At 74.1% G+C, this 114,796-nt stretch carries 97 protein-coding genes, 7 tRNA genes, 4 pseudogenes and 1 riboswitch (1 of these 109 only partly in view); of the genes and pseudogenes, 24 read left to right on the top strand and 84 right to left on the bottom strand.

Features of this window, described 5'->3' with window-relative positions; genetic code table 11:
• Positions 1-1,427 carry the 3' portion of an AAA family ATPase gene (locus tag E0L36_RS08065; RefSeq protein ID WP_180928121.1) on the top strand. Its footprint begins 583 nt before the window's first position, so 1,427 of the gene's 2,010 nt are visible here — the last part of the coding sequence; its start codon lies beyond the left edge, outside the window; the stop codon is at positions 1,425-1,427.
• 58 nt (positions 1,428-1,485) lie between these two features.
• Here the strand turns inward: E0L36_RS08065 and E0L36_RS08060 are convergent, their stop codons facing one another.
• From E0L36_RS08060 to ribD, 8 genes are all read right to left on the bottom strand, one after another.
• Positions 1,486-1,932, bottom strand: coding sequence for a PH domain-containing protein (locus E0L36_RS08060; RefSeq protein WP_180928120.1), 447 nt, complete (start codon positions 1,930-1,932; stop codon positions 1,486-1,488).
• Between the two features lie 33 nt (positions 1,933-1,965).
• The gene (gene hisG / locus E0L36_RS08055; protein ID WP_180928119.1) at positions 1,966-2,814 is read right to left on the bottom strand and encodes an ATP phosphoribosyltransferase; all 849 of its coding nucleotides are present in this window, start codon (positions 2,812-2,814) and stop codon (positions 1,966-1,968) included.
• An 86-nt stretch (positions 2,815-2,900) separates the two neighbouring features.
• On the bottom strand, positions 2,901-3,173 hold the full coding sequence (locus tag E0L36_RS08050) for a phosphoribosyl-ATP diphosphatase (protein ID WP_180928118.1): 273 nt from the start codon (positions 3,171-3,173) through the stop codon (positions 2,901-2,903).
• Between the two features lie 62 nt (positions 3,174-3,235).
• Positions 3,236-3,712: a 6,7-dimethyl-8-ribityllumazine synthase gene (ribH, locus tag E0L36_RS08045; RefSeq protein ID WP_180928117.1), complete on the bottom strand. Its 477-nt coding sequence runs from the start codon at positions 3,710-3,712 to the stop codon at positions 3,236-3,238.
• 138 nt (positions 3,713-3,850) lie between these two features.
• Positions 3,851-5,155, bottom strand: coding sequence for a bifunctional 3,4-dihydroxy-2-butanone-4-phosphate synthase/GTP cyclohydrolase II (locus tag E0L36_RS08040; RefSeq protein WP_180928116.1), 1,305 nt, complete (start codon positions 5,153-5,155; stop codon positions 3,851-3,853).
• A complete protein-coding gene (locus E0L36_RS08035) occupies positions 5,152-5,823 on the bottom strand; it encodes a nicotinamide mononucleotide transporter family protein (RefSeq protein ID WP_180928115.1) in 672 nt (223 codons plus the stop codon). The genes E0L36_RS08040 and E0L36_RS08035 overlap by 4 nt, the downstream gene beginning before the upstream one ends.
• Complete coding sequence (locus E0L36_RS08030; protein WP_180928114.1) at positions 5,823-6,452, bottom strand: riboflavin synthase; 630 nt, start codon at positions 6,450-6,452, stop codon at positions 5,823-5,825. Before E0L36_RS08030 ends, E0L36_RS08035 begins: the two co-directional genes overlap by 1 nt.
• Positions 6,453-7,568, bottom strand: coding sequence for a bifunctional diaminohydroxyphosphoribosylaminopyrimidine deaminase/5-amino-6-(5-phosphoribosylamino)uracil reductase RibD (ribD, locus tag E0L36_RS08025; RefSeq protein ID WP_180928674.1), 1,116 nt, complete (start codon positions 7,566-7,568; stop codon positions 6,453-6,455).
• Between the two features lie 192 nt (positions 7,569-7,760).
• Positions 7,761-7,891, bottom strand: a riboswitch (FMN riboswitch).
• 415 nt (positions 7,892-8,306) lie between these two features.
• Here ribD and E0L36_RS08020 point away from each other — a divergent pair.
• Positions 8,307-9,590 (top strand): annotated as a pseudogene (locus E0L36_RS08020) (MFS transporter); the annotation flags it as partial.
• Positions 9,591-10,158: 568 nt separating this feature from the next.
• Positions 10,159-10,518, top strand: a complete 360-nt coding sequence (locus tag E0L36_RS08015; protein WP_180928113.1) for a DUF952 domain-containing protein — start codon at positions 10,159-10,161, stop codon at positions 10,516-10,518.
• Positions 10,519-10,691: 173 nt separating this feature from the next.
• Here the strand turns inward: E0L36_RS08015 and E0L36_RS08010 are convergent, their stop codons facing one another.
• Together E0L36_RS08010 and E0L36_RS08005 are read right to left on the bottom strand one after the other, a co-directional pair.
• Positions 10,692-11,102, bottom strand: a complete 411-nt coding sequence (locus E0L36_RS08010; protein ID WP_180928112.1) for a thiol-disulfide oxidoreductase DCC family protein — start codon at positions 11,100-11,102, stop codon at positions 10,692-10,694.
• A gap of 64 nt (positions 11,103-11,166) precedes the next feature.
• Positions 11,167-12,603, bottom strand: coding sequence for a GuaB1 family IMP dehydrogenase-related protein (locus tag E0L36_RS08005; protein WP_180928111.1), 1,437 nt, complete (start codon positions 12,601-12,603; stop codon positions 11,167-11,169).
• 295 nt (positions 12,604-12,898) lie between these two features.
• Here E0L36_RS08005 and E0L36_RS08000 point away from each other — a divergent pair, with 295 nt between their 5' ends.
• Positions 12,899-13,960, top strand: a complete 1,062-nt coding sequence (locus tag E0L36_RS08000; protein ID WP_180928110.1) for a teichoic acid biosynthesis protein C — start codon at positions 12,899-12,901, stop codon at positions 13,958-13,960.
• A gap of 56 nt (positions 13,961-14,016) precedes the next feature.
• Here E0L36_RS08000 and E0L36_RS07995 read toward each other — a convergent pair whose 3' ends face one another.
• The 5 genes from E0L36_RS07995 to fmt form a co-directional block, all read right to left on the bottom strand.
• Positions 14,017-14,670: an alpha-ketoglutarate-dependent dioxygenase AlkB gene (locus E0L36_RS07995; protein WP_308416666.1), complete on the bottom strand. Its 654-nt coding sequence runs from the start codon at positions 14,668-14,670 to the stop codon at positions 14,017-14,019.
• A gap of 181 nt (positions 14,671-14,851) precedes the next feature.
• Positions 14,852-15,841 carry a sugar-binding transcriptional regulator gene (locus E0L36_RS07990; protein ID WP_180928109.1) on the bottom strand — a complete coding sequence of 330 codons (990 nt, stop codon included), beginning with the start codon at positions 15,839-15,841 and terminating at the stop codon, positions 14,852-14,854.
• A 184-nt stretch (positions 15,842-16,025) separates the two neighbouring features.
• Entirely contained in the window at positions 16,026-16,700 is a 675-nt protein-coding gene (gene rpe / locus E0L36_RS07985) for a ribulose-phosphate 3-epimerase (protein WP_180928108.1), read from the bottom strand.
• 176 nt (positions 16,701-16,876) lie between these two features.
• Positions 16,877-18,349, bottom strand: coding sequence for an RsmB/NOP family class I SAM-dependent RNA methyltransferase (locus tag E0L36_RS07980; RefSeq protein ID WP_180928107.1), 1,473 nt, complete (start codon positions 18,347-18,349; stop codon positions 16,877-16,879).
• Between the two features lie 84 nt (positions 18,350-18,433).
• Positions 18,434-19,369 (bottom strand): methionyl-tRNA formyltransferase, encoded by a 936-nt coding sequence (gene fmt / locus E0L36_RS07975; RefSeq protein WP_180928106.1) that lies wholly within the window; start codon positions 19,367-19,369, stop codon positions 18,434-18,436.
• 381 nt (positions 19,370-19,750) lie between these two features.
• On the opposite strand from fmt, the gene E0L36_RS07970 reads away from it, so the two are divergent.
• Positions 19,751-20,338, top strand: coding sequence for a hypothetical protein (locus E0L36_RS07970; protein WP_258015936.1), 588 nt, complete (start codon positions 19,751-19,753; stop codon positions 20,336-20,338).
• A 133-nt stretch (positions 20,339-20,471) separates the two neighbouring features.
• Here the strand turns inward: E0L36_RS07970 and E0L36_RS07965 are convergent, their stop codons facing one another.
• Positions 20,472-22,616 (bottom strand): primosomal protein N', encoded by a 2,145-nt coding sequence (locus E0L36_RS07965; RefSeq protein WP_180928105.1) that lies wholly within the window; start codon positions 22,614-22,616, stop codon positions 20,472-20,474.
• 160 nt (positions 22,617-22,776) lie between these two features.
• Here E0L36_RS07965 and E0L36_RS07960 point away from each other — a divergent pair, with 160 nt between their 5' ends.
• Positions 22,777-23,295, top strand: a complete 519-nt coding sequence (locus E0L36_RS07960) for a hypothetical protein (protein ID WP_180928104.1) — start codon at positions 22,777-22,779, stop codon at positions 23,293-23,295.
• 93 nt (positions 23,296-23,388) lie between these two features.
• Here the strand turns inward: E0L36_RS07960 and metK are convergent, their stop codons facing one another.
• The 13 genes from metK to pyrR all read right to left on the bottom strand — a co-directional run bounded on the left by metK (position 23,389) and on the right by pyrR (position 38,523).
• Positions 23,389-24,597 (bottom strand): methionine adenosyltransferase, encoded by a 1,209-nt coding sequence (metK, locus tag E0L36_RS07955; RefSeq protein WP_180928103.1) that lies wholly within the window; start codon positions 24,595-24,597, stop codon positions 23,389-23,391.
• Positions 24,598-24,919: 322 nt separating this feature from the next.
• The gene (gene coaBC / locus E0L36_RS07950; RefSeq protein ID WP_180928102.1) at positions 24,920-26,146 is read right to left on the bottom strand and encodes a bifunctional phosphopantothenoylcysteine decarboxylase/phosphopantothenate--cysteine ligase CoaBC; all 1,227 of its coding nucleotides are present in this window, start codon (positions 26,144-26,146) and stop codon (positions 24,920-24,922) included.
• A gap of 149 nt (positions 26,147-26,295) precedes the next feature.
• On the bottom strand, positions 26,296-26,574 hold the full coding sequence (rpoZ, locus tag E0L36_RS07945; protein WP_180928101.1) for a DNA-directed RNA polymerase subunit omega: 279 nt from the start codon (positions 26,572-26,574) through the stop codon (positions 26,296-26,298).
• Positions 26,575-26,601: 27 nt separating this feature from the next.
• Positions 26,602-27,207: a guanylate kinase gene (gene gmk / locus E0L36_RS07940; RefSeq protein ID WP_180928100.1), complete on the bottom strand. Its 606-nt coding sequence runs from the start codon at positions 27,205-27,207 to the stop codon at positions 26,602-26,604.
• A gap of 107 nt (positions 27,208-27,314) precedes the next feature.
• The gene (locus E0L36_RS07935; protein ID WP_027751094.1) at positions 27,315-27,638 is read right to left on the bottom strand and encodes an integration host factor; all 324 of its coding nucleotides are present in this window, start codon (positions 27,636-27,638) and stop codon (positions 27,315-27,317) included.
• A gap of 215 nt (positions 27,639-27,853) precedes the next feature.
• Positions 27,854-28,714, bottom strand: a complete 861-nt coding sequence (gene pyrF / locus E0L36_RS07930; RefSeq protein ID WP_180928099.1) for an orotidine-5'-phosphate decarboxylase — start codon at positions 28,712-28,714, stop codon at positions 27,854-27,856.
• Positions 28,711-29,853: a quinone-dependent dihydroorotate dehydrogenase gene (locus E0L36_RS07925; protein ID WP_180928098.1), complete on the bottom strand. Its 1,143-nt coding sequence runs from the start codon at positions 29,851-29,853 to the stop codon at positions 28,711-28,713. The genes pyrF and E0L36_RS07925 overlap by 4 nt, the downstream gene beginning before the upstream one ends.
• Positions 29,854-30,160: 307 nt before the next feature.
• A complete protein-coding gene (gene carB, locus E0L36_RS07920) occupies positions 30,161-33,481 on the bottom strand; it encodes a carbamoyl-phosphate synthase large subunit (protein WP_180928097.1) in 3,321 nt (1,106 codons plus the stop codon).
• Positions 33,474-34,658, bottom strand: a complete 1,185-nt coding sequence (carA, locus tag E0L36_RS07915; protein WP_180928096.1) for a glutamine-hydrolyzing carbamoyl-phosphate synthase small subunit — start codon at positions 34,656-34,658, stop codon at positions 33,474-33,476. The genes carB and carA overlap by 8 nt, the downstream gene beginning before the upstream one ends.
• Positions 34,655-35,332: a hypothetical protein gene (locus tag E0L36_RS07910; RefSeq protein ID WP_258015935.1), complete on the bottom strand. Its 678-nt coding sequence runs from the start codon at positions 35,330-35,332 to the stop codon at positions 34,655-34,657. Before E0L36_RS07910 ends, carA begins: the two co-directional genes overlap by 4 nt.
• Positions 35,333-35,334: 2 nt before the next feature.
• Positions 35,335-36,633 (bottom strand): dihydroorotase, encoded by a 1,299-nt coding sequence (locus E0L36_RS07905; RefSeq protein ID WP_180928095.1) that lies wholly within the window; start codon positions 36,631-36,633, stop codon positions 35,335-35,337.
• On the bottom strand, positions 36,633-37,661 hold the full coding sequence (locus E0L36_RS07900; protein ID WP_180928094.1) for an aspartate carbamoyltransferase catalytic subunit: 1,029 nt from the start codon (positions 37,659-37,661) through the stop codon (positions 36,633-36,635). The genes E0L36_RS07905 and E0L36_RS07900 overlap by 1 nt, the downstream gene beginning before the upstream one ends.
• Positions 37,662-37,896: 235 nt before the next feature.
• Complete coding sequence (gene pyrR, locus E0L36_RS07895; RefSeq protein WP_180928093.1) at positions 37,897-38,523, bottom strand: bifunctional pyr operon transcriptional regulator/uracil phosphoribosyltransferase PyrR; 627 nt, start codon at positions 38,521-38,523, stop codon at positions 37,897-37,899.
• A gap of 299 nt (positions 38,524-38,822) precedes the next feature.
• Here pyrR and bldD point away from each other — a divergent pair, with 299 nt between their 5' ends.
• Positions 38,823-39,323: a transcriptional regulator BldD gene (bldD, locus tag E0L36_RS07890; RefSeq protein ID WP_180928092.1), complete on the top strand. Its 501-nt coding sequence runs from the start codon at positions 38,823-38,825 to the stop codon at positions 39,321-39,323.
• A 374-nt stretch (positions 39,324-39,697) separates the two neighbouring features.
• On the opposite strand, the gene nusB is transcribed toward bldD, so the two are convergent.
• The 15 genes and pseudogenes from nusB to rpsD all read right to left on the bottom strand — a co-directional run bounded on the left by nusB (position 39,698) and on the right by rpsD (position 54,055).
• A complete protein-coding gene (gene nusB / locus E0L36_RS07885) occupies positions 39,698-40,123 on the bottom strand; it encodes a transcription antitermination factor NusB (RefSeq protein ID WP_180928091.1) in 426 nt (141 codons plus the stop codon).
• 2 nt (positions 40,124-40,125) lie between these two features.
• Complete coding sequence (efp, locus tag E0L36_RS07880; RefSeq protein ID WP_180928090.1) at positions 40,126-40,692, bottom strand: elongation factor P; 567 nt, start codon at positions 40,690-40,692, stop codon at positions 40,126-40,128.
• Positions 40,693-40,757: 65 nt separating this feature from the next.
• Positions 40,758-41,882, bottom strand: a complete 1,125-nt coding sequence (locus E0L36_RS07875; RefSeq protein WP_180928089.1) for an aminopeptidase P family protein — start codon at positions 41,880-41,882, stop codon at positions 40,758-40,760.
• A gap of 271 nt (positions 41,883-42,153) precedes the next feature.
• Positions 42,154-42,975, bottom strand: coding sequence for an AAA family ATPase (locus E0L36_RS07870; protein WP_180928088.1), 822 nt, complete (start codon positions 42,973-42,975; stop codon positions 42,154-42,156).
• A 192-nt stretch (positions 42,976-43,167) separates the two neighbouring features.
• The gene (gene aroQ, locus E0L36_RS07865) at positions 43,168-43,611 is read right to left on the bottom strand and encodes a type II 3-dehydroquinate dehydratase (RefSeq protein ID WP_180928087.1); all 444 of its coding nucleotides are present in this window, start codon (positions 43,609-43,611) and stop codon (positions 43,168-43,170) included.
• The gene (gene aroB, locus E0L36_RS07860; protein ID WP_180928086.1) at positions 43,608-44,738 is read right to left on the bottom strand and encodes a 3-dehydroquinate synthase; all 1,131 of its coding nucleotides are present in this window, start codon (positions 44,736-44,738) and stop codon (positions 43,608-43,610) included. The genes aroQ and aroB overlap by 4 nt, the downstream gene beginning before the upstream one ends.
• Positions 44,735-45,250 (bottom strand): shikimate kinase, encoded by a 516-nt coding sequence (locus tag E0L36_RS07855; protein WP_180928085.1) that lies wholly within the window; start codon positions 45,248-45,250, stop codon positions 44,735-44,737. The genes aroB and E0L36_RS07855 overlap by 4 nt, the downstream gene beginning before the upstream one ends.
• Positions 45,247-46,431 (bottom strand): chorismate synthase, encoded by a 1,185-nt coding sequence (aroC, locus tag E0L36_RS07850; RefSeq protein ID WP_180928084.1) that lies wholly within the window; start codon positions 46,429-46,431, stop codon positions 45,247-45,249. Before aroC ends, E0L36_RS07855 begins: the two co-directional genes overlap by 4 nt.
• Positions 46,432-46,601: 170 nt before the next feature.
• Positions 46,602-47,435, bottom strand: a pseudogene (locus E0L36_RS07845) (shikimate dehydrogenase); the annotation flags it as partial.
• Positions 47,435-49,123: an endolytic transglycosylase MltG gene (gene mltG / locus E0L36_RS07840; protein WP_180928082.1), complete on the bottom strand. Its 1,689-nt coding sequence runs from the start codon at positions 49,121-49,123 to the stop codon at positions 47,435-47,437. The pseudogene E0L36_RS07845 and the gene mltG, both read right to left, overlap by 1 nt.
• Positions 49,124-49,251: 128 nt before the next feature.
• A complete protein-coding gene (ruvX, locus tag E0L36_RS07835; protein ID WP_180928081.1) occupies positions 49,252-49,716 on the bottom strand; it encodes a Holliday junction resolvase RuvX in 465 nt (154 codons plus the stop codon).
• The gene (gene alaS / locus E0L36_RS07830; RefSeq protein WP_180928080.1) at positions 49,716-52,388 is read right to left on the bottom strand and encodes an alanine--tRNA ligase; all 2,673 of its coding nucleotides are present in this window, start codon (positions 52,386-52,388) and stop codon (positions 49,716-49,718) included. The genes ruvX and alaS overlap by 1 nt, the downstream gene beginning before the upstream one ends.
• A complete protein-coding gene (locus E0L36_RS07825; protein WP_219636126.1) occupies positions 52,388-52,711 on the bottom strand; it encodes a DUF6167 family protein in 324 nt (107 codons plus the stop codon). Before E0L36_RS07825 ends, alaS begins: the two co-directional genes overlap by 1 nt.
• 9 nt (positions 52,712-52,720) lie before the next feature.
• Positions 52,721-53,155 carry a DUF948 domain-containing protein gene (locus tag E0L36_RS07820; RefSeq protein WP_180928078.1) on the bottom strand — a complete coding sequence of 145 codons (435 nt, stop codon included), beginning with the start codon at positions 53,153-53,155 and terminating at the stop codon, positions 52,721-52,723.
• A gap of 288 nt (positions 53,156-53,443) precedes the next feature.
• On the bottom strand, positions 53,444-54,055 hold the full coding sequence (gene rpsD / locus E0L36_RS07815) for a 30S ribosomal protein S4 (protein ID WP_180928076.1): 612 nt from the start codon (positions 54,053-54,055) through the stop codon (positions 53,444-53,446).
• Between the two features lie 184 nt (positions 54,056-54,239).
• Between rpsD and E0L36_RS07810 the strand changes: the two genes are divergently transcribed.
• Complete coding sequence (locus tag E0L36_RS07810; protein ID WP_258015934.1) at positions 54,240-55,034, top strand: DUF2470 domain-containing protein; 795 nt, start codon at positions 54,240-54,242, stop codon at positions 55,032-55,034.
• Between the two features lie 126 nt (positions 55,035-55,160).
• Here E0L36_RS07810 and E0L36_RS07805 read toward each other — a convergent pair whose 3' ends face one another.
• The 4 genes from E0L36_RS07805 to E0L36_RS07790 form a co-directional block, all read right to left on the bottom strand.
• Positions 55,161-56,552, bottom strand: a complete 1,392-nt coding sequence (locus E0L36_RS07805; RefSeq protein WP_180928073.1) for a replication-associated recombination protein A — start codon at positions 56,550-56,552, stop codon at positions 55,161-55,163.
• 50 nt (positions 56,553-56,602) lie between these two features.
• Positions 56,603-57,238, bottom strand: coding sequence for a vitamin K epoxide reductase family protein (locus E0L36_RS07800; RefSeq protein ID WP_180928072.1), 636 nt, complete (start codon positions 57,236-57,238; stop codon positions 56,603-56,605).
• Positions 57,239-57,306: 68 nt separating this feature from the next.
• Entirely contained in the window at positions 57,307-58,569 is a 1,263-nt protein-coding gene (gene hisS / locus E0L36_RS07795; RefSeq protein WP_180928071.1) for a histidine--tRNA ligase, read from the bottom strand.
• Positions 58,570-58,581: 12 nt separating this feature from the next.
• A complete protein-coding gene (locus E0L36_RS07790) occupies positions 58,582-59,298 on the bottom strand; it encodes an MBL fold metallo-hydrolase (RefSeq protein WP_180928069.1) in 717 nt (238 codons plus the stop codon).
• Between the two features lie 227 nt (positions 59,299-59,525).
• Between E0L36_RS07790 and E0L36_RS07785 the strand changes: the two genes are divergently transcribed.
• The gene (locus E0L36_RS07785) at positions 59,526-60,362 is read left to right on the top strand and encodes a peptidylprolyl isomerase (RefSeq protein WP_180928068.1); all 837 of its coding nucleotides are present in this window, start codon (positions 59,526-59,528) and stop codon (positions 60,360-60,362) included.
• A 243-nt stretch (positions 60,363-60,605) separates the two neighbouring features.
• A complete protein-coding gene (locus tag E0L36_RS07780) occupies positions 60,606-61,835 on the top strand; it encodes a DUF349 domain-containing protein (protein WP_180928067.1) in 1,230 nt (409 codons plus the stop codon).
• Positions 61,836-61,953: 118 nt separating this feature from the next.
• Here the strand turns inward: E0L36_RS07780 and E0L36_RS07775 are convergent, their stop codons facing one another.
• From E0L36_RS07775 to pgsA, 15 genes are all read right to left on the bottom strand, one after another.
• Complete coding sequence (locus tag E0L36_RS07775) at positions 61,954-64,470, bottom strand: bifunctional (p)ppGpp synthetase/guanosine-3',5'-bis(diphosphate) 3'-pyrophosphohydrolase (RefSeq protein WP_219636125.1); 2,517 nt, start codon at positions 64,468-64,470, stop codon at positions 61,954-61,956.
• Positions 64,471-64,656: 186 nt separating this feature from the next.
• On the bottom strand, positions 64,657-65,229 hold the full coding sequence (locus tag E0L36_RS07770) for an adenine phosphoribosyltransferase (RefSeq protein ID WP_180928066.1): 573 nt from the start codon (positions 65,227-65,229) through the stop codon (positions 64,657-64,659).
• A gap of 160 nt (positions 65,230-65,389) precedes the next feature.
• Complete coding sequence (gene secF / locus E0L36_RS07765; RefSeq protein WP_180928065.1) at positions 65,390-66,541, bottom strand: protein translocase subunit SecF; 1,152 nt, start codon at positions 66,539-66,541, stop codon at positions 65,390-65,392.
• 1 nt (position 66,542) lies between these two features.
• Complete coding sequence (secD, locus tag E0L36_RS07760; RefSeq protein WP_180928064.1) at positions 66,543-68,360, bottom strand: protein translocase subunit SecD; 1,818 nt, start codon at positions 68,358-68,360, stop codon at positions 66,543-66,545.
• A 133-nt stretch (positions 68,361-68,493) separates the two neighbouring features.
• The gene (gene yajC / locus E0L36_RS07755; protein WP_180928063.1) at positions 68,494-68,994 is read right to left on the bottom strand and encodes a preprotein translocase subunit YajC; all 501 of its coding nucleotides are present in this window, start codon (positions 68,992-68,994) and stop codon (positions 68,494-68,496) included.
• Positions 68,995-69,157: 163 nt separating this feature from the next.
• Positions 69,158-70,318, bottom strand: coding sequence for a Holliday junction branch migration DNA helicase RuvB (gene ruvB / locus E0L36_RS07750; protein WP_258015933.1), 1,161 nt, complete (start codon positions 70,316-70,318; stop codon positions 69,158-69,160).
• An 84-nt stretch (positions 70,319-70,402) separates the two neighbouring features.
• Positions 70,403-71,032 (bottom strand): Holliday junction branch migration protein RuvA, encoded by a 630-nt coding sequence (gene ruvA / locus E0L36_RS07745; RefSeq protein WP_180928062.1) that lies wholly within the window; start codon positions 71,030-71,032, stop codon positions 70,403-70,405.
• Positions 71,029-71,592: a crossover junction endodeoxyribonuclease RuvC gene (gene ruvC, locus E0L36_RS07740; protein ID WP_180928061.1), complete on the bottom strand. Its 564-nt coding sequence runs from the start codon at positions 71,590-71,592 to the stop codon at positions 71,029-71,031. Before ruvC ends, ruvA begins: the two co-directional genes overlap by 4 nt.
• Before the next feature lie 240 nt (positions 71,593-71,832).
• On the bottom strand, positions 71,833-72,591 hold the full coding sequence (locus tag E0L36_RS07735) for a YebC/PmpR family DNA-binding transcriptional regulator (RefSeq protein WP_180928060.1): 759 nt from the start codon (positions 72,589-72,591) through the stop codon (positions 71,833-71,835).
• Between the two features lie 229 nt (positions 72,592-72,820).
• On the bottom strand, positions 72,821-73,465 hold the full coding sequence (gene pdxT, locus E0L36_RS07730) for a pyridoxal 5'-phosphate synthase glutaminase subunit PdxT (protein ID WP_180928059.1): 645 nt from the start codon (positions 73,463-73,465) through the stop codon (positions 72,821-72,823).
• Positions 73,466-73,562: 97 nt separating this feature from the next.
• Positions 73,563-74,480, bottom strand: a complete 918-nt coding sequence (gene pdxS / locus E0L36_RS07725; protein WP_180928058.1) for a pyridoxal 5'-phosphate synthase lyase subunit PdxS — start codon at positions 74,478-74,480, stop codon at positions 73,563-73,565.
• 174 nt (positions 74,481-74,654) lie between these two features.
• Entirely contained in the window at positions 74,655-75,206 is a 552-nt protein-coding gene (locus E0L36_RS07720) for a hypothetical protein (protein WP_180928057.1), read from the bottom strand.
• Between the two features lie 30 nt (positions 75,207-75,236).
• A complete protein-coding gene (locus E0L36_RS07715; protein ID WP_180928055.1) occupies positions 75,237-76,409 on the bottom strand; it encodes a glycosyltransferase family 4 protein in 1,173 nt (390 codons plus the stop codon).
• Positions 76,406-77,446 carry a phosphatidylinositol mannoside acyltransferase gene (locus E0L36_RS07710; RefSeq protein WP_180928054.1) on the bottom strand — a complete coding sequence of 347 codons (1,041 nt, stop codon included), beginning with the start codon at positions 77,444-77,446 and terminating at the stop codon, positions 76,406-76,408. Before E0L36_RS07710 ends, E0L36_RS07715 begins: the two co-directional genes overlap by 4 nt.
• Positions 77,443-78,180: a phosphatidylinositol phosphate synthase gene (gene pgsA, locus E0L36_RS07705; RefSeq protein ID WP_180928053.1), complete on the bottom strand. Its 738-nt coding sequence runs from the start codon at positions 78,178-78,180 to the stop codon at positions 77,443-77,445. The genes E0L36_RS07710 and pgsA overlap by 4 nt, the downstream gene beginning before the upstream one ends.
• 414 nt (positions 78,181-78,594) lie before the next feature.
• Here pgsA and E0L36_RS07700 point away from each other — a divergent pair, with 414 nt between their 5' ends.
• Positions 78,595-80,838 (top strand): elongation factor G-like protein EF-G2, encoded by a 2,244-nt coding sequence (locus E0L36_RS07700; RefSeq protein ID WP_180928052.1) that lies wholly within the window; start codon positions 78,595-78,597, stop codon positions 80,836-80,838.
• A 103-nt stretch (positions 80,839-80,941) separates the two neighbouring features.
• Complete coding sequence (locus tag E0L36_RS07695; RefSeq protein ID WP_180928051.1) at positions 80,942-82,618, top strand: hypothetical protein; 1,677 nt, start codon at positions 80,942-80,944, stop codon at positions 82,616-82,618.
• Positions 82,619-82,847: 229 nt separating this feature from the next.
• Here E0L36_RS07695 and E0L36_RS07690 read toward each other — a convergent pair whose 3' ends face one another.
• The 3 genes from E0L36_RS07690 to E0L36_RS07680 all read right to left on the bottom strand — a co-directional run bounded on the left by E0L36_RS07690 (position 82,848) and on the right by E0L36_RS07680 (position 86,647).
• On the bottom strand, positions 82,848-83,405 hold the full coding sequence (locus E0L36_RS07690) for an HIT domain-containing protein (RefSeq protein WP_180928050.1): 558 nt from the start codon (positions 83,403-83,405) through the stop codon (positions 82,848-82,850).
• 128 nt (positions 83,406-83,533) lie between these two features.
• Positions 83,534-85,516 carry a threonine--tRNA ligase gene (gene thrS, locus E0L36_RS07685; protein ID WP_180928049.1) on the bottom strand — a complete coding sequence of 661 codons (1,983 nt, stop codon included), beginning with the start codon at positions 85,514-85,516 and terminating at the stop codon, positions 83,534-83,536.
• Between the two features lie 153 nt (positions 85,517-85,669).
• Complete coding sequence (locus E0L36_RS07680; RefSeq protein WP_180928048.1) at positions 85,670-86,647, bottom strand: hypothetical protein; 978 nt, start codon at positions 86,645-86,647, stop codon at positions 85,670-85,672.
• 347 nt (positions 86,648-86,994) lie between these two features.
• Here E0L36_RS07680 and E0L36_RS07675 point away from each other — a divergent pair, with 347 nt between their 5' ends.
• Positions 86,995-87,708: a 3'-5' exonuclease gene (locus E0L36_RS07675; RefSeq protein WP_180928047.1), complete on the top strand. Its 714-nt coding sequence runs from the start codon at positions 86,995-86,997 to the stop codon at positions 87,706-87,708.
• Between the two features lie 161 nt (positions 87,709-87,869).
• Here E0L36_RS07675 and E0L36_RS07670 read toward each other — a convergent pair.
• The 4 genes and pseudogenes from E0L36_RS07670 to E0L36_RS07655 all read right to left on the bottom strand — a co-directional run.
• A tRNA-Val gene (locus E0L36_RS07670) sits at positions 87,870-87,941 on the bottom strand.
• A gap of 56 nt (positions 87,942-87,997) precedes the next feature.
• Positions 87,998-88,546: an SRPBCC family protein gene (locus tag E0L36_RS07665; RefSeq protein ID WP_180928046.1), complete on the bottom strand. Its 549-nt coding sequence runs from the start codon at positions 88,544-88,546 to the stop codon at positions 87,998-88,000.
• Positions 88,547-88,794: 248 nt separating this feature from the next.
• Positions 88,795-88,869 (bottom strand) — tRNA-Val (locus E0L36_RS07660).
• An 855-nt stretch (positions 88,870-89,724) separates the two neighbouring features.
• Positions 89,725-90,033: pseudogene (locus E0L36_RS07655) on the bottom strand (TIGR02611 family protein); the annotation flags it as partial.
• A 200-nt stretch (positions 90,034-90,233) separates the two neighbouring features.
• Here E0L36_RS07655 and E0L36_RS07650 point away from each other — a divergent pair.
• Positions 90,234-90,647: an SsgA family sporulation/cell division regulator gene (locus E0L36_RS07650; protein WP_180928044.1), complete on the top strand. Its 414-nt coding sequence runs from the start codon at positions 90,234-90,236 to the stop codon at positions 90,645-90,647.
• A 301-nt stretch (positions 90,648-90,948) separates the two neighbouring features.
• Positions 90,949-91,587: a CGNR zinc finger domain-containing protein gene (locus tag E0L36_RS07645; RefSeq protein ID WP_180928043.1), complete on the top strand. Its 639-nt coding sequence runs from the start codon at positions 90,949-90,951 to the stop codon at positions 91,585-91,587.
• Here E0L36_RS07645 and E0L36_RS07640 read toward each other — a convergent pair.
• On the bottom strand, positions 91,559-91,789 hold the full coding sequence (locus E0L36_RS07640) for a hypothetical protein (protein ID WP_374705494.1): 231 nt from the start codon (positions 91,787-91,789) through the stop codon (positions 91,559-91,561). The two genes, E0L36_RS07645 and E0L36_RS07640, sit on opposite strands and share 29 nt — an antisense overlap.
• 76 nt (positions 91,790-91,865) lie before the next feature.
• Positions 91,866-92,336: a hypothetical protein gene (locus E0L36_RS07635; RefSeq protein WP_180928041.1), complete on the bottom strand. Its 471-nt coding sequence runs from the start codon at positions 92,334-92,336 to the stop codon at positions 91,866-91,868.
• A 117-nt stretch (positions 92,337-92,453) separates the two neighbouring features.
• Here E0L36_RS07635 and E0L36_RS07630 point away from each other — a divergent pair, with 117 nt between their 5' ends.
• On the top strand, positions 92,454-92,954 hold the full coding sequence (locus E0L36_RS07630) for a DsbA family protein (protein ID WP_180928040.1): 501 nt from the start codon (positions 92,454-92,456) through the stop codon (positions 92,952-92,954).
• A gap of 34 nt (positions 92,955-92,988) precedes the next feature.
• Here E0L36_RS07630 and E0L36_RS07625 read toward each other — a convergent pair whose 3' ends face one another.
• A complete protein-coding gene (locus tag E0L36_RS07625) occupies positions 92,989-93,873 on the bottom strand; it encodes a GNAT family N-acetyltransferase (protein WP_180928039.1) in 885 nt (294 codons plus the stop codon).
• Positions 93,874-93,920: 47 nt separating this feature from the next.
• The gene (locus E0L36_RS07620) at positions 93,921-94,745 is read right to left on the bottom strand and encodes an aminotransferase class IV (RefSeq protein ID WP_180928670.1); all 825 of its coding nucleotides are present in this window, start codon (positions 94,743-94,745) and stop codon (positions 93,921-93,923) included.
• A gap of 500 nt (positions 94,746-95,245) precedes the next feature.
• Between E0L36_RS07620 and E0L36_RS07615 the strand changes: the two genes are divergently transcribed.
• The 5 genes from E0L36_RS07615 to E0L36_RS07595 all read left to right on the top strand — a co-directional run bounded on the left by E0L36_RS07615 (position 95,246) and on the right by E0L36_RS07595 (position 95,685).
• A tRNA-Gly gene (locus E0L36_RS07615) sits at positions 95,246-95,318 on the top strand.
• A 27-nt stretch (positions 95,319-95,345) separates the two neighbouring features.
• A tRNA-Cys gene (locus tag E0L36_RS07610) sits at positions 95,346-95,416 on the top strand.
• 1 nt (position 95,417) lies between these two features.
• A tRNA-Val gene (locus tag E0L36_RS07605) sits at positions 95,418-95,489 on the top strand.
• Between the two features lie 16 nt (positions 95,490-95,505).
• Positions 95,506-95,577 (top strand) — tRNA-Val (locus E0L36_RS07600).
• 33 nt (positions 95,578-95,610) lie between these two features.
• Positions 95,611-95,685 (top strand) — tRNA-Val (locus tag E0L36_RS07595).
• A gap of 233 nt (positions 95,686-95,918) precedes the next feature.
• Here the strand turns inward: E0L36_RS07595 and E0L36_RS07590 are convergent.
• Positions 95,919-96,128 (bottom strand): hypothetical protein, encoded by a 210-nt coding sequence (locus E0L36_RS07590; RefSeq protein ID WP_180928038.1) that lies wholly within the window; start codon positions 96,126-96,128, stop codon positions 95,919-95,921.
• Between the two features lie 1,017 nt (positions 96,129-97,145).
• On the opposite strand from E0L36_RS07590, the gene E0L36_RS07585 reads away from it, so the two are divergent.
• Together E0L36_RS07585 and E0L36_RS07580 are read left to right on the top strand one after the other, a co-directional pair.
• A complete protein-coding gene (locus tag E0L36_RS07585) occupies positions 97,146-98,522 on the top strand; it encodes a serine/threonine-protein kinase (protein WP_180928037.1) in 1,377 nt (458 codons plus the stop codon).
• A 506-nt stretch (positions 98,523-99,028) separates the two neighbouring features.
• Positions 99,029-99,472 (top strand): hypothetical protein, encoded by a 444-nt coding sequence (locus E0L36_RS07580; protein ID WP_180928036.1) that lies wholly within the window; start codon positions 99,029-99,031, stop codon positions 99,470-99,472.
• 284 nt (positions 99,473-99,756) lie between these two features.
• Here the strand turns inward: E0L36_RS07580 and E0L36_RS07575 are convergent, their stop codons facing one another.
• The 9 genes and pseudogenes from E0L36_RS07575 to E0L36_RS07540 form a co-directional block, all read right to left on the bottom strand.
• Positions 99,757-102,228: a tetratricopeptide repeat protein gene (locus E0L36_RS07575; protein ID WP_180928035.1), complete on the bottom strand. Its 2,472-nt coding sequence runs from the start codon at positions 102,226-102,228 to the stop codon at positions 99,757-99,759.
• Positions 102,229-102,541: 313 nt separating this feature from the next.
• Positions 102,542-103,405 (bottom strand): RNA methyltransferase, encoded by an 864-nt coding sequence (locus tag E0L36_RS07570; protein WP_180928034.1) that lies wholly within the window; start codon positions 103,403-103,405, stop codon positions 102,542-102,544.
• A gap of 93 nt (positions 103,406-103,498) precedes the next feature.
• Entirely contained in the window at positions 103,499-104,827 is a 1,329-nt protein-coding gene (gene cobA / locus E0L36_RS07565) for a uroporphyrinogen-III C-methyltransferase (RefSeq protein ID WP_180928033.1), read from the bottom strand.
• A gap of 250 nt (positions 104,828-105,077) precedes the next feature.
• Positions 105,078-108,305, bottom strand: a complete 3,228-nt coding sequence (gene cobT, locus E0L36_RS07560; RefSeq protein WP_180928032.1) for a nicotinate-nucleotide--dimethylbenzimidazole phosphoribosyltransferase — start codon at positions 108,303-108,305, stop codon at positions 105,078-105,080.
• Positions 108,306-108,589: 284 nt separating this feature from the next.
• A complete protein-coding gene (cbiE, locus tag E0L36_RS07555) occupies positions 108,590-109,831 on the bottom strand; it encodes a precorrin-6y C5,15-methyltransferase (decarboxylating) subunit CbiE (protein WP_180928031.1) in 1,242 nt (413 codons plus the stop codon).
• Positions 109,832-110,138: 307 nt separating this feature from the next.
• On the bottom strand, positions 110,139-110,792 hold the full coding sequence (locus tag E0L36_RS07550; RefSeq protein ID WP_180928030.1) for a GNAT family N-acetyltransferase: 654 nt from the start codon (positions 110,790-110,792) through the stop codon (positions 110,139-110,141).
• A 203-nt stretch (positions 110,793-110,995) separates the two neighbouring features.
• A complete protein-coding gene (locus tag E0L36_RS27485; protein ID WP_308416709.1) occupies positions 110,996-111,823 on the bottom strand; it encodes a MetQ/NlpA family ABC transporter substrate-binding protein in 828 nt (275 codons plus the stop codon).
• Positions 111,824-111,859: 36 nt separating this feature from the next.
• A pseudogene (locus tag E0L36_RS27480) lies at positions 111,860-112,516 on the bottom strand (methionine ABC transporter permease); the annotation flags it as partial.
• A complete protein-coding gene (locus tag E0L36_RS07540; protein WP_180928028.1) occupies positions 112,513-113,646 on the bottom strand; it encodes a methionine ABC transporter ATP-binding protein in 1,134 nt (377 codons plus the stop codon). The gene E0L36_RS07540 and the pseudogene E0L36_RS27480, both read right to left, overlap by 4 nt.
• 714 nt (positions 113,647-114,360) lie before the next feature.
• Here E0L36_RS07540 and E0L36_RS07535 point away from each other — a divergent pair.
• The gene (locus E0L36_RS07535) at positions 114,361-114,732 is read left to right on the top strand and encodes a hypothetical protein (protein WP_180928027.1); all 372 of its coding nucleotides are present in this window, start codon (positions 114,361-114,363) and stop codon (positions 114,730-114,732) included.
• Positions 114,733-114,796 lie beyond the last annotated feature (64 nt).

The raw sequence follows: 114,796 nt of genomic DNA, 5'->3' as shown, positions 1-114,796 counted from the left end.
CCGAACCGCTGCTGGCGGCCGCGCTGATGCGCTGCCGCAGCGAGCAGCCGCAGCGCAAGGAGCTGCGCTACTGGCTGGCGCGCGCCCGGGAGGGGACCGGGCGGAGCGCCTCGGCGCTGCCGCTCTACCGCGCGGTGCACCGTATCGATCCGGCGTTCATGGACACGGCGGCGCGGCTCACCACCATCGCGGAGAGCGACGGGCTGGAGGACTCCCCCGGGCTCGCGGCGGTCGTCACCGGTTCCGGTCCCCCGGGCGGTGAGCAGGACGGCGGTCTGGAGACGGGGCTGGACGCCCCGGCCGAGTCCGCGGACGGACTGGCCGGGGAGGGCGCGGCGGCGGGCGGTCCGCCGAAGGCGCCGGACGCCTCGGAGACCGCCGACCCGGACGTCGACCCGCTGGCGGAGGCGTTGCGGCTGGAGGACTCGGGGGATCCGGCCGATCCGGTGCGGGTGGACGCGGACGTGCTGCGGCAACGGGCGCTGCGCCAGGGGGCGCTGGGCGGTGGCCCGGCACCGGTGGGCTTCTCCGATCCGGTGCTGCTGGAGCAGGCGCTGGACGAGCTGGAGCGGATGGTCGGTCTGGAGCCGGTCAAGCGTCAGGTGCGGGCGCTCTCCGCGCAGTTGCGGATGGCACGGCTGCGGGCGGGGCAGGGGCTGCCGGTGCGGCCGCCCAAGCGGCACTTCATCTTCTCCGGGCCCTCCGGCACCGGGAAGACGACCGTCGCGCGGATTCTGGGGCGCGCCTTCTACGCGCTCGGCCTGCTCGGTGGGGATCACCTCGTGGAGGCCCAACGGGCCGATCTCGTCGGGGAGTTCCTGGGGCAGACGGCGGTGAAGGCGAACGAGCTGATCGACTCGGCGCTGGGCGGCGTGCTCTTCGTCGACGAGGCGTACGCCCTCTCCAACACCGGTTACACCAAGGGCGACGCCTACGGGGACGAGGCGCTCCAGGTCCTGCTGAAGCGGGCCGAGGACAACCGGGACCAGCTGGTGGTGATCCTCGCGGGCTATCCGGAGGGGATGGACCGGTTACTCGCGGCCAACCCCGGTCTCTCCTCGCGGTTCACCACCCGCGTCGACTTCCCCAGCTACCGCCCCCTGGAACTGACCGCGATCGGCGAGGTGCTGGCCGCCGAGGGCGGGGACGTGTGGGACGAGGAGGCGCTGGAGGAGCTGCGCAGCATCAGCGGTCACGTCGTGGACCAGGGCTGGATCGACGAGCTGGGCAACGGGCGCTTCCTGCGCACCCTGTACGAGAAGAGCTGCGCCTACCGCGATCTGCGGCTCTCGGGCTACCCGGGGACCCCGACGCGGGACGATCTGGCGACGCTGCGGCTGCCCGATCTGATGCAGGGGTACGGGGAGGTGCTGTCCGGCCGGGGCTCCGAGGGGCCGCGCCCGGATCCGCCACCGCCGCTGTCCTGACCGGCCGGGGGTGCCCGTCGGGGCGCGTGGAGCGGCCGGTCCGGGCGGCGGGGTGGGGTCAGTGGGGGTGTTCCTGGCCGGTTCCGTGCCGTTCGGCGAGCGCGCGGAGCGCGTTGGCGTCGCTGACCGCCTGCTCCCGGGCGATGCCGGGCTGGATGCCCATGGCCGGGAGGCTGGTGCCGTCGGAGAGGTCCAGCGAGACCCAGGGGTCGCCCTGCCGCAGGTTGACGCGGAGCACCTCGGCCCAGGCGAGCGTGCGGGTGGTGGTCAGGTTGACGACGGTCACCCCGCGCTCGTCCGCCGTCACGCGCGGGCGGGCGAGGAGCGTGAGGACGCCGAGGAAGAGCAGCCCGGTGACCGCGAAGCTGATCCGCTCCCCCGCGCTCGCCTGGAGGACCAGCCCGAGACCGACGAGCACGGCGCACAGCACCGCTCCGGCGCTGAGCAGGACGACGCGGGTGCGGGTCGGGCGGAAGGTGACGGGGAGCCCGGGGGGTTCGGTCATGGCGTGGTCCTGGGGTTCGGGCTGCCGGGTGGCTCAGAGGCGGCAGGCGTGGATACCGGTGGTCAGGATGGCCCGCGCGCCGAGTTCGTAGAGGTCGTCCATGATGCGCTGCGCCTCCTTGGTGCGGACCATGGAGCGGACCGCCACCCAGCCCTGGTCGTGCAGCGGGGAGATGGTGGGGGACTCCAGTCCGGGAGTGAGGGTCACGGCGCGCTCCAGGTACTCGGCGCGGATGTCGTAGTCCATCATCACGTAGCGGCGGGCGACGAGGACGCCCTGCATGCGGCGGAGGAACTGCGCCACCTTCGGGTCGGAGCCGTCGGCGTCGACGCCGCGGATGACCACCGCCTCGGAGTGCAGGATCGGCTCGCTGATCACCTCCAGCCCGGCGTTCCGCAGCGTGGTGCCGGTCTCCACCACGTCGGCGATGATCTCGGCGACGCCCAGCTGGATCGCGGTCTCCACCGCGCCGTCCAGGTGCACGACCGAGGCGTCCACGCCCTGTTCCGCGAGGTGCCACCGGACCAGTCCGGAGAAGGAGGTCGCGATAGTCCTCCCGGAGAACTCGCGGACGTCCGTCGCCGTGCCGGGGAGGGTGGCGTAGCGGAGGGTGGACCCGGCGAAGCCGAGTTCCAGGATCTCCTCGGCCCGCGCCCCGGAGTCCCGCAGCAGGTCCCGGCCGGTGATGCCGATGTCGAGCTTGCCGGAGCCGACGTAGACCGCGATGTCGCGGGGGCGGAGGAAGAAGAACTCGACCTCGTTCTCGCTGTCCACCAGGACGAGTTCGCGGCGGTCCTTGCGCTGCTCGTACCCCGCCTCATGGAGCATCGCCGACGCAGGCTCGGAGAGAGAACCCTTGTTGGGGACGGCGATGCGCAGCATGGGACGGGCTTCCTTCGCGTTGGTGGTGAGGGTGGTGCGGGTGGTGCGGGTGACGGGGAGGCGACCGCCGGCGGCGGGGCGGACGCTCAGAGGTGAGCGTATACGTCCTCGGGGGTGAGACCACGGGCGACCATCAGCACCTGGAGGTGGTAGAGCAGCTGGGAGATCTCCTCCGCGGTGCGCTCCTCGCCCTCGTACTCGGCGGCCATCCACACCTCGGCGGCCTCCTCGACGACCTTCTTGCCGATCGCGTGGACCCCCTGCGCCACCAGCTCGGCGGTGCGCGAGGTGATGGGGTCGCCGGTGGCGGCCTTGTGCTGGAGCTCGACGAAGAGCTCGTCGAATGTCTTGTTCGCCATGGTGGTCTCACCCTACGTGGTCGGCGCGGCCCGGACGGCGCGAGGGTCGGCGATACGGGAGGTCAGGCGGGTGCGACGGCCCGCAGTGCCAGCGCGGTGGCGACGGCGGCGGTGACCGCCTCGTGCCCCTTGTCCTCGTGTGAGCCGGGCAGCCCGGCCCGGTCGAGGGCCTGCTCCTCGGTGTCGCAGGTGAGCACGCCGAAGCCGACGGGGACGCCGGTGTCCACGGAGACCTGGGTGAGGCCCTGGGTGACGCCCTGGCAGACGTAGTCGAAGTGCGGGGTGCCGCCGCGGATGACCACGCCGAGCGCCACCACCGCGTCGTGCCGCGCGGCCAGCGCCCGGGCGGCGACGGGCAGTTCGTAGCTGCCGGGGACGCGCAGCACGGTGGGTTCCGGCAGCCCGAGTTCGCGGAGCGCGCGCAGGGCTCCCTCGGTGAGGCCGTCCATCACGGGCTGGTGCCACATCGCCGCGGTGACCGCGATCCGCAGTCCTTCGGTGTCGCGCAGGGTCAGGTCGGGTGCGCCCTTGCCGCTCATATCGCTCCTCGGGGTGGCGCCGGTCCCGGGCCCGGGGGCCCTGGCGGGGATCCGGCGGGGGGATCCGGTGGGATCCGGGGGACGGGGGTTGGGGGACGGGGTTGGGGGACGGGGTGGGCGGCTCGGCGGCCGCGCGGGCTACTGGCTGCGGCAGACGGAGACCGGGTCGGACTCCAGCCAGGGCAGGTCGTGGCCCATTCGGTCGCGTTTGGTCCGCAGGTAGCGCAGGTTGTGCTCACCGGCGTGGACGGGCAGCGGTTCACGCCCGACGACGCGCAGCCCGTGCCGCACCATGGCGGCGGTCTTCTCCGGGTTGTTGGTGATCAGCCGGAGGGAGCGCACCCCGAGGTCGAGCAGGATCTGCGCCGCGGCGCCGTAGTCGCGGGCGTCCGCCGGGAGCCCCAGCTCCAGGTTGGCGTCCAGGGTGTCGTGCCCCAGCTCCTGGAGTTCGTAGGCGCGCAGTTTGGACAGCAGGCCGATACCGCGCCCCTCGTGGCCACGGAGGTAGAGCACCACGCCGCGCCCCTCCTGCCGGACCCGGTCCAGCGACGCGCGCAGCTGCGGGCCGCAGTCACAGCGCAGCGAGTGGAAGACGTCCCCGGTGAGGCACTCGGAGTGCACCCGGACCAGCACGTTCTCGCCGTCGTCGAACGTGGGGTCGCCCGCGACCAGCGCGATGTGCTCGACTCCGTCGGTGGTGGAGCGGTAGCCGTAGGCGCGGAACTCCCCGGCCTCGGTGGGCAGCGTCGTCTCGGCCTCCCGGCGCACGGTCGGCTCGGCCCGGCGGCGGTAGGCGGTCAGGTCCTCGATGGAGATGATCGCCAGGCCGTGCTTGCGGGCGAAGGGCACCAGCTCGGGCAGGCGCAGCATGGTGCCGTCCTCCGCCGCGATCTCCACGATCGCGGCGGCGGGGCGCAGCCCGGCGAGCCGGGCCAGATCGGTCGCGGCCTCGGTGTGTCCGCTGCGGGCCAGCACGCCGCCGGGCCGGGCGCGCAGCGGGAAGACGTGGCCGGGCCGCACGAAGTGGGCGGGACCGGCCGCCGGGTCGGCGAGCAGCCGGATGGTGGCCGAGCGGTCGGCGGCGGAGATACCGGTGGTCACGCCGTACTCGGGGGAGGCGTCGACGGAGACGGTGAAGGCGGTGCCCATGGACTCGGTGTTGTCCTCGACCATCTGCGGCAGCCCGAGCCGGTCGATGTCGGCGGGCTCCATCGGGGTGCAGATGAGCCCGCGGCACTCGCTCATCATGAACGCGACCACCTCGGGGGTGGCCTTCTCGGCGGCCACCACCAGGTCACCCTCGTTCTCGCGGCTCTCGTCGTCCACCACCACCACGGGGCGGCCGAGGGCGATATCGCGCACCGCCCGCTCCACCGGGTCCAGTGCCGGTCCGCCGTCCGCCGGGACGGCCACGGGACCGCCCGGCCGGGTGTCTGCCGTCATGCGCGTACTCCTTCCATGGCGGGCTCCGCGGACGGGGCCCGTACGGTCTCGGCGCGGGACCGCAGCCACCAGGCGCGCAGGCCCCACAGCACCAGGCCGAGGTAGATCAGGTAGACGAGGCCGGAGAAGGCCAGCCCGCTGCTGAACGACAGCGGCACACCGACCAGGTCGACCAGCAGCCAGGCGAACCAGAACTCGACGAGGCCGCGGGCCTGGGCGACCATCGCGGCGAGCGTCCCGACGAAGATGTAGGCGTCCGGCCACGGGTTCCAGGAGAGCGTGGGCAGCAGCACGAACAGCCCGCCCACCGCCAGCGTTCCGACGGCCGTGCCCGCGAGCAGCGCGCCACGCTCCCGCCAGGTGGCGAAGCGGACGCTGAGCGTGCCGTCCTCGGTCTCGCGCATCCCCGTCCGCCACTGCCGCCAGCCCCAGACGGCCACGACGACGACGATGATCTGCTTGCCGACACCGCCGCCGAGTTGGGCCGAGCCGTAGGCCGCTACCAGGATCAGCCCGGCCAGCAGCTGCGCGGGCCAGGTCAGCATGGAACGGCGCCAGCCCAGCGCCAGGGCCAGCAGGCCGAGGGAGTTGCCGAGCATGTCGGACCAGATGACGCGCTGCCCGAAGGCGGCGAACGCCTCCTGGTTGAGCCAGTTCAGGGTGCCCATCACACGGCCTCCCGTCCGGCGCGGCCGGCCACCGCGTGCCCGGCGGGGCCGAGGAGCCGCTCGACGTACTTGGCCAGCACGTCCGTCTCCAGGTTGACGGGGTCACCGGGCCGTTTGCCGCCCAGGTTGGTGAGCTCCAGCGTGGTGGGGATCAGGCCGACGGTGAGGTGCCGCTCCCCCGCCTCCACCACGGTGAGGCTGACGCCGTCGATCGCGATGGAGCCCTTCTCCACCACGTACCGGGCGAGTTCGGCGGGGAGTTCCACGCGCAGCACTCCGTCCGCGCCGAGCGCGGCCACGGTTCCGGTGCCGTCCACGTGGCCCTGCACCAGGTGGCCGTCGAGCCGTCCGCCGAGTGTCATCGGCCGCTCCAGGTTGACGCGGGAGCCGACGGTCAGCGCCCCGAGCGCGGTACGGCGCAGGGTCTCGGCGATCACGTCGGCGGTGAACCCGCCGTCCGCCGCCTCCACCACGGTCAGGCAGGCGCCGTTGACCGCGATGGAGTCGCCGTGCCGCACCCCCTCCGTGACGCGCGGCCCGTGGAACCGGAACCGGCTGACGCCCTCCGGGCCCTCCAGGGCGGCGATCTCGACGACCTCGCCCAGCTCTTCGACAATGCCGGTGAACACTCAGGACTCCTCGGTACGGGTGGGGGCGGCGGGCGGTGTGGCGGGGACGGACCACGTGGGCGGATCGGGAGCGGCGGTGATCCGGACGTCGGGGCCGAGGCGCTCGCACTCGGTCAGCGTGAGCCGCGGCGCCTGCGCGATGGTGGTGATTCCGGCGGGGCCGAGCGCGGCCGGGCCGTCGCCGAGCAGGACGGGGGCGAGGTAGCCGATCACCCGGTCGACCAGCCGGGCCGCGACGAGGGCCGCGGCCAGCGTGGCGCCGCCCTCCACCAGCACGGAGCGCACCCCGCGCGCGTGCAGCCCGGTGAGGAGCGCCGGGAGGTCGAGCCCGGTGCCCTCGGCGCGTGGCAGCCGCAGCAACTCGACGCCCGCCGCCGTGAGTTCCCCGGCGGGCGCGTCGGCGGCCACCGCGATCAGGGTGGGCGCCGCGTCGTCCAGCACCCGGGCGCCGGGGCGCACCGTCGTGCCCTCGGTGTCGAGCACCACCCGGAGCGGCTGGGCGGCGCCGGGAACGCCCCGGGCCGCGAGGTGCGGGTCGTCCGCGCGAGCGGTACCGGACCCGACGAGCACCGCGTCGGACTCCGCGCGCAGCCGGTGGACGTCGGCCCGGGCCTCCTCGGAGGTGATCCAGCGGCTGGAGCCGTCGGCGGCGGCGGTGCGGCCGTCCAGCGTCGCGGCGTACTTCCAGGTCACATGGGGACGTTGGCGGAGCACCGAGGTCAGCCAGCTGGCGTTGCCCGCCGCCGCCTCGGCCTCCAGCAGGCCGCCCTCGACGCGCACGCCGGCGGCGGTGAGGGTGCGGGCGCCGCCGCCACCGGCGCCGGGGTCGGCGACCGCGTAGACGACCCGGGCGATCCCGGCGTCGATCAGCGCCCGCGAGCAGGGGCCGGTGCGGCCGGTGTGGTCACAGGGTTCGAGGGTGACGACGGCGGTGCCTCCGGCCGCGTCCTCGCCCGCCTCGGCGAGCGCGTGGATCTCGGCGTGCGGACCGCCCGCGCGCTGGTGCCAGCCCTCGCCCACGGTGCGTCCCCGCCGGTCCAGCACCACGCAGCCGACCACCGGGTTCGGGCTGGTGAATCCGAGTCCCCGGGCGGCGAGGGCGATGGCGCGGAGCATCGCGGCGCGCTCGGTCTGCGCGAGCGGCGTGGCCGCGGAGTGGGTGCCCACCTGAGTCCTCCTGCCTGGTCGGGCACGGACTCCGGGGCTCGTTCGGACGGGCGCGGAAGAGGGCTGGGAAGCCCGGAGGTACACCACCGCACGGGTGCGCTGGGGGCACCACGGAAGGGCGGTGTACCCGAAACCTGCCCGCCGCGCACTGCCTCCCATCCGGACTTTCACCGTCGGTCCAGGAATCTCACCTGGTCAACCGGTCGCTGGCGGCGATCGGGTCGCGGACTGTAACCGCCGGTTCGGAATTGCACCGACCCCGGAGTGCGCTGTGTGGCGTCACGAGTACCCCTCCAGTCTGCCACGGGGTGAGCTGTCGCATACCGGCCCCCGCTGTGGGCTCACTCACAGCACGGTCCCGGTCGCGTCGCAGCTCAGCGCGGTGCGTGCGGCGACGGGGCGGGAACGAGGGCGGGTACCGGCGGGCCGGGGCTGGGCGGGCTCCCGCCGTGCGGGGCGTGGCCGCGCCACGTACTGGGCACACATGAACACCGGCGGTCACGACCGGTCACGACCGGTCGTGAGGGGAAAGGCGCTGGTCCCGGGAGGCGTGTGTCGCCGCGACGGGGCCGCCGAACCGGGGATCCCGGGACGGCGTACGGGCGCGGGGACGCGCACGCGTGACGGGTACGGGCGAGCGAGTACGGGAACAGGCGGGGTCGCGCGGCGGCCAGGGAGGGGGTGCGCGTGTCCGGTGCGGTACCGGACCGTCCGGCTCGGCTCGCCCGGCGCGCGGTGGCCGCGGTCTTCGCCGTGCACGGGACGGTGAGCGGCGGCTTCGCCACCCGGATCCCCTGGCTGCGGGAGCATCTCGGGCTCAGCCCCGGCTGGTTGGGGCTCGCCCTGGTCTTCATGACGGTCGGCGCCTCGGCGGCGATGCCGCTCGCCGCGGGACTGGCGCACCGGCTGGGTCCGCGCCGCTCCCTGCGGTTGCTCACCGTGGTCTGCTGCGCCGCTCTGCCGCTGCCCGCGCTCGCGCCCCGACTGGGCTGGCTCTGCCTGGCGTTGCTGGTGTACGGGGCGGGGCTGGGGCTGCTGGACGTGGCGATGAACGACCACGGGGTGCGGGTGGAGCACGCCTACGGGCGCTCGGTGATGTCCGGGCTGCACGGCATGTGGAGCGCGGGGGCGCTGCTCGGCGGCGCGGGTGGTGCGGTGGCCGCGCAGGGCGGCCTGCCGGCCCCCGCCCATCTGAGCCTGGTGGCGCCCGCGTTGGCCGTGGCCGGGGTGGTGGCCTGCCGCTGGGTGCCGGGAGGCGCGGCGGCCCCCGGCGGGGAGGGCGCGACCGGCACGACGGGGCCGGAGGGCGCGACCGGCACGTCCGGCGCGAGCGCCGCGGAGGGTGGGGAGGGCGCGGCCCCGGCGCCGCCGAGGTTCGCGCCGCCCACCCGGGGAGCGCTGGCCGTCGGACTGGTGGGCTTCTGCGCCGTCTTCGCGGAGGGCGCCTCGATGGACTGGTCCGGCATCTACCTGCGGGACGTGACCGGGGCGGGTCCGGGCCTGGCCGCGGCCGCCTACACCGCGTTCGCCTGCACGATGGCGATCGCCCGGTTCACCGGGGACGCGGCGGTGCGGCGATTCGGGGCGGTGCGGACGGTCCGGGCCAGCGGGGGTGTGGCGGCGCTGGGCGGGGCGCTGGTGGTGGCGGCGGAGTCGCCGCCGCTCGCGGTGGCCGGGTTCGCCCTGGTCGGGGTCGGCATCGCGGTGGTGGTCCCGCTCTGTTTCGCCGCCGCCGGACGGACCGCGCCGGAGGCTCCCGCGCGGGCCATCGCCGGGGTGGCCACCCTGGCGTACGCCTCCGGTCTGGCGGCTCCGGCGGCCGTCGGCTGGATCGCCGAGACGACCTCGCTGACCTTCTCCTTCGGGCTGGTGACGGCGTTGCTGTTCGGGCTGGTAGCCGGGGCCGGGGTGCTGCGTCCCGCGCCGCGCGCGGTGCGTCCCGAACCGGGCGCGACGCCGGGGGAGTCGGGCCCCCCGACCCAGCGGACGGCGGCGAGCCGGGACGTGGCGACGGCCGGTGGCCCGGGGACCCACCGGGAGGTCGCACCGGGGCGGGACCCCGTCGCCCCGCCCCCTCCCGGGCGGGGGACGGAGCGGGCGCCCGGGCAGCCGGGGCGCGCGGGACCGGCCGGTCGCACTCCCCCTCCGCCGACCGGGCAGACTCCGACGCCCGAGACGCCCGCCCCGGACGACGGGACGGGGTGAGCGGCGGGCCCGGACCCGGGCGGATCCCCTTCCGCCCCGGCTCTCCCTCACCGCACGACAAGCCGATCTGTCGACATACCGTCAGATTCCCTCCCCGGTTCACCGCCCGGCGTTCACCGGACCGCGCGACCGCCCGCCCGCGTCTCCCATCGGTCCGTCCCCTCTCAGCGCGTCGGCCACCCGCGCGTCAGGCGGTCGACCGTCAGCGCGGTGGCGACCGCCGCCGGGGGCGGGCGGTGCGCCAACGACCGGTGGGCGCACGGACGTTGCCCGGGACGCGGTGCCGGGCACGCGCCCTTGGGGCGGTCCGGGAGCCAGCGCCTAGGCTCGGGGCATGACCGAGCTGCTGCACATCACCGAGCGCTCCGTGTGGGAGGCGGCCCGCGCGGACGGCGTGTACGAGATGTCGACGCGCGGCCGGACGCTGCGCGAGGTGGGGTTCATCCACTGCTCGCTGCCGCGTCAACTCCCCGCCGTCGCCGAGCTGTTGTACGGGGACGGCGAGACGGCCGGGCCCCGGGTCGATCCGGCCGAACTGGTGGTGCTCGTCATCGACGGCGAGGCGCTGACCGCGCCGGTGCGCTGGGAACCGCCGGTGCCGGGCGGCGAGGACCTCTTCCCCCACCTCTACGGACCGCTCCCGCTGGACGCGGTCGTCCGGGTCGAACCCTGGCGGGGCCGAGTCGGTCCGTGACGGGGCCGGTCGGACCGTGGCGGGAGGAGCCTCCGGCCGGAGGCTGAACGGCGCCCAGGACAGCCGCCGTTCGCCCGTCCGCCGCCGCTCGCGCGCGCCGGGTGGCCGTCCCGGGGCGGCTCGCCGTCAGACAGAAGCGGCTCGCCCCCCGGACGGCGAGGGCGGGGAGCCGGTCAGTGCCGGTGTGCCGGACCGGCCAGGTCCCGGTGGGAGAGGGCGCACGCCGGGGTCCCGCCCGGCAGCCGGTGCCGGTTGGCGGCGACGAGCCGGTAGACGGCGTGCGCGGCCCAGCGCAGCGGCGGCAGTCCGCGCAGCGCGCCGCCCAGGACCGCCCAGCCACCCCCGGCGCTGAGCAGCGCCTTCGCCACCGCCTGCGCCCCGCCGTAGACGGTGCCCGGCGGGGTGACCCACAGGACCTCGCGGGCGGCACGCTCCTCACTGACGCCGAGGTCGGCCAGGTCCACCAACTGCCAGGGGACCACGGTGCACCGGGGGCGCACCAGGCGCTGCGCCCGGTGCGCGCAGGAGGTGCAGAAGCCGCAGTCGCCGTCGTAGACGAGCACGGGGAGGGCGCGGTTCACCATGCCGTCATCCTGCCCGGAGTCCGGCGCGCCGCGCGCACGCCGGCCGTCGGGCCCACGCGGCCGCTCACCAGCTGACGTGCAGCGGCTTGCCCTCCGCGTACCCCGCGGCGCTCTGCACTCCGATCACGGCCTGCTCGGCGAACTCCGTCAGCGATCCGGCGCCCGCGTAGGTGCACGCCGAACGGACCCCGGCGACGATCGAGTCGATCACGTCCTCCACCCCGGGGCGGGCGGGGTCGATGAACATCCGGGAGGTGGAGATGCCCTCCTCGAAGACGGCCTTGCGGGCCCGGTCGTAGGCGGACTCCTCGCTGGTGCGGTTGCGCACCGCCCGGGAGGAGGCCATCCCGAACGACTCCTTGTAGTACCGCCCGTCCGGGGTCTGCTGGATGTCGCCCGGCGACTCGTGCGTCCCGGCGAACCAGGAACCGACCATCACGTTCGAGGCCCCGGCGGCGAGCGCCATCGCGACGTCGCGCGGGTGCCGCACGCCGCCGTCCGCCCAGACGTGCCGGCCGAGGGCCCGTGCCGCGGCGGCGCACTCCAGGACGGCGGAGAACTGCGGGCGCCCCACGCCGGTCATCATCCGCGTGGTGCACATCGCCCCGGGGCCGACGCCCACCTTGACGATGTCGGCCCCCGCCTCCACGAGGTCCCGCACCCCCGCGGCCGAGACGACGTTGCCCGCCACAACGGGCACCCGCGGCCGGAGCCGCCGCACGGCGCGCAGCGCCTCGATCATGCCCTCCTGGTGCCCGTGCGCGGTGTCGACGACCAGAGTGTCCGCGCCCGCCTCCAGCAACTCCCGGGCACGCGCGGCCACATCGCCGTTGATGCCGATCGCGGTGGCGACGCGGAGTGCGCCCCCCTCGTCCACCGCGGGGCGGTACAGGGTGGCGCGCAGCGCGCCCTTGCGGGTGAGGATGCCGACCAGGCGGCCGTCGGCGTCCACCGCGGGGGCGAGCTTGCGGTGGGCCGAGTCCAGCCGGTTGAACGCCTCCCGGGGGTCTATCCCGGCGTCCAGCGCGAGCACCTCGCGCGACATCACCTCGGAGAGCTGGGTGAAGCGGTCCACGCCGGTGAGGTCCGACTCGGTGACGACGCCGACCGGGCGGCCGTCCCGGACGACCACCCCGGCGCCGTGCGCCCGCTTCGGCAGCAGCGCGAGGGCGTCCGCGACGGTCTGCCCCGGCGCGAGCGTGATGGGGGTGTCCAGCACCAGGTGCCGCCGCTTCACCCAGGCGATGACCTCGGCCACGACCTCGATCGGGATGTCCTGCGGGATGACCACCAGCCCGCCGCGGCGCGCGACGGTCTCCGCCATCCGGCGCCCGGCGACCGCGGTCATGTTGGCGACGACGAGCGGGATGGTGGTGCCGGTGCCGTCGGACGCGGAGAGGTCCACGCCCTGCCGGGAACCCACCGCCGAGCGGCTGGGCACCATGAAGACATCGTCGTACGTCAGGTCGTACGACGGCTGCTGATCGTTGAGAAAGCGCACGTGGTCGAGTCTCGCACAGGGGCACAACCGGCCGGGCGGCGGTGAGCCACGCGACCCCGGCCGCGCGCCACCGTGCCGCGCCCCGGGGCGGAGCGGCCGCGCGGCCGACGCCCGCCGTCCTCCACCCTGCTCCTGGAAAGCGCAGGTCAGGGAGGGTACTGCGGGTGTTCCCGGGGCGGCCGACTCCAGCCGCCATCTGTATGAAGAATGGGCCGCAAGCGGTACTTTCCGTGCGGATCCGGTGAACGCTCTGGGCGCGGGGAGTGTGCAGCTGCCACAGGAAGGACCAACCGCCATGGCGGACTCCAGCCAGGTGCCACCGCGCCGCAGGAACGTCCTCCGACTCGGCGCGGCCACCGCCCTCGGCGGGCTCGGGCTCTTACCCTCCCGCGTCGCCGCCGCCCCGGCCGGTGGTGGCGGTCCCCTCGCCGAACGCGGGCGGAGCGCGCTGTCCGTCGCCCGCCGGGGCCTGCTCACCGACCAGCGGCTGCGGCACCGCACGGTGCTCCAGTCCTTCGCCTTCGACGAGCGGGCCCGGCGCGTCTACGCCCTCCAGGTGGTGCAGAGCGGGGTGCGGCTCCCGGGGGAACAACGTGGCTACTCACACCGCGAACGGCTGGTCCGGGGGGACCTCTGCCTCAACGCCCTCTCGATACAGGGGGATCCGGTCGGACGCATGTACCTCAGGGGCTTCGGGCACGGCGGGGCGATCGGCGCCCAGGAGACCCCCGGAGAGGGCCTGACCCTCTGGACCGAGTGGGACGCCCACCCCACCTCCGGCTACGGCACCGCGCTCGCCCGCTTCCGCTTCCGGGACGGAGCCGTGCTGGAGCGCTCCGACCCCGGACTGCACACCTACCGGGCGCTGCCCGGCACCACCAAGAACCAGCTGGCGCTGGACGCCTACGGGCGGCGCCTGCTGCTCCGCTACCGACGCGACGGCCAGTACCGCTTCGCGCTGTACGACCTCGACCGGTTCCTCGCCCGCGACTTCCACGCGCTGACGGACTTCCCCCAGCCCAACCCGCAGCGCCACGACTACTTCCAGGGCATGGCCCTGTACGGCAACTACGCCTACCAGCTCACCAGCAGCGCCTACGGGCCGTCCGGGCCGGACGCCACCCTGCTGACCTGCGTGCACCTCGGCTCCCGGCGCATCGTCCAGCAGGTCTGCCCGGCCCGGGCCGCGGGCGTCGGCACCTGCGAACCGGAGGGGCTGGCGGTACTGGCGCGCCCCACGCCCCGGCTGTGCGTGGGGCTGGCCTCGCCGTTCGCGCGGGTGCGGCTGTTCTCGCTGTTCAGCACCGACCTCCGGCGCAGTCCGGACGTCCTGCGGCTCGGGCTGGAGACCCACTGAGGCGGCGGAACCGCCCGCCGCAGGGCGGTTCCCCTCCCCCGGGGCGGGGGGGCGGTTCAGCTCAGCCCGGTGTGGCGCAGGGTGATGTTGATCCGCCCGGCGTCCAGCCCCAGCCCCTCGGGCGCGGTGCCCGGCCAGATCCGGGGGACGCCGTGGAAGGCGAAGCGGGAGGGGCCGCCGAAGACGACGACGTCCCCCGAGGCCAGCTCCAGGTCCGTCCAGGGGCGGTTCCGCGTCCGGTCGTTGCCGAAGCGGAACACGCAGGCGTCGCCGAGGCTCAGGGAGACGACCGGGGCGGCCGACCGCTCGTCCCGGTCCTGGTGCATGCCCATCCGGGCGGCGTCGTCGTAGAAGTTGACCAGTGCGGCGTCGGGGGCGTAGGCCGCTCCGGAGGCGGCGTCCCACGCCTCGGCCAGCGCCGACCGCCCCAGCGCGGCCAGCCACTCCGGGAGGGGCGCGACCCGGCCGCCGCCCGCGTCGTCCGCGGTGCGCGAGTAGCGGTAGGGCCGCCAGTGCCAGCCGAGGCAGACCGTCCGCACCGACATCCGGTGCCCGTTCGGCAAGCGCGCGGCGCGGGCGGGCACCGGCCCGTCCGCCCACGCCCGGCAGGCCGCGACGAGTTCCCGCTGCCGCCCGGCGTCGAGCCAGCCGGGCAGGTGGACGGCGCCCGGGGCGATCTCGCGTCGCCCCCCGGTGGGCAGTGTGAACACGGGACCTCCCCTCGCGCGGTGGGCACGGCGCCGGTACGGCGCGCTCTCCCGGCGCCGGTCCCAGGACCCGTCCGAGGGCCCGTCCGAGGTCCGGCCGGTGCCGGAGCCAGCGCCGGGTACGGGTGCCGGTGGCCGCCGCCGGTCGCGGCCCGGCGGCCGCTCGCGGGACGGGCGGTGGACGTCAGCCGCCGTCCGGGTCCGCGCGTTCGAGGGCGGGCTTCGGACCGGGCTCCGCCTCGGTCAGCAGCCGGTCGGCCGCCGCGGTGTCCGTCACCAGGCTGGTGACGAGGCCGGAGCGGAGCACCGCCGCGATGGCCGCGGCCTTGCGGTGGCCACCGGCGATCGCCACCACCTCGGGGACCCGGCGCAGCCGTCCCGCCTCGACGGTGATGCAGCGCTCCCCCAGGTCGCGGCCGATGCGCCGGCCGCCGGAGTCGAAGAGGTGCGCGGACATCTCGGCGGCGACGCCGAGCGAGGAGTAGTGCTCGCGCTCCTCGTCACTCAGCATGTCGTAGACGGTGGAGATGCCCGGCTCCCAGGAGCCGATGGAGACGGCGGCCACGGTCACCTTGTCGAAGTACTCGAAGGCCCGCGCGATGCCGGTCTGCGCGCGCAGCGTGGCGGCGGTGGCCGAGTCGGGCAGCAGCATCGGCGCGTAGATCGGGTGGGCCTCGCCCCCGGCGACCTCGGCCGCCCGGCGCACCGCCTCGACCGAGCCCCGGTCCGCGGTGCCCGCGTCGTACACCCCGGTGAGCTGGACGACGGTGCACGGCGGGAGCTGCCGCAGGGCGGTGGCCATGTGGGTGGTGGCGCGGCCCCAGGCGAGCCCGAGCACGTCCCCGTCGGTGACGAGTTCGCCGAGCAGGTCGGCGGCGACCTCACCGAGGTTCTCCGGGTCGGCGCCGTCGTCGGCCGTCTGCGTGGGGGACTCGACGACGACCGCGTGCCGGAGGCCGAAGCGGGCCCGCAGCGCGTCGGAGCGTTCGGCGTCCAGCTCGGCGGGGACCCGGATCTCGATACGCACCAGGTCCCGCTCCAGGGCGGTCTCCAGCACCCGGGCGACCTTGAAGCGGCTCAGTCCGAACTCGTCGGCGATCTGGATCTTGGACTTGCCTTCGAGGTAGAACCGGCGGGCCATCGCCGCCGCCTGCATGAGCTCGGCGGGTCCCATCCGCGTTGCCCGACCCGACGACACCGCACTCACCTCACTTGCTGTACACGCGGCTCGCGGTTCCCGCGGCGCCGCTGGGCGTTCATCCTCGCAGATCCCCGGCGGCCCTGATCCCCTCCGTGCACGGTGCACCGGTCCGCCTCCGGGGTGGTGGACGCGCGGTCACACGGCGGCGGTTCCGGGCTCAGCCCGCGCACCCCCGGTGCGCGGCGCCGTCCGCCTGGCGCCGCAGCGCGGCGACCGCGGCGGCCGGGTCCTCGGCGCCGTAGACGGCGGACCCGGCGACGAAGACGTCGGCCCCCGCCTCGGCACAGCGCTCGATCGTCGCCTCGGAGACCCCGCCGTCCACCTGGAGCCACATCGTCAGCCCGTGCTTCTCGATGAGCTGCCGGGTGCGGCGGATCTTGGGCAGGGTCAGGTCGAGGAACGCCTGCCCGCCGAAGCCCGGTTCAACCGTCATCACCAGCAGCATGTCCAGCTCGGGCAGCAGGTCCTCGTACTGCTCGACGGCGGTCGCGGGCTTGAGCGCCATCGAGGCGCGCGCCCCCAGCGCGCGGATCTCGCGGGCCAGCCGGACCGGCGCCGCGGCGGCCTCGGCGTGGAAGGTGACCGATCCAGCTCCGGCCTCGGCGTACTGCGGGGCCCACCGGTCCGGGGCCTCGATCATCAGATGGCAGTCGAGCGGGATGTCCGTCGCCCGGCGCAGCGACTCCACGACCGGGAGGCCCAGGGTGAGGTTGGGGACGAAGTGGTTGTCCATCACGTCGACGTGCAGCCAGTCGGCGCCGTCGACGGCCCGCGCCTCGTCGGCGAGGCGGGCGAAGTCGGCGGAGAGGATGCTGGGGCTGATCTGGGACATGGCTTCCGTCTTCCGTGGGTGTCGCGGGTTCCGTGGTGCGCCGGCGCTGGCGGTGCGGGGCGCCGGTGGTTCTGGGTGCCGGTGGCTCCGGTGCCGCTCGCCTCCCGGGGACGAGGGCTCGCGGTCGTCGGGGGCGGCTGGACGAACGGGCTGGCTGGGGTGGACGGGGCGGCGGGTCAGGCGGTACGGCGCAGCAGGGCGAGGTACATCGCGTCGGTGCCGTGCAGATGGGGCCAGAGCTGCACGTCCGGCCCGGGGCCCAGGTCGGGCACGCCGGACAGCGCGGGGCGCGCGTCGACCCACTCGGCTCCGCCACGCGCCAGGACGTCCTCGACCACCGTCCGGGTCTCGGCGAGGTGCGGGGAGCAGGTGACGTAGGCGACGAGGCCGCCCACCCGGACCGAGCGCAGCGCCTCGGTCAGCAGCGCCCGCTGCGGCGCGGCCAGCCCGGCCAGGTCCTCCGGCCCGCGCCGCCACCGGGACTCGGGGCGGCGGCGCAGCGCGCCCAGCCCGCTGCACGGGACGTCGGCCAGCACCCGGTCGAAGGTGCCCGGCCGCCAGGCGGGGCGGCTGCCGTCGGCGGCGATGACCGCGCTGGTGCCGGGGTCGCCCGCCAGCGCGCGCGCCACCAACCGGGCACGGTGCGGCTGCCGTTCGGAGGCGAGGAGCGTGGCGCCGCGTCCGGCGGCCAGCCCGGCCAGCAGCGCCGCCTTACCGCCGGGACCGGCGCAGAGGTCGAGCCAGCGGGAGTCGCGGCCGTCGAGCGGGGTCTCGGCCAGAGCGAGCGCCATCAGCTGGCTGCCCTCGTCCTGGACGCCCGCGCGGCCCTCGCGGACCGTGTCCAGGGAGCCGGGGTCGCCGCCCTCGGTGAGCCGCACGGCCCACGGTGACCAGCGTCCGGGCAGCGCCTCCGCGCGCTCGGCCTCCGGGGCGTCCGGCCCCCGCTCCGTCTCCCCGGCGGCGGAGGCGGCGGCCTCGGCGTCCGCGAGGAGGTCGGCGGGGGTGGCCCGGCCGGGGCGGGCGACGAGCGTCACCTCGGGCCGTTCGTTGTCGGCGGCCAGCAGCGCCTCGATGTCCTCGCGTTCGCCGCCGAGCGCGTCCCACAGCGCGGAGACCACCCAGCGCGGGTGGGCGTGCCGGATCGCCAGGTGCTCCTCGGGGTCGTCCTCGTACGGCGGGGCGACGCGGTCCAGCCAGTCGGGCAGATCGTGCGCGGTGACGCGGCGCAGCACGGCGTTGACGAACTTGGCGCGTCCGTCGCCGAGAACGGCGCGCGCGAGTTCGACGGTGGCGCTGACCCCGGCGTGCGCCGGGATCCGGGTGCCGAGCAGCTGGTGGGCGCCGAGCGACAGCACGTCCAGCACCGGCGGGTCGACCTCGCGCAGCGGCCGGTCCACGCACTCGGCGATGATCGCGTCGTAGGTCCCCTGGCGGCGCAGCGTGCCGTAGACGAGTTCGGTGCTGAGCGCGGCGTCCCGGGCGGTGAACCGGCCGTCCTCGCGCGCCTTCCGCAGGAGCGGGGGGAGGACGAGGTTGGCGTAGGCGTCGCGTTCGTCGACGGCGCGCAGCGCCTCGTAGGCGAGGATGCGCGCCGGGTCCTTCTTGGGGCGCCGATAGGGCTTGGGGGCCCGGCGTTGCCGGTTGCTCACAGGTGAAGGTGCTCCGGATATCGCTGGTGGGGGGCCTCCACCCTACGTCGCCCGCCCGGGTGCACGGCGCGGGGTCGCCACTGGCTACTCCCCCAGCCGCTCCCCCTCGGTGATGCGCACGCCGCGGGCCCAGTCGGCGGCCCGCATCGGCTTCTTGCCCTGCGGCTGTACCCAGTCCAGCGTGACCGGGTGGGAACCGGTGCCGACCCGTACGGCGTTCTTGCCCGGCAGCAGCGTGCCGGGCGCCAGCGCCTCGGCGGCGTCCGGCTCCGGGAGCAGCGAGCGCACCTTGAGCCGCTCGCCCCGGAACACCGTCCAGGCTCCGGGCGCGGGCCAGCAGCCGCGGACCACGCGGTCCACCCGGAGCGCGGGGGCCGTCCAGTCGATCCGGGCGTCCTCCACGGTGATCTTCGGGGCGAGGGAGACGCCCTCCGCGGGCTGCGGTACCGGGGTCAGGCTGCCGTCCTCGATGCCGTCCATGGTGGCGGCGAGCAGCCCGGCCCCCGCGAGCGCGAGGCGGGTGAGGAGGTCGCCGCTGGTGTCGGTGCGGCGCACCGGCTCGGTGATCACCCCGTAGACCGGGCCGGTGTCCATGCCCTCCTCGATACGGAAGGTGGAGGCGCCGGTCATCTCGTCCCCCGCCAGCAGCGCGTGCTGCACCGGGGCGGCGCCGCGCCAGGCGGGCAGCAGCGAGAAGTGCAGGTTGACCCAGCCGTGCGGCGGTACGTCGAGCGCGACGCGGGGCAGCAGGGCGCCGTAGGCGACCACCGGGCAGCAGTCCGGGCCGATCTCCCGCAGCCGGGTGAGGAAGTCGGTGTCCCGTGGCCGGTCCGGCCGGAGGATCTCGATCCCGGCCTCCTCGGCGCGCTGGGCGACGGGGCTCGGGACGAGTCGGCGCCCCCGCCCGGCACGGGCGTCGGGCCGGGTGACGACGGCGGCGACCTCGTGACGCCCGGAGGCGAGCAGAGCGTCGAGGGCGGGCACGGCGGCCTCGGGGGTTCCGGCGAAGACGAGCCTCATCGGTCGGCGTCTCCCTCTCGCGGTACGTGGGGTGGCTGGTCGGTGGTGGCCCGCTCCCGTCCGGGTCCGCCGGAGCCCGGCGGCGGGGCCCGCCGCGGCGGTTCGGCGGCCGGGAGCCGCGGGCGCTGGGAGGCGTCGTGCCCGGCCGGGGAGCCCGGCGGGACGCGGTCACGAACGGGCCGTGAGCGGCGGCCAGTCTACGGTCCGCACCCGCCCTCGCGGTGAGGGGGCGTACGTCGAACCGCGCGCTGTGCGGGCCTTGTTCACACGCCCCCACCGCGTGACCACAGCGACGGTCGGCGCGTTGGTCAAGTCAGATTGACCGATACGGGGGCGTCTGACGCGCCCCATCCCTTGCACGCCGGTTCGAGAGGCTTGTTCATGGCCGACCACGCAACGCACGACGCCCAGGCCCGGGCCAGCCTGCACCTCCTGGTGCGGGACATCGAGCGGGTCCGCCGGCAGGTGGACGCGCTGCGCACGCTCACCGCGCAACTGGGCAACGTGTACCGTCCCCGGCGGGCCGGGCCCTCGGCGGGTTTCGTCGTCTACGGGCGGGCGCCGGCCCCCACCGTACGGCTCGCCCAGGAACTGCGGGACAGCGTCGAGACGCTGGTGACCGCCGCCGTCGAGTTCGACCGCTCGCTCGGCTTCTCCTGGGACGCCGTCGGCTCGGCCCTCGGCGTCACCAAGCAGGCGGTGCACCGCCGTTACGGCGCCCGGCGCGGCGCGGCCCAGACGGAGGGCGTCGCCGCCCGCGCCCCCGAGGGCGGCTCCCGCGCCGGGCTGCCCACCCCCGCCACGGCGTCCGCCCGGCCGCTGCCCGCCTCCCGGGGCGCGGCGGGAGCCGCCGTCCCCGCGGCCCGCTCGGCGCCGGGCACCACCCAGCCGCCCGAGCCCCCCACGCCCCCCTCCGCCGAACCGCCGCGCGGCGGCCAGGGTTCGGTCCCCGGCCAGCGCAACGGCTGACCCGCGCCCCGGCCCGCCACTCGCCCCGGCGGCGCCCGGCGCCAGCCGGTCACCGGACAGCCGGGGCACCGGGCCACCAGCGCCGCCACGTCCTCAACGCCACGTCCTCAACCGCCCGGCGTGGCGGGGCCGTTCAGCCGATGTGCGGGGGATCCACTCGCACCTGGACCGGCGTCGGCGCACGCCGGGCCAGCCGCACCGCCTGCGCCCTCTTCAACGCCGCCGCCAACTCCGCGCCGCGCCCCGGCGGAACCCGCACCAGGGCGCGCTCCCACTCCTCGCCCCCGGGTGGGCCGCCGGGGCGGCGCGGCCCTCCCGGGCGGCCGCCGGACACCGGCACCGGCCCCAGCACCTCCGCCTCCGGGGGGAGTTCCGCCTCCCCCAGCAACTCCTCCACCGCCCCCGAACCGGCCGGGCCGCTCACCGCGGCCATCCGGGAGACCGGCGGAAACCCCAGCTCCGCGCGGTCGGCCAGCTCCCGCGCCGCGTGCCCGCCAGGGTCCCAGCGCAGCAGCGCCTGCACCGGCCGCAGCGCCGGATCCGCCACGACGACCACGCTTCCCCCGTCCTCCCGGGAACGCACCAGCGCGGCGGCGCCCAGCCAGCGGCGCAGCGCCTCCTCCCCCGCCCGCAGGTCCGGGCGGTTCAGCAGCGCCCAGCCGTCCAGCAGCAACGCCGCCGCGTACCCCGCGCCCTCCGGCACCGGCTCCGCCCCCGGCGTCGCCACCACCAGGGCGGGGCTCCCGGGCACCGTGTCGAGTACGTGGTCGCGTCCCGAGGTGCGCACCGGCACGGCGGGGAAGGCCCGCCCCAGCTCCTCCGCCGTCCGCCGCGCCCCGAAGACCCGGCCCCGCAGCCGCGCTCCGCCACACTCCGGACAGTGCCAGTGCGGCGCGGCCTCCCCGCACCACCCGCACCGCGGCGCCTCGCTGGCGCCGGGCGACTCCAGCGGCCCGGAGCACCGGCCACAGCGCGCCGGGGCCCGGCAGCGCTCACACCCCAGCCGGGGGACGTAACCGCGCCGGGGCACCTGCACCAGCACCGGGCCGGCCCGCAGCGCCTCCCGGGCCGTGCGCCACGCCAGGCTGGGCAGCCGGGCGCTCCGGGCCGCCGCGTCCCGCGCCTCGTCGCCCTCGCCCGTCGTGTGTACGGCGGGCGCCACCACCCGGACCGTCTCGCGGGCGGCGAGCAGCTGCCCCGCCCAGCCGGACTCCACCAGCTGCGCCGCCTCGACGGTGCGGCCGTACCCGCCGAGCAGCAGCCCCGCGCCCTCGGTCACCACCCGCTGGAGCAGGACCTCCCGGGCGTGCGGCCGGGGCGCGTGGTCATCGCTGTGGCTGGCGTCGCCGTCGTCCCAGATCGCGGCGAGCCCCAGGTCGCGGACCGGCGCGAACATCGCCGCCCGGGTACCGACCACGGCCCGCGCCGCACCCCGGCTGACCGCCAGCCACCGGCCATAGCGCCGCTCCGGCCCGGCGTCCGCGGTGAGCAGTACGTGCTGCCCCGTACCGGTCAACTCGGTCAGTGCGGCGTCGACTCGGGCGGCGGACCGGCCGTCCGGCAGGACCGCCAGCGCGCCCCGCCCGGAGGCGAGCACCGCCGCCATGGCCCGCGCCAGCTCCCCGGGCCACCCCGGCCCGGGGCCCGGCAGCGCCGTCCACACCCCACGCGGACTGCCGCCCTCCGCGAGCGCCCGCAGAAAGCCGGGCCCCTCCGGGTATCGGCTCCAGCTCCCGGGCGCCGGGGGCGCGGGCGGCGCGGGCGGCGGCGGAGAGGGCCGCTGCTCCGCCCGCGCCATCCGGGGCGGCACCGCGAGCTGCACGACGTCCGCGAGGGAACCCGCGTACCGGTCGGCGACCGCCCGGCAGAGCGCGAGCAGCGCGGGCGAGAGCACCGGCTCGGGAGACAGCACCTGCGCGAGCGGGGCGAGCGCCCCGGAGAAGTCGCTCTCCGCGCACCGCTCCACCACGAAACCGTTGATCAGCTTGCCGCCCTCGCGGCGGCCCCCGCGCTCCCCCGCGCCGAACCGGACCCGGACCCGCACACCCGGCTGCGCCTCCTCGTCCAGCGCGGCCGGGACCGCGTAGTCGAAGTACCGGTCCAGGTGCACCGGCCCCTTGTCCACCAGCACCCGCGCGACCGGCAGCCGCGGCGCGAGCGCCGCCCCCCGCCAGGTGCGCGGCTTGGCCCGCGGTGCCTTCCGCTGCCGCACCGCCTCCCGGATGAGCGCCAGCTGCTCCGGCTCCCCCTCGCTCTCCCGCCCGTTCTCACCGCGCACAGCCCAGTCTTAGCAGACGCCCCCGACACCACCCCGCCGTCACCCCTCCCCCGCCCCCACCCGCCCGGGTCCACCACGAACCCCCACCCCCGCTCCGGCGGGCCTCCGGGGGGGCGGAAAACCGGGTGCTGGGGGTGGGTTGGGCGTCTAGCGTGCGGGGATGCGTGTCGTCTTCACCAAGGGTCCGGGTACGAGTTACGAGATCGCCGTGCACCGCGAGGTGGGTGCCGCGCTCGCCCCGCGCAACGGGCCGGGCGGGCACCCGTACCTTCCGCACGACCTGGTGCACTTCCTCGTCGAGGCGGTCGCGGACATCAGGCTCGGGGTGTACGGGCGACTCGCGGCCGGGGACAACGGCCTGTTCTGGCCGGCCGATTCGGCGGAGCGCGCCAGGGCGTCCCGGCGCCGCAGGTCGAAGGGGACGCCGTCGTCCGCCCAGGCGCGGGCGGACATGGAGCGGTCGGAGGAGCTGGCGGGGATCGCGCTGCCGGTGTGGGCGGTGCGGCGCGGGCACGCGCCGTCGCTGCCCGCGTACGTGGCGGAGAAGGAGGTCACGCCGCTCGTCGAGCGGATCGTCTCCCGGCTCGACGAGCACGCCGACCGCTGGCACGCGCTGCCCCTCGGCGGTTCGCTGACGCTGACGTGGCCGGGCCGCTCGGGCCAGCCGGGCGCGCGCTGAACCACCGCGGTACGGGCCCGGCACGCCGGAAGCCCGGCACCGGGTGGGTACCGGGCTTCCGGAGCGGCGCTCGGTGCGCGCCGCGGTGCGTTCTCAGAGACCGGCGGCCTTCTTCAGTGCCTCCACGCGGTCGGTGTGCTCCCAGGTGAAGTCCGGGAGGTCCCGGCCGAAGTGCCCGTACGCGGCGGTCTGCGCGTAGATCGGGCGGAGCAGGTCGAGGTCGCGGATGATCGCGGCCGGCCGGAGGTCGAAGACCTCGGAGATGGCCTGCTCGATCTTCTCCACCTCGATGGCGTGGGTGCCGAAGGTCTCCACGAAGAGACCGACCGGCTCGGCCTTGCCGATGGCGTAGGCGACCTGGACCTCGCAGCGCGAGGCGAGACCGGCGGCGACGACGTTCTTGGCGACCCAGCGCATCGCGTAGGCGGCCGAGCGGTCGACCTTGGACGGGTCCTTGCCGGAGAAGGCGCCACCACCGTGGCGGGCCATACCGCCGTAGGTGTCGATGATGATCTTGCGGCCGGTGAGTCCGGCGTCGCCCATGGGGCCGCCGATCTCGAACCGGCCGGTGGGGTTGACGAGGAGCCGGTAGCCCTCGGTGTCCAGCTTGATGCCCTCGTCGACCAGGCGCTTCAGCTCCGGCTCCACGACGTACTCGCGGATGTCCGGCGCGAGCAGCGAGTCGAGGTCGATGTCCGCCGCGTGCTGGGAGGAGACGACCACGGTGTCGAGCCGGACCGGCTTGTCGCCGTCGTACTCGATGGTGACCTGGGTCTTGCCGTCCGGGCGGAGGTAGGGGATGGTCCCGTTCTTCCGGACGGCGGAGAGCCGCTCCGAGAGCCGGTGCGCCAGCGTGATCGGCAGCGGCAGGTAGTCGGAGGTCTCGTCGCAGGCGTAGCCGAACATCAGGCCCTGGTCGCCCGCGCCCTGCTTGTCGAGCTCGTCCTCGTCGCCCTCGACGCGCTTCTCGTACGCGGTGTCGACGCCCTGCGCGATGTCGGGCGACTGCGCCCCGATGGACTGCGAGACGCCACAGGAGGCGCCGTCGAAGCCCTTCTTCGAGGAGTCGTACCCGATCTCCAGGATCTTGTTGCGCACGAGCGACGGGATCGGCGCGTACGCCTTGGTGGTGACCTCGCCGGCGACGTGCACCAGGCCGGTGGTGATGAGAGTCTCGACGGCGACCCGGGAGTGCGGGTCCTCCTTGAGCAGGGCGTCGAGAATGGTGTCGCTGATCTGGTCAGCGATCTTGTCAGGGTGACCCTCGGTCACGGATTCCGAGGTGAACAAGCGGCGCGACACATCGCTCCCTGGGGTTGCAGCGGCTGCTGTCTCAAATAGGACGGACCGGCCGGGGGCTGCGCCCGAGTACGGTCCGTGGCCATCCTATCCAGGAAACACCGGTTCCAATCACGGCCTCTCGAACTCCGAGACGATCGGCCCGCGTCGGGGCGGTTCGCCGACCAACCGGAGCGCACCTCTCTGACCTCCGATGACAGCTCGTACTCGCCCACGGGGAACGGGAGTTGGGCGACCACGGCGGCGCGCCCCGGAGCCCGCCGGGAGCCGCGCCGGAGCTCCCCGCGCGCGTCCCCGCGTCCGGTGCCGGGATGTGGACACGGACTCAGTCCGCTGTGACGCGCGCCACCACCTGGTCCCAGATCGCGTCCGCGAGATCCTCCTTCGGGCCGAACGGGACGGGCGTCTCCTGGCCGTCGGCGCCGAGCACGACCGCCTCGCTCTCCTCGGCCCCGAACGTGCGCCGCTCCCCCACCTCGTTGACGACCAGCAGGTCGCACCCCTTGGCCGCGAGCTTGGCCCGGCCGTTGGCCAGCACGTCGTCGGTCTCGGCGGCGAATCCCACCACCACCTGCCCGGAACGGAGCCGTTCGGCGGCGAGTTCGGCGAGCACGTCCGGGTTGCGGACGAGCGCGACCGGCTCCGGCCCCTGCCCGTCCCGCTTCTTGATCTTCCCCGCGGCGTACGCCGCCGGACGGAAGTCGGCGACGGCGGCCGCCATCACCACCGCGTCCGCGTCCTCCGCCGCCGCCCGCACCGCGTCCCGAAGCTCCAGCGCCGTCCCCACCGGGACGACGGTCACCCCGGCCGGGTCCGGCAGCGCGCTGTTCGCCGCGACCAGGGTGACCCGCGCGCCCCGCGCCGCCGCGGTGCGCGCCAGCGCGTAGCCCTGCTTGCCCGAGGAGCGGTTGCCCAGGTAGCGCACCGGGTCCAGCGGCTCGCGGGTCCCGCCCGCGCTCACCACCACGTGCCGTCCCGCGAGGTCGGCGGTGCCCGCCCGCTCGGCGCCGCGCAGCACCCGGCGGCAGAACGCGAAGATCGCGGACGGCTCGGGCAGCCGCCCCTTGCCGGTGTCGGCCCCGGTCAGACGGCCGCTGGCGGGCTCGATGACCAGGGCGCCGCGACGGCGCAGGGTGGCGACGTTCTCCTGGGTGGCGGGGTGCTCCCACATCTCGGTGTGCATCGCGGGCGCGAAGACCACCGGGCAGCGGGCGGTGAGCAGGGTGTTGGTCAGCAGGTCGTCAGCGAGGCCGTGGGCGGCCTTCGCGAGGACGTCGGCCGTGGCGGGCGCCACTACCACGAGGTCGGCGCCCTGCCCGATCCGCACGTGCGGCACCTCGTGCACCGACTCCCACACACCGGTGGTGACGGGGTTGCCGGACAGAGCCGACCAGGTCGCCTCCCCGACGAACCGCAGCGCCGACTCGGTCGGCACGACCCGCACGTCATCACCGTTCTCGGAGAAGCGGCGCACCAGCTCACACGCCTTGTAGGCGGCGATGCCACCGCTCACCCCCAGAACGATCCCGGCCCCGTCCCGCCGCTGCGTCATCGTTCGCTCGCCTCTCCCCGCCGCCTCCGGCGGTGCCCGCGCACGCTCCGTGCGGGTATCCATGACACACCAGGGGCCCGGCAGCCGCGCTGCCGGGCCCCTGGTCTCCGAACGCCCGGGTGGCCCGCGGGGGCGGGCCGGACCGGTCCTTACTGCATGACCGGCGGGGCCTCGATGGCCTCGGAGGTCAGCAGACCGGCGTTGATCTCACGGAGCGCGATCGAGAGCGGCTTCTCGTGCACATGGGTGTCGACGAGCGGGCCGACATACTCAAGCAGGCCCTCGCCGAGCTGCGAGTAGTACGCGTTGATCTGTCGCGCGCGCTTGGCGGCGTAGATCACCAGGCTGTACTTCGAGTCGGTGGCCTCGAGCAGCTCATCAATCGGCGGGTTGATGATGCCCTCGGGCGTGGTGATGGAAGAGGACACGCGCTGCCTTCCGGAGGGTGGGGTGGATCACTCGGATCCGTCGATTCGCATCAAGGCTAGCAGTTCGGCGCTGACCTCCTCGACGGAGGTATTGACAAGGGTGGTATCGAACTCGGCGCCCGCGGCCAGCTCCTGGCGGGCCACCTCAAGACGGCGTTCGACGACCTCCGGGGGCTCGGTGCCCCGGCCGGTCAGCCTGCGCACCAGCTCCGCCCAGCTGGGCGGGGCGAGGAAGACGAGGTGCGCCTCGGGCATGGACTCCCGCACCAGCCGCGCGCCCTGGAGGTCGATCTCCAGGAGCACCGGCTCGCCCCGCTCCAGGTGCTCCCGCACCGCCCGCCGCGGCGTCCCGTAACGGTTGCCCGCGAACTCGGCCCACTCCAGGAGGTCGCCGTTGGCGATCAGTTTGTCGAACTCCTCGTCGCTGACGAAGAAGTACTGCACACCGTGCCGCTCCCCGGGGCGGGGGGCGCGGGTGGTGGCCGAGACCGAGAGCCAGACCTCGGGGTGAACCGTCCGCATATGAGCGACGACCGTGCTCTTGCCGACCCCGGAGGGGCCGGAGAGCACGGTCAGCCGCGTGGTGCCGGGCGAGGTCGCGGGAGCCGCCCCGCGGGGAACTGGTGAATCCATGGACCGATTATCCCCGCGCGCCGGGGTGCCGTGCGCCCGGCCGTCCGACGCGGGGGTGTCACCCCGCGCGCCGGCCGGGCCGCGACCCGGAGCCGCGGCGACCGGTGTCAGGCGGAGGCGCCGCCGAACTCGCGCTCCAGCGCGGCGATCTGGTTGGAGCCGAGCCCGCGCACGCGACGGCTTTCGGAGATGCCAAGACGCTCCATGATCTGCTTGGCGCGGACCTTGCCGACGCCGGGCAGGGACTCCAGCAGAGCGGAGACCTTCATCTTGCCGATGACGTCGTTCTCCTGGCCTTGCTTGATGACCTCGTGCAGGGACGCGCCGGAGTGCTTCAGCCGGTTCTTGACCTCGGCGCGCTCCCGGCGAGCCGCGGCGGCCTTCTCAAGCGCGGCTGCGCGCTGTTCAGGGGTAAGGGGCGGAAGAGCCACGCCTTCGTCACCTCGGATATCGAACTGTCGGATATGGATCGGAGAGGAACCTAGTAGCCCCGCACCAGCGGAGCAACGAGCAACGCACCTGTTCGCGGTGCTCTCGACGGAGACTAGCGGCCGTGAGCGCCACCGTCAGCGAGAACAGAGGAAAAGTCCAGGTCAGCCTCTGTTGACCCCGACATCCGGGGACAAAACCGACGTTTTTTTCCGCTTCAGTTGACCGCGGCGCGCACGCTCTCGACGAGACGGGCGGCGGAATCCCGGAGTCCGCTCATCTCCGGCCCCTGCCGCAGCACCCCACGGCTGACGCTCGGCAGGACCGCGCGGGCCGCGGCGCCGAAGACGCCGGGAAGGTCGGCCGGGGTGGCCCCCTGCGCGCCGATGCCGGGAGCCAGCAGCGGGCCGCCGATCGCCAGGTCGTACTCCGACAGGTCACCGAGGGTGGCGCCCACCACCGCGCCGAAGGATCCGAGCGGAGGCTCTCCGGCGTTCTCGGCCCGCAGCCTGTCCAGCACCGCGCTCGCCACGTCACCGCCGCCCGCCGCGCGCGCCCGCTGCACCTCGCGGCCCTCCGGGTTGGAGGTGAGCGCGAGGACGAACAGTCCGCCACCGTGCTCCCGCGCCCGCCGCACGGCCGGGTCGAGCGAGCCGTACCCGAGGTAGGGGCTGACCGTGAGGGCGTCGGAGAAGAGGGACGAGGCGGGGTGCAGGAAGGTGTCGGCGTACGCCTCCATGGTGTGGCCGATATCGCCGCGCTTGGCGTCCATCAGCACCAGCGCCCCGGCGGCGCGGGCCTCGCTGGTCACCCGCTCCAGCACCGCGACCCCGCGGGATCCGAAGCGTTCGAAGAAGGCCGCCTGCGGCTTGAGCACCGCGACCCGGTCGGCCAGGGCCTCGACCGTGGTGCGGGCGAAGCGCTCCAGCCCTCCGGCGTCGTCGTTCAGGCCCCACTCGGCCAGCAGCGCCGGGTGGGGGTCGATCCCCACGCAGAGCGGGCCGCGCTCCTCCAGCGCCCGGTGCAGCCGGACCCCGAAGGGGACGGGGGCGGTGGCGGGTCCGGAACTCTCGGTCATCGCGCTTCTCCTTCTGACGGGCCGCCGTGCCCCGCGGCCGCCTCGGCGCCCACGGCCTCGGCCAGGGTGGCGTACGGGCTGGCCGCGAGCCGGGCGGCGAGCCCCTTGTGCAGGGCGCGGCTCCAGAACGGGCCCTCGTAGATCAGGGCGCTGTAGCCCTGCACGAGGGTGGCGCCGGCCAGGATCCGCCGCCACGCGTCCTCGGCGGTGGTGATGCCGCCCACCCCGATGAGCGTGATCCGGCCCCCGGTACGGGCGTGGAGCCGGCGCAGCACCTCCAACGACCGCTCGGCGAGGGGCGCTCCGGAGAGCCCGCCGGACTCGGCGGTCAGCGTGGGGTCGGAGGTGAGGCCGAGACCGTCGCGGGCGATGGTGGTGTTGGTCGCGATAACGCCGTCCAGCCCCAGGTCGAGGGCGAGGTCGGCGACGGCGTCCACGTCCTCGTCCGCCAGGTCCGGGGCGATCTTGACCAGGAGCGGGACCCGCCGCGCCGGGTCGGCGCGGCGCGCGGCCTCGCGGACGGCGGTGAGCAGGGGCCGCAGCCGGCCGACCGACTGGAGGTCGCGGAGCCCGGGGGTGTTCGGGGAGGAGACGTTGACGACCAGGTAGTCGGCGTGCGGGGCGAGCCGTTCGGCGGAGCTGACGTAGTCGGCGGTCACCGCCTCGGCGTCGTCCTCGGGTACCACCTTGGTCTTGCCGATGTTCACGCCGACCGTCGTGCGGAAGACGGCGCGGCGGGCGCCGAGCCGGGCGGCGACGGCGGCGGAGCCCTCGTTGTTGAACCCCATCCGGTTGACCAGCGCCCGGTCGGGGACGAGCCGGAAGAGCCGGCGGGGCGGGTTGCCCGGCTGCGGCTGTCCGGTGACGGTGCCGACCTCGACGTGGTCGAAGCCGAGCATGGCCATGCCGTCGACGGCGGTGGCGTTCTTGTCGAAGCCCGCGGCGAGGCCCAGTGGACCGTGCATCCGGCGGCCGAGCGCCTCCACCCGCAGCTCGCGGTGGCGCGGGGCGAACGCGGCGGCGAGCAGGACGCGCAGTACGGGGATCCGGGCGGTGAGCCGGATCAGTCCGGAGGCGAGCCGGTGGGCCCGCTCGGGGTCGAGGCGGGTGAGGACGGTGCGGAAGCAGAACTGGTACATGCGTGACTCTCTGCCCGCGGTGCGGGGCGGGGGACGGGACAGGGGCGGCTGGGCTGGGCGAGGAGTGCGAACGGACGGGGCCGGTACGGGAGTTCGGGGGCCCGGGAGGGCGCGGAGCCGCCGGGAGGGCACGGACGCGCGGCGCGGCGGCGGGCGACGCCGACGCCGGAGCCACGCCGGGCGGGCGCCGGGACGGGGTGGGGTGGGGTGGGGGACGGTGTCCGGGCGGGGAGACCGGGGAGCGGCCGCCCCAGCCCGGGCGCCGACGCGCGCGGGGCGCGGGGATCGGCTCCCCGCGCCCCGGAGGTCACTCCTGGCGTGCGGCGGTGAGGTGCCGGGCGTGCTCCTGGAGGGAGCGCACCCCGACCTCCCCGCGGGTCAGCGCCTCGATGCCCTGCACCGCCGCGGCCAGCGCCTGGACGGTGGTGAGGCAGGGCACCGCGCGCGCGACGGCGGCGGTACGGATGTCGTAGCCGTCCAGCCGGCCGCCGGTGCCGTAGGGGGTGTTGACGATCAGGTCGACCTGCCCGTCGTGGATGAGCTGGACGATCGTCGGTTCGCCGGACGGGCCCGCGCCCTGGCCCTGCTTGCGGACGACGGTGGCCCTTATCCCGTTGCGGGTCAGCACCTCGGCGGTACCGGAGGTGGCCAGCAACTCGAAGCCCATCGCCACCAGTTCCCGGGCCGGGAAGATCACCGAGCGCTTGTCGCGGTTGGCGACGGAGATGAAGGCCCGGCCCTTGCGGGGCAGCGCGCCGTACGCCGCCGCCTGCGACTTGGCGTAGGCGGTACCGAAGACCGAGTCGATGCCCATGACCTCGCCGGTGGAGCGCATCTCCGGGCCGAGCACGGTGTCCACCCCCCGGCCCTGCACGTCCCGGAACCGGGTCCAGGGCAGCACCGCCTCCTTGACCGAGATCGGCGCGTCCAGCGGCAGGTCACCGCCGTCGCCCTCGGCCGGGAGCATGCCCTCGGCGCGCAGTTCGGCGACGGTGGCGCCGAGCGAGATCCGGGCGGCCGCCTTGGCCAGCGGCACGGCGGTGGCCTTGGAGGTGAAGGGCACGGTGCGGGAGGCGCGCGGGTTGGCCTCCAGCACGTAGAGGATGTCCCCCGCCATCGCGAACTGGATGTTGAGCAGCCCGCGCACGCCAACACCCCGCGCGATGGCCTCCGTCGAGGCCCGTAGCCGCTTGATGTCGTGCCCGCCGAGGGTGATCGGGGGCAGCGCGCAGGCGGAGTCGCCGGAGTGGATCCCGGCCTCCTCGATGTGCTCCATCACGCCGCCGAGGTACAGCTCGGTGCCGTCGTAGAGCGCGTCCACGTCGATCTCGATGGCGTCGTCGAGGAAGCGGTCGATGAGCACGGGGTGCCGGTCGATCAGTCCGGCGTGCCGGGTGAGGTAGGCGGCGAGCGAGGGCTCGTCGTAGACGATCTCCATGCCGCGCCCGCCGAGCACGTAGGAGGGGCGGACCATCACGGGGTAGCCGATCCCGGCGGCGATCTCCTGGGCCTCGGCGAAGGAGAACGCGGTGCCGTACTTGGGCGCGGGCAGCCCCGCCTCGGCGAGCACCCGGCCGAACGACCCCCGCTCCTCGGCGAGTTCGATGGCCTCCGGGGAGGTGCCGACGATCGGCACCCCGTTGTCCTTGAGGTCCTGGGCGAGGCCGAGCGGGGTCTGGCCGCCGAGCTGCACCACGACCCCGGCGACCGGTCCCGCGCACCGCTCGGCGTGCACCACCTCCAGCACGTCCTCCAGGGTCAGCGGCTCGAAGTAGAGCCGGTCGGAGGTGTCGTAGTCGGTGGAGACGGTCTCCGGGTTGCAGTTGACCATCACCGTCTCGTAGCCCGCCTCGTGCAGGGCGAGGGAGGCGTGGACGCAGGAGTAGTCGAACTCGATGCCCTGGCCGATACGGTTCGGGCCCGAGCCGAGGATGATGACGGCGGGCTTCGTCCGGGGCGCGACCTCCGTCTCCTCGTCGTACGAGGAGTAGAAGTAGGGGGTGTGCGCGGCGAACTCGGCCGCGCAGGTGTCGACCGTCTTGTAGACCGGGCGCACGCCGAGGGCGTGCCGCACCTCCCGCACCACGTCCTCGCGGAGCGAGCGCAGCCCCGCGATCTGCGCGTCGGAGAACCCGTGGCGCTTGGCCTCCGCCAGGACGCCGGGGCCGAGTTCGGGCGCCAGCGCCACCTCCTCGGCCACCTCCCTGATCAGGAAGAGCTGGTCGACGAACCACGGGTCGATGCCGGTGGCCTCGGTCACCTGCTCCGGGGTGGCGCCCGCCCGGATCGCGGCCATCACGGTGTTGATCCGGCCGTCGGTGGGGCGCCGCGCCTCCTCCAGCAGGGCCGCCAGCTTCTCCGGGCCGCCGGCCGGGGAGACGAAGTCGAAGGAGCTGCCCCGCTTCTCCAGCGAGCGGAGCGCCTTGTTCAGCGCCTCGGTGAAGTTCCGCCCGATCGCCATCGCCTCGCCAACCGACTTCATGGTGGTCGTCAGCGTGCTGTCCGCCGCCGGGAACTTCTCGAAGGCGAACCGGGGGACCTTGACCACCACGTAGTCGAGGGTGGGCTCGAAGGAGGCCGGGGTCTCCTTCGTGATGTCGTTGGGGATCTCGTCGAGGGTGTATCCGACGGCGAGCTTGGCCGCGATCTTCGCGATCGGGAAACCGGTGGCCTTCGAGGCGAGCGCCGAGGAGCGGGAGACCCGGGGGTTCATCTCGATGACGACGATCCGGCCGTCCGCCGGGTTGACGGCGAACTGGATGTTGCAGCCGCCGGTGTCGACACCGACCTCCCGGATGACGGCGATCCCGATGTCCCGCAGGATCTGGTACTCGCGGTCGGTGAGCGTCATCGCCGGGGCCACGGTGATGGAGTCCCCGGTGTGCACCCCCATCGGGTCGAAGTTCTCGATGGAGCAGACGACCACGACGTTGTCCGTCTTGTCGCGCATCAGCTCCAGCTCGTACTCCTTCCAGCCGAGGATGGACTCCTCCAGCAGCACCTCGGTGGTGGGCGAGAGGGCGAGCCCCTGCCCGGCGATCCGGCGCAGCTCCTCCTCGTCGTGCGCGAAGCCGGAGCCCGCCCCACCCATGGTGAAGGAGGGCCGGACCACGACGGGGTAGCCGCCCAGCCGCTCGGCCCCGGCCAGCACCTCCTCCATGGAGTGGCAGATCACCGAGCGGGCCGACTCACCGTGCCCGATACGGGCGTTGACGGCCCGCACGACGTCCTTGAACTGGTCCCGGTCCTCGCCCTTGTTGATGGCCTCGACGTTCGCGCCGATGAGTTCGACGCCGTACTGCTCCAGGGTGCCCGCCTCGTGCAGCGAGATCGCGGTGTTCAGCGCGGTCTGGCCGCCGAGGGTGGGCAGCAGCGCGTCGGGCCGCTCCCTCGCGATGATCCGCTCGACGATCTCCGGGGTGATCGGCTCCACGTAGGTGGCGTCCGCGATCTCCGGGTCGGTCATGATGGTGGCCGGATTGGAGTTGACCAGCACCACCCGCAGGCCCTCGGCGCGCAGGACCCGGCACGCCTGGGTGCCGGAGTAGTCGAACTCCGCGGCCTGCCCGATGACGATCGGGCCGGACCCGATGACCAGGACGGACTGGATGTCGGTGCGCTTAGGCACGCTGGTCCTCCATGAGCTGGGTGAAGCGGTCGAAGAGATAGGCCGCGTCGTGGGGGCCCGCCGCCGCTTCGGGGTGGTACTGAACGCTGAATCCGGGCCGGTCGAGCAGGCGAAGCCCCTCGACCACACCGTCGTTGAGGCAGACGTGCGAGACCTCGACCCGCCCGTAGGGGGTGTCGCTCACCGTGTCGGTGGGGGCGTCGACGGCGAAGCCGTGGTTGTGCGCCGTCACCTCGACCTTTCCGGTGGCCCGGTCCTGGACGGGCTGGTTGATCCCGTGGTGCCCGTACCGGAGCTTGAAGGTGCCGAAGCCCAGCGCCCGGCCGAGGATCTGGTTGCCGAAGCAGATACCGAACAGCGGAAGGCCGCGGTCCAGCACCCCGCGCGCCAGCGCGACCGGGTGGTCGGCGGCGGCGGGGTCGCCCGGGCCGTTGGACAGGAAGACGCCGTCCGGCTGGAGGGCGTGGAGGTCCTCCAGCGTGGCGGTGGCGGGCAGCACGTGCACCTCGATGCCGCGCTCGGCCATCCGGTGGGGGGTCATGTCCTTGATCCCGAGGTCCACCGCGGCCACCGTGAAGCGCTTCTCGCCCCGCGCGGGCACCACGTAGGGGCGCTCGGTCGTCACCTCGCCGTACAGTCCGGCGCCGTGCATCGGGGGCGCGGCCCGCACCCGCTCCAGCAGCGCCGCCTCGTCCCCGGGACCGGGCAGCGCGGGCCCGGAGAAGATGCCGGCGCGCATCGCGCCGTGCTCGCGCAGGTGCCGGGTGAGCGCGCGGGTGTCCACCCCGCTGATCCCGACCACGCCCTGCGCGCTCAGCTCCGCGTCGAGCCCGCGCCGCGACCGCCAGCTGGACGGGGAGCGCGCGGGATCCCGGACGACGTACCCGGCGACCCAGATACGGCCGGACTCCGGATCCTCGTCGTTCACGCCGGTGTTCCCGATGTGCGGGGCCGTCATGACCACCACCTGACGGTGGTACGAGGGGTCGGTGAGGGTCTCCTGGTAGCCGGTCATGCCGGTGTTGAAGACCGCCTCGCCGACGGTCTCCCCCCGGGCGCCGTAGGCGCGGCCCCGGAAGGTGCGGCCGTCCTCCAGCACGAGCAGGGCCGGTGCCCGTCGGTCCCCGGCGGGGCCGGACTCCGGGGTGACCACTGAGGCTGCCTCGGGGGGTGTCATGATGCGCCGTCCTTGTGCTCGTCGTGCTGGTCGCGCTGGTCGCGCTGGTGTTGCTGACCCTGCCGCTCCTCGGGCGAGGGGGCGGCCGGGCCGCCGCTCCGCGCCCCGGCGTGGGCCGCGTCGCCGGTCAGCTGGTTGATCCGGTCGGCCCAGGCGGGGTGCTCCCCGGCCTGGTCGGCGCGGAAGCCGGAGTCGATGCGCCGCTCGCCGTGCTCCCAGGTGACGACCAGCAGTCCGCCCTCCGTGAGCACCTTGCCCGCGATACCGGTGTCCAGGCGGGCGCCGCGCAGCTGCGCACGGGGGATGAAGAAGTCCTCCGCGCCGGGACGCACCACGTCCAGCCCCCGCTCGGAGAGCGTGAGTTCGGCGCGGCTGCGGGTGCCCAGTCCACGGGCGACGATCCGGTCGAGCCACTGCCCGGCGGTCGTGGAGCCGTGGTAGCGGCCGGTGGCCGACAGCAGCGGCTCGCCCACCGGGTCCGGGGCGGTCGGCAGCTCGGGCAGATCGCTCTGGAGGGTGCCCCTCCACTTCCACCCCTGGCGCATCAGCCAGTACAGCAGGGCGATGAAGAGCAGCAGCCCCACGACCCAGCCGATGCGCGCGGCCCAGTCGGTGACCTGCTGGGACTCCCGCTCGGCGGCGAAGCGCGCCGCGGTGGCCAGTTGGTTTCGCATGTTCACGCCAGCTTCCCGTCCACAACCGTCGGGCGGCCCCGCAGGAAGGTGTGCGTCACGCGTCCCGGCAGCTCATAGCCCTGGTACGGGGTGTTCCTGCTGCGCGAGGCGAAACCGGCGGGGTCCACCTGCCCACGGTAAGCGGAATCCACCAGTACCAGATTGGCGGGCTCCCCCGGTTCCACCGGGCGGCCGTGCCCACCGGGGCCCGCCAGACCGCCGATCTCCGCGGGGCGGTGCGACATCCGGGCGGCAACCTGGCTCCAGTCCAGCAGCCCGGTCTCGACCATGGTGTGCTGTACGACACTCAGCGCGGTCTCCAGGCCGAGCATCCCCATGGCCGCCGCGCCCCACTCGCAGTCCTTGTCCTCGTGCGGGTGCGGGGCGTGGTCGGTGGCGACGCAGTCGATGGTGCCGTCGGCCAGCGCCTCGCGGAGCGCCAGCACGTCGGCCTCGGTCCGCAGCGGCGGGTTCACCTTGAAGACCGGGTCGTAGCTGCGCACCAGTTCGTCGGTGAGCAGCAGATGGTGCGGGGTCACCTCGGCGGTGACGCTCCAGCCCTTGGACTTCGCCCAGCGGACGATCTCCACCGAGCCCGCCGTGGAGAGGTGGCAGACGTGCAGCCGGGAGCCGACGTGCGCGGCGAGCAGCACGTCCCGCGCGATGATCGACTCCTCGGCCACCGCGGGCCAGCCGCCGAGCCCCAGCTCGGCGGAGACCAGGCCCTCGTTCATCTGGGCGCCCTCGGTGAGCCGGGGCTCCTGCGCGTGCTGGGCGATGACGCCGTCGAAGGCCTTGACGTACTCCAGGGCCCGCCGCATGATCACCGCGTCGTCGACGCACTTGCCGTCGTCCGAGAAGACCCGCACCCCGGCCGCGGACTCGTGCATCGCGCCGAGTTCGGCGAGCTGGCGCCCCTCCAGGCCCACGGTGACGGCGCCGATCGGACGCACGTCACAGTGGCCCGCCTCCCGCCCGAGCCGCCATACCTGCTCGACCACGCCCGCGGTGTCCGCCACCGGGAAGGTGTTGGCCATGGCGTGGACGGCGGTGAAGCCGCCCCTGGCCGCCGCGCGGGTGCCGGTCAGCACCGTCTCGGAGTCCTCCCGGCCGGGCTCCCGCAGGTGGGTGTGGAGATCCACCAGCCCGGGCAGCAGGATCGCCCCGTCCGCCTCCAGCACGGTGGCTCCGCCCGCGTCGAGCCCGCTGCCGACCTCCGCGATGGTCTCCCCGTCGATCCGTACGTCCCGGGGCTCACCGCCGAGCACCTTCGCGCCGCGAATCAGGGTCTGGGCATTCATCAGTCGTTCTCCTCGGTGGCGGGAGTGGCGGGAGTGGCGGGGTTGGCCGGGGTGGCCGGGGCCGGGGCGCCGCCGGTGGCGACCGCCGGGGAGGCGCCGCCCAGCAGCAGGTAGAGCACGGCCATCCGGATGCTGACACCGTTCGTCACCTGTTCCACGGCGGTGCAGCGGGGCGAGTCGGCGACCTCCGCGGTGATCTCCATGCCCCGGTTCATCGGGCCGGGGTGCATCACCACGGCGTGCTCGGGCATCCGGGCCATCCGCTCGCCGTCCAGCCCGTAGCGGCGGGCGTACTCGCGCTCGGTGGGGAAGAACGCGTCGCGCATCCGCTCCCGCTGGACCCGCAGCATCATCACGGCGTCGGAGGTGTCCAGTACGGGGTCGAGCGCGTAGCTCACCTCGCACGGCCAGCTCTCCACCCCCACCGGGACGAGCGTCGGCGGCGCCACCAGGGTGACCTGGGCGCCGAGTGTGCTGAGCAGGTGGACGTTGGAGCGCGCCACCCGGCTGTGCAGGATGTCACCGACGACGGTGACGCGGCGGCCCGACAGGTCCCGCCCCTCGGCGCCGGAGCCCACCAGGCGGCGGCGCATGGTGAACGCGTCCAGCAGCGCCTGCGTCGGATGCTCGTGGGTGCCGTCCCCGGCGTTCACCACGCTGCCGCCGATCCAGCCGGAGGTGGCCAGGCGGTGCGGGGCGCCGGACTCGCCGTGCCGGATCACGACCGCGTCGGCGCCCATCGCCTCCAGGGTCAGCGCGGTGTCCTTGAGCGACTCGCCCTTGGAGACGGACGAGCCCTTGGCGGAGAAGTTGATGACGTCGGCCGACAGGCGCTTGCTCGCGGCCTCGAAGGAGATCCGGGTACGGGTCGAGTCCTCGAAGAAGAGGTTGACGATGGTGCGTCCGCGCAGCGTCGGCAGTTTCTTGACCGGCCGGTCGGCGAGCCGGGCCATCTCCTCCGCTGTGTCGAGGATCAGGACGGCGTCGTCTCGGGACAGCTCGCCGGCCGAGGTGAGGTGGCGCTTCATCTGTGCTGGCTCCGTGGGTGGGCGGAAGGGCGGTCGCTGACGGCGGGCGCGCGGCGCCGCTCCCCGCGTGGCCGTCCGGTCCGGATCGGACGAGCTGGTTCCGGAGGGATCGGACCGGATGCCGGCAGATCGGGCTGGAGGTGGCCGAACGGGGAGGAGCCGGGCGCGCGGGGCAGCGTGCGGCGGCGCCAGGGTCGGGCGCGCGCCGGGACGGAGGGACGGGGGCGGAGACGCGCTACCGCGACGCGGGATCGGCCGCGTCGTCAGCGGGGGCGTCCGCCCGGGATCCGAGTAGCACGCCGTCCCGGCCGTCCTCCTCGGTGAGCTGGACCCTGACGGTCTCCCGCAGCGAGGTCGGCAGGTTCTTGCCGACGTAGTCGGCCCGGATGGGCAGTTCGCGGTGGCCACGGTCAACCAGCACGGCGAGCTGCACGGCCCGGGGCCGCCCGATGTCGCCGAGCGCGTCCAGCGCCGCCCGGATGGTGCGGCCGGAGAACAGCACGTCGTCGACGAGGATGACGAGCCGCCCGTCCACGCCCTGGGCGGGGATCTCGGTGCGCGCCAGCGCCCGGGCGGGGCGGAGCCGCAGGTCGTCGCGGTACATGGTGATGTCGAGCGAGCCCCAGGGGATCTCGCGTCCGGTGATCTGGGCCAGCTTCGCGGCCAGCCGGGCCGCGAGGGAGACGCCGCGGGTCGGGATGCCGAGCAGCACCACGTCCTCGGCGCCCTTGGCGCGCTCGACGATCTCGTGGGCGATGCGGGTGAGGACCCGCGCGATGTCCGGTGCCTCCAGCACGGGCCGGGCCGGGCCGGGGCGCGCGGCGTCGTCGCCGCGCGGCGTGCCACCCTCGGGGTGCGTCACGGTGTGGACCTCCTTCCCCGCCTCACGGGACGGGTCTTAAAGGACGTCTGGTACGTCATGTGTGGTGTGTGCCGTCCGGCGCCGGGGGTGTCCGGCACGGTTCGCGGCGTGCGGGCGATCCGGGAGGATCGACCGGTCTGCCGGAAGACGGCGGGTCTGTCAGCCGACAACCGTATCAGCACCCCCGAGCGGCCCCACTCGTCCCCCCGCTGGCCGCACTCCGGGCCGTTCAGCTTGACGGCGCACATTACGCTGCGTAACCTCACAGTGAGTTACGAAGCCTTCGTCCGGGGAGCCACATGTCCAGCGAATACGCCAAACAGCTCGGAGCCAAGCTCCGCGCCATCCGTACCCAGCAGGGCCTCTCACTCCACGGCGTCGAGGAGAAGTCGCAGGGCCGGTGGAAGGCCGTCGTCGTCGGTTCGTACGAGCGCGGCGACCGCGCCGTGACCGTGCAGCGCCTCGCCGAACTGGCGGACTTCTACGGCGTTCCCGTGCAGGAACTGCTGCCGGGCACCACCCCGGGCGGGGCGGCGGAGCCGCCGCCGAAGCTCGTTCTCGACCTGGAGCGACTGGCCCACATGCCCGCCGAGAAGGCCGGACCGCTCCAGCGGTACGCGGCCACCATCCAGTCGCAGCGCGGCGACTACAACGGCAAGGTCCTCTCCATCCGCCAGGATGACCTGCGCACCCTCGCCGTGATCTACGACCAGTCCCCCTCGGTCCTCACCGAGCAGCTGATCAGCTGGGGCGTGCTGGACGCGGACGCCCGTCGCGCGGTGTCCCACGAGGACGCCTGAGCGGGACCGACCCGCCTGGCCAGCCCGTCGGCACCACCGCCGGGCACCGGGAACGCGCCGCCGTCGCGGGACGGGAGGACATGGGGAGCGCCCCATCCCTCCCGTCAGCGGCGGCTTTTCGTGTGCCCGGGCCGCCCACGGAACCGGCCGGTGGCGGGTCCCGGAACACCGGGAACGCGAGGAAACGCCGGGGAACGCCGGGGAACGCTGCGAACACGAGTCGCGGCGGGGGCGGCGGCCTCCTCCTCCCCTCCCCCCCGGCGGGACCCGGCGGCGCGTACGCCACCCGGATCCCCCGGGGTCACCCACCGCTTCCGTCGGGCCGCGTGCGGCGGCCGACGGCGGCGGCCGACGGGCCACGCCACCACGGACGGTCAGCGGCGCAGGCTCGGCTTGAGGCTCTGGAAACGGCCGAGCAGTCCGTTGATGAAGGCCGGGGACTCGTCCGTGGAGAACTCCCGGGCCAGCTGGATCGCCTCGTCGATCACGACCGCCTCCGGGGTGTCCTCGCCCCAGACCAGCTCGTAGGCGCCCAGCCGCAGGATGCAGCGGTCGACGGCGGGCATCCGGTCGAGGGTCCAGCCGACCGAGTAGGTACCGATCAGCTCGTCGATCCGGGTGGCACGCTCGGCGTACCCCTCGATCAACTGGACGGTGAACTCGCCGACGGGGGGCTGTCTCGGGTCCGTCAGCGCGTGCTGGATCCACTCCTCCAGGACGACGGCGGGGGTCGTGCCCCGCTGATCCGCCTCGAAGATGATCTGGAAGGCCCGTTTCCGTGCCTTGCTGCGTGCCGCCACGGTTAGCCGTTCACCCGGCCGAGGTACTCGCCGGAGCGGGTGTCGACCTTGATCTTCTCACCGGTGGTGATGAAGAGCGGTACCTGGATCTCGTAGTTCGTCTCCAGGGTGGCGGGCTTGGAGCCGCCGGTGGAGCGGTCGCCCTGCACTCCCGGCTCGGTGTGCTGGATCGTCAGCTCGACGGCCGCGGGCAGCTCGACGGAGAGCACCTCGCCCTCGTACATCGCCACCGTGGCGTCGAAGCCCTCGACCAGGTAGTTCGCGGGGTCACCCACGGTCTTCCGGTCGACGTGGAGCTGGTCGTAGGTCTCCATGTCCATGAAGACGAAGTATTCCCCGTCCATGTACGAGAACTGCATGTCGCGTCGGTCCACCGTGGCCGTTTCGACCTTGGTACCCGCGTTGAACGTCTTGTCGACGGTCTTGCCGGAGAGGACGTTCTTCAGCTTGGTGCGCACAAAGGCGGGGCCCTTACCGGGCTTGACGTGCTGGAACTCGACTACGGACCAGAGCTGGCCGCCGTCGAGCTTGAGCACCATGCCGTTCTTGAGGTCGTTCGTGGATGCCACGGTCGCGGAATCTCCTGAAACTGCTGCTGCGGAGACCAGGGCCCCTCCCCGAAGACCGGCAGCGGCTAGAGGGCGAGGAGCTCCTTGGTCGTGATGGTGAGTAGCTCGGGTCCGCCGTCCGCGAGGGAGCGGACGACGAGCGTGTCATCGATCCGGACTCCGCCCCGTCCCGCGAGTTGCACTCCCGGTTCGACGGTGACCGGCACACGAGCGTCAAGTTTACCCATGGCCGCAGGTGACAGCCGAGGGTCCTCACGGATTTCCAGCCCGACCCCGTGCCCCGTCTCCACGTCGGCCGACTCCTGGTACCCCGCGCTCTCCAGCACCTGCCGGGCGGCGCGGTCCACCGCGCGGCACTCGGCGCCCGGGCTCAGCGCCTCCCGTCCGGCCCGCTGAGCGGCGAAGACCAGGTCGTACAGCTCGATCTGCCAGTCGTCCGGCGCGGTGCCGATGACGAAGGTGCGGCCGACCTGGCAGCGGTACCCCTGGTAGCTGGCGCCGAGACAGACCGACAGGAAGTCGCCCTCCTCCACCCTGCGGTCGGTCGGCCGGTGTCCGGCGACGCCCGAGTTGCGGCCGGTGGCGACCGAGGTCGGGAAGGCGGGCCCCTCGGCGCCGTGGTCGATCAGCCGCCGCTCCAGCTCCAGCGCGAGGTGCCGTTCGGTCCGTCCGACGAGGATCGACTCCAGCAGCTCGCCGAGCGCCTGGTCGGTGATCTCGGCGGCGATCCGCAGCGCGCCGATCTCCTCCTCGTCCTTCACCACCCGCTGCTGTTCCACCGCGAGCCCGAGACCGGTCAGCGAGGGGCCGACGGAGGCGGCCGCCCGGTACCGGGCCACCGTCAGATGGTGTTCCTCGACCGCGAGCAGCCGGGCCCCGTCGCGGCCCGCCAGGTCCGCGCCGGCCACGGCGGCGTCCCCGTCCGGCCCGGGCAGCCACACCGAGCGGAGCGTCTCGTCGCCCGGCGGTCCGTCCTGCGGCGCGGGCCCGTTGAGCGGCGGTGGGACGAAGAGGGTGTCCCGGCCGTCCGGCCCCAGCAGCAGGGCCGCGCCGCACGCGGTACTGCCGCTCAGATAGCGGACGTTGGCCGGGCGGGAGAGCAGTACGGCGTCGGCCGGGCCGCCGTCGGACGCGTTCGCCGCGCAGCGCTCTCGCAACCGAGTGCGGCGGGCCACGTGCACCTCGGACATATGGCGAGGGTACGGAGCGGCACCCGGCACGGCCGGGTGGGCTGAGCCGTTCGGGGGATGCCGCCGGAAGCCGTCCGGTACACACCGGGAACCGCCCTCCGGGGGCCGGCCACCCATCGCCACGCTCCGGTACGGTCCGTGGCCGCCGGGGTCCGGGCCGCCGGGGGCACGGCGCGACGCGGCGGCTGGGGTCAGCGGTGGGCTGGCGGTGGGGGTTCGGGCCCCGGGGGTTCGGCGGGGCCCGCGGGGCGTCACCCTCGGGCCGAGTGGATCACCAGGCCGGTGGGCTGGCCAGGCTGCGGGCGACCACGTCGTCCAGCATGCGGGCGGTACGGGCCACGTCCTGCCGGGAGTTGTCGATGATCGGCAGCCCGGAGCCGTACCAGCCGGCCATCCGGCCGTGGATGTGCGCGACCTCCTCGTCGCTCAGCCGCCGGTTGCCGGAGCGTTCCGCGTTCCGCTCCAGCACGACGTCCAGCCCGGGCAGCAGCACCACCGGGATCAGGCCGGGGCCGACGTGCCGCTTCCAGCCCCCGAGCCCGACCGCCGGACGGTCCGGGAAGACCGCGTCGTCGACGATGCAGGAGATGCCGTTGGCGAGGAAGTTCCGCGCGGCGAAGCCGCAGGTGCGGCGGGCCAGCCGGTACTGGGCCTCGGAGTGCTCGTTCCAGCCGCCACGGGGGTCGGCGAAGCCCGACCTGACCCACTCCCGCACGTCGTCCAGGCTGAGGCTGGCGGTGGGGACCGCGCGGCGGTCGGCCCAGTGCCGGGCGACGGTGGTCTTCCCGGCACCCGCCGGGCCGATCAGCAGGACCGCCACCGCGGCGCGGGTGGCGTCGAGTTGGGCGGGCGCGGCGTCCGGCGCGGGCACCTGCACGGGCGCTCCGGTCGGCAGCCGGATGTGGCCGGTGCTCTCCGTTCCGGCCGGGGCCGTGCCCAGGGGGGTGGTGGTCTCCGAGGGGGCGGGGCGCTGCTGCGCGGGCGGCTGGTGGAGCGGGCCGGACCCGGCGTGCGGGGGCTGGGGTGGCGGACTGTGGTGCGGGCCGAAGGGGGGGATGGGCTGTTGCGCCCCGTAATGCTGGTAATGCTGCATCCCGGTCCCCACTCCGTCGGTGTGTGAGGGCGCGTCACGCGCCGTTGTGTTTCCGCGTACCGTCCAGCTCGGTGGTCCGTACCCGCAGAACGGTACCTCGCCGGGACGGGGCCGGGTACGCGCCTCCCGCCCTTCCGCCACCGCCCCCGGCGGCCGCGGGGCAGGTCGGGGGCGGGGCGGGGTGGCGGGCGGTCAGGAGGTGGCGAGGCGTTCGGCGACGGCCCGCAGCGCGAGCTCGTAACCGCCGATGCCGAAGCCCGCGATGGTGCCGCTGGCGACGGCGGCCACCACCGAGGTGTGCCGGAACTCCTCGCGCGCGTACGGGTTGGAGAGGTGCACCTCGATCAGCGGGGCGGTGCGCTGGGCGGCGGCGTCCCGCAGTCCGTAGGAGTAGTGGGTGAAGGCACCGGGGTTGAGGACCACCGGGAGCGCGCCGTCGGCGGCCTCGTGCAGCCAGCGGATCAGCTCGCCCTCGTCGTTGGTCTCCCGCACCTCCGCCTGGTAGCCCAGTTCCCCTGCGACCGTGGCGCACCGCTCGACCAGCCCGGCGTACGAGGTACTGCCGTAGACCTCGGGCTCCCGGGAGCCGAGACGGCCCAGGTTGGGGCCGTTCAGCACCAGGATCCGGGGGGTCACGCGGCGATCTCCGCGTGCGCGGCGAGGAGCATCGCCGGGTCCGGCCCCTCCAGCAGCGCGGGCCGTCCGATGCCCTCCAGCACGACGAAGCGCAGCAGGTCACCGCGGGACTTCTTGTCCACCTTCATGGTTTCCAGCAGCCGCGGCCACTGGTCGCCCCGGTAGGTCACGGGCAGGCCGACGGCCTCCAGTACCCGGCGGTGGCGGGCGGCGGTGGCCTCGTCCAGCCGCCCGGCGATCCGGCCGAGTTCGGCGGCGAACACCATGCCGACGGAGACGGCGGCGCCGTGCCGCCAGTTGTACCGCTCGTTCTTCTCGATGGCGTGCGCCAGGGTGTGACCGTAGTTGAGGACCTCCCGCGGCCCGGCCTCCTTCAGATCGCCGGAGACCACGTCGGCCTTGACGCGGATGGAGCGTTCGATCAGCTCGGCGGTGTGCGGACCGGCCGGGGTGCGCGCGCCCTCCGGGTCACCCTCGATGAGGTCGAGGATCGCCGGGTCGGCGATGAAGCCCGCCTTGATCACCTCGGCGAGGCCGCTGACGTAGTCGTGGGTGCCGAGGGAGTCCAGCGCGGCGAGGTCGCAGAGCACCCCGGCGGGCGGGTGGAAGGCGCCGACCAGGTTCTTGCCCTCGGCGGTGTTGATGCCGGTCTTGCCGCCGACCGCCGCGTCCACCATGCCCAGGACGGTGGTGGGCACGGCGATCCAGCGGACGCCCCGCAGCCAGCTGGCGGCCACGAAGCCCGCGACGTCGGTGACCGCGCCGCCGCCCACCCCGACCAGGACGTCGGTGCGGGTGAATCCGGTCTGCCCGAGCGCCTTCCAGCAGTACGCCGCGACCTCGGCGGTCTTGGCCTCCTCACCGTTCGGCAGCTGGACGGTGATGGCCTCGTACCCCTGGGCCGCGAGGTCCTCCCGCAGCACCTCACCGGTATCGGCCAGCGCCTCCGGGTGGAGCACGGCGACGCGCTGGGCCTCCGGGCCGACCAGGCCAGCCAGCTCGCCGAGGAGGCGGCGGCCGACGAGCACCTCGTACGGCTCGGTGCCCGCGGTGCCCGCCACGGGGATCCGGGTGACGGCGGTGGCGGGGGCCGTCGGCTGCGGGGTGTCCGGGGTGTTGTTGCTCATGTGTGCTTCAGCTCCAGGGCTTCCAGGATCTCCTCGGCCACCTCGCCGGGGGTGCGGTCCTCGGTGTTCACGATGTGCCGGGCGACTTCGGCGTACAGCGGGCGGCGCTCCTCCATCAGCGCGCGCCACTGCTGCCGCGGGTTGATCATGAGCAGGGGGCGGGGGGCGTCCAGCCCGACCCGCCGCACGGCCTCGGCCACGCCCATCTCCAGGAAGACGACCGGGTGTCCGGCCAGCAGACGGCGGGTCTCGGCCGCGAGGACGGCGCCACCACCCAGCGCGAGCACGCCGGTGTGCTCGGCCAGCGCGGCGCGGACCGCCTCCCGCTCCAGCTCACGGAAGTGGGGCTCGCCCTCGTCGAGGAAGATCTCGGAGACGGGCTTCCCGGCGCGCTCCACGACGTCCGCGTCGGTGTCGCGCACGGGCAGTCCGAGCCGGGTGGCCAGCTCCCCCGCGACGGTCGTCTTGCCCGAGCCCATGGGCCCGACGAGGATGACGGCCGGTCCGGTCACCGGATCTCCAGGTGGTCGAGGTAGCCCCGGACGTTCCGCCGGGTCTCGGTGACGCTGTCGCCACCGAACTTCTCCGCCACCGCGTCCGCGAGGACCAGCGCCACCATGGCCTCGGCCACGATCCCGGCGGCCGGTACCGCGCACACGTCCGAGCGCTGGTGGTGCGCCTGGGCGGGTTCACCGGTCGTCACGTCGACGGTGGCCAGGGCGCGGGGCACGGTCGCGATGGGCTTCATCGCCGCGCGGACCCGCAGCGTCCCGCCGGTGGACAGGCCACCCTCGGTCCCGCCGGAGCGGCCGGTGACGCGGGTGATGCCGTCCTCCCCGGGCACGATCTCGTCGTGCGCCTGGGAGCCGGGGACCCGGGCCAGCTCGAAGCCGTCGCCCAGCTCGACGCCCTTGATGGCCTGGATGCCCATGAGGGCGGCGGCCAGCCGCGCGTCCAGCCGCCGGTCCCAGTGCACGTGTGAGCCGAGGCCGACGGGGACGCCGTGCGCCACCACCTCGACGACGCCGCCCAGGGTGTCACCGTCCTTGTGGGCTTGGTCGATCTCGGCGACCATCGCCGCGCTCGCCTCCCGGTCCAGGCAGCGCACCGGGTCGGCGTCCAGCCGCTCCACGTCGGAGGGGAGCGGAACCACGCCCCGCGGTGCCCGGGCCCCGGCCAACTCCACGACGTGCGAGACCAGTTCGATCCCGGCGGTCTCCCGCAGGAACGCGCGGGCCACCGCGCCCAGCGCGACCCGCGCGGCGGTCTCCCGCGCTGACGCCCGCTCCAGCACCGGCCGGGCCTCGTCGAAGCCGTACTTCTGCATCCCGGCGAGGTCCGCGTGCCCGGGCCGGGGGCGGGTCAGCGGGGCGTTCCGGGCGAGCGTGGCCAGTTCGGCCGGGTCGACCGGGTCCGCCGCCATCACCCGCTCCCACTTGGGCCACTCGGTGTTGCCCACCATGACGGCCACCGGGGAGCCCAGCGTCAGGCCGTGCCGCACGCCACCGAGGAAGGTGACCTCGTCCCGCTCGAACTTCATCCGGGCACCGCGGCCGTAGCCGAGCCGCCGCCGCGCCAGTTCGTCGGCCACCCCCTCGGTGGTGACCGGCACCCCGGCGGGCAGCCCCTCCAGCGTCGCCACCAGTGCGGGGCCGTGCGACTCCCCCGCCGTCAGCCAGCGCAACCTGCTCAACGGTGCTCCTCGTGCTCGCGGTTCTCGCCGTTCCGGGGGTCCTGGCCGCGCTCCCCGCGGCCGTCCCGCCCAGCGCCGCGCACGCCCGTGCGCGGATCCGTCCCGATCCTGTCATGCCCGCTCCGCGGCTCGGGCTCCCGTCCGCCGACCGGACGGGAGACGGGGGCCGTCCGGGGGGCCAGCGCGGCCTCCCCCGCCTTGCGCATCGCGGCCAGCGGGGCCGGGGACCGGCCGGTCATCGCCTCGACCTGGAGGACGGCCTGGTGCACGAGCAGGTCGAGCCCGCCGAGCAGCGCGCCGTCCCGGGCCGCCCAGGCCGAGCCCAGCGGGGTCGGCCAGGGGTCGTAGACCACGTCGAAGAGGGTGCCCAACGGCCGCCCCGCGGCGGGGACATGGTGGGCCAGGGCGTCGGTGGCGCCCGCGGGGGTGGTGGAGATGACCAACGGCGCGCGGAGCCCGTCCGCCGCCTCCTCCCAGGGGGCGGTGCGCACCGGGACGCCCAGCCGCTCACCCCAGCCCCGCATCTGCGCGGCCCGCTCCGGGCCGCGCACGTACACCGTGACCTCGGGGACCCGCATGCGCGCCAGCGCGGCGAGCGCCGAGGAGGCGGTGGCGCCCGCGCCGAGGACGGAGGCGCCCGGAACCCGGGTGACGCCGCGCTCCCGCAGGGCGGCCACCAGACCGGGGATGTCCGTGTTGTCACCGCGCCACCGGCCGGGGCCAGCGGGCAGCACGGTGTTGACGGTGTCGACCGAGGCCGCGGCAGGGCTGACCGAGTCGAGCAGCGGGATGATCGCCCGCTTCAGCGGCATGGTGATCGAGAGCCCGGCCCAGCCGGTTCCGAGCCCGCCGAGGAAGTGCTCCAGGTCCGCCTCGGTCACGTCGAAGCGGTCGTACGTCCACTCCCGCAGCCCCAGTTCCTCGTACGCGGCGCGATGGAGAACCGGTGAGAGGGAGTGTGTGATGGGAGAGCCGAGAACCGCGGCGCGCCGTGGGCCTGACATCAGCCGCCCTGCTCCTTCTTCTTGCGCTGTTCCTCGTTGAAGTCCCGCACGTGGCGCTCGTGTTCGGCGTGGGTCTCGCTGAAGCGGGTGTCGCCCGGCTTGACCGTCACGAAGTAGAGCCAGTCCCCCTTGGTGGGTTTCAGCGCCGCCTCTATCGCCTGGTGCCCGGGGTTCGCGATCGGCCCGGGCGGGAGCCCGCGGTGCAGGTAGGTGTTGTACGGCGAGTCCAGCCGGGTGTCCTCGACGGAGGTGTCCAGTGAGGAGCGGCCGAGCGCGTAGTTGATCGTCGAGTCGAAGCCGAGCGTCATGTCCTGCTTGAGCCTGTTGTAGATGACGCGGGAGACCTTGCCGAACTCGTCGTCCTCCTGCGCCTCCGCCTGGATCAGGGAGGCGATGGCGATGACCTCCCCGGGCGTCTTCCCGGCCGCCTTGGCCTTCGCGGTGAGGTCGGTTCTGGCGTGCTCCGACTTGGCGCGCTTGACCATCTGCCGCAGTACGTCGCGCGGGGTGCTCTTCTCCCCCACGCTGTACTTCGACGGGAAGAGCAGCCCCTCCGGCTTGCCCTTGGCCCAGGCCGGAAGGCCCAGGTCCGCCGTCCTCGCCGCCTTCTTCGTCGACCCCTTCGGGACGTCGAGCTTCTTGTCGACCAGCGAGTAGATCTTGCTCGCTCGCAGGCCCTCCGCGACGATCAGGCTGTTCTGGCTGGACGGGTCCAGCATCAGGTCGATGGCGGCGCTGGCCGACATGCCCTTGCGCAGGGAGTAGGTGCCCGCGTGGATGCTGAGCGCCTTGTCGTTCCCGGCCGCCGCGTCGACGAAGGCACGGCCGCTCTTGATCACCCCGGCGCGCTCCAGCGCGCCGCCCATGTCGGACTGGGAGGCGCCCTGCGGGATCTCCACCTGCACCTCGCCCGAGCCCTTGCCCTCGTAGTCGGGGGCTGGCCCGAAACGCTCGGTGTAGAACTGGTACCCGTAGTAGCCGGCGGTGCCCAGTCCGCCGGTGAGGACGACCGCGACGGCCAGGCAGGCGCAGCCACCACGGCGTTTGCCGCCGCGCTTCCGCCCGGAGCGGCGGCCGGGGTTCTCCCCGTCCCCGCCGTCGTCCTCGTCCCCTTCGGTCCCGGCATCGTCCCGCTCGGCGAAGAAGGCGTGCTCGCCCCGGTCCGGTCCGGGGTCCCAGCCGGTCTCCGGGTCGGGGCCCGTGGGGTCCTGCCAGCCGTGGTCCGGCGCGGGTCTCTCGGCGTAGCCCTGCGGGCCGGGCCCCGGGTGGCCCTGCCCGGCCGCGTACCGCTGGTCCTGGCCGGGGTAGCCCTGCTGCTGCCCGGGGTAACCGGTGAACTCCTGCTCCCGGTAGTCCTGGTAGCCGGCCTGCCGCGCGCCGGCGGCGTACGGATCGGCGACGTTCCCGGCCGCGTAGGGGTCGTGGGCCACCTGTCCGGTGGCCCCGTCCCAGCCGCCGTACGGCTGCTGCTGGTGAGGGGGCTGCTGGGCGTGGTGGGGGTGGGGGTGCTGCGGGTAGTACTGCTGGTCCGGGTAGCCCCCGTGCTGCCCGCCCTGGTCCGCGTAGGGGTCCGAGGTGGCCCAGCCCTGCTGGTATCCGGACGGCTCGCCGTTCCACTGCCGGTCCCCGTAGAGCGGGTCGTCAGGGTGCCACGGTTGGGAGCCGGGTCCCCGGCCGTACTCAGTCATCGATCCCCTAGTGCCGCGCGGGCGGCGGCCGGAGGTGCGCCCCGCGGGCGCGTGCACAGTCGCTGTGCGGTGGACGGAAATCGTCCGCTTCCGGCTGCCGTTGCGCGCGGCACGTTACCGCATCGCGATCAGACAACCACTTCGACGCATTCCCCCGGGGCCGCTCCCGAGGTGCGCTCGGTCTCCAGCGCGTTCTGGAGAATCACGACGGCGGCGGCCTGATCGACCCGCGAACGGCCCTTCTTGGCGCTGACGCCGGACTCCCGCATCGACCGGGCGGCGGTGACCGTCGTCATCCGCTCGTCGACCAGCCGCACCGGAGTCGGTGTGATCTTCCTCGCCACCCGCTCCGCGACGGCACGGACCTTGGCCGCCGCGGGCCCCTCGCCCCCGTTCAGGGAACGCGGGAGCCCCACGACGACCTCCAACGGCTCGTACTCCGCGACGAGATCGGTGAGCCGCCGCAGCGCCGCGGCGGCGTCCCGTCCCGGCACGGTCTCGACGGGGGTGGCCAGCAGCCCGTCCGGATCGCTGCTGGCCACGCCGATCCGGACGTCGCCCACGTCGAGGGCGAGGCGCCGACCCCGCCGCATCAGGCCGCGCCGCTCTCCGCGACCAGCCGCTCCACGGCGGCGATCGCGTCGTCCACGGCCTCCGGGTTCTGACCGCCGCCCTGCGCGATGTCGGGCTTGCCACCGCCCCCGCCACCCAGCGTCTTGGCCGCCGCGCGCACCAGGTCCCCGGCGCGCAGGCCCTGTTCACGCGCCGCGTCGTTGGTGGCGATCACGGTCAGCGGGCGGCCGTTGACCACCGCGAACAGCGCGACCACGGCGGCCTGGCCACCGAGCCGCTGCCGGACGTCGAGCACCAGGGTGCGCAGGTCGTCGGCGGCGGTGCCGTCCGGCACCCGGGCGACGGCCAGCGACACCCCGCGCACGTCCCGCGCCCCGGCGGCGATCCCGGCCGCGGCCTGGAGCACCTTCTCCGACCGGAAGCGCTCGATCTCCTTCTCCGCCTCCTTGAGCTTGCCGAGCATCCCCGAGACCCGCTCCGGCAGTTCCTCGGGGCGCCCCTTCAGCAGCTCGGTGAGCTGGGAGACGACGGTGTGCTCGCGGGCCAGGAACTCGTACGCGTCCATCCCGACCAGCGCCTCGACACGGCGCACGCCCGAGCCGATGGACGACTCCCCGAGCAGCTTCACCAGGCCGAGCTGCGCGGTGTTGCGCACGTGGGTGCCGCCACACAGCTCCTTGGAGAAGTCGCCGATGGTGACCACCCGGACGGTGTCCCCGTACTTCTCGCCGAACTCGGCCAGCGCGCCCTGCTTCTTGGCCTCGTCGATGCCCATGTACTCGGCGCTCACGTCGAGTTCGCGGCCCAGCACCTCGTTGATGCGCTGTTCCACGTCGGTGAGCACGGTGCCCGGCACGGCCGTGGGCGAGCCGAAGTCGAACCGGAACCTGCCGGGCGCGTTCTCCGAACCCGCCTGCGCGGCCGTGGGGCCGAGCGCGTCCCGCAGCGCCTGGTGGGTGAGGTGGGTCGCGCTGTGCGCCCGGGCGATGGAGCGGCGCCGCGCGACGTCGATCCGGGCGTACCCGGCGGCGCCGACGGTGACCTCCCCGACCTGCACGACGCCCTTGTGCACGCTGACGCCGGGCACCGGCTGCTGCACGTCCCGGACCTCGACCACGGCGCCGGAGTCCAGCTTGATCCGCCCGGTGTCGGCCAGCTGCCCGCCGCCCTCGGCGTAGAAGGGGGTGCGGTCGAGGACGACCTCGACCTCGTCGCCCTCACGGGCGGCGGGCGAGGCGACGCCGTCGACGAGCAGCCCGACGACGCTGGTCTCGTTCTCGGTGCCCGCGTACCCGGTGAAGGTGGTGGCGCCACCGCGGTCCGCGATCTCCCGGTAGGCGCTGAGGTCGGCGTGCCCGGTCTTCTTCGACCGGGCGTCGGCCTTGGCCCGCTCCCGCTGCTCCTTCATCAGCCGCCGGAAGCCCGGCTCGTCCACCGAGAGACCCTGCTCGGCGGCCATCTCCAGGGTGAGGTCGATGGGGAAGCCCCAGGTGTCGTGGAGCAGGAACGCCTTGTCCCCGGCGAGCACGGTGGAGCCCCCCGACTTGGTCTCCGAGACGGCGGTGTCCAGGATGTTGGTACCGGCGCGGAGCGTCTTGAGGAAGGCCGCCTCCTCGGCCAGGGCCACCGCCTCGATCCGGCCGCGGTCCGTCTCCAACTCCGGGTACTGCGGGGACATCACGCGGATCACCGTGTCGGTGAGGGCTCCGACGGTGGGCCCGGTGGAGCCGAGGATGCGCATGTTGCGGATGGCCCGGCGCATGATGCGGCGCAGCACGTAGCCGCGGCCCTCGTTGCCGGGGGTGACGCCGTCCCCGATGAGCATCACGGCGGTGCGGATGTGGTCGGCCACCACCCGGAGGGAGACGTCGCTGCCCTCGGCGGCGCCGTACGCGACGCCGCTCAGCTCACCGGCCTTGTCGATCAGCGCCCGGGTGGTGTCGATCTCGTACATGTTCGGCACGCCCTGGAGGACCATCGCCAGCCGCTCCAGGCCGAGGCCGGTGTCGATGTTCTGGCTGGGCAGTTCGCCGAGGATCTCGAAGTCGGTCTTGCTGGTGCCCTCGCCGCGCGCGTACTCCATGAAGACGAGGTTCCACAGCTCGACGTACCGCTCGTCGTTGACGGCGGGGCCGCCCTCGGGGCCGAACTCGGGGCCGCGGTCGTAGTTGATCTCGGAGCAGGGTCCGCAGGGGCCCGGAACCCCCATCGACCAGTAGTTCTCCTCCATGCCGAGCCGCTGGAGCCGCTCGGCGGGGAAGCCGACGACGTCCCGCCAGATGCGCTCGGCCTCCGGGTCCTGTTCGTAGACGGTGACCCAGACGCGCTCGGGGTCGAGGCCGTAGCCGCCGTCCTCCTGGGGGGTGGTCATCAGCTCCCAGGCGAGCTTGATGGCCCCCTCCTTGAAGTAGTCGCCGAAGGAGAAGTTGCCGCACATCTGGAAGAAGGTGCCGTGCCGGGTGGTCTTGCCGACCTCCTCGATGTCCGGCGTGCGCACGCACTTCTGCACGCTGGCCGCCCGCGCGTACGGCGGGGTGGCCTCCCCGAGGAAGTACGGCTTGAAGGGGACCATGCCCGCGGGGACCAGCAGCAGCGTCGGATCGTCCGCGATCAGCGATGCCGACGGCACGGGCGTGTGCCCCCGCTCCTCGAAGAAGCGCAGCCAGCGGCGGCGGATTTCAGCCGACTTCATCAGTGGTCCTCTTTCGGGTCGTGGGTGCGGTGGTTGGGCGCGATCGGCGTGGGCCGCCGGGACGGCGGCGCCAGCCGCGGCGGCTCCGGCTCGGCCGGTTCGCGCAGCCCCAGCGCGTCCTGCAACTCCCCCTCGCGCTGGGCCATTCCGGCCCGGACGTCCAGCGCGAAGTCCCGCAGCCGGTGACCGGTGTCGACGGCCTTGTCCGCGGCGCGCACCGCGAGGGCGTCGGGGGCGAGTTCGCGCAGCCTGCGCTGGACCTTGGTCACGGCCCAGACTCCGGTGGCTGCGCCGGTGGTGAACCAGAACGCACGGCGGAACATCGGTGCTGATCAGCCCTTTCGACGGCTCCCCCCGCGGCGGGCGCGGGGGAGGGTGCGGCCGGGGACCACTCGGCTCGGGGCCCGGCCCGGCTCCTTCTCCGACCGGCGGCTGAGCGCGCGGCGCACGCCGTAACCGAAGGCGGCGACCTTGACGAGCGGGCCCCCGAAAGTGGTCGAGACGGTGGAGGACAGCGCGGACGCGTTGGAGGTGACCTCCTGGACGTCCGTCGCGATGGCGTCGACGCGGTTCAGCTGGGTCTGCGCGGACCGGACGGTGGCGGACGCCTCACCGAGCAGCGGAACGGCCTGCTCCGTCACTCCGGACACCAGCTTGGTCGCCGCCTTGAGCGCCTGCGCGAGCCTCACCAGCACCACGGCGAGGAACGACACGAGAATCGCCCAGAACACGGCCACCAGGAGGCCGGCTACCTCTCCACCGGACACGCGGCACCGCTTCCCTCGGTCGTCATGGAAGTCATTCGGGTTCTCAGGGGTCGTACGGGATGTACGGGTCGAGCTGGCCGCCGCCCGGCCGACGAGCCGGTGCGGGGCAGGCACCGACCTTATCGCGCCGGACCCGCCGCACCCCACCGAGATCTCGCGCCGCCAGCGGCGACGGCCCACGCGGCGTCGGCCGTGCCCGGAGACACCTCGGCCCGCCCGGCGTCCGGCACGGCGGTGTGCCGTGCGGCGCGGGGCGGGCCGGTGGCCGTGGGGAGCGGCCCCCGCGGCTCAGCGCGCGTAGTACTCGACGACCAGCTGCTCGTCGCAGACGACGGGGATCTCCTTGCGGTTCGGCTCCCGGTCGAGGCGGAACGCCAGCGCCTCCAGGTTGACCTCCAGGTAGCGCGGTACCTCGCCGTCCAGCGCGTAACCGCCCTCGCGGGCCACCTGGAAGGGGTGCTTGGACCGGCTGCGCTCGCGGACGGCGACGACGTCCTCCGGACGGAGTCGGTAGGAGGGCTTGTCGACCTTGCGGCCGTTGACCGCGATGTGGCCGTGCACGACCATCTGACGCGCCTGGTAGATGGTGCGCGCGAGCCCGGAGCGGAGCACCAGGGCGTCCAGCCGCCGCTCCAGTTCGACCACCAGCGCCTCGCCGGTCTTCTCGCCGGTCTTCCGGGCCCGCTCGTAGGCGCGGGCCATCTGGCGCTCGCTGATGTCGTACTGGGCGCGCAGCCGCTGCTTCTCCAGCAGCCGCACTTTGTAGTCGCTGCTCTGCTTGCGGCCCCGGCCGTGCTGTCCCGGCGGGTACGGGCGCTGCTCGAAGTACTTGACGGCCTTCGGAGTCAGCGCGATGCCGAGCGCGCGCGACTTCTTGACCTTGGGACGCGACTGGTTCACGTTGAACGGACCTCCATGTAAGTTAGGTGAGCCTTACCTTAACTGAGGAGGACGCATGTTTCGACCTGGGAATCCCCTGCCCGGTACGTGTACGACGGAGGACCAGCCGCGTCCCATGGAAGCCGCCCGGCGCCCGACCGGCGCCGAACGGGTACGAACCCTCGTTCAGTCCAGCGTATCCGCGATGCTGACCATTCCCGGCGCCGATCCGGCGGAGCCCCCGAAGCTCCCGGGCCCCGGAAACCCCGGGACGTCCGGGACGGAACCGGAGCGCCGGAGGCGCCGGGAGGGCCGCCCACGGCGGGAGCACGGCCTCGGCGCCCCCGCCGCGCGGACCGTGACCCCCGAGGGCGACATCGTCCTGCTGCTCCCCTCCGCCTGCCGGGCGGCCCGAGCCCTCGCGCACACCCGCGCCGAGGAGACGCCCGTGGTGATGGAACTCACCGACGTGGCGCCCGTCGCCGTACCGCAGCGGATCCGGGGACGGGCCTGGGTCGCGGGCTGGCTCACCCCGCCGCGCGGCGCCGAGCACACCCGCTGCGCCCGGCTGCTCGCCGCCGCCCACCCCGAGGCGCCCGCCTCCGGACCCGGCTGGACACTCGCCCGGCTTGAGGTGGGCGAGGCACGGGTGGACGACCTGTGGGGCGCCGAGCCCGTCGAGCCGGACGACTTCGCCGCCGCCCTCCCCGACCCGCTGGCCCCGCACGAGACCGAACTGCTCCAGCACCTCGCCACCGCCCACGCCCCGCAACTCCGGCGGCTCGGCGCCCTGCTGGCGAACCGCACCACCCGGGCGGACCGGGCCACGGCCGCGCGCGGGGACGTGGTACCGCTCGCCCTCGACCGGTACGGGCTGCGGCTGCGCGCCCACCAGCACGGCCGGTGCGCCGACGCGCGGTTCGACTTCCGGCGGCCCATCGACCACCTCCCCGAGCTGCGGCGGGAGATGCGGGCCCTCTTCGAGGCCGCCGGGGACTGACGGCGCCCCCACCCGGCGACCGCCACGACCGTCGAACCCCAGGGCACTCGGAACCCTCGGAGCGCTCGGAGACCGCGGAGCCCTCAACGCTCGGGCTCCCGGGCCCGGAGCCCGGCCTTCCGGACCTCAGCCCTCCCGGGACTCCGGCCGGACCGGCCGCTCCCCGGCGGGCTCCCCCGCGAGCCGCGCGCGGACCCGTTCGGCCACGTCCGCGTACCGCGCCTCGGCGCCGTACCGCGTCGGCTCGTAGTACCGCTTGCCGTGCACGCCGTCCGGCGCGTACTGCTGGGCGGCGATACCGCCGGGCAGATCGTGCGGGTACTGGTAGCCGGCGCCGTGCCCGAGCTTCCGCGCGCCCTGGTAGTGGCTGTCGCGCAGGTGCGCGGGGACCGGCCCGGCCAGGCCCGCCCGGACGTCGGCGAGGGCGGCGTCGACCGCCTTGTACGCGGCGTTCGACTTGGGGGCGAGCGCCAGCGCCACCACGGCCTGCGCCAGCGTGATCCGGGCCTCCGGGAAGCCGATCATCGCCACCGCCTGCGCGGCGGCGACCGTGGTCTGGAGCGCGGTGGGGTCGGCCATGCCGACGTCCTCGCTGGCGGAGATCATCAGCCGCCGGGCGATGAACCGCGGGTCCTCCCCCGCGTCCACCATCCGCGCCAGGTAGTGCAACGCCGCGTCGACGTCCGAACCGCGGATGGACTTGATCAGCGCGCTGGCGATGTCGTAGTGCTGGTCGCCGTCCCGGTCGTAAGCGACGGCGGCGCGGTCGACGGCCTCCTCCAGGGTGGCCAGCGAGATCTCCCCCTCCCCCTTGGCCAGCGCCGACCCGGCGCCCGCCTCCAGCGCGGTGAGCGCCCGGCGGCCGTCGCCCCCGGCCACCCGCAGCAGATGCGCCTCGGACTCCGTGGGCAGCGTGACCTGGCCGCCCAGCCCGCGCTCCTCCCGCACCGCGCGCCGGACGAGACCGCGAACGTCCTCGTCGGTCAGCGACTCCAGCGTGAGCAGCAGGGATCGGGAGAGCAGCGGGGAGATCACGGAGAAGTACGGATTCTCGGTGGTGGCCGCGATCAGCGTGACCCACCGGTTCTCCACCGCCGGGAGCAGCGAGTCCTGCTGGGCCTTGCTGAAGCGGTGGATCTCGTCGAGGAAGAGGACGGTGTCCTTGCCGTACGCGCCGGTGGAGCGGCGGGCGCTGTCGATGACCGCGCGCACCTCCTTGACCCCGGCGGTGATCGCGGACAGTTCGACGAACCGCTTGTCGGTGGCCTGACTGACGACGTACGCGAGGGTGGTCTTGCCGGTGCCGGGCGGACCCCAGAGCAGCACCGACGAGGGGCCCGCCGGACCGCCGGCCCCCTCCCCCACCAGGCGGCGCAGCGGGGAGCCGGGGCGCAGCAGGTGCTGCTGGCCGACTACCTCGTCCAGGCTGCGCGGGCGCATCCGGACGGCGAGTGGGCTCGCGGCCGGGTCCTTCTCCTGACGGTCCTCGGCGGCGGCGGTAAACAGGTCGGGCTCCACGCCGAAACCCTAAGCCACCTCACTGACGGGCGGCCCGGAGCGGGCCGCGCTCAGCTGGTCCAGAAGTCCCACCAGCGCGTCAGGATCAGGATCCCGATCAGGCCGATGTGCAGGACCGGCAGCACCCACGGGAACTCGCCGAGGAAGTCCCGGGCGACGGTGGGCGCGGGCAGGAAGCCGTGGCGCACGTTGTGTGCCGTGAGGTACCAGAACATGACGATGGTGGCCGCCCAGGCGAGGCAGCACCAGAGGCAGAGCGAGCCGATCTCGTACAGCGACTGGTACATCAGCCAGGTGCAGAAGCCGACGCCGAACAGGGCACCCGCGTTGAAGGTCAGCCAGTACCAGCGGGGCAGCCGGACTCGCGTGAGCAGGGTCACCCCGACGGCCACGACGATCGGGTAGGCGACCAGGCCCATCAGCGGGTTGGGGAAGCCGAAGGCGGTGGCCTGGTCGCTCTCCATGATGTTGTTGCAGGAGACGATCGGGTTGAGGCTGCACGCCGAGGAGAACTCGGGGTTCTCCGCCAGTTTGAGCTTGTCCAGGGTGATGACCCAGGCGGCGAGCGCCCCGGCGGCGCCGGTGACGATCAGCATCCACGCGAAGGCCAGGCTCGTGCCGACGGCACCGCCCGGGCCGCCGTCAGCCGCCTCGCGCGTTCCGTCCCGGGGTGCCGTCGTCGTCATCACGCCTTGCCGTCCCTATCGCTCGGTCGTTGCCGGTGCCGCCTCATTGTGCACCACCGGCCCGGCCGTCAACCCAGCTTCGCGCGCACTTCGGTCACCGCTCCGTCGAGCGGGACCGGGGTCTGCTCGCCCGTCCCGAGATCCTTCAACTGGGCGACGCCGTCGGCGAGATCCCGCTCGCCGAGGATCAGGGCGTAGCGGGCGCCGGAGCGGTTGGCGGACTTCATGGCGTTCTTCAGGCCCTTGCCGCCGTAGGCGAGGTCCGCCGCGACGCCCTCCCTCCGCAGCGCTGTGACCACGCCGAACAGCACCTCGCGGGCCTCCTCGCCGACCGGCACCGCGAACACGCCGGTCCCGTCGGGCACCTCGGTACCGACGCCCTCGGCCTCCAGCGCGAGCACCGTGCGGTCCACGCCCAGCGCCCAGCCGACCGAGGGCAGCGCGGGGCCGCCGAGCATCTCGGAGAGCCCGTCGTACCGGCCGCCGCCGCCGATGGCGGACTGCGAGCCGAGCCCGTCGTGGACGAACTCGAAAGTGGTACGCGTGTAGTAGTCGAGTCCCCGGACGAGTCGGGGGTCGTCCTCGTAGACCACCCCGGCGGCGTCCAGCAGCGACCGCACCCGCCGGTGGTACGCGGCGCACTCCGCGCACAGGTGGTCGCGCATCAGCGGGGCTCCGGTCAGCTGCCGCCGCACGCTCTCGCGTTTGTCGTCGAGGACCCGAAGGGGGTTGATCTCGACCCGGGCGCGGGTGTCCTCGTCGAGGTCGAGCCCGCGGAGGAACTCCTGGAGGGTGGCCCGGTAGCCGGGGCGGCAGGCGCGGTCACCGAGCGAGTTGAGCAGCAGCCGGAAGTCCCGCAGGCCCAGCGCGCGGTAGGCGTCGGCCGCCAGAATGATCAACTCGGCGTCCAGCGCCGGGTCCTCGGAGCCGATGGCCTCCGCTCCGACCTGTGAGAAGTGCCGGTACCTGCCCTTCTGCTGCCGCTCGTAGCGGTAGTAAGAGCCGGAGTACCAGAGCTTCACGGGCAGGTTGCCGCCCTTGTGCAGGTTGGCCTCCAGCGCCGCGCGCAGGACCGAGGCGGTGCCCTCGGGGCGCAGGGCGAGTTCGTCGCCGCCCTTGGTGGTGAGCGTGTACATCTCCTTGGTCACGATGTCGGTCGACTCGCCGACGCCGCGCGCGAAGAGCTCCACGCTCTCGAATCCGGGGGTCTCGATGTAGCCGTATCCCGCGCGGCGCAGCGGGGCGGAGAGCCCCTCGCGTACGGCGAGGAAGGCCGCGGAGCGCGGCGGGATCAGGTCGTAGGTGCCCTTGGGGGCCTGGAAGGTGCTCACGGAGACGTCTCGTCACAATCCTCGTCGCGGGGCGGCGCCGGTTCCGCCGCCCGGGCCGCCGGCGGCCACCTCCCGCAGGAACGGGTTGGTGGAGCGCTCGCGGCCGATGGTGGTCTGGGGGCCGTGCCCGGCCAGCACCACGGTCTCGTCCTCCAGTGGCAGGCACACGCGGGCCAGCGACCGCAGGATCTCGGCGTGGTCGCCGCCGGGCAGGTCGGTGCGTCCGACGGAGCCGGCGAACAGCAGGTCGCCCGAGAACAGGACCGGGGGTACGTCGGCCTGTTCGGGCGTCCGGAAGGTCACCGACCCCTTGGTATGGCCCGGGGCGTGTGCCACGCCGAACTCCATCCCGGCCAGTTCGAGGCGCGCGCCGTCGGTGAGTTCGGCCACGTCGTCCGGTTCGCCGACGGTCAGCTCGCCCATCAACTGCTGCCCGATCGTCCGGCCGAGGGCCTTCTCGGGGTCGCTCATCATGAACCGGTCGTCCGGGTGGATCCAGGCCGGTACGCCGTGCGCCCCGCAGACGGGGACGACGGACGCGACGTGGTCGATGTGGCCGTGGGTGAGGATCACCGCGACCGGCTTCAGCCGGTGCTTGGCCAGGGTCTCCTCGACGCCCTGGGTGGCCTGGTGGCCCGGGTCGATGATCACGCACTCTTCGCCTGCGGCCGGGGCGACCAGGTAACAGTTGGTCCCCCAGGCCCCGGCGGGGAACCCGGCAACGAGCACGATCGTCCTTCTGTCGTCGTCTCAGCGGTGGATGGCCCTGCCCGTGGATCCGGCGGATCCGCGGGCCTGTGGATCAGGCAGGTCACAGCCTAACGGCGGGGGTCACGGCACCGCGAACCCGTATACGGTACGGGCCGGGCGCACCGGAGACGGCCGGAGCGGATCAGCTCCGGCCACCGGCCGCCCGAACCGTCCCCGACACACGCACGGCCCGAAGGAGTCGAACCGTGGTCAGCAGTGAGCAGCGGAGGAAACAGCTCGCCAAGGAGAAGTACCTCCGGCAGCAGGAGCGCCGGGCGGCGGCCAGGCGCCGGGCCCGTCTCCGCAACAGCGGTATCGCCTGCGGGGTGGCGCTCGTCCTCGCGGCGGGTGGCGCCTACGCCTACTCCGGCGGCCTCAACGGTGACGAGGAGGACGACGCGGCGGAGAACGCCGCCGCCGAGCAGGAGCCCAGCAAGGCCCCGGACCCCTGTGACAAGCCCGGCGAGGGCAAGCCGAAGGGCGGGCAGTGGAAGAAGGAGCCCGCGATGTCGATCGACCGCTCCGCTGACTACGCCATGTCGCTGGACACCACGTGCGGTGACATCGAGATCGACCTGGACGCCGCGAAGGCGCCGCACACCGTGAACTCCTTCAACTTCCTGGCCGGGAAGGGGTACTTCGACCGCACCCGCTGTCACCGTCTGGTGGACAGCTCCATCCACGTCCTCCAGTGCGGCGATCCGCAGGGAACCGGAGCGGGTGGCCCCGGGTACACCATCCCGGACGAGAACCTCAAGTCGAAGAAGATCAAGGGCAACACCTACCCGGCGGGCACCGTCGCGATGGCCAACCAGTACGACCCGCAGAGCAAGAAGGGCAAGAACTCCGGGGGCAGCCAGTTCTTCCTGGTCTTCAAGGACAGCCAACTCCCGCCCTACTACACGCCGTTCGGCAAGATCACCAAGGGGATGGACACGCTGGAGAAGATCGCCGGAGCGGGCACCGCGATGGGCCCGCAGGGCCCGACCGAGGCGCCCAACGCGACGGTCGTGATCAAGAAGGCGGAGGTCGGCACCTCCTGACCCCGCCAGCCCCCGAATTCCGACCGCGCGGAGTGCGGACAGCGCAGCCCGGGTTCGCTTATGTTGGCGTTGTGTAGGGTGCCTGCGCCGACAGCCAGAGTGTTCCCCACCGGTCCCGCCGTCCGTGCGAGCGGCCGGTTCCGCCGGGCGGACGGAAACCCCCGGCTGCTGTCGGCCGGACGACAACTGTGGACGATGCCGGGGGCACCTGCCCCCTCGTAGGCGTCATGTGGAGGAGGCGGCGTGAGCAGCGACCCGTGGGGCCGCGTCGACGAGGCGGGGACTGTGTACGTGCGGACTGCGGACGGCGAGCAGGTCGTCGGCTCGTGGCAGGCGGGCTCGCCGGAGGAGGCCCTCGCCTACTTCAAGCGCAAGTACGAGGGGCTGGTCGTCGAGATCGGGCTCCTGGAGAGGCGGGTGCGGACCACCGACCTGTCGGCCAAGGACGCCACGACGGCGATCGAGCACCTGCGGGAGCAGGTGGACGCGCACCACGCCGTGGGCGATCTCGACGCCCTGCGGCGCCGTCTCGACACGCTGCTGGCCAGCGTCGAGGAGCGCCGCCAGGAGCGGAAGGCGCGGAAGGCGGAAGCGGCGGAGGAGTCCCGGCGGGCCAAGGAGGAACTGGTCGCCGAGGCCGAGGAGCTGGCCCAGAGCGAGCAGTGGCGGGCGGCCGGGGAGCGGCTGCGCGCCCTCGTCGACACCTGGAAGGGGCTGCCGCGCCTCGACCGCAAGTCCGACGACGAGCTGTGGCACCGCTTCTCCCACGCCCGTTCCGCCTTCTCGAAGCGGCGCAAGGCGCACTTCGCCCGGCTCGACGCGCAGCGCGAGGAGGCGAGGCAGCGCAAGGAGAAGCTGGTCTCCGAGGCGGAGGCGCTGTCCGACTCCCGGGACTGGGGGCCGACGGCCGCCAAGTACCGCGAGCTGATGCAGGACTGGAAGGCCGCGGGCCGCGCCCAGCGGGAACACGAGGACGACCTGTGGCGCCGCTTCCGGGCCGCGCAGGACGTCTTCTTCCAGGCCCGCAGCGCGGTCTTCGCCGAGCGCGACAGCGAGCAGCGCGAGAACCTCACCGTGAAGGAGGAGCTGGCGACCGAGGCCGAGCGGCTGCTGCCGATCACCGACCTCAGGTCGGCCCGCACCGCCTTCCGCGCGCTCAACGAGCGCTGGGACGCGGTGGGTCACGTGCCGCGCGACGCCCGCCCGAAGGTGGAGGGGCGGATGCAGGCGGTGGAGCGGGCGATCCAGGAGGCCGAGGAGACCGAGTGGCGCCGCAGCAACCCGGAGGCCCGCGCCCGCGCCGCCGGTCTGACGGGCCAGCTACAGGACGCCGTGGACCGGCTCCGGAGCGATATCGAGAAGGCCCGGGAGGCGGGTAACACCGCCAAGGCGGACAAGCTGGAGAAGGAACTGGCCGGCCGGCAGATGCTGCTGGACCAGGCGATGAAGGGGCTGGAGGAGTTCGGCGGCTGACCCCGCCCGCGGCCCCGCCGCGCCGATCCACGACGAGGCCCGCCCTCCTGGACACACCAGGCCGGGGCGGGCCTCCCGTCCGCTTCGACGGGGCCGGTCGCGGGGCGGAGGGCGGCGGCTACTGGCGGCGGGCCGAGGTCACCCGGTACACGTCGTAGACGCCCTCGACGCCACGCACCGCCTTGAGCACGTGGCCGAGGTGTTTCGGGTCGCCCATCTCGAAGGTGAACCGGGAGGTGGCCACCCGGTCCCGGGAGGTCTGCACGGCGGCCGAGAGGATGTTGACGTGCTGGTCGGACAGGACCCGGGTGACGTCCGAGAGCAGCCGTGACCGGTCCAGCGCCTCCACCTGGATCGCCACCAGGAAGACGGACGACTGGGTGGGCGCCCACTCGACCTCCAGGATCCGCTCCGGTTCGCGGGAGAGCGAGTCGACGTTGACGCAGTCGCCCCGGTGCACCGAGACGCCGCTGCCCCGGGTGACGAAGCCGATGATCGGGTCTCCGGGCACCGGGGTGCAGCACCGGGCGAGCTTGACCCACACGTCGTCCACGCCCTTGACGACCACGCCCGGATCGGCGTTGGCGCGCCGCTTCGACCGGGAGGGCACGGGGGGCGCGGTCTCCGCGAGGTCCTCGCCCGCGGCCTCCTCCCCGCCGAGGAACTGCACGAGCTTCTGCACGACGCTGTGCGCGGAGACGTGTCCCTCACCGATCGCGGCGTACAGCGCGGAGATGTCCGGATAGCGCATCTCGTGGGCCAGGGTCACCAGCGAGTCCCCGGTGAGGATGCGCTGGATCGGCAGGTTCTGTTTGCGCATCGCCCGGGCGATGGCGTCCTTGCCCTGCTCGATGGCCTCGTCACGGCGTTCCCTGGTGAACCAGGCGCGGATCTTGTTGCGGGCCCGGGGCGACTTGACGAAGCTCAGCCAGTCCCGGGAGGGGCCGGCGCCCGGCGCCTTGGAGGTGAAGACCTCGACGGTGTCGCCGTTGTCCAGCGTGGACTCCAGCGGCACCAGCCGTCCGCCGACCCGGGCGCCGATCGTGCGGTGCCCGACCTCGGTGTGCACCGCGTAGGCGAAGTCCACCGGGGTCGCCCCGGCGGGCAGCGCTATCACGTCGCCCTTGGGCGTGAAGACGAAGACCTCGTTCCGGGACAGGTCGAAGCGGAGCGACTCCAGGAACTCCCCCGGGTCCTCCGTCTCCTTCTGCCAGTCGAGGAGCTGACGCAACCACGACATGTCGTCGACCGCTTCCCGGCTCCCCTTGCCCGCCGTGCGCGGGACGTCGGTGCGCACCTTGGAGGCGCCGGCGACCGCCTGCTGCTTGTACTTCCAGTGCGCGGCGATGCCGTACTCGGCCCGGCGGTGCATGTCGAAGGTGCGGATCTGGAGCTCCACCGGCTTGCCGCCGGGGCCGATCACCGTCGTGTGCAGCGACTGGTACATGTTGAACTTGGGCATCGCGATGTAGTCCTTGAACCGCCCCGGCACCGGGTTCCACCGCGCGTGCACGGTGCCCAGCGCCGCGTAGCAGTCCCGGACGGTGTCCACCAGGACCCGGATGCCCACCAGGTCGTAGATCTCGGCGAAGTCCCGGCCGCGCACGATCATCTTCTGGTACACGCTGTAGTAGTGCTTGGGACGGCCGGTGACGGTCGCCTTGATCCGGGCGGCCCGCAGGTCACGCTGGACCTCGTCGGTGACGACGGCCAGGTACTCGTCGCGCTTGGGAGCGCGCTCCGCCACCAGCCGCACGATCTCGTCGTACATCTTGGGGTAGAGGATCGCGAAGGCGAGGTCCTCCAGCTCCCACTTGATGGTGTTCATGCCGAGCCGGTGGGCGAGCGGGGCGAAGATCTCCAGCGTCTCGCGGGCCTTCTGCTCCTGCTTCTCCCTCCGCAGGTACCGCATCGTGCGCATGTTGTGCAGCCGGTCCGCCAGCTTGATGACCAGCACCCGCGGGTCCCGCGCCATCGCGACGACCATCTTGCGCACCGTCTCGGCCTGCGCGGCCTCGCCGAACTTGACCTTGTCCAGCTTGGTGACGCCGTCCACGAGCAGCGCGACCTGCTCCCCGAAGTCACGGCGGAGCGTGTCCAGGCCGTACTCGGTGTCCTCCACGGTGTCGTGCAGCAGCCCGGCCATCAGCGTCGCCGGGTCCATCCCCAGCTCCGCGAGGATGGTGGTGACCGCGAGCGGGTGGGTGATGTACGGATCGCCGCTCTTGCGCTTCTGCCCCCGGTGCCAGCGCTCGGCCACCTGGTAGGCCCGCTCGATCTGGCGCAGCGTGGAGGACTCGATCTTCGGGTCGTTGCTCCGCACTATGCGCAGCAGCGGCTCCAGCACCGGGTTGAACGGGCTGGAACGCTGCACCCCGAGCCGGGCGAGCCGGGCCCGGACCCGGTTCGAGGAACCGGAGCGGCCGGACACCCCGGAGACGGCCCGGGTCGGGTTCGCGGGCTCGGCGGCCGTCTGCGGGCCGCGCTCGGCCCGCGGCTCGGATCCGGGCTCCGCCGGCGCGGAGGAGCGCTGCTCGCGGGCGCCACTCCGCTGACCGTCCCGGCCCGCACCGGGCGCGGTCTCGCGGGCACCCTGGTGCTGGCCGGTGGTCAGTGGCTGGGCCTCGTCTGGCAAGAGCACTCCTCGTCGGACCCCGGGTCGGACTGCCATGGTAGCCACCTCGCCCGGCGCCCCCGCCGCCACGGGTCCAGGCCCCGGTGCGGGGCGGCCCGCTCCGGGCGGAGGCGGTGGACCCTCGCGCGGGAGCCGGGGCGGCCCGGGATTCCGCCATCCGGGCGAGGCGGCACCGTCCGCGCCACGTCAGACCCGCAGCAGCGCCTCCAGCGGGGCACCGTCCAGCTCCGGGAGGAGCCGCTCCCGGCCCGCGAGGAAGTCCAGCTCCAGCAGGACGGCGACGCCCGCCACCGCCGCGCCGGACCGGCGTACCAGCTGGAGGGCCGCCGCCGCGGTACCGCCGGTGGCCAGCACGTCATCAATGACCAGCACCCGGTCGTCCGGGGTCAGGCCGCCCTCCTGCATCTCGATCGCGGTGCTGCCGTACTCCAGGTCGTAGCTCTGGGCGAGGGTCATCCCGGGGAGCTTGCCCGGCTTGCGGACCGGTACGAAACCGGTGTGCGCGCGGACGGCGACCGGGGCCGCCAGTATGAAGCCGCGCGCCTCCAGCCCGACGACCTTGGTCGCCCCGCTCTCCCGGCAGATCTCGGCCAGCACCTCGGTGAGCGCCGTGAACGCCCGCGGGTCGGCCAGCAGCGGGGTGATGTCCTTGAACATCACGCCCGGCTTGGGGAAGTCGGGCACGTCTCGGATGCGGCCAACGAGCAGCTCCCGCACCTCGGTCGGTACGGCGCGGGTGACGGGACTCTGGTCAGTCATGCGGAACATGTTCTCACCCGCCCGCCACGACTCCGGCCACGGCCGTCACTTCAGGCGCCATCGCCCGGTCCGGGGCCGCGACGCGGGACACGGGCCCTCCGGACACACCGGTGGCCCCGCTCCACCGGAGCGGGGCCACCGTGCCGTGCCGGGTGTCAACTCACCGGCGCTTGCCGGACGGCCGCCCCCGGTTCCGGTTGCGTGCGGCCGGCTGACGCCGCTGGCCCCCACCGGACGAGGCTCCCGCTCCGGCCGTGGCCGCCACGGTCTCCTCCTCGTCCTCGGCTGCGAGGTCGTCCTCCGCCTCCGGTTCGTCCGCCCCGGCCTCCGGCTCGGTGCGGCCCTCGGCCTTGAGCCGCTTGGCCCGGACCCGCTTGGCCAGCGCCTTCATCTGCGGCTCGCGCTCCTTGAAGTCCGCGACCAGTGGCGTCGCGATGAAGATCGAGGAGTACGCCCCGGCCGCGAGGCCGACGAAGAGCGAGAGGGCGATGTCGTTCAGCATGCCACCGCCCAGCATCCCGCCACCGATGAACAGCAGACCGGCCACCGGGAGCAGCGCGACGATGGTGGTGTTGATCGACCGCACCAGCGTCCCGTTGATGCTGCGGTTGGCGATCTCGCTGTAGGTGAAGCGGGTCTGTTTGGTAACGCCCCTGCTGGCCTCTCTGAGCCCGTCGAAGACGACGACGGTGTCGTAGAGGGAGTAGCCGAGGATGGTGAGCAGACCGATCACGGTGCCCGGCGTCACTTCGAATCCCACCAGGGAGTAGACGCCGACGGTGATGGTGATGTCGTGGATGAGGGCGATCAGCGCGGCCATCGCCATCCGCCATTCGAAGGCGATGGCCAGATAGATCACCACGAGCACCATGAAGATCCCCAGGCCCAGCCAGGCCTTGTTGGCGATCTGCTCGCCCCAGCTGGGTCCGACCAGCTGGGCGTCGATCCGGTCGAAGTCGACCTTCAGCTCCTTGGCCAGCTCCTCCTTGACGTGCGTCGAGGTCTCGGTGTCGACACCGGCGATCTGGACGCGCATCCCGCCGTCGCCCAGCTGCTGGACGATGGCCATGTGGCCGGAGGCCTCCTCGGCCGTCTCCGTGGCGTGCTGCACGGAGGCCGAGGTCGACGGGGTGGTGAGGACGGCGCCGCCCTCGAACTCGATGCCCATGTTCAGGCCGCGGACGGCGAGGCCGACGATCGCCGTGATGGTGATCAGGATCGAGACGCCGTACCAGAACATCCGCTTGCCGACGAAGTCGTACCCGACCTCACCGCGGTATAGCCGGGCGCCGAGATTGCCGAGGCGTGACATCTCAGGCCTCCTTCGGTTCGCTGCTGACGGCGGACGGACGGCGGCGGCGCAGCGGGGGCTGGGCGCCGAGCCTCCTGGGATCGAGACCGGACCAGGAGTGACCCTTCGCGAAGAACGTCTTCCGGGCCAGCAACGTCATCACCGGCCTGGTGAAGAAGAAGACCACCACGACGTCCAGCGCCGTGGTCAGGCCCAGGGTGAAGGCGAAGCCCTGCACCTTGCCGACGGTGACGACGAACAGCACCGCCGCGGCGAGGAACGAGACGAAGTCGGAGACGAGGATGGTGCGCCGGGCGCGCGGCCAGGCGCGCGCCATGGCCGGCTGGAGGCTCCGGCCCTCGCGTACCTCGTCTCTGATGCGTTCGAAGTACACGATGAAGGAGTCCGCCGTGATGCCGATGGCGACGATCGCGCCGCAGACGGCGGGCAGGTTCAGCGCGAAGCCGATACCCGGACCCAGCAGGGTCATGATCGTGTACGTGAGGATGCCGGAGACGATCAGGCTGGCGATCGCGATCAGGGCGAGGCCCCGGTAGTAGGCGACCATGTAGATGATGACCAGCGCCAGTCCGATGGCGCCGGAGATGAGGCCCGCCTTGAGCTGCTCGCTGCCGAGCGCCGGGGTCACCGTGGTGACGTCCGATTCCTCGAAGGTCAGCGGCAGGGCGCCGTAGGAGAGGATGTTGCCGAGTTCCTCGGCCGACTCCTGGGTGAAGTTGCCCTCGATCTGGGCGTTGTTCGACAGCTGCTGCCGAACCGAGGGGGCGGAGACGATCTCTCCGTCGAGGACGATCGCGAACTGGTTCTGCGGCGGAGCCTTCCGGGAGATGTCACCGGTGATCTTCGCGAACTTGTCCGAGCCGGTGCCGTCGAACGACATCTGGACGATCCACTGGCCCTTGTCGTCCAGCACGCCCTCGGCGTCCTTGACGTTCTTGCCCTCTACCGCGACGGGGCCGAGCGCGTACTTGTAGCCCTGCTCCTCGTCGCAGGCGACGACGGGTTCCTTGTCCTTCGTGTTGGCCGCCTCGCGGGCGACCTTGGAGCGCGCCTCCGCGCTGGAGCAGTCAGCGGCCTCCAGCTTCTTCCCCAACTTCCCCGGGAGGCCCGGGGGCTGTGGTGGCTGCTGCTGCGGTGGTGCGGTCGGGGTGGGCTCCTTCGGCTTCTCGGAGCCCTTCGGGGTGGGTTCGTCATCCGCCGCCGTGGCCAGGGCCTGGTCTCCTCTGTGGCCCTGCGGCGACGGTTGGACTTCGGGTTCTCCGTCCTCCTCTCCCTCGTCCCCGCTGGATTTGTCTCCCCGTTGGCCGGACTCGCCGTCCTGATCGCCTCTGTCGCCGTTCTCCCCTGACTTCTCGCCCTTGGATCCGGCGGACGAGGACGGGGAGGGCTTCGGCTTGGGCTGCGCGGTCGCGGGCACTCCGGTGAGCACCGGACGGAATCCGAGGTGGGCCGTGGTGCCGACCTGTTCCCTCGCCTGTGCGGAGTCGGTCCCCTTCGGGATGTTGACGACGATGTGCTTGTCGCCCTGCGTCTGCACTTCGGCTTCCTGCACGCCCAGGCCGTTGACGCGCCGCTCGATGATGCTCACGGCGGTGTCCATGTTGGACTGGTTGATCGCGTTCGGTTTGCCGGGCTGGTTCTTGGCCTCCAGGGTGATGCTCGTGCCACCCGCCAGGTCGATCCCCAGCCGGGGGGTCGTCTCACCGGAGGCGAACATCCCTCCGGTCAAACCCAGCATGACCAGCAGGATCAGCGTCAGGGAGCGCCATGGCCTCCCCTGCCCTCCCGGGGACCTGCGGCCCCTCTTCGGTGCTGCCACCTTCTCGTCTCTCCCTGTCCAACCGCCCCTCCCGGCTGGTGAGCCCGGCCGGGTGGCCATGCGGCGCAACGTGGTCTACGGACGCGCGGCGCCGCCGGACCCGGTCAGTGGTCCGGCGGCGCCGACCCTACTGTCACTTCGCGTCGGAGTCTCCGTCCCGCTTGGCGTCCTTGGACTGCGCGTCCTTGGACTGCGACTCCGGGGCGTCCTCCCCGTCGTCTTCGGCCTCCTCCCGGGGAGCACCGGACTTCTTGTCCAGCTCGACCTGGTCGTCGGCACCGGAGGTGTCCCCGGTCAGCGCGGAGGCGTCGTCGGGGACAACGGTCCCATCGACATCGAGGTCACTGTCCTGCGTGTCATTGACGATGCGCTCGAACTCCTCGGCCTCCAGGACGGCGCCGACGGCGTTCTTGGCGTAAAGAGCGTGCACACCGGGAGCCAGCTCCAGGAGGACCGTGTCCTCACGGACCTCCTTGACGCTGGCGTACATGCCACCGATGGTGCGGACGCCCGTGCCCGGCTGCATCTGGTCACGCATCTCGACGGCCTGGCGCTGCTTCTTCTTTGCCGAGCGGGTCATCAGGAACATCGCCCCGATGAGCACGATGAAGGGGAGGAGAGCAATAGGATCCACGGCGGAAGAAATTCCTTCACACGGCCGCGCCACGGCGGCCTGGTTTGCGGGGGTGGGCATGCCGCCACAGGGGCGGCGTCGGCGGAGTCTAGGCGAGGTCTCGCCGAAGGAACAACGTCAAGCATCGCACCGGGGTTCCTGGAGCGACGAGCCCCGCGCGCCCTCACACCCCGAAGAGTCCGTCTTGTCCGTTTTTGCCCGAGGTGCCGTCCGCGCCCCTTCCTGACTGAACCGAGTGACCCACCTGGCCGGTCTGCTGGGGAGGCACCAGCCCGAGGTGGCTCCAGGCCGCCGGGGTCGCGACCCGCCCCCGGGGAGTGCGGGCCAGCAGCCCCTCGCGCACCAGGAAGGGCTCGGCGACCTCCTCCACCGTCTCCCGCTCCTCCCCCACCGCGACGGCCAGGGTGGAGAGGCCCACCGGACCCCCCGCGAAGAGGGTGAGCAGCGCGTGCAGCACGGCACGGTCCAGCCGGTCGAGGCCGCGCGCGTCCACCTCGTAGACCTCCAGGGCGTTGCGCGCCGTCTCCCTGTCGACCACGCCGTCCCCCTTGACCTGCGCGTAGTCGCGGACCCGGCGCAGCAGTCGGTTGGCGATACGGGGCGTGCCGCGCGAACGCCCGGCGATCTCCGCCGCGCCCTGGGGATCCGCCTCGACGGCCAGCAGCTGGGCCGAACGGTGGATGACGCGCTCCAGTTCGGCCGGTTCGTAGAACTCCATGTGGGCCGTGAAGCCGAAGCGGTCACGCAGCGGCGGGGGCAGCAGCCCGGCCCGGGTGGTGGCGCCGACGAGGGTGAAGGGCGGCAGTTCCAGCGGGATGGCGGTGGCCCCCGGACCCTTGCCGACGATGACGTCGACCCGGAAGTCCTCCATGGCCATGTACAGCATCTCCTCCGCCGGACGGGACATCCGGTGGATCTCGTCGAGGAAGAGCACCTCCCCTTCCTGGAGGGAGGAGAGGATCGCGGCGAGGTCCCCGGCGTGCTGGATCGCGGGCCCCGAGGTGATCCGGATCGGCGCCTCCATCTCCGCCGCGATGATCATGGAGAGGGTGGTCTTGCCGAGACCGGGCGCCCCGGACAGCAGCACGTGGTCGGCCGTGCTCCCCCGGGCGCGCGCCGCGCGCAGCACCAGGTCGAGCTGTTCACGCACCCTCGGCTGACCAACGAACTCGGCGAGCCCCTTGGGACGCAGCGCGGCCTCGACGGCCTGGTCGTCGCCGTCGGCCACGGAGCCGACCAGGCGGGGCTCCCCGGCGGTGAACCCCGCCGCCCCGGCGCCCCCGGCGGCGGCCTCCGCGGTCTCGTCCGTCTCGTCCCAGTTCATCGTGGATGCCCCATCGTCGTCAGCGGCGTCGTGCGCGGGGTGCCGGGGGGCGGGGTGCGCCGCGCCCGGTGGCGGAACCGCACGTCAGCGTGTCCGGTTGAGGGTCTGGAGGGCGGCGCGCAGCAGCTGCGGCACGGGGGGCGTGGCGCCCTGGGCGGCCAGCTCCTCGGCCTGCGGGGCGACGGCCTCGACCGCGTCCTCCGCCTCCCGCCCGGCGTAGCCGAGGCCGACGAGCGCCGCGTGCAGCTGTTCCCGCCAGCCGGGGGGCGCCTGCGCGGGCGCGCCCGCGCCCGGCCGCGGAACGGAGCCGACCGGTTCGCCGAGCCGGTCCTTGAGTTCGAGCAGCAGCTTCTGCGCGCCCTTCTTCCCGATACCGGAGACGGCGGTGAGCGCCTTCTCGTCCCCGGTGGACACCGCCCGGCGCAGGGCGTCCGGACTGTGCGTCGCCAGCATGGCCTGGGCCAGCCGGGGCCCGACCCCGCTGGCGGTCTGGAGCAGCTCGAACACCTGCCGTTCGTCGTCCTCCGCGAAGCCGTAGAGAGTGAGGGAGTCCTCACGGACGACGAGCGAGGTGGCCAGCCGGGCGTGCTCGCCGACCCGGAGTCCGGCGAGGGTTCCCGGCGCGCACTGGACGGCCATGCCCACGCCCCCGACCTCCAGCACGACGGAGTCCGGGGCGAGGGCCGCGACCGGACCGGCGACGAACGCGATCATCGAGCTGTTCCCTTCCTGGCGGGCGCGGCGGCGTCCGGGAGCACGGCCGGGCCGGAGGTTCCGGCGGCCCGCTGGAGGCGGTGGAGCGCCGGGGCGCGCCAGATGTGACAGATGGCGAGGGCGAGGGCGTCCGCCGCGTCGGCCGGCTTCGGGGGACCCGGGAGGCGCAGCAGCCGGGTCACCATCGCCCCGACCTGCGCCTTCTCGGCGCGACCTGTGCCGGTGACGGCGGCCTTGACCTCGCTCGGGGTGTGGAGCGCGACCGGCAGTCCGCGGCGTGCGGCGCAGAGCATGGCGACGGCGCTGGCCTGGGCGGTACCCATGACGGTACGGACGTTGTGCTGGCTGAACACCCGCTCCACCGCGACCGCTTCGGGGCGGTGGGTCTCCAGCCACTCCTCTATGCCGCGTTCGATCAGCACCAGCCGCTCCGCGACGGGGCTGTCCGAGGGGGTGCGCACGACCCCCACGCCGGCCATGGTCAGCGGCCGGCCCGCGCTTCCGTCGACGACGCCGACCCCGCACCGGGTCAGCCCCGGGTCCACCCCGAGCACACGCACGCGGCACCCCTTTCCCGGCCGGGCACGGCCGGCCGCCTCGGTCACACCGCAGCAGGCTAGTGGGCGGCACCGACAGCGCTCCGGCTCCGGTACGCGGGACGCCCGGCGCGTCACCCCGTCCGTGGCCGGACGGGCGAGGAGGCGGGGCGCCGCGGTCGCGGTGACGGGCAGTCAGCCACGCCCCGGCGCGCGGACGCGGGGCCAGAAAGCCGGAGGCACGGGGTCGGTGCCCCGCGCCGCTCAGGCGTCGACCTTGGCCATCACGTCGTCGGGCACGTCGAAGTTGGCGTAGACGTTCTGCACGTCGTCGCTGTCCTCAAGGGCGTCGATCAGCTTGAAGATCTTGCGGGCGCCCTCCTCCTCCAGCGGCACCTGCACGCTGGGCAGGAAGCTGTTGTCGGCGGAGTCGTAGTCGATCCCGGCGTCGACCAGCGCGCTGCGGACGGCGACCAGGTCGGTGGGCTCGCTCACCACCTCGAAGCTCTCACCGAGGTCGTTGACCTCCTCGGCGCCCGCCTCCAGCACCGCGGTCAGGATGTCGTCCTCGCCCAGGCCCGCCTCGGCGTTCGGGACGATCACCACGCCCTTGCGGCTGAACAGGTAGGAGACGGAGCCCGGGTCGGCCATGGAGCCGCCGTTGCGGGTCATCGCGACGCGGACGTCCGAGGCGGCGCGGTTGCGGTTGTCGGTAAGGCACTCGATGAGCACCGCGACACCGTTCGGGCCGTACCCCTCGTACCAGATGGTCTCGTACTCGGCGCCGCCGGCTTCCAGCCCGGCGCCGCGCTTGACCGCGCTGTCGATGTTCTTGTTCGGGACCGACTGCTTCTTCGCCTTCTGGATGGCGTCGTACAGCGTGGGGTTGCCGTCCGGGTCGGCGCCGCCGGTTCGCGCCGCGACCTCGATGTTCTTGATCAGCTTCGCGAAGAGCTTGCCACGCTTGGCATCGATCACGGCCTTCTTGTGCTTGGTGGTTGCCCACTTAGAGTGGCCGGACACAGCCTCGCTCCTTCACAGTCGCGTCGGTCAACGCGGAGATCCTACCGTCAGCGACCGGGCGTACCGACCGGGTGGCGGTCCGGCCGCCTTCCGTACGCTGCGATCTCTCCCGTTCTCGCCCGTTTCCCGACCCGTCGGTCCGGCCGGCCGGTGCGTCCGGCGTATCGCTGTTCCGGGCTCCGCGCGGGCGGGACGGGGCGGCGGCCACGCGCTCGCCCCGCCGTGGCCGTCAGCCGCCCTGGGGACGTCCCGCGGCGGCGACCATGCCGACGAAGTGGGCGTGCACCCGGTGGTCGCCGGTGAGTTCGGGGTGGAACGAGGTGGCCAGCAGCGTCCCCTGACGCACCGCGACGGGGTGACCGTCGTACTCGGCGAGGACCTCGGTCCCGGCGCCGGCGGACTCCACCCACGGGGCACGGATGAAGACGCCCTCGACGGATCCGCCCGCGATCCCGCGCATCTCGATCGCCGCCTCGAAGGACTCGTTCTGCCGTCCGAAGGCGTTCCGGCGGACGGTCATGTCGATCCCGCCGACCGTCTCCACCACCGCGTCCGGCGCCCCGCCGTCCGCCGCGTCGAGGATCTTGTCCGCCAGCAGGATCATGCCCGCGCAGGAGCCGTAGGCCGGCATGCCCGCGCGCACCCGGGCCCGCAGGGGCTCCAGCAGGCCGAAGGCGCTGGCCAGCTTGGACATGGTGGTCGACTCGCCACCGGGGATGACGAGCCCGTCGACGGCGGCCAGCTCCTCGACCCGCCGCACGGTGCGCGGGGTGGCCCCGGCGGCCGTGAGGGCGGCCAGGTGCTCGCGGACGTCGCCCTGGAGGGCGAGTACCCCGATCACGGGGGCGGGGGCGGCGTCGGGGGTGTTGCTCACGGATACCTCAGGGGGGTCGAACCGGCGGGCGGACAGGGAGCGGTGGCCCACCGCGAGGTGCGGTGGGCCACCGGACGGTGGGCCGGGGTGCCCGTCGTCACCAGCCGCGGTTGGCGTACCGCTGGTTCTCCGGGAGGGTGTCGCAGTTGATGCCGACCATGGCCTCGCCCAGGCCGCGCGAGACGTCCGCGATGACCTTCGGGTCGTCGTAGTACGTGGCGGCCTTGACGATGGCGGCGGCCCGCTTGGCGGGATCGCCGGACTTGAAGATGCCAGAGCCCACGAAGACGCCCTCGGCGCCGAGCTGGCGCATCAGCGCCGCGTCGGCGGGGGTGGCGACGCCACCGGCCGAGAAGAGCACGACCGGCAGCCTGCCCAGCCGCGCGACCTCCTTGACCAGCTCGTACGGGGCGCGCAGCTCCTTGGCCGCGGCGTACAGCTCGGTGTCGTCGAGGACGGTGAGACGGCCGATGCCGTTCCTGATCTCCCGCATGTGACGCACGGCCTCGACGACGTTGCCGGTGCCCGCCTCGCCCTTGGAGCGGATCATGGCCGCGCCCTCGGCGATCCGGCGCAGCGCCTCTCCGAGGTTGGTGGCGCCGCAGACGAACGGGGTGGTGAAGGCGAACTTGTCGCTGTGGTTGACCTCGTCGGCCGGGGTGAGCACCTCGGACTCGTCGATGTAGTCGACGCCCAGCGCCTGGAGGACCTGCGCCTCGACGAGGTGGCCGATGCGGGACTTGGCCATCACGGGGATGGAGACGGCGCTGATGATGCCGTCGATCATGTCGGGGTCGGACATGCGGGCGACGCCGCCGTCCTTGCGGATGTCGGCGGGAACGCGCTCCAGCGCCATCACGGCGACGGCACCGGCGTCCTCGGCGATCTTCGCCTCGTCCGGGGTGACGACATCCATGATCACGCCGCCCTTGAGCTGCTCGGCCATGCCGCGCTTGACGCGCGCCGTACCGGTCTCGGGGGTCTGGGCTGCGGTGGCGGGGGACGGAGTGGACACGGTTTGACCTCACTCGACGGTAAAAGTACGACAGGACCATCGTAGGTCCCGCGATATGAGAGTCGACGATCGGGACGGTGGCGGAAAGGGCCAATCATCCGCCGGTGGCCTGCGTCTTCCCGGTCGGGCGGCGCTCCGGCCAGCTCCGGACGGGACCCGGGGCCCGGCCTCCGGTCAGCCGGAGGTCCGGGTGGAGAGCCGGGCGGGCGGCTCGTCGTCCATCTCGAAGGCGAGCGGGAAGGGCGCGTGGCCCGCCAGCCGGAACCAGCGCACCGTGCGGTGTCTGCGGAGGGCGCGCGCGGCGCGTACCGCGTCGTTGTGGAACCGCCGCGCCATCGGCACCCGCCGTATGGCGGCGGCCAGCTCGCGCTCGGCCTCCTCCCCGCCCGGCATCGCCCGGACCGCCTCGACCTGCGCGCTGTCGGCGAAGACCGCGCGCAGCGCCTGGCTCAGCTCGCTCTCCGCCACCTCGCGGTGCTCCTCCTCGGCCAGCCGCGCGTCCCGGGCGGCCTGGTAGAGCACCATCGAGGCGGCCGGGTCGAGCATCCCGGCCGTGGCCAGCTCCTGCGCGCTGGAGGCGCGGCGCAGCAGCTGGGCGTCGAGCGCCGCACGCGCCGCGTCGATCCGGGCGTGCAGGCGATCCAGGCGGCCCGCCGTCCAGCTGAGGTAGACGCCGATCAGGAGCAGCGCCACCGCCGTCCAGATGAGGGTGGTCGTGGTGGGCATCGCGTGTGGGTCCTCTCCCGCCTGCGGCGCTCAGTCCCGGGCGAATCCGAGGCGGGCGCGGAGTCCCGCGCGCTCGTCGGGCGCCACGGAGGCGGCACCGTCGGTCACCGTCTCGTAGACGGCGAGGATGTCGGCGCCGACCGTCGACCAGTCGAACCGGCGGACGTGCTGGGCGCCGCGCTCGCGGAGGGCGGCGCGGCGGCCCTCGTCGCGGAGCAGCCCGAGGGCGGCCTCGGCCAGGGCGTCCGCGTCCTCGTTGGCGAACAGTTCGCCCGCCGATCCGCCGTCCAGCACCTGCGCGAAGGCGTCCAGGTCGCTGGCGAGCACCGGGGCGCCCGCCGACATCGCCTCGACCAGGATGATGCCGAAGCTCTCGCCGCCGGTGTTCGGCGCGACGTAGAGGTCGACGCTGCGCAGCAGCCGGGCCTTGTCCTCGTTGCTGACCATGCCGAGGAACTCGACGCGCTCCCGCAGCCGGGGCGGCAGCCCGCTCAGCGCCTCGCGTTCGTCGCCCCGGCCCGCGACGAGCAGGCGGGTTCCGGGCAGTCCGTCCAGCAGGCGGGGCATCGCCCGCATCAGGACGGGCAGCCCCTTGCGGGGTTCGTCCAGCCTGCCGAGGAAGCCGACCGTCGGGGCGCCGGGGCGGCCCTGCCACTCGGCGCGGGGTTCGGCCTCGGCGAAGAAGTCGACGTCGACGCCGTTCGGGATGGTGACGGCGTCCCCGCCCAGGTGCTCGACGAGCGTGCGCCGTGCGTACTCGCTCACCGCGACGCGTGCGCTGATCTTCTCCAGCGCCGGTTGGAGGATCGGATAGGCGGCGATCATCGCCCGGGAGCGCGGGTTGGAGGTGTGGAAGGTCGCGACGATCGGCCCCTGCGCCGACCAGCAGGTCAGCAGGGCCAGTGAGGGCGTCGCGGGCTCGTGGACGTGCAGGACGTCGAAGTCGCCGTCGTGGACCCAGCGGCGCACCCGGGCGGCGGAGAGGAAGCCGAAGTTGAGCCGGGCCACCGAGCCGTTGTACGGGACGGGCACGGCGCGGCCGGCGGAGACGACGTAGGGCGGCAGCGGGGTCTCGTCGTCCGAGGGCGCCAGCACCGACACCTCGTGCCCGAGGCCGCGCAGGTGCTCGGCCAGGTCGCGGACGTGCAGCTGGACGCCGCCCGGCACGTCCCAGGAGTACGGGCAGACGATGCCGACCCTCATACCGGCTCCCCGGCCCCGTCACCGGCGCCGCCCCGCCGCGCGCGCTCCACTCCCCCGCCGTCGGCCCGGTCCGCTTCGGCGGGGCGTCCCGCCGGGTCGGCGCCCGCGGCTTCGGAGGGGCCGGGGGCGGTGGGCCGGCGCTCGGGGAGGTCCGCGAGCCAGAGCCGCTGGAGCATGTGCCAGTCCTCCGGGTGTTCGGCGATGCCCCCCGCGAAGACGTCCGCGAGCCGCTGGGTCATAGCCGCAGCCTGTTCGCGGCGGCCGCCCGTCTCCGGTGGCTCGATCTCCGGGTGGACGCGCACCCACATCTGGCGGGCCGGGCCGTACCAGAGGGTGACCGGCAGCAGCATGGCCCCGGTCTGGAGGGCGAGCCGGGCGGGTCCGGCGGGCATCCGGGCAGTCTCCCCGAAGAAGTCGACCTCCACCCCGGAGGACGGGGAGAGGTCCCGGTCGGCGACGAGGCAGACCACGCCCCCCGCGCGCAGCCGCTGGGCGAGCTGGCCGTAGGCGGAGGCGCCGGCGTGCGGCAGCACCTCCATACCGAGCCCCTCACGGTAGGCGACGAAGCGGTCGTAGAGGGACTCGGGGCGCAGCCGCTCGGCGACTGTGGTGAAGGGGGCGCCGAGGTGCGTGGTGAGCCAGGCCCCGGCGAGGTCCCAGTTGGCGAGGTGCGGCAGGGCCAGCACGACCCCGCGTGGGGAGGCGATGTCGGCGCGCAGCCGCTCCTCGCCGAGGATGTGGGCGCGCTCGCTGATCTGCTCGGGGGTCCACACCGGCAGCCGGAACGACTCCATCCAGTACCGCAGGTAGGAACGCATACCCGCGCGGGAGAGGGCGCGCAGCCGCTCGACGGACGCGCCCGGCTCGACCCGCGCGAGGTTGGCCTCCAACTGCCGTACTCCGGCGCCGCGTCGCCGCCAGGCGGCGTCCGCCACCCGGCGGCCCAGCGCCTCGGCCGCCGGTTCCGGCAGCTTCTTGACCCCGCCCCAGCCCAGTCCGTACAGGGAGCCGGACAGCCGATCCCCGAGGGCGCTCACGTCGTCCGGCCCTCCTCGGCACCGGACTCCGCGCTCCCGGTGTGCGCCGCCGTGCTCCGGGCGGGCTGGGCCTCCGGGGTGCGCGCGCTCGCCTCGCGCTCCGCCGCCTCCGCCTCGGCGGCCTCCCGGCGCACGGTCACCACCCGCTGCCCGAGGGTCACCGCGCTGCCGACCGCGACCACCCACAGCGCGATGGGCAGCAGCGCCTCGATGTAGGGCACGCCGAAGATCTCGAATCCGGCGAGGCCGGTGAGGACGAGCGTGATGACGAGCCGTTCGGCCCGCTCCACCAGCCCGTTCACGTTCACCGGCAGGCCGATGCTCTCGCCGCGCGCTTTGGTGTAGGAGACGACCTGCCCGCTGGCGAGGCAGAAGATCGCGACGGCGCACATCGTCACGCTGTCACCGCCGCCCGCGTACCAGAGGGCGATGCCGCCGAAGACCCCGGCGTCCGCCACCCGGTCCAGGGTGCTGTCCAGAAAGGCGCCCCACTTGCTGGACCGCCCCAACTGCCGGGCCATGGTGCCGTCGACGAGATCCGAGAAGACGAACAGCGTGATGACGACCGTGCCCCAGAAGAACGCGCCCCGCGGGTAGAAGACGAGCGCTCCGGCCAGCACTCCACCGGTACCGACGAGGGTCACCGCGTCCGGGCTCACCCCCAGGCGCAGGAGCAGCGCGGCGAACGGGGAGAGGACACGCGTGAAGAAGGCACGCGCGTACTTGTTCAGCATGGTCGTCGTCCCGGGTCGAAGCGAGCCGGATGGCGGTCCGGCCACCGGCTGACCCATCGTAGTCGCGCCGCCGGGGGCGGGAGCGAACCGGCCGCGCCCCCTCCGGGCACCGCGCACCGGGACCGAAACGTCCCGGCCAGCCGGGCGCCGACGCGGCGGGCCACGGCGCGCGGCGCCGCCCGGAATCCGTGCGGGAGCCGCGCCGGAGCCCGTGGGACGGGGCCGCGGAACGGTAGGCCCCGCCGCGCCACCGCGGCCCGCCCGAGCGCCGTGTACGACGTATGGACGCGCCCGGGGAGCGGTGCGAAGCTCGATAATCCAGGTCCTCACGACCCCTGGCCCGAGCACGTGTCCCGGGCCCGCGACCTCTGCCCGGGAACCGAGTCCACAGGTACCGACCGGAAGGCGGGGCACATGGGCGAGAAGGCGAGCGCACGGTCCGGAGCCGCCCGCGGGGCGACGGCGGCCGATCCCCCCTCCGCGCCCTCGGCGGTGCGGAACGTGGTGCTGGTCGGCCACACCGGCGCGGGGAAGACCACCCTGGTGGAGGCGCTGGCGCTGGCGAGCGGCGCGATCACCAGGGCGGGCCGGGTCGAGGACGGCGGATCCCTCTCCGACCACGACGAGATCGAGCGTCGGCAGGGCCGCTCCGTCCAGCTGTCGCTGGTGCCGGTCGAGTGGGACAGCGTCCGGATCAACCTGATCGACACCCCGGGATACGCCGACTTCGTGGGCGAGTTACGGGCCGGGCTGCGGGCGGCGGACGCGGCCCTCCTCGTCGTCTCGGCGGCCGGCGGCGTGGACGGCGCCACCCGGGCGATCTGGGCGGAGTGCGCGGCTGTCGGGATGCCCCGGGCCATCGTGCTCACCCATCTCGACACCGCGCGCGCGGAGTTCGGGGAGCTGTGCGCGGAGTGCCAGGACGCCTTCGGCGGCGAGGACCCGGACGCCGTCATCCCGCTCTACCTCCCGCTGCCCGCCGGCGGCCCGGCGGGCGCCTCCCCGGATGGGGCCCGGGCGGCGGGTGGCGGCACGCCGCCCGGGGCGCTGCTGGGACTGCTCTCCCAGCGGGTCTTCGACTACTCCTCCGGCGGCCGCGTCGAGCGCGAACCGGAGCCCGGGCTGGCGCCGCTGGTGGAGGAGGCCAGGAACCGGCTGATCGAGGGCATCATCGCGGAGAGCGAGGACGAGTCCCTGATGGAGCGGTACCTCGGGGGCGAGGAGTGCGAACTGCCGACGCTGGTCGCCGGTGTGGAGAAGGCGGTCGCGCGCGGCGTCTTCCATCCGGTGCTGGCCGCCGCGCCCCCGGCCGAGGGGGCCCGGTACGGGCTGGGCGGCCCCGAACTGCTGGAGCTGATCACCGGGGGCTTCCCGACGCCCGGGGAGCGGCCGATCCCCGTGGTGACGGCCCCCGACGGCGCGGAGGTCCCGGCGCTCTCCTGCGATCCGGCGGGGCCGCTCGCCGCCGAGGTGGTGCGCACCTTCTCGGACCCGTACGTGGGTCGGCTCTCCCTGGTGCGGGTCTTCTCCGGCACGCTGCGGCCGGACGACGCCGTGCGCGTCACCGGGCACGGCGGGGGTGAGCGGGGCCGGGCGGCGGGCGCGCGCGAGGTGGACGAGCGCGTCGGCGCGCTCTCCGTGCCGTTCGGCCGTCAGCAGCGTCCGGTATCCCGGGCCATCGCGGGCGAGGTGGTCTGTGTGGCCAGGCTGACGACCGCCGAGACCGGCGACACTCTCTCCTCCCGCGCGGCCCCGCTGCTGATGGAGCCCTGGACGCTACCCGACCCGCTGCTGCCCGTGGCGGTCGAGGCACACGGCAGGACGGACGAGGACAAGCTCTCCCAGGGTCTCGCCCGGCTCGTCGCGGAGGACCCGACGATGCGCCTGGAGCAGAACCGGGACACCCGTCAACTGGTGCTCTGGTGTCTCGGTGAGGCGCACCGGGACGTGGCGCTGGAGCGACTGCGCGGCCGCTGGGGCGTGCGGGTGGACGTGGTGGAGCACCGGGTGCCGCTGCGTGAGACCTTCGCCTGCGCCGCCTCCGGCCGTGGCCGTCTGGTCAAACAGTCCGGCGGGCACGGGCAGTTCGCGATCTGCGAGATCACCGTGGAACCGCTGCCCGAGGGCGCGGGGGTGGAGTTCGTCGACCGGGTGGTGGGCGGCGCGGTGCCGCGCCAGTTCATCCCGTCCGTCGAGAAGGGGGTGCGGGCGCAGGCCGCCCGCGGGGTCGCCGCCGGATACCCGCTGGTCGACGTGCGCGTCACCCTGCTCGACGGAAAGGCGCACCCGGTGGACTCCTCGGACGCCGCCTTCCAGACCGCGGGGGCGCTCGCGCTGCGCGAGTGCGCCGACCGGGGGCGTCTCCATCTGCTGGAGCCGGTGGCCGAGTTACGGGTGACGGTGGACGACGCGTTCGTGGGCGCGGTGATGAGCGACCTCTCCAGCCGCCGGGGCCGGGTGCTGGGCACCGAGCAGACGCCCGGAGGCGCCACCCTGGTGCGGGCCCGGGTGCCCGAGATCGAGGTGGGGCGGTACGCCGTCGACCTACGCTCGATGTCGCACGGGACCGGCGCGTTCGCCCGGCGGTACGCCCACCACGAGCCGATGCCCTCCCAGCGGGCCGCGAAGATCCTGGAAGCGGCGGAGGGCGGTGGCTGATCGCTACTACGCTGGCCCAAGAGGTGTGCCGATCACCGCCGTTGGGAAAGCAGCCGGGGTCGGGCGCGCGCGTTCGCAAACCGGATGGTGAAGTGGGGGCCCTGTGGCCGGATTCGACGACCTGAGCAGTGCGACCGAGGCCCCGGCCGACTTCAGCCCCGGCGCCCAGATCCCGCTCACCGGCGCGAGCGGCGGCACCGCCGCCACTCAGGCGCTGGCCTCCGCCGCCTACCGGGACGGCGCCCTCACCGATCTGATCGGCGCCAACGAGGACGCCTCGGTGAAGAAGCCCAAGCTCTCGCTCTTCGAGCCCAATCTGGGTGAGGCGTTCTCGCGGGCGGTACAGAGCCGGATGCTGGGCGGGGCCCGGAAGCCGCTCATCCAGTCCTTCGGCATCGAGCCGCAGACCGTGGTCGAGCACTGTCTCGCCGCCACCGGCCTGCGCAAGGCGCGGGACTCACGGCTGACGGTGGTGATGGTCCTCTTCGGGCTGCTGTTCCTGCCCGGCGTGCTGCTGTGGCTGCTCGCCTTCCAGCTGCGCCGCACCATCGCGGGCTCCCAGGACAAGCGCGCCGGGGCGCTGGGCATGGCGGCGATGCTGGCGCTGGGCGCGCTGGCGGTGCTCTTCGTGCTGAAGATGCCGGTGCCCGGCTTCTGGGGCGTCTACCTGCGGGTGATGCTGGTGGCGCCGGTGATCGGCTGGTTCTGGGCGAAGCGCATCTGCGAGTCCTACGCGCAGGGGCTCCGCAGCCGCTGGGAGAGCCTGCTGGGCGGGGGCGGCGGTGTGGGGGCCAAGATCCCCGAGGCGGTGCCGCAGGACCCGAACGACGCGGGCGCCGAGCGGATCCGGCTCGGGCTGGCGAAGCTCTCCGCCGAGCAGGCCAGCAACCTCGTCTTCTACGCGGGCCCGAAGGGGATACTCGGGATGGGCACCCGCTGGGGCAGCTGGCAGATGGCCGAGGAACTGGTGCCCGCCAAGGCCGGTGAGGAGATCAACCCGTTCCGCAGCTGGGACGTGGTGCGCGGGATCCACGACCAGCTCCGCATGCTGGAGCGTGGTCCGCTGCACACCGGCGGCTTCCCCACCCCGTCCATCCGGCACTGGGTGGTCGCGCCGGTCGGGGAGGGCGCGAAGGAGGTGTCCAGGCCGGACGGTCAGGAGGTCGAGGGCTACCGCATCCGGGACTTCGAGATACAGCGGATCTGCAACGAGCAGCAGTTCGGCAGCGGTAACCGGCACTATCTGGGCGTGCAGTTCGTGCTCTGGGACGGCCAGTTGGTCATCACGCTGCTGATCACGGTGACGGTCCTGCACCACACCCTGCGGATCGAGGTCACCGGCCACGCGCTCGGCCCGGTGCACCCGCTGTTCACCACGAAGCCGAAGGCGAAGAAGAAGGAGGTCTCCAAGAGCGTCAGGTTCTGGGAGACCAAGGAGATCTCACTCCCCCTGGTGGAAACCAGTGAGGTGGTCCGGCTGGCCGCCCGCGCCCCCTTCACCTGGTTCCCGCCGGTGCTGGACTTCCTCGGCGGCAAGCTGAGTCTGCCGGAGCCGTTCGGCCTCCGCCACACCTGGGCGGACAAACCGTGGCGGCACCGCTTCATGGCGGACGACGCGCTGCGCGCCGCCACGCCCGTACTCCGGGTGGTGCACGCGGCGGCGATCCGCGTGCTGAAGGAGAACGGCTGCGACACCGAGCAGTTCGGCAACCGCTCGCTCTCGCTCAGCGGTCAGGTGCAGGCGGCCGAGCCCAGGAAGGCGGACGCCTACGACGCCTGACCGTCCGCGGCGGCGTGACACGTGCCCGGGGCCCGAGAGGCCGTCGCCTCCCGGGCCCCGGACGTCGCACACCGGGGCCACCGAACACCGGCCGCCCATCGGGACGTTGACCCACGGCACGTTGCCCCACCCGACGTCCGAGCCGAACGAACGCCTCCCCGGGCGGAGTTGACGCCGCGCCCCGGCGTAGGGGCGGAGCCGGGCGGACGGGGCGCGGTGGCGGCTCCGTTCAGTCGGCGGGCCAGGCGGCGGCGATCATCGCCCGGGTGTCCGCGAGGAGTTGGGGCAGCACCCGGGTATGCCCCACCACCGGCATGAAGTTGGTGTCCCCGCCCCAGCGCGGCACCACGTGCTGGTGGAGGTGGGCCGCGATACCGGCGCCCGCGACCGTGCCCTGGTTCATCCCGATGTTGAAGCCCTGGGCCCCGGACGCGGCGCGCAGCGCCGCCATCGCCCGCTTGGTGAGAAGCCCGAGTTCGGCGGTCTCCGCCTCGTTCAGCTCGGTGTAGTCGGCCAGATGACGATAGGGGACCACCATCAGGTGCCCCCCGGTGTACGGGTAGAGGTTGAGCACCGCGTAGACCTGCTCGCCCCGCGCGAGGACCAGCCCGTCCTCGTCGGACTTGGCCGGGATGGTGCAGAACGGGCAGCCGTCCTGGCCGGGGCCGGTCGGCTTGTTCTCGCCCTGGATGTACGCCATGCGGTGCGGCGTCCACAGCCGCTGGAACGCGTCCGGCGACCCCACCCCGATCTGCTGCTCCGGCTCGCTCGTCATGCGGCCCAGCATATGCGTCCGGCGGCCCCGGCACGATCAGGGGCGCAGAGCGGGAGCGGGGCACCGGCGGGCGGGCGTGGGCCGCCGCCCGGCGAACCGCCCCCGCCCGAACCCCCAGGGGGCGGGCGGGGGCGGGCGGTTCAGACCTGGACGCGGCGCTCGACCACGTCGGCGATCTCGCGCAGCGCCTCCTCGCGGGGGATGCCGTTCTTCTGGCTGCCGTCCCGGTAGCGGAAGCTGACCGCTCCGTTGGCCACGTCCTCGTCACCGGCGATGACCATGAAGGGGATCTTCGCCTTCTGCGCGTTCCTGATCTTCTTCTGCATCCGGTCGCTGGAGGAGTCGACCTCCACCCGCAGACCACGTGCCCTGGCCTCGGCGGCGAACTCCGCCAGGTACGGCACATGGTCGTCCCCGATCGGGATACCGAGGGCCTGCACCGGGGCCAGCCACGCCGGGAAGGCGCCCGCGTAGTGCTCCAGCAGCACGGCGAAGAACCGCTCGATGCTGCCGAACAGCGCGCGGTGGATCATCACGGGCTGCTGGCGGGAGCCGTCCGCCGCGGTGTACTCCAGGCCGAAGCGGGCGGGCTGCTGGAAGTCGACCTGGATCGTGGACATCTGCCAGCTCCGGCCGATGGCGTCCTTGGCCTGCACGGAGATCTTCGGTCCGTAGAACGCGGCGCCGCCCGGGTCGGGGACGAGCGGCAGGTCCTGCTTGGCGGCGGCCTGGCGCAGCGCCTCGGTGGCCTCCTCCCACTCGGCCTCCCCACCCAGGAACTTGTCCGACTCCGGGTCCCTGGTGGAGAGTTCGAGTTCGAAGTCGGTCAGGCCGTAGTCGCGCAGCAGGTCGAGCACGAAGGTCAGGAGGCTGTCCAGCTCCTCCGGCATCTGCTCCTTGGTGCAGTAGATGTGCGAGTCGTCCTGGGTGAACCCGCGGGCCCGGGTGAGCCCGTGCACCACACCGGACTTCTCGTAGCGGTAGACGGTGCCGAACTCGAAGAGCCGCAGGGGCAGTTCGCGGTACGAGCGGCCCCGCGACCGGAAGATCAGGTTGTGCATCGGGCAGTTCATCGCCTTGAGCATGTACTCCTGCCCGTCGAGCTCCATGGGCGGGAACATGGACTCGGCGTAGTTCGGCAGGTGCCCGGAGGTCTCGAACAGCTTGGTCTTCGTGATGTGCGGGGTGTTGACGAAGTCGTACCCGGACTCCTCGTGCCGCCGGCGCGAGTAGTCCTCCATCACCTTGCGCACCACCCCGCCCTTGGGGTGGAAGACGGCCAGCCCGGAGCCGAGTTCGTCCGGCACGGAGAAGAGGTCGAGTTCCTGCCCGAGCCTGCGGTGGTCCCGCTTCTCGGCCTCGGCGAGGAAGTCCAGGTGGGCCTTCAGCTCCTCCTTGGTCGGCCAGGCCGTCCCGTAGACCCGTTGGAGCTGCTTGTTCTTCTCGCTGCCGCGCCAGTAGGCGGCGGCCGAGCGCATCAGCCGGAACGCCGGGATGTGCCGGGTGGTCGGCAGGTGCGGGCCACGGCACAGGTCCCGCCAGCACAGGTCGCCGGACTTCGCGTCCAGGTTGTCGTAGATCGTGAGCTCACCGGCGCCGACCTCGGCCTCGGCCCCCTCGGCCGCGTCCCCCGCGGCCCCCTTGAGGCCGATCAGCTCCAGCTTGTACGGCTCGTCGGCCAGCTCGGCGCGGGCGTCCTCGTCAGTGGTGACCCGGCGGGAGAAGAGCTGTCCCTGCTTCTGGATCTGCTGCATCCGCTTCTCCAGACGCTTGAGATCCTCCGGCGTGAACGGCTCGGCCACGTCGAAGTCGTAGTAGAAGCCGTCCCTGATGGGCGGGCCGATGCCGAGCTTCGCCTCCGGGAACAGCTCCTGCACGGCCTGGGCCAGCACGTGCGCGGTGGAGTGCCGCAGGATGTCCAGTCCGTCCTGGCTGGTGATCTCGACGGGCTCGACCTCATCCCCGTCGGCGAGCGGGCAGGCGAGGTCGCGCAGCTGGCCCCCGATCCGGGCCGCCACGACCGCGCGGTCGCCCTCGAAGAGCCCGGCGGCCGTAGTGCCCGTCGTCACCACGCGCTCTTCCCGCTCAGAATCGCGTTGGATGGTCACACGGACATCTGCCACCGGTCTCTCCTGACGTGGGTCTGGGCGGTCCGACGAGCGTCGGCCGTCCAGAATCGTACCGAGCCGGGGGCCCGCGCCGCGAAGCGGAGCCGGGCCCGGGCCCTCCCCCGCCCCACGCCCGACGGACGCCTCCGGCGCGGGCCCGGGCGCGGTTCAACGGGGCGGCCTCCGGGCGGCCGCCCCGCTCGCACCGGACGCGCCGACCAGGCCCTCGAAGTCCGCGAGCCCCTCGCGCAACGTGGTCACCAGCCTCTCCCGCGCCTCGTCCCCGGCCAGCACCGGCCGCACCTCCCGCGCCCCGGTCAGCCTCCGGAACCCGCCCCGGCTCTCCAGCGTCCCGGCCACGCTCAGCGGCAGACCGGCGAGGTGGGCGTGGACCGCCGTGCGGTAGTCGGTGGCCGGGAGCCGCGCCCGTACCTGGGACACCTCCGCCCCGGCCAGCACCCGCATCCGCACCGCCCCCGCGCCGTCGGGCTCGGCCCGCCGCAGCCGCACCACCGAGCCGACCAGCCGCACCGCGACGGACGGCTCCCGGTCGACGTACCACCGTCCGGCCCGGCCCAGCGCCACCACGTCGGCCGGCCCGAACGGCACGGCGGGCGGGCGCGTCACCGTGCCCTCCGGCGGACCCGCCGCCCGCGACCAGGCGACCGAGACCCGCGCCCCCTCGGTTCCACGGAGCAACTGGCACAGCGCCTCGGTCAGCTCCTGGGAGGCGCCGTGCTCCGCGGCGCTGCCGAAGCCGTCCATCGAGGCGGTGCGCTGGTAGTGGGTGACCGCCTCACGGGTGGCGCGCAACGCGCGGTGCAGGGCGGCGGCCACCCGGCGCCCCGGCGGCCCGGCCGGGGCGAGCGCGGTCAGGCGGCGTCCGCCCCGCGCCTGGTCCGTGGTCTCCACGAAGGTCACCGACTCCAGGAGCGCCGCCACGCGTTCCTCGTTCCGCGCGCCGTGGAAACCGCCTCCCGCGTACGCGGCCAGCGCCCCGGCGCGCACCATGTCCCGCGCCGCTCCGGCCAGCTTCTGGCGTGCCCGGTGAGCGGCGGCGCTGTTGCCGTCGGGTATCAGCCGTCTCCAGTGGACCGCGTCGCTCTCGGGTGCACCCTCGGCGTCGCCGACCTCGGTGTCTGGCATCTGGGTCTTCGTATCCGGCCCGTCCACGCCCTTTCTCCTCACCGTGCCGGAGGATGCCCAAACGGGCGCGGCTGGGGTGGCTCCGGGGTGCCCGGTGACGGCGCCAGCGGAGACGATCGGGCGGTGGCGCGGGCCACGGTGGCGCTCGGCGGCACGGCCCCGGGACCACCCGGAGTCTGGCGCTCCGGCCGGCGGAGCCCGTCCGCGAGGGGATGGCACGCGTGCCGCGACCGGTCCCGGAGCGAGGCGGCCGGACCGCCGCGGACATCGGCCGCCCGACCCGCCGCGCCGGGCGACGAGCGGCGGGCACCGGGGAACGAGCGGCGACAGTCGGGGGGTTGACGGGAATGGAACAGCGCACGCCGTGGTACGAGGCACCGCTGGCCGCGCTCGCCGTGCGCGGGCGGCGGTCCGCGCGGGAGGGCGGAGGCGCGCCGGAGCGTCCGGACGAGATCCACTCCGCGGCCCTCGTCACGCAGTCCGCCCCCGGGGACCCGGTCAGTACGCTGCCCTGGCGGCTGGTGGCCGCCCCGGACGGCGGAGTGGGACGGGACGGCACCGCGGAAGCGGCGGTACGGGACCTCGTCCGCTGTCTCGGCGCGCGGGCCACGGCGGGCACCCCCGTGGTCCTGATGGACGCGCCCCACGAACTGACCCTGCTCGACCGGGAGTTACGACGCCGCGACGGCAGCGGGCTCACCGGGCACCTCGGCTCCCCACTCCACGTGCTGGACCCGCTCGTCCTCGACCGGCACCTCGACCGCGGCCGGACCGGCCCCCGCGTCCTGGACACGCTCTGCGTCCAGTACGGGGTGACGCCGCCTCGCACCACCGACCCCGCGGGGCGGGCGCGGGCGGCGCTGGAGGTCGTGCGCGCCCTCGGCCGCCGCTTCGCTCCCCGGCTCGCCTCGCTCACCCCCGCCGAGCTGCACTCGCTCCAGGCCGTCTGGTTCGGCGCGCAGACGCGCGGCCTCGCCACCACGCCCGGCGAGGGAGCGGCACGGCCCACCCCGGCCTGGCCGCTGCGCGACACGGAACCGGCGACCGCCCCTCCGCTCTGACGACCCGCCCGCGCGGACGGCCCGAACCAGCCGGGTCCGGCCCGCCCCGATCCCAAGCCCCTCCGGTACGGCGCGAGTTGGCATGACGCGACGCACCCGCCCGGGTGGGCGCAGACAGAACGAGGGGCCGGTCCTGAGGACCGGCCCCTCGTTGTGCGGGGTGGGTGATACTGGGTTCGAACCAGTGACCTCTTCGGTGTGAACGAAGCGCTCTCCCACTGAGCTAATCACCCGGGCCACCCGGCGTATGTCGTACGCGCCGTGGCAGGGCAGAACCATACCCCGCGGCTCACGCATCATCCAAACCGCTTTCCAGCACCCGCCGCAGGCCCTTCCGCCCGGCGCGCATCATCCAGGCGTGGTTGGCCGTCAGCAGCGGTCTGGCCAGCGGCCCGGCCCAGCGCAGTGAGCGTTTCCGCAGTTCGACGCGTTGCTCGAAGAGCAGGACGGCCCCGGGGCCGCCGGGCAGCACCGTCCACCGGGCCCACCCCACGAGGTCCCCGCTCATCCGGATCTCCAGAACCCGCGCCACCGGGTCCCAGCGGCTCGGGACCGCGTCGATCCGCAGCACGTAGGGCAGCAGCGACCGGAACCGCGCGGCGCCGCCCCAGCCGTCGGCCCGCACCGCCCGCACCTGCGGCCACCAGGACGGATACGCGGCGGCCCGCTCCAGCACCGCGTAGACCCGGCCGGGAGACGCGGCGAGCGGCCAGACCTGCCGGAAGCGGTAGCGGTGGCGGTCGCCCGCCACCGCCCGCGGCGTCCTCCTCGGGCCCACGGCGTCCTCCCGGTGCGCGGCTTCCTGACCGGGCGCCGCCAGGGTGGCGTTCCCCGCCACGGCGCGCGCCGCTCCACGGCGGCTGGCCCGGCCGTCTCCCGGACGCGGGTTCCCCGTGGGCCTGGCGGTATCCCCCGTCCCGGGTTCCGTACGGGCCGGGACACGGCGGGGCCGTCGGGAGCCCGCGAAGGCGCGCCACCGCGCCGGGGGAAAATCGGCGCCCACTCCGCGCCCGCCGGCCCGAAGGTCCCGGAGGAGGCACACGAGAACCGGGACCCGAAGGCCGCTGGCCTTCGGGTCCCGGTGGGTGGTGGGCGATACTGGGTTCGAACCAGTGACCTCTTCGGTGTGAACGAAGCGCTCTCCCGCTGAGCTAATCGCCCGGGTGCGCCGCACACACTACCGCATCCTGACGATCATGTGTCCACCTCGGGGTCCTCCCCCACCCGGCGACCGGGGCACCGCCAGTGGAGCATCCACGGAACGGATACGCGACCGGGGTGCGGCGGCGCCGGTGAACACCCTCGCCAGGAAATGCGGCTGACGCCGCGTATCCTTTCCGCCGTCTTTTCCGCGTACCGGGCGAGGCCGCATGAGCGGTTAATCAACAGGCACTTGGGTGGGGCGTCAGGAAACGCGCCGAGAATTCCGTCGGAAACGCGGAGCGCGCTCCGCTGAATTCCCCTCCCGGCGGCCGCCCGGGGACGACTGGCACGTCTTCCGTGCACGGAACACACAGGCGGGAACGAATGTGCCCGAGCGGCCGGGAACGAATGTGCCCGCCGCCGGGGAATGCGCGGGCGCCCCCACCCACCGCGCCAGCGGGGAGCACACCGCGACCTCCACCGCGCCGTCCGACGCGAGGGCGACGGCACCTGGTCGTGCCCCGCGCTCCCGCACCACCCCGCACCCCCAACACCGCGTCCCCACGGGCGTGTTGGGGCGAGGAGAGCCGGAGTGACGGACCGCGTGACGGCGCGCGGGGCGAACGCGCCACCGCCGGCCCCCACCGCACCGGCCACGCACGGAGGCCGCAACCCAGCCTGAACGTCGGGACGTCCGGCGCGCCCGGTCCGGCACGAGCCGTCGCGCACCCCCGACACTCCCGAACTCCCCCACGCTCGCCCCACGTTGGTAACGCCGTGTGCGAACTACTCACCGTCACAAGCGAGTTGACTCACGCGAGATCGGGCATCCGACGACGGCCGGACTCAGGCGCCTTCGCGGCGCCGCGCCGCGCGGCGGCGCTCCCGGCGCTCCCTGAACCAGGCTGTCCCCTCGCTGACCTTGCCCTTCGTCCAGCGGAGCACCCCGTGGGCCCAGGCGAACTCGGTCGCCCAGAGCGCCATGCCCCCGAAGATGACCAGCCACCCCGGACCGGGCAGCGGCAGCATGATGACGCCACCCACCACGACCAGCAATCCGACGACGAAGACACCGACGCGCCAGCTGAAATGCAGCGCCGGAGAAGCCTGTACGTACCGTGGCGCCCTGGACACGAAGGGTTTCGGAGTACCCTCCCCGCTCTCCCCGTTAGCCGTGCTCATGTGACTCACCGTACCCGACTCGCGACCTCGACCCGCGTTCACCGGAATGGCCGCACTTCCACAATTGCTACTGCCCCACCTGAACGATCCGATCCTTCGTAAATCGGTCAGAGGGGTTTACAACCGTCCCGTAGGTGGCATGTCGATTTCGCCGACGTGCGAATCCCCGAGCGCACACTGAGCGAAAGGCCCTGGCGCTTATGAACACTACGGTCAGCTGTGAGCTGCACCTGCGCCTCGTTGTTTCGAGCGAGTCATCGCTGCCTGTTCCGGCGGGCCTGCGGTACGACACCAGTGACCCCTACGCCGTGCACGCCACCTTTCACACCGGAGCGGAGGAGACGGTGGAGTGGGTGTTCGCCCGTGACCTGCTGGCCGAGGGGCTGCACAGGCCGACGGGTACCGGCGACGTACGGGTCTGGCCGTCCCGCAGCCACGGTCAGGGAGTCGCCTGTATCGCTCTCAGCTCCCCGGAGGGCGAGGCGCTGCTGGAGGCCCCCGCGCGGGCACTGGAGTCCTTCCTGAAACGGACCGACGCGGCGGTCCCGCCCGGAACCGAGCACCGTCACTTCGACCTCGACACCGAGCTCTCACACATCCTCGCGGAGAGCTGAGACCGGCAGTCCACCACAGCCGTCCGACTCGGGGCGACGGCTGCGGGTCCGCCGCCGCGGTGGCGCCCGCGCACCTCGCGCGGACGCCGCGGCGGGCGGCGCACGACACGGACGGGGTCTTGGGACGAGGGCGCCGTCCCCGCGCGACCGCGCGGGGACGGCGCCCTCGCGCGTGTGAGCGGTTAGGCTCTCTCGGCATCGGTCCCGTACCACCTTCGGCCGCGCGGTGGGGCACCAGCACCGCCGCCGGTCCCCCACGGAGGCGGACCGTTCCCCGGAGAGAGACGGCTGGAGCGACCCCGTGCAGATCAACCACGACACCCGCTGCGCACTCGACTATGTGGTCGACCTGCTCAACACCGCGGCGGACGGCAGCTCTCCGGACACCCTCGTCACCAGCGCCGACCTCCACTCCTATCTGGAGCGCAACAACGTGAGCGGGGTCGGGTCGACGCTCGGCGAACAGGATCTGAGCGGGGTCCGCGCGGTACGCGACACCTTCACCCGCATCTTCGAGGCCACCGACACCCGCACGGCCGCCGGGCTGCTGAACGACCTGGTCGCGGAGGCGGGGACGACCCCACAGCTCACCGACCACGACGGCTACGACTGGCACGTCCACTACTTCGCCCCGGACGCCACCGTCGCCCAGCACCTCGCCGCCGACGGCGGCATGGCGCTGGCCTTCATCGTCGTCGCCGGGGAGCGGGACCGGCTGCGGCGCTGCGGGGCGCCGGACTGCGGCCGGGCCTTCATCGACCTCTCCCGCAACCGCTCCCGCCGCTACTGCGACAGCCGTACCTGCGGCAACCGTCTGCACGTGGCCGCCTACCGGGCCCGGCGCCGCGAGTTGGCCGAGCCGGAGGGACGGCGCGCGGAAGCCGCCCCGGAGCCGCGGGACGAGGGCACCGTCAGAGCAGGAGATCGTGCACCGAGGTGAGCCCGAGCAGGGCCGCGATCACCGTGAGGAACAGCATCAGCGGCGGCTGGGACAGGGCGTAGAGGCATCCCCGGGGTTCGGGAAGGGGTGACTCCGGCGGAGCGGCCGGAGGGAGGGTCGGCGCCGACGGGGCCGGGGGCTCGTCGAGCTGGGGCTGGGGATAGGGCTGCGTGGTCTCCATCTCGCCGCGATGATGACGCACGCCATCGCCTCGACTGACCTCAACACGCCCTCTTCCGCGAGGAGTTCACTCGCGACAACGGTGCCGCGGCGCGGCCTCAGATGCCGTGTTTCCTGAGGATCGCCTCGATGTCGGAGAAGTCTTCCGCCTCTCCCCCGCCCGAGGCGGAACCCTTCCCGGGCTTGGCTCCCCGCGCGGGCGAACCGGTACCGACCGCGGGGGCACGCGTGCCGGAGCCCCCACCCGCTCCCGCGCCCTCCGGGCGGCGCTCGGCCGCGCCCGGGCGACCCCCGAGGAAGCGGGCCAGGACGTAGAGCACCACCGCGCAGGCGAGCACCCCGAAGCCGGTCCACACCGAGGGCTTGAACACCAGGTCGGCGGCCCAGCCACCGACCGCCCTCCCGATCTTGCCGCCCAGGGTGACCAGGCCCGCGAGGGCCAGGCCGACGGGCAGCAGCGAGAAGGCGGCGATACGCAGGGCGGGGACGAAGCGCCGGCGCCAGGCCGTCAGAAAGGCGACGGCCAGGCCGGCCGCGGAGAGAGCCGCGCAGACGGTCGTGGTGAGCATCTCTCCATCCTGCACTCCCGGCCGCCCGATCGGCCACGTCCGGGGCCCCGCCTCAGGGAGATCTCGGGGTGGTGGGCACCCGGCCACGCTCCGCGCCGGTGCTGAGAGACTGGCGCCATGAGCGAAGCTGCCTCCCGACCCGTGCTCGACGTCTGGACCGACCTCCAGTGCCCCGACTGCCACCGCGCGCAGGACGACGTGCGCGCGCTGCGCGAACGGTACGCGGACCGGCTGGAGATCAGAATCCGGCACTTCCCGCTGGAACGGCACCAGCAGGCGTACGCGGCGGCGCAGGCCGCCGAGGAGGCGTACGCCCAGGGCGGCGGCGAGGCGTACGTGACCGCGCTGCTCGGCCGCACCCGTGAGCTGGGCCGCCGCGGCGAGCCCCTGCTGATCGAGGTGGCCGGTGAACTCGGCCTGGACACCGCCGAGTTCGAGACGGCCCTGTTCGACGGCAGGCACCTGCTGGTAGTCGACGCCGACCAGGCGGAGGGCCGTGCGCTGGGTGTGACCGGCACCCCCACCTACGTGATCGGCGGGGAGCGGCTGGACGGCGGGAAGAGCCAGGAGGGGCTGCGCGAGCGCGTCGCCGAGATCGCCGACCGTCTGCTGGGCTGAGCCGCCCCGCCGCCGGATCGAGCCAGGCGCCGGATCAGGCCAGCCGCTTGCGCAGGTGGCGTTCGACCGGACGGTAGCCGAGTCCCGCGTACAGCCGGTGCGCGGGCACGTTGCCCGCGTGGACGTTCAGGCCGAGCGTCCCGGATCCGGCCGCCACACAGGCCCGTTCGGCCGCCAGCATCAGCTCCCGGCCGTGGCCCCGGCCCCGGCGTTCCTCGAAGACCTCGACCGCGTAGACCCAGCCCTCGGTGTCCGGCCGGGGCGAGCGGCCCCGCGGGACCACCCAGAGCGTCCCCACGTCCTCACCGTCGACGGACAGGACCGACAGCACCGCGCCGGGTGTCGCGGAACCCTCCGGGAGGAGGGAGCGGTAGGAGGCGTCGGCCTTCCGCGCGGCCTCCTCCGGGGACAGGCCCTCCCCGGTGAGCAGCCGCTCCAGTTCCACCCGGTCGCGGACCCGCCAGCGCCCGAAGTCCGCCTCGTCCATGGGGCGTACCGCGCGGGAGGCGGGCGGCTCGGGGGCGCCGGACACCTCCTTGACCAGGTGGCGGCTGTACTCCCGGTACCCGAGGGCGGAGGCCAGGGCGAGCCCCGCCGCCGCCTCCTCCGCCACTCCCGCCTCGGCGCGGGCGCAGCCCCAGCCACGCAGGATCTCCTCGGCCGCGAGCAGCGCGACCGTGGCCCGGCCGCGCCGCCGCTCCCCCGGCTCGACGCGCAGTTCCTCGACGCGGCCGACGGCCGCCGGGACACCGGTGCCGCGCGACTCCGGCGTGGCCCCGGGTGGTCCTCCGGGCCCCGGGACCGCGCGCAGGCGCACGGAACCGACTCGTCGGCTGTTGACCCGGATGTCGTACGTGCGGGAGCGGCCGCCGTCCTCAGCGCGCTCCTCGGGGCCCGCGGGGCGCAGTGTCGTGGTCACCGGGACGTTCTACCCCCGAGGACCGGGTCGGGGCATCCGGTTTCCGGTCAGCGGGGGTCGGGGTCGGCCGCGGCCCGCTCCTCGAACTGCCGCATCGCCTTGGCCGTGACCGGGCCCGGAGCCTCCGGCAGCAGCCGCCCGTCGATCCGCTGGACGGGCTGGATATCCCGGAGGGTGGAGGTCAGGAAGACCTCCTCGGCCTCGTCGAGCACCTCCAGCGGGAGGTCCGTCTCCCGGGCCCCCGTCCACTCCACGGCCAGGGCGCGGGTGATGCCCGCGAGGCAGCCCGACTCCACCGGCGGGGTGTGCAGCTCGCCGCGGAGGACCACGAAGACGTTCGATCCGGTCCCCTCGCAGAGCCGTCCCCTGGTGTTGGCGAACAGCGCCTCACCGGCGCCCCGCTGGCGGGCCCGGGCGAGCGCGACCACGTTCTCGGCGTACGAGGTGGTCTTCAGGCCGGTCAGCGCGCCGCGCTCGTTGCGGGTCCACGGCACGGTGATCACCGAGGTGGTGTCCGCCCGACGGGAGACCTCGCCGAGCGCCACGACCAGGGTGGGCCCGGCCTCGCCCCGGTCCGAGCCGAGCGGGGAGATGCCGCCGGTGTAGGTGATCCGGAGCCGTCCGAGCGGCGTGGGGTTGGCCTCCGCGACGGCGGCGCACGCCCGGCGCACCTCGTCGGTGTCGGGGTCTGGCAGACCCAGGCCGCGCGCCGAGCTGACGAGCCGGTCCAGGTGCCGGGTCAGGGCGAAGGGGACGCCGTTGACCGTCTTCAGTGACTCGAACACGCCGTCCCCGACGGTCAGGCCGTGGTCGAGTACGGAGATGTTGGCGCTGCCCGCGTCCCGCAGACCGCCGTCGACCCAGATCTTCACTTCAGCCTCCACGTGCTGTCCGTACCCCGGTCGCCGCCTTCGGCGGCCGGTGGGCCTCACCCCGGCCGGGTGCCCCGTCGTGTTCGCCGGTCTCCCCGGAGCGCCCGCTCGTCCCGTCTCCCCCGACGCTACCCCGAGCGGCCGGACCGCCTTCAGCTCCGCTCCTCCCCCTCCCGTGTGCCCTCCCGTGCCAGGCCGAGACCCGGGTGATCCCGGTGCTCCCGGCGGCGGGCTCTCGACGGGGCCGCCACCACCCCACACCAGCCGGAGGGGTCCGGCGCGGCCGGGTCGCGGGAGGCTCCAGGGGCGGTGACGAGGGCCCCGCCGAACCCGGCGAGGGTCCCCGAAGGGGCGGGGCCGGGGTCCAGGCGCCGCTGAACAGCCACGTTACGCAAACGAATTTGAGCTGGCCCCAGAATCCGCTACAGTTCAACCCGTCGCCCAGCGCGGCGGCGGGTCAGCGGAGGGCGGCTTTCGAGCACAGCCCGAGCCAGGCTCATGCGGACGTAGCTCAGCTGGTAGAGCATCACCTTGCCAAGGTGAGGGTCGCGAGTTCGAATCTCGTCGTCCGCTCGGAGGGGGTTCCCGGATCCCCGCCATGGTGGAGTGGCCGAGAGGCGAGGCAACGGCCTGCAAAGCCGTCTACACGGGTTCAAATCCCGTCTCCACCTCGGACGATTAGCTCAGCGGGAGAGCGCTTCCCTGACACGGAAGAGGTCACTGGTTCAATCCCAGTATCGTCCACCGGCCTTCGGGCCCCGCGCGGTTAGCTCAGCGGGAGAGCGCTTCCCTGACACGGAAGAGGTCACTGGTTCAATCCCAGTACCGCGCACGCGTGTTCACCGAGCGGTGTTCCTCACCGCCCGGACGATTAGCTCAGCGGGAGAGCGCTTCCCTGACACGGAAGAGGTCACTGGTTCAATCCCAGTATCGTCCACCACCTCGGCCCCGGCTTCGGCCGGGGCCGCAGTGCGTTCTGAGGCGTTCCGGGGCCGTTCCACCCTCGCCCGCCCATGTCGCCGTCGAGCCGGTGTCGCGTGACCCGGGAGACGTTCGAAGCCCGGGCAGCTCCCCAGCTGCCCGGGCTCCATGCCGTCCGCCGCACCCCCGTCCCCACGGGGCTGTTTCGGCCAGATGTCCCCGACTCGGTCCGCTCTACCGAGCCCGGGGCACTCAGTGCCCCAGCGTCCTGGCCACGGACGACGCCTGTTCGGCCACCGCTCCCACGCCTCCGAAGACGAAGGCGAGCACGGCGGCCAGCGGGAGCACCATGAGCGCCGCGACCAGCGGGTGCCGTCGGCCACCCGGGCGGACACCGACGGCGGCCAGTGCCGCCAGTCGCTCCTGCGCCCGAAGTGCCGTGCGCCCCACCGTGTGCGCCATGGTCACGCTCCCCTCGTGTGGGCGGCGGACGTCTGACCTCGGGGGACGAGTGCTGCGCCCGCCGCTTGATCCAACAGTAGGCGCGTGGGGGGTTGGTGGCCTCATGCCCGCGTACCGGCTCGGTGGCCTCCCGCAGGATGACCCCGGGTAGCCCCAGCTACTACTCTGGGTGGAGCTAGGCCCTGAGGTGTCTCCCCACGGCCTATCCCACCTCTGACGGGTGGGCGCGCGGCACCACGTCCGGCGGCCCCACGTCCCGGAGCGGGGACGGATCGCGCCCGGTCGTCCGGTGTGCGAGAGGCGGGCGGAAGGCGCGCCCCGGCCCACCCGACCGGCACCACCCCGACTGGCCGGCCACCTCCCTCCGGCTCCCGGCGGTCGCCCCCAACTCCCTCGCGGTTCGCGGCTCCGGGGGCCGAGGGTAGGTGAGGGCCGGGTGTGCCGGAGGCCGTCCCGGGGACGGCGCTCCCCCGCCGGTTCCCCACGGCACGGCCCCGCTGACGAACGCCCCACGTTCCCTCCCGCCCCGCCCAGCGCCCGCTCCCTCCCACCCCGCGACCGGCGGGACGGCCCGTGGGCGGGCCGGGGCAACCCGAGTAAGGGGCACCGGTTCGGGGCGGCGCGAGAGCGCCGGGCACGGGTGAGTTCGCTCACGTCGCGCGCTCCGCGCGGGGCGCGGTGACGGGTCCACGAACCGCCGTCCGGCCGGGGGCGGAGCGCGGGGCGGACGCTTCCCCGGGCGGTGGGGACACACCGCACAGGGATGTCCGGACGGTCAGTCAATAACCGGCCGTACACGGGAGGTTGATATCTCCTGGAGGGAGCACCGGGAGGAAACGGGGAACCCGTCGGATCCGTCGCCACGTCATCTGCGGGGGCTCCGCCGAATTCTGACAATCCGTCTGTGGCGGCGTGCGCGGCCTCTCGTCGGCGGGCAACGGCAGTCCGTAAGCTGTGCTCGTCAGAAGGGACCGGGCGACGGGGCGGGTCCTGGGCACCGGAGGCAGAGGAACGGACATGGCGATGATGCGGCTCCGGCGCGAGGACCCGCGAGTCGTCGGCTCGTTCCGGCTGCACCGGCGGCTGGGGGCCGGGGGGATGGGCGTGGTCTACCTGGGCTCGGACCGCCGGGGCCAGCGGGTGGCGCTCAAGGTGATCCGCCCGGACCTCGCGGAGGACCAGGAGTTCCGCTCGCGCTTCGCGCGGGAGGTGTCCGCCGCCCGCCGGATCCGTGGCGGCTGCACGGCCCGGCTGGTCGCGGCCGATCTGGACGCGGACCGGCCGTGGTTCGCGACGCAGTACGTACCGGGCCCCTCCCTGCACGACAAGGTCACCGAGCACGGCCCGCTGTCGGCCGCCCGGGCCGCCTCGATCGGCGCCGCGCTCGCGGAGGGCCTGGTCGCGGTCCACGAGGCGGGGGTGGTGCACCGGGACCTCAAGCCGTCCAACATCCTGCTGTCGCCCAAGGGCCCGCGCATCATCGACTTCGGCATCGCCTGGGCGACCGGTGCGAGCACCCTCACCCACGTGGGCACGGCGGTCGGCTCCCCCGGTTTCCTCGCGCCCGAGCAGGTGCGGGGCGCCGCCGTCACCCCCGCCACGGACGTCTTCGCGCTGGGCGCCACGCTGGCCTACGCGGCTACCGCCGACTCCCCCTTCGGGCAGGGCAGTTCGGAGGTGATGCTCTATCGCGTGGTGCACGAGGAGCCGCAGCTGGACGCCGTGCACGCGGCGCTGGCCCCGCTCGTCCAGGCGTGCCTCGCCAAGGCGCCGGAGGAACGCCCCAGCACGGTGCAGCTCTCCCTGCGGCTGAAGGAGATCGCCGCCCGGGAGGCGCGCGGGCTGCCGGACGCCGACCGCCAGCAGGCGGCGCGGTCCGCCGCGCGTGCCCGGCAGCCGGAACACACGGAGCGCAGCGGGGAGGCGGTGCCGAGCTCCCCGCACGCCTCCTCGCCCCGTACCTCGCCCTCGCGGACGGCGTCCTCGCGCACCGGCGCGGGCTCCTCCCGGGGTACGGCCCGGAACGCCCCGCACGGCGGCGCCCGCTCACGCGGGGGCGCGACCGCCCCGTCCCGGACGAACACCGGACGGCGGGGGGCGGGCCGCCAGCAGACCCGTTCCGGGGCCCGGCGGCCCGGCCCGAACCGGCGGCTCCTGCGGCAGCGGCTGATCGTCTTCGTCACGGTGACGCTGCTCGTCGCGCTGGGGATCGCCGCCGCGCAGGGCTGCCAAGGGCCGGGCCGTGGCCTGGGACTCCGGCCGGTTCCCGTACCCGCGGAGCGCCCCGTGGACGGGGACGCCCCGCGGGCGGACGCGGCCTCCGGGGCCGCGGGCGCCCGCGGCCCGGCGGAGCCGGGAGCCGGTGCGGTGCCGGGCAGCGGTACCGCGCGCTAGCCCCCGGCTGACGCGCGCCGTCCCCCACGGTCACCGGCGGGCGGCGGGCACCCGGCTACGCCGGGGACCGGGCGTCGACAGCGCCGCCGTCCGGGGCGGGTGGGCGCGAGGCGCGGTCGATGACGCTCCCGTGGGGAGCGCTTCGGAGTCCAGGGCACGCCGGTGGCCCCACGCGGTCACCATCCCCGCGTCCGGCCCCTGTCCGGTGGCGCGTGGCTGTCTCGGTGCCGGTCGCCCGCGTCCGGGCGGTCGGTGCGGCGGTCGTTCTGGCCACGGGCGGATCGGCGGCTGAGGGCGGCTCGACGCGGCCGTCCCGCCGTGGTGCGTCGCGCCGGGGCCGGTTGTCGCGGCGGTCTCCTGACGGGAGGGTCGACGCGGCCTCGGGTGTTTGGTTTCGTCCGGGATCGTCGCCGCGGCGGTGCCCGGACGGTGATGCTGATCGCGCATCGGCCGGCCCCGTCTCCCACGGGAACCGGGGCCGGATCCCACCTCACAAGGGAGTCACCATGGTCACGTTCGCCGCGGCACCGCCCGCGACCACCGGCGTCCAGCGCGGCAGGAGGAGCGTCGCCGCGGTCCTGGGCGCGGGAATCCTCCTGAGCGGACTGGCGGCCGTCAACGCTCCGGAGGCCCAGGCGGCCGACCGGAAGTGCGTCAGCACCAACAACGACGGCAGGCAGAACGGCGGCAAGGCCTGCTGGCACTACGGCGACAAGCGGTACTCCGTCGAGGACACGGACGGGGACTACAAGAGCGCCTGGGCCCGGGTGAAGTACCGGAAGAACGGCGAGTGGAAGTACAAGCCGGTCATCACGGCGTCCGGTGAGGGCTCCATGGACCAGAAGTACATCAAGATCCGCGACGGCCGGACGGCGTACCTCACGGTCTGCCTCCAGGACAACGGCAAGGTCAAGAAGAACACCTGCGACCGGATGAAGTTCAAGGCGTAGTCCACGGCACGGCGCCAGCGGGTCCGGGGCTTCGGGTTCACCCGTGACGGGGAAGCCCCGGACCGCCGCGCCGCCGTCCGGACCACCGCCTCCGCGCCCTCCGGGGCGGCCGGGTGACCGGTGGGGGCCACCCCCGGGTCCGGACCCCGCCGCGCGCGGTTCCGCGGCACCGCCCCGCACTCCGGACGCGCCGCCCAACTCCCGTGTGTCCGAGGGGCGTTCGGCGAAAGCGGACGGCGGTCCCCCGTACCCCGCCACGACCGGGACAGCGTGGAACACCGCGCTCAGCGCTGCCGGTCGCCGACCTTCTCCTCGCCCGCCGGGGGCAGGAGTTGGGGCCCGATCCGCGCGGGGTCCAGCAGTTCGCACAGCGAGGCCGCACGCGCCCGGTGCTCCCGCACCGCCGCCAACTCCCCGGCCGCCGCCGCGCACCGGGCCAGCCCCTCGTGCGCGCGGGCCTCCTCGCAGGGGTCGCCCGCGCCCGGGCCGATGTCCAGCGCCGTCCGGTAGCCGTCGGCGGCCTCCTCCAACCGGCCCAGGGCGCACAGGGATTCGGCGAGGTCGTTGTACCCGATGCGCTGCCGGCCGCGCGCGCCCATCTCGTCGGCGATCTCCAGCGCGCTCCGGTGCCGCTCCACGGCCTCCCGGTGGCGCCCCAGATCGGCCAGGACCCCGCCGACGCCGCTGAGCGCGACCCCTTCGCCGTGGCGGTAGCCGACCTCGCGGGAGATCAGGTGGAGTTCCTCGAAGTACTCCATCGCCTCGTCGTACCGGCGCATCCGGCGGCAGGTGATGCCGAGGTTGCCGACGGAGAACAGTTCGCCGGTGCGGTTCCCGGTCGAGCGGTCGATCTCCAGGGCGCGCCGCTGGAGGCGGAGCGCCTCCTCGTCCCGGCCCAACAGGGAGTGGATGGAGCCGCTGTTGCACAGGTCGCGGGCCTCCTCGCCGCGGTCCCCGTTCTCCCGGTGCGCGCGGACCGACCGGTCGAAGATCTCCAGCGCCTCGGTGTGGCGGCCCTGCCGCCAGGTGGCGATCCCCAGCCCGCTGAGGGCCGCCCCCAGGGCGGCGGGCTCCGCGTGCTGGCAGGCGAGCGTGAACAGGCGCTCCGCGTCCTGGTAGTACGCGGCCGGAACCAGGAAGTAGAAGAGGATGTCCGCCAACTCGACGGCGTGGCCCGGCAGTCCGTGCCCGACCGCGGTGAACGCGACGGAGACGAGGTTCGCGCGCTCCCGCTCCAGCCAGTCGCGCGCGGCGTGCTCGTCCGTGAACCGCGGTGTGACGACACCGGGTTCGGGCACGCGCACCCGGCGCTGGATGTCGTGCGGCGCGAACACGTCCATCGCCACCATGGCGGTGTACCGGTACGCGTCGAACAGCCGGGTGAGGGCCTCTTCCCGCCGCGTCCGTGGGCAGTTGTCGGTCGCCCTGGCCGCGGCGAAGATGCGCACCAGGTCGTGGAACTCGAAGCGGTCCCGCCCGGCGTCCTGGACGAGGTGGGCGGCGGCCAGCTCCGCCAACTGGGCCCGGGCCTCCGGGAGTCCGACACCGCCGAGGGCCGCCGCCGCGAAGACGTCGAAGGCGGAGCCCGGGTGCAGTCCGAGCAGGTGGAGCATGCTCCGGGCCCCGTCGGTCAACTGCTCGTAGGAGGCGGCGAAGGCGAGGTCGATCCCGGTGTCGAGGTGCAGGTGGCCGTGGCGCTCCTCCAGCCTGCCCAGGTGGTCGGCGAGGGACCAGCCGGACGCCGACTGGGCCCGGGCCGCCACCAGTCCGAGGGCGAGCGGGAGTCGGCCGACGGCCTCGGCGATCCGGCCCACCGACTCGGCCTCGGCGTCCACCCGTTCGTCGCCCAGGACCTCGCGGAACAGCGCGACCGAGGCACGGCGGTCGAAGGCGCCCAGCTCGATCCGCTCCACCGCCGGGACGGACGCCAGGTGCTGCCGGCTGGTCACCAGGACGGCCCCGCCGGAGCAGCCGAGGATCAGCGGCAGCACCTGGTCGTCGCCGCCGGCGTTGTCCAGCACTACCAACGGCCGCCGTCCGGCCAGCAGTTCGCGGCACTTCGCGGCCCGGCGCGCCAGGTTCAGCCCGGCGGTCCGGCCGCCGGACACGCCCAGGAGCCGGAGGAGTTCGTCGAGGACGGCGGCGGGGTCGGCGGGCGCCCGGTCGGCGTCGAAGCCGCGCAGGTTCACCCAGACCGGGAAGTCGCAGCCCGCCTCGGCCACCAGCCGGTGCGCGGCCCGCACCGCCAGGCGGGTCTTCCCGACCCCGGCCATGCCCTCCACCACGGCGACGACGGGCCGCGCCCCGGCGTCCGCCACGGCGGCGCCGAGTCCGGTGAGCCGGGACAGCTCCGCGTCCCGGGCGACGAAGTACCCACCGTCGCCGGGCAGTTCGGTGGCGACGGTGACGATGGACGCCTCGCTCGCGCTGCCCGCGGCCACCAGGCACGCCTGCCGCCAGGCGGTCACCCCCGACGCCTGGCCCAGCAGGACCCGCACGGCGTCGCAGACCAACTCCACGTCCATACGCGCCCGTCCAGGCCGGAAGCAGCGGTAGACCGCGTCCAGGGAGGGGAGTTCCGCCACCCCGCGCCGCCTTCGGGTGGCGACGATCAGCCGGTGCAGCTCCCGGAACGAGAGCCCCGCCCAGGCGCGCAGGGCTCTGAGGCGGTGGACCAGGTCGTCGAAGGAGCGCACCCCGTCCGGCGCGGGCGGCTCGTCTGGACGGGGGCCGGGGCCAGCACACTCGACGGACACGGTCACATGGGCCTCGCTTTCCGTGACGGTGATCGCCGGGCGACCGCCCAGCCGTCAGGGACGACGCCGGATCCGCGGGCGCAGTTGCGGACGGGCCCGGGTGGAGCCGCACGCCGCCCGCCGGGGCCACCCCCGCCGCCGCGCGGCGGACACCGTCTCGCCACGTCACGCGGGCTGTGCCGCCGTCCGCCCCACGCCAGCTCCGGCCGCCTCGCGGTTGCACACCGGTCGAACGGCCGCCCGCCCACCCCCGGTCCGCGCGGGCGACTTGGGCGGCGCGGACGGCTGGGGCAGCGTGGGCAGGGTCGTGCGGCTACGCGCCGGTCCGCGATCTCGTCGCGTAGAAGGCGACGGCCGAGGACGCCGCGACGTTGAGCGAGTCGACCCCGTGCGTCATCGGGATCGTCACGCGCTGGTCGAGCCGCCGGTCGGCCGCCGGGGTCAGGCCGTGCCCCTCGGCGCCGAACACCAGCGCGAGCCGCACGTGGTCCTCGGCGACCAGCTGGTCCAGGGTGATCGCCCCCTGCCCCAGGGTCATGCCCGCGACGACATAGCCGGCTTCCCGCAGCGCGTCGACGCTGTCCGGCCACCCCTCGATCCGGGTCCACGGCACCTGGAACACCGTACCCATCGAGACCTTGACGGATCGCCGGTAGAGCGGATCCGCGCAGCGGGGCGTCACCAGCACGGCGTCCACCCCCAGCGCGGCGGCCGCCCGGAAGACCGCGCCCACGTTCGTGTGATCGACGAAGTCCTCAAGGACGGCGATCCTCGATCGGCGCGGAACGCTCTCGCCCGGCTCGCGCGCCGTGGGCTGGTGACCGGCGTCGGCCAGCAACCGCCCCGGGGCGGGGAGGGGTTCGCGGGCCATGGAGGCCAGGGCACCCCGGTGTACGTGGTAGCCGGTGACCCGCTCGGCCAGCTCCGGGGCGACGAGGTAGGCCGGGGCCGGGTCCTCGGCCAGTACGTCCGCCATCGCCTCGGTCCACTTCTCGGAGAGCAGCATCGAGCGCATCCGGTAACCGGCCTGCCGGGCACGGCGGATGACCTTCTCGCCCTCGGCGATGAAGAGCCCCTCGGCGGGCTCGCGGCGCCGCCGCAGCGCCACGTCGGTGAGCCGGGTGTAGTCCGCGAGCCGGGGGTCGTCCGGGTCGTCGACGGTGATGAGGTCAGCCACGGACGGCGGCCCTCCGGGCCCGCCCGGCGCGCGTCCGGGGCGGGGCGGACCGGCGGAGCGTGCCCCGGGCGGGGCGGCGGCCCGGGTGGCCGGTCACGGGGCGGGGTCCGCGTCAGACCGGGCACCGCCCGCGCTGGGGGCGGCGCCGCCGACGGTGACCACCGCGCCGATCACGATGACGGCCGGGGGGCGCACGCCCTCCTCGCTGACCCGGGCGGCGACGTCCGCGAGGGTGGCGTCGACCCGCCGCTCGGTGGCGGTGGTGCCCTCCTGGATGACGGCGACCGGGGTGTCCGGCGCCCGCCCGTGGCTGATCAGCGCCTCGGCGATGGCCCCGATGTTCCGCACGGCCATCAGCAGGACGAGCGTTCCGCGCAGCCGGGCCAGCGCGGCCCAGTCGGCCAGCGACCGCGCGTCGCCCGGCGGAACGTGCCCGCTGACGACGGTGAACTCGTGCGCCACGCCCCGGTGGGTGACCGGGATGCCGACGGCGGCCGGAACGCTCACGGAGCTGCTGATACCCGGGACGACGGTGACCGCCACCCCCTCGCTGGCCAGTTGCTCGGCCTCCTCCATACCCCGGCCGAAGACGAACGGGTCGCCGCCCTTGAGCCGGACCACGAAGCGACCCGCCCGGGCGTGCTCGACCAGCACCCGGTTGATGGCGTCCTGCGCCATCGCCCGCCCGTACGGGATCTTCGCCGCGTCCACCACCTCGACGTGCGGGGGCAGTTCGTCCAGCAGGTCGCGGGGGCCGAGCCGGTCGGCGACCACCACGTCCGCCTCGGAGAGCAGCCGCCGTCCCCGCACGGTGATCAGGTCGGGGTCGCCGGGGCCGCCACCCACCAGGGCCACTCCCCCGCCGTGTGGCCGGTGCCGGGAGGCGCTGAGCGAGCCGTCCCGCAGGCCCTCCACCACCGCGTCCCGGACGGCCGCCGAGCGCTGCGGGTTCCGGTCGGCGAGACCGGAGGTGAGCACGGAGACGGTCACGCCGCCCGCCCGGCCGGTGGCGGGCGTCCAGGCGGTGGCCGCCTCGGCGTCGTCGCTGCGGACGCACCAGATCCGGCGCTCCTCGGCCTCTGCCGACACCAGCGCGTTCGCCTCCGGATCGTCCGTCGCCACCAGCACGTACCAGGCGCCCTCGACGTCGCCCGCGCGGTAGCGGCGGCGCTCCCAGGTCAGTTCGCCCGCGGTGGCCATCGCCTCGACGGACGGGGTGACGGACGGGGCTATCAGCGCGACCCGGGCCCCCGCCGTCAGCAGCGCGGGCAGTCGCCGCTGGGCGACGGCCCCGCCGCCGACCACGACCACGCGGCGCCCGGCCAGCCGCAGGCCCAGCGGGTAGGCGGGGGTCTCGTCCCCCGGGAGCGAGGATTGGCCGGAGGACGGTTCGGGCGGGTGCGGGGGCTGGGACTGGACCATCGCGGAGTGCGGCTCCTCGGGTGCGCTCGCCGCTGCGCGGCGACGGGGGACGGACGGTGTCAGCTTATGCGGGGCGCGGCGGGTGGGCTGTCTCGCGGGTCACCTCCGACCTGGCACGGGACGGCGCCAGCGCTCGGCCGGGCCCCGCCCGGGCGGGCCGGGGCCGGGCTCCGCGCACACACAGCGGCCCGCCCATCGTCCGGCGGCGCGGGCGATGGGCGGGCGTGCGGGTAGGGCGACGGCCGGGCCGTCAGTTCTTCTCGGTCACCCCGGCGGCGTCGAAGGTGGCGACCTCGTGCATCGCCCGGGCCGCGCTCTGCACCAGCGGCAGCGCGAGCAGCGCCCCGGTGCCCTCACCCAGCCGCAGGTCGAGGTCGACGAGCGGACGGAGGCCGAGCTTGGTCAGCGCCGCGACGTGTCCCGGCTCGGCGCTACGGTGCCCGGCCACACAGGCCGACAGCGCCTCCGGTGCCAGGGCCCGCGCCACCAGCGCGGCGGCGCCCGCGCTCACGCCGTCCAGGATCACGGGGGTACGGAGCGAGGCGCCGCCGAGGATCAAGCCGACCAGCGCGGCGTGTTCGAGCCCGCCGACGGCGGCGAGCAGCGCCACCGGGTCGGAGGGATCCGGCTGGTGCAGCTCCAGCGCCCGGCGGACGACCTCCACCTTCCGGGCGTGCGTCTCGTCGTTGACGCCGGTGCCCCGGCCGGTGACCTCGGCGGCGTCGGCGCCCGTGCAGGCGGCGATGAGCGCCGCGGAGGCGGTGGTGTTCGCGATGCCCATCTCGCCGGTGAGCAGGGCCCGGTTCCCGGCAGCCACCAGGTCGCGGGCCGTCTCGATGCCGACCTCGATGGCGCGCACCGTCTCCTCCCGCGAGAGCGCGGGACCGGCCGTCATGTCATCCGTGCCCGCGCGGACCTTCCGGGGCAACAGGCCCGCGCTGGCGGGCAGTTCGGCCGCGACACCGACGTCGATGACGCAGACCTCGGCGCCCACCTGACTGGCGAAGGCGTTGCACACCGCGCCGCCGCCCAGGAAGTTGGCCACCATCTGGCCGGTGACCTCCTGCGGCCAGGGCGTGACACCCTGCGCGTGCACCCCGTGGTCACCGGCGAAGACGGCGACGGCGGCGGGCTCGGGGACGGGCGGCGGGCACTGCCGGGACAGCCCGCACAGCTGCGCCGAGATGATCTCCAGCACGCCGAGCGCCCCGGCGGGCTTCGTCATCCGCTTCTGCCGCTCCCACGCCTCCCCCAGCGCCTTGGCGTCCAGCGGACGGACCGCGCTGAGCGTCTCGGCCAGCAGGTCGTGCGGCTCGGCCCCGGGCAGCGCCCGGCGGCCGTACGACTCCTCGTGTACCACCCAGGACAGCGGGCGCCGCTTCGACCAGCCCGCCTGCGCCAGTTCGGGCTCGGGCGGGAACTCGTCGACGTATCCGACGCAGAGGTAGGCGACGACCTCCAGGTGTTCGGGCAGCTCCAGGGCGCGGACCATCTCCCGCTCGTCGAAGAAGCTGACCCAGCCGACGCCCAGCCCCTCGGCACGGGCGGCGAGCCACAGGTTCTCCACCGCCAGCGCCGAGGAGTACGGGGCCATCTGCGGCTGGGTGTGCCGACCGAGCGTGTGCCTCCCGCCCCGGGTCGGATCGGCGGTGACCACGATGTTCACCGGGGTGTCGAGAATCGCCTCGACCTTCAGCTCCTTGAACTGCTTGGCCCGCGCCTTGGGCAGCGACTGCGCGTACGCCTCGCGCTGCCGCTGGGCCAGCTCGTGCATGGCGCGGCGGGTCTCCTCGGAGCGGATGACCACGAAGTCCCAGGGCTGCGAGTGCCCCACGCTCGGCGCGGTGTGCGCGGCCTCCAGCACGCGCAGCAGCACCTCGTGCGGGATCGGGTCGGCCCGGAAGCCGTTCCGGATGTCCCGGCGCTCGCGCATCAGCCGGTGGACGGCGGCGCGTTCGTCGTCCGCGAACCCGGGCGCCGGGGCGCCGCGTTCGGCCGCCACGGGCTCGGCGTCGGGGGCGTCCGCGGTCGCGGTCTCCTCCGGCGCGGTGGGCCCAGCGGCGTCGGGGGCCGCGGTACCGGAAACCGCGCCGGAGGGTTCCGGTTCCCCGGCCGCCTCCGGCTGCTCGGCGCTCAACTCGGCCTCGCCCGTGGACGAGACGGCGATCGGGCCGCTCACCTCGGGCGCCTCGGCGGTCCGGGGGGCGCCGGGCGGCGGCTCGGCCGCCGGGGTCTCCCCGGGGGGCGCCGCGGCCTCCGGCGCGGGCGCCTCGGCGACGGGCTCCGGCGTGGGCTGCTCGGCGCCCGCCTCGGGGACGGGCTCCGGCGACCGCTGCTCCGTGGGCACCGAGGACAGCGCCTCCGGGGTGGGGGCCGGTTCCGGGGTGGCCGCCGGGGGCGCCGCGTGGGCGGACGGCTCCGGCGACGGCCCCGTGACGGGCTCGGGGCTGAGCGGCGCGGGCTCCGGCGCGGCCGGTACGGCCTCGGCGGGGACCGCCTCCGGGGCCGGGGTGCCGGCCGCCGGGCCGTCCGGCTGCGACGGCGGGGCCACCCGCTGCTGCTCGGGCAGGTGGGGAACGGCTTCCGCCGGGGTCCCCTGCGGCTCGGCCCATCCCTCGCGCTGCGGCGGCAGTTCGCCGAGCTGCGGACCGGGCAGCTGGTCGCCGGTCAGCCGCTCGCCGGTCTGGTACGCGGGGTTCCCCTGCGACGCCGGGTCGGCGGGCCCGCCCTGCTCGGGACCGTCGAGGTACTCCAGCCCGGTCCGCGCGGGGGGCGCGGTGGCCTGCTGGGTGGGGGCCGCCTGCTCCGGAGCCACCGGGGTCTGGACGGGCGCGGCCTGCGGGACGTGGCCGGGCGCGGGCTGTTCGGGGGCCGCCTGCTCCGGAGCCTGCGGGGCGGGGGCGGGGGTCCGCTCGGACAGGGGACGCACCGCGCCCGACTGCTCGGGGACGGGCGGCCCGAGGTGGAGCGGACGGCGCGGCGCCTGCGCGGCGGGCGGAGGGGTCGAGCCGGGGTGCGGCACCGGGCCGCCGACGTCGAGGGAGCCGGTGTCGCGGCCGTCGGTCTCGTGTGGGCCGGGGAACGGGCCCTGGGGAACCCGCGGGGCCGTCTGTTCCGCGCCCTGCCGCTCCGGGCCGGTCGCCGGGTCCGGTGCGGGGAACTGCCCCTGCGGCGCGGGCTGCCGCGGGGGGACCGGTGACTGCTGCTGGGGCTGGGGCTGTTGCGGGGACGCGGCGACGCCACCCTGCGGGGGAGGGCCGGGGGCCGGCTGCTGCTGGACGGGCACGCCCTGCCCCTCGGTCCAGGCTCCCTGGGTACTGGGCATCAGCAGGTCCTCGTCGTCCCCCGTGGGACGGGGGGCGGGCGCCGGTTCCGCGAAGACGTACGCGCCGGAGGCCGGGGACCCCGGCGGCTCCTCCGGTGGCGTCGCCGCGCTCTCCGGCGGCCCCTCAGCCGGGACGTGGCCGGTGTCAGTCATGCGTACCCCTCGCCCATTTCCGTAGTGCTCCTTCCAACCCGGCCGAAGACCACCGCACCCCTGGGGGAATCACGCGCCCCCACGGGTCAACGAGCAGGCGCGTGCCGCGGCACGTACTCGGCCAAGCTATCCGGACATTGAGGGAGAAACCATCAACTCCGAACAGCGGCACAACAGTCCGTCAGCCTACCGGCCACCGGCGGCGCGACCAGCCACGGGTGGGCGTCACCTCACCGTTCGCCGGGTTCGTCACCCGGGCCGGGACGGATGCTCCGGCCGGAGCCTCACTCCCGCACGCCGGACACCAGGAACACCACGGCGCGTTCGCTCTCCGCCCAGGTGCGCGTGGACAGCTCCACCGATTGGAGCAGCGCGCACTCGACCGCGTAGCCGCGCTCGGCGAGGGCGCTCCCCAGCGCCTCCGCCTCGTCCCGGGTGACCGCGTGGGTGACGATCCGGCCGGGTCTCCGGTCCGCGACCGCGGTGACGGTTCCGACGCCGCCGCCGCCGACCCGCACCACGTCCGGCTCCGGCAGGTCCTCCAGGACGTGCGGGGCCGGTCCACAGACCGTCTGGAGCCGCACACCGAACCGGCGGGCCGCCAACTCCGCGCGCTGGCACGCCTCCCGGTCCCGGTCGACGGCGATGACCGCCGCGCCGAAACCCGCCGCCTCGACGGCGAGCGCGCCGCCGCCCGAGCCGATGTCCCAGACCAGATCGCCGGTTCTGGGCCCCAGCCGGGCCAGTTGGAGCGCGCGCAGCTGCGTCGACTCGCTGGCCCTCGGGGCCGCGCCCGGCAGCGGGGCCGGACCGGCGTAGGCGGCGGCGGGCAGCGCCCACCCCCGGGTCGGCGGCGGGTATCCGGGCTCCCGCCCGGCGATCCAGCCGTCGCCCCGGTGGGTTCCGGTGGGCGCGCTGGGGCTCGAACCGCCCACCACGATCACGACGTTGGGGTCGCGCCAGGAGTGGTCGGGGACCTTGTCCGAGGTGATGACGGTGGTCTGCTCGCGTTCGGTGCCCAGCGCCTCGCAGATCACGAAGGTGCGGTGGACGCCGGTCAGCAGCAGGGCGAGCTCCGCGGGGCCCGCGCCGGGTGAGGTGAGCACCGCGACCTTGGGGTGGGCCCGGCAGACGTTCACCGCGCGCCGCAGCGTCCGCGAGTGCGCGACGACCAGCCGCGCGTCGTCCCAGGGCATCCCGGCGCGGGCGAAAGCGGCGGCCACGGCGGAGACCGCCGGGTGCACCTCGACCTCCAGCCCGTGTTCCGGGGCGCGCAGGGTGCGGACCACGCCGAAGAAGCCGGGGTCGCCGTCGGCCAGGACCACGGCGGTGCCACGGTGCCGGGCGATCCGGCCGGCGGCGACGGAGACGCTGCCCAGCCGGACGCGTTCGGCACCGGCCGGGATGTCGGGCAGCGCCAGGTGATGCGGGGCACCCGCGACGAGCGTGGCCGCGCCGAGCGCCCAGCGTGCGGCGGCGGACAGCGGCGTTCCGTCCCACCCGATCACGGTGACGCGGTCGGCCATCGGTGGCTCTCTCCTGGGCTGTTCGTCCTCGCTCGTGGCCCGCCGGGGGTTCCGTCGCAGGTCGGGCCCCCAGAGCGTACCTCTGATCGAACGCTCGCGGCGTCGCGGGCGAGCCCGAGGGGGCCGCCGGGCACCGCCCGCCCGCCCGCGCCCACCGGACGCGTACGAGGTCCGGGCCACCGGCGCGCGGTTTCGGTCGCCGAACGGCCGTTTCCGGCCGCCGCGTTGGCCCCGTGCCGGGGGGGGCGGGCGGACGGTGGCTGGCGCGGGCGGGGGACGTGCCGGGGCGGGCGCGGGCCGGGGCGCGTCAGTGGGGGCTGGCGCCCCGCCAGTCCGCGTAGGGCGCGAAGCCGCCGTCCTCCGCCTGCTGTTCGAAGGCACCGTCGAGGTCCTCGGGGAGCAGGCTCCAGACGATCAGGTCGGTGCGGATCTCGGCCCATCCGCCGTCCTCGGTGCGGGTGCGCGCTATCCAGGCGTTGCGCAGCACGCCCTCGCTGATGCAGCCGAGCTTCTGGGCGACCTGCTGCGCGGCCGTGTTGTCCGCCGGGGTGCGCAGCTCGACCCGCTCGAACTTCTGGTCCTGGAAGAGCCACTGGGCGACGGCGAGCAGGGACTCGGAGGCGTAGCCCTCGCCGCGGGCCCAGGGCGCGGTGACGTATCCGGCCTCGGTGCCCAGGACGCGCCAGTCCGTCCGGTCGAGGTGGACCGCGCCCACCAGGCGGTGGGTGAGGAACTCGGTGACGGCGAAGACGATGCCCTCCCCCGAGGTCCGCTGGGCGGGGGCGCGGCGGGTCACGTACTCGCGGGCGTCCGCCGCGCCGTACGGGACGGGCTGCGCGGTCCAGGCGGCGACGAGTTCGTCGCTCATCATGTCGGTCAGTTCGGGGATGTCCGCTTCCTCGAACGGGCGCAGCACGAGGCGGTCCGTGCTGATCGAGATGTCCGGGAAGGTCGATGTCATGCGCCGCTCCAACTCGGTCGGGGATCCGGAGCCGCGCCCGTGGGCCGCGGGCACGCAGTCGCCGGGCCGCCGGGGCCGCCCCGGCGACTGCGGCACGTGCACAGCATGCAGCATCCAAGCTGCCACACCCAGTGCCGGGCCCCGATCCCGGGGCCCGGCACCGTGGTGGGGACGCGGGCGGGGCCGCGTCGCGGATGAGCGGATCAGGAGGCGGGGGCCCCGAAGGCCGGGACGATGGCGCCCTGGTACTTCCTCTCGATGAAGCGCTTCACCTCGTCGGAGGTGAGGAGGTCCGCGAGCTTCCGCACCCGCGGGTCGTCCTGCCGCCCGTTCTTGACCGCGAGGAAGTTGACGTACGGGTTGCCCTTCGCGGTCTCGGCGGCGAGGGCGTCCCGCGCCGGGTTGAGGTCGGCCTCCAGCGCGTAGTTGCCGTTGACCACCGCGAGGTCCACGTCGTCCAGCGCGCGCGGCACCGAGGCGGCCTCCAGCTCCCTGAGCTTGAGGCCCCTGGCGTCCCGCACGTCGCTCAGCCGGGCCTCGTCGCCCCTGCCGGGCTTGAGCGTGATGAGGTCGTGCTCGGCCAGCAGCTGGAGGGCGCGCCCGCCGTTGGTGGTGTCGTTCGGCACCGCCACGGTCTGCCCGCGCCGTACGTCCTCCAGGTCGTCGACCGTCCTGGAGTAGATGCCCAGCGGCTCCAGCTCGACGTTGACGACGGGCACGATCTCGGTGCCCTCCTTCTTGTTGAAGTCGTCGAGGTAGGGCTTGTGCTGAAAGAAGTTGGCGTCCACCTCGCCGCTCTCGGTGGCGGTGTTCGGCACCACGTAGTCGTTGAACTCCCGGATCCTCAGGTCGATCCCGGCGTCCTCGGCGAGGTTGTCGCGGACGTACTCCAGGATCTCCGCGTGCGGGGCGGGCGAGGCGGCGACGGTCACCGTCCGCTCGTTCTCACCGTCCGAGCTGAGCCCGTAGCCGAGCAGCCCGACCGGGACGAGCACCACGGCGGCCAGCGCCGCCGTCCGGCGTCCGCCGATCCGGGCGAGCCGCCCCGCGGGGCGCTCGCGGGCGCTGCCGCGCCGGGACAGGGCACGCGCGATCGCGTCGCCGAGCAGCTGCACCAGCGTGACGATGACGATCAGCGCGACGACGGTGGCCAGCATCACGGTCGTCTCGAACCGCTGGTAGCCGTACTGGAGGGCGACCGCGCCCAGTCCGCCACCGGCCACGGCACCGGCCATCGCGGAGTACCCGATCAGCACGATGACGGTGGTGGTCAACCCCGCGACCAGCGAGGACAGCGACTGCGGCAGCAGCACCTTGAACACCACGGTGGGGGTGCCCCCGCCCATGGCCTGCACGGCCTCCACCAGGCCTCGGTCCACCTCGCGCAGCGCCGTCTCCACTAGCCGCGCGAAGAACGGGATGGCCCCGACGGCCAGCGGGACGATCGCCGCGGTGGGGCCGATGAACGTCCCCACGACGAAGCGGGTGAAGGGGATGAGGGCGATCAGCAGGATGATGAAGGGCAGCGAGCGGCCGACGTTCACCACCGCGCCGACGGCCTTGTTGACGACGGCGTTGCGCAGCGGGCCGTCCCGGTCGGTGAGGACCAGCAGCACGCCGAGCGGCAGCCCGCCGACCACCGCGAACAGCGTGGCCCAGCCGACCATGTAGAGGGTGTCCCAGAAGCCCTGGGTCAGCAGCGGCTCGATTTCCGACCAGCTCACTTCGCGTCCTCCACGGGGGTCTCGCGCCCGGCCGGTGTCCCGGTGGCGGCGGGTTGGTCGGGCTTCTCAGCGCCGCCACGGACACCGTCGGCGGGTCCGGTCGGGGCGGCCGGACCCGCCCCGCCCGGGGCCCGCACGGGCTCCACGGTCAGTCCCTGCTCCCGCAGGTAGCCGACGGGCACCACGTTGTCGTCGAAGCCGCCGGGCAGCGCGATCCGCATCCGGCCGACCTGCCGCCCGCCGACGGTGTCCATGGCGGCGCCGAGGATGGACACGTCGACGTTGTACGTCCGGGCCAGCTGGGAGACGACGGGCTCGGAGGCGGTGTCGCCGTGGAAGGTGACGTCCACGACGGTGCGGTCAGCGCCGGAGGGGCCGCCGCTGAGCGGGAACAGCTCCCGGGCGAGTTCGGAACCGGGGCGGGCGAGCAGCTCCTCCACGGTCCCGGACTCGACGATCCGCCCCTGGCGCATCAGCGCGGCGGAGTCGCAGACGGCCTTGACGACGTCCATCTCGTGCGTGATGAGCAGCACCGTCAGCCCGAGCTGCCGGTTGAGGTCGCGCAGCAGCTGGAGGACGGAGCGGGTGGTCTCGGGGTCGAGCGCGGAGGTCGCCTCGTCGGAGAGGAGCACCTTCGGGTCGCCGGCCAGCGCCCGGGCGATCCCGACGCGCTGCTTCTGGCCGCCGGACAGCTGCGCCGGGTAGGTGTCGGCGCGGTCGGCGAGGCCGACGAGGTCCAGCAGTTCCCCGGCCTTGCTGGCCCGCTCCCGCCGGGAGAGCCCGAGGATCTCCAGTGGCAGTTCGACGTTGCCCCGCGCGGTGCGGGAGGAGAGCAGGTTGAAGTGCTGGAAGACCATGCCGACGCGGGTCCGGGCCTCCCGCAGGTCACGTCCGGCGCGGGGGCCTCTTCCGGCGAGCGCCGTCAGGTCCCGGCCGTCGACGGTGACGGTGCCGGAGGTGGGGCGCTCCAGCAGGTTGACGCAGCGGATCAGGGAGGACTTTCCGGCGCCGCTCTGGCCGACGACGCCGAACACCTCACCCTCGCGCACGTGCAGATCGATCCCGTCGAGCGCGGTGATCTCGCGGTCGCGGGTGCGGTAGACCTTGGTCAGGTCCTGGGTGGTTATCACAGGGATGTCCGTCAGGTTGGGTGCGGGGCGGCCGGGCGCGCGAGGCGGCTCCGGGCACGGCGAACCGCACGGTGATGGCGGAGAGAGTGGAGCGAACGCTCCGGAGACCGCGTGGGTGCCTGGCGGCACGACGGGACTCGCTTCGGGGCGCGAGTCAGCCCGGGCGGCTCAGTCGGGGGCCCTCAGCGGGCACACATTCGACGCGTGGCACGCGGACAGCGAGCACCGGACGACGGGGGCGTCGCCTCGGTCGCACGGATGCGGATGCTCGTTGCACTCATGCGTTCAGTAAAGCAGACCACCTTCCGGGACAGCCCGGCCGGGACCCGGGCAGTCCGCTATTCGGACAGCGACCGAGCGGGCGCCATACCCCCTCCCCCGCCTACCGAGGAACCCCACACACTGCTCTGACCTGCACGGGCACCGATCACAGCCGGGTGGTGACAGGGGTCGGGCACCCCGCCACGGAGAGCGGACTGTGGCCAAGCACACGGTGGCTGTCCGCTGAGCGGGACGCGCGGAGACGGTCCGCCCCCCTTCCGGCGCTCACCCTCGGTGACCACCGGCCGCTCCGGGAGCGGGTCCCCCGGGGGCGGTTCCGCCACGGTTCCGGCCGGGCACCGGACAGGATCAGGCACGGGCCACGGGGGGACGCCGGACGGGGTTCCGGGCCCTGGCACCGGACGGCGGACGGGCCCTCATAGACTCGGGCCCATGCTCACCCCGCTGACGGTCGCGGTCGCCGTGGCCGCGCTCGCGCTCGCCGCCTGGTGCGGCTGGGCGGCCTACCGCGACCAGCCGACCAAGGACTGGCACTTCATCGGCATGGCCGTGGTGACCGTGCTCGCGCTGATCCAACTGGTGGTCGGCATCGTCCAGTTGGCGCGTGGCGAGGAGCCGGGCGGTGGCACCGCCGTCTTCGTCGCCTACCTGCTCGGCGTGGTGGCCTGCCTGCCGGTGGTCGGGGTGGTCTCGCTGACGGAGCGGACGAAGTGGGGCTCGCTCACGGTCGTGGCGGGCGCGGTCGTGCTGGCCGTGCTCCAGGTCCGGCTGTACGACATCTGGGGAGGCGGCGCGGGTGCCTGAGGCGGCGGAACACGAGACGGCCGGAGACCACCCGGTGCGGCGGCCCGAGCCCGAGACCGTCCGG

The sequence above is a fragment of the Streptomyces sp. AJS327 genome (genome assembly GCF_013450295.1).
Taxonomy (GTDB): Bacteria; Actinomycetota; Actinomycetes; order Streptomycetales; family Streptomycetaceae; genus Streptomyces.
The sequence above is the reverse complement of the archived record's forward strand: the minus strand, read 5'-3'. Positions and strand labels throughout refer to the sequence as shown.

Bases quoted from the DNA above. Each gene is read 5' to 3' on its own strand.
- E0L36_RS07870 (WP_180928088.1), bottom strand. From the start codon at position 42,975: ATGCAGCATTACCAGCATTACGGGGCGCAACAGCCCATCCCCCCCTTC.
- ribH (WP_180928117.1), bottom strand. From the start codon at position 3,712: ATGAGCGGCAAGGGCGCACCCGACCTGACCCTGCGCGACACCGAAGGA.
- ribD (WP_180928674.1), bottom strand. From the start codon at position 7,568: ATGCTCCGCGCCATCGCCCTCGCCGCCCGGGGACTCGGATTCACCAGC.
- secF (WP_180928065.1), bottom strand. From the start codon at position 66,541: ATGTCACGCCTCGGCAATCTCGGCGCCCGGCTATACCGCGGTGAGGTC.
- E0L36_RS07770 (WP_180928066.1), bottom strand. From the start codon at position 65,229: ATGACTGACCAGAGTCCCGTCACCCGCGCCGTACCGACCGAGGTGCGG.
- carA (WP_180928096.1), bottom strand. From the start codon at position 34,658: ATGACACCCCCCGAGGCAGCCTCAGTGGTCACCCCGGAGTCCGGCCCC.
- mltG (WP_180928082.1), bottom strand. From the start codon at position 49,123: ATGACTGAGTACGGCCGGGGACCCGGCTCCCAACCGTGGCACCCTGAC.
- E0L36_RS07700 (WP_180928052.1), top strand. From the start codon at position 78,595: ATGGGCGAGAAGGCGAGCGCACGGTCCGGAGCCGCCCGCGGGGCGACG.
- E0L36_RS07720 (WP_180928057.1), bottom strand. From the start codon at position 75,206: ATGCCCACCACGACCACCCTCATCTGGACGGCGGTGGCGCTGCTCCTG.
- E0L36_RS07800 (WP_180928072.1), bottom strand. From the start codon at position 57,238: ATGACGACGACGGCACCCCGGGACGGAACGCGCGAGGCGGCTGACGGC.
- E0L36_RS07905 (WP_180928095.1), bottom strand. From the start codon at position 36,633: ATGAATGCCCAGACCCTGATTCGCGGCGCGAAGGTGCTCGGCGGTGAG.
- E0L36_RS07680 (WP_180928048.1), bottom strand. From the start codon at position 86,647: ATGCCAGACACCGAGGTCGGCGACGCCGAGGGTGCACCCGAGAGCGAC.
- alaS (WP_180928080.1), bottom strand. From the start codon at position 52,388: ATGAAGTCGGCTGAAATCCGCCGCCGCTGGCTGCGCTTCTTCGAGGAG.
- E0L36_RS07535 (WP_180928027.1), top strand. From the start codon at position 114,361: ATGCTCACCCCGCTGACGGTCGCGGTCGCCGTGGCCGCGCTCGCGCTC.
- E0L36_RS07715 (WP_180928055.1), bottom strand. From the start codon at position 76,409: ATGAGGGTCGGCATCGTCTGCCCGTACTCCTGGGACGTGCCGGGCGGC.
- E0L36_RS08035 (WP_180928115.1), bottom strand. From the start codon at position 5,823: ATGGGCACCCTGAACTGGCTCAACCAGGAGGCGTTCGCCGCCTTCGGG.
- E0L36_RS07590 (WP_180928038.1), bottom strand. From the start codon at position 96,128: ATGGCGCACACGGTGGGGCGCACGGCACTTCGGGCGCAGGAGCGACTG.
- aroB (WP_180928086.1), bottom strand. From the start codon at position 44,738: ATGAGCAACAACACCCCGGACACCCCGCAGCCGACGGCCCCCGCCACC.
- E0L36_RS08015 (WP_180928113.1), top strand. From the start codon at position 10,159: ATGACCGAGCTGCTGCACATCACCGAGCGCTCCGTGTGGGAGGCGGCC.
- bldD (WP_180928092.1), top strand. From the start codon at position 38,823: ATGTCCAGCGAATACGCCAAACAGCTCGGAGCCAAGCTCCGCGCCATC.
- cobT (WP_180928032.1), bottom strand. From the start codon at position 108,305: ATGACTGACACCGGCCACGTCCCGGCTGAGGGGCCGCCGGAGAGCGCG.
- E0L36_RS07585 (WP_180928037.1), top strand. From the start codon at position 97,146: ATGGCGATGATGCGGCTCCGGCGCGAGGACCCGCGAGTCGTCGGCTCG.
- pyrF (WP_180928099.1), bottom strand. From the start codon at position 28,714: ATGACCGAGAGTTCCGGACCCGCCACCGCCCCCGTCCCCTTCGGGGTC.
- E0L36_RS07970 (WP_258015936.1), top strand. From the start codon at position 19,751: ATGGCCGACCACGCAACGCACGACGCCCAGGCCCGGGCCAGCCTGCAC.
- E0L36_RS07675 (WP_180928047.1), top strand. From the start codon at position 86,995: ATGGAACAGCGCACGCCGTGGTACGAGGCACCGCTGGCCGCGCTCGCC.
- coaBC (WP_180928102.1), bottom strand. From the start codon at position 26,146: ATGACGCAGCGGCGGGACGGGGCCGGGATCGTTCTGGGGGTGAGCGGT.
- pgsA (WP_180928053.1), bottom strand. From the start codon at position 78,180: ATGCTGAACAAGTACGCGCGTGCCTTCTTCACGCGTGTCCTCTCCCCG.
- E0L36_RS07690 (WP_180928050.1), bottom strand. From the start codon at position 83,405: ATGCTGGGCCGCATGACGAGCGAGCCGGAGCAGCAGATCGGGGTGGGG.
- E0L36_RS07990 (WP_180928109.1), bottom strand. From the start codon at position 15,841: ATGGGACCCGCCGAGCTCATGCAGGCGGCGGCGATGGCCCGCCGGTTC.
- E0L36_RS08000 (WP_180928110.1), top strand. From the start codon at position 12,899: ATGGCGGACTCCAGCCAGGTGCCACCGCGCCGCAGGAACGTCCTCCGA.
- E0L36_RS08010 (WP_180928112.1), bottom strand. From the start codon at position 11,102: ATGGTGAACCGCGCCCTCCCCGTGCTCGTCTACGACGGCGACTGCGGC.
- gmk (WP_180928100.1), bottom strand. From the start codon at position 27,207: ATGGATTCACCAGTTCCCCGCGGGGCGGCTCCCGCGACCTCGCCCGGC.
- E0L36_RS07960 (WP_180928104.1), top strand. From the start codon at position 22,777: ATGCGTGTCGTCTTCACCAAGGGTCCGGGTACGAGTTACGAGATCGCC.
- E0L36_RS07825 (WP_219636126.1), bottom strand. From the start codon at position 52,711: ATGTTCCGCCGTGCGTTCTGGTTCACCACCGGCGCAGCCACCGGAGTC.
- E0L36_RS07900 (WP_180928094.1), bottom strand. From the start codon at position 37,661: ATGAAGCGCCACCTCACCTCGGCCGGCGAGCTGTCCCGAGACGACGCC.
- E0L36_RS07550 (WP_180928030.1), bottom strand. From the start codon at position 110,792: ATGACATCGACCTTCCCGGACATCTCGATCAGCACGGACCGCCTCGTG.
- E0L36_RS08050 (WP_180928118.1), bottom strand. From the start codon at position 3,173: ATGGCGAACAAGACATTCGACGAGCTCTTCGTCGAGCTCCAGCACAAG.
- E0L36_RS08060 (WP_180928120.1), bottom strand. From the start codon at position 1,932: ATGACCGAACCCCCCGGGCTCCCCGTCACCTTCCGCCCGACCCGCACC.
- fmt (WP_180928106.1), bottom strand. From the start codon at position 19,369: ATGAGGCTCGTCTTCGCCGGAACCCCCGAGGCCGCCGTGCCCGCCCTC.
- E0L36_RS07875 (WP_180928089.1), bottom strand. From the start codon at position 41,882: ATGTCCGAGGTGCACGTGGCCCGCCGCACTCGGTTGCGAGAGCGCTGC.
- cobA (WP_180928033.1), bottom strand. From the start codon at position 104,827: ATGGTCCAGTCCCAGCCCCCGCACCCGCCCGAACCGTCCTCCGGCCAA.
- E0L36_RS07810 (WP_258015934.1), top strand. From the start codon at position 54,240: ATGCTGACCATTCCCGGCGCCGATCCGGCGGAGCCCCCGAAGCTCCCG.
- ruvX (WP_180928081.1), bottom strand. From the start codon at position 49,716: ATGCGGCGGGGTCGGCGCCTCGCCCTCGACGTGGGCGACGTCCGGATC.
- E0L36_RS07650 (WP_180928044.1), top strand. From the start codon at position 90,234: ATGAACACTACGGTCAGCTGTGAGCTGCACCTGCGCCTCGTTGTTTCG.
- hisG (WP_180928119.1), bottom strand. From the start codon at position 2,814: ATGCTGCGCATCGCCGTCCCCAACAAGGGTTCTCTCTCCGAGCCTGCG.
- rpe (WP_180928108.1), bottom strand. From the start codon at position 16,700: ATGTCCCAGATCAGCCCCAGCATCCTCTCCGCCGACTTCGCCCGCCTC.
- E0L36_RS07910 (WP_258015935.1), bottom strand. From the start codon at position 35,332: ATGCGAAACCAACTGGCCACCGCGGCGCGCTTCGCCGCCGAGCGGGAG.
- ruvB (WP_258015933.1), bottom strand. From the start codon at position 70,318: ATGAACTGGGACGAGACGGACGAGACCGCGGAGGCCGCCGCCGGGGGC.
- ruvA (WP_180928062.1), bottom strand. From the start codon at position 71,032: ATGATCGCGTTCGTCGCCGGTCCGGTCGCGGCCCTCGCCCCGGACTCC.
- cbiE (WP_180928031.1), bottom strand. From the start codon at position 109,831: ATGGCCGACCGCGTCACCGTGATCGGGTGGGACGGAACGCCGCTGTCC.
- E0L36_RS07635 (WP_180928041.1), bottom strand. From the start codon at position 92,336: ATGCTCACCACGACCGTCTGCGCGGCTCTCTCCGCGGCCGGCCTGGCC.
- E0L36_RS08040 (WP_180928116.1), bottom strand. From the start codon at position 5,155: ATGACGGCAGACACCCGGCCGGGCGGTCCCGTGGCCGTCCCGGCGGAC.
- E0L36_RS07925 (WP_180928098.1), bottom strand. From the start codon at position 29,853: ATGTACCAGTTCTGCTTCCGCACCGTCCTCACCCGCCTCGACCCCGAG.
- E0L36_RS07580 (WP_180928036.1), top strand. From the start codon at position 99,029: ATGGTCACGTTCGCCGCGGCACCGCCCGCGACCACCGGCGTCCAGCGC.
- E0L36_RS07630 (WP_180928040.1), top strand. From the start codon at position 92,454: ATGAGCGAAGCTGCCTCCCGACCCGTGCTCGACGTCTGGACCGACCTC.